At 45.3% G+C, this 80,833-nt stretch carries 63 protein-coding genes and 1 pseudogene (1 of these 64 only partly in view); 32 read left to right on the top strand and 32 right to left on the bottom strand.

Features of this window, described 5'->3' with window-relative positions:
- Positions 1-55: 55 nt before the first annotated feature.
- The 4 genes from QUB25_RS09040 to QUB25_RS09025 all read right to left on the bottom strand — a co-directional run bounded on the left by QUB25_RS09040 (position 56) and on the right by QUB25_RS09025 (position 4,185).
- Positions 56-766: a hypothetical protein gene (locus tag QUB25_RS09040; protein ID WP_333182864.1), complete on the bottom strand. Its 711-nt coding sequence runs from the start codon at positions 764-766 to the stop codon at positions 56-58.
- A complete protein-coding gene (locus tag QUB25_RS09035) occupies positions 763-1,956 on the bottom strand; it encodes a hypothetical protein (RefSeq protein WP_333182862.1) in 1,194 nt (397 codons plus the stop codon). The genes QUB25_RS09040 and QUB25_RS09035 overlap by 4 nt, the downstream gene beginning before the upstream one ends.
- Positions 1,957-1,974: 18 nt before the next feature.
- A complete protein-coding gene (locus tag QUB25_RS09030) occupies positions 1,975-3,789 on the bottom strand; it encodes a hypothetical protein (protein ID WP_333182860.1) in 1,815 nt (604 codons plus the stop codon).
- A 126-nt stretch (positions 3,790-3,915) separates the two neighbouring features.
- Positions 3,916-4,185 (bottom strand): YciI family protein, encoded by a 270-nt coding sequence (locus QUB25_RS09025; RefSeq protein ID WP_190662223.1) that lies wholly within the window; start codon positions 4,183-4,185, stop codon positions 3,916-3,918.
- A gap of 156 nt (positions 4,186-4,341) precedes the next feature.
- On the opposite strand from QUB25_RS09025, the gene QUB25_RS09020 reads away from it, so the two are divergent.
- Entirely contained in the window at positions 4,342-4,914 is a 573-nt protein-coding gene (locus QUB25_RS09020) for a Uma2 family endonuclease (protein ID WP_333182858.1), read from the top strand.
- A 68-nt stretch (positions 4,915-4,982) separates the two neighbouring features.
- On the opposite strand, the gene pheT is transcribed toward QUB25_RS09020, so the two are convergent.
- On the bottom strand, positions 4,983-7,427 hold the full coding sequence (gene pheT / locus QUB25_RS09015) for a phenylalanine--tRNA ligase subunit beta (RefSeq protein WP_333182857.1): 2,445 nt from the start codon (positions 7,425-7,427) through the stop codon (positions 4,983-4,985).
- 533 nt (positions 7,428-7,960) lie between these two features.
- Here pheT and QUB25_RS09010 point away from each other — a divergent pair.
- The 4 genes from QUB25_RS09010 (at position 7,961) to QUB25_RS08995 (ending at position 15,524) form a co-directional block, all read left to right on the top strand.
- Positions 7,961-9,595, top strand: coding sequence for a serine/threonine-protein kinase (locus tag QUB25_RS09010; protein WP_333182855.1), 1,635 nt, complete (start codon positions 7,961-7,963; stop codon positions 9,593-9,595).
- Between the two features lie 212 nt (positions 9,596-9,807).
- Positions 9,808-12,897: an MASE1 domain-containing protein gene (locus QUB25_RS09005; RefSeq protein ID WP_333182853.1), complete on the top strand. Its 3,090-nt coding sequence runs from the start codon at positions 9,808-9,810 to the stop codon at positions 12,895-12,897.
- A 27-nt stretch (positions 12,898-12,924) separates the two neighbouring features.
- Complete coding sequence (locus QUB25_RS09000; RefSeq protein WP_333182852.1) at positions 12,925-14,712, top strand: PAS domain-containing sensor histidine kinase; 1,788 nt, start codon at positions 12,925-12,927, stop codon at positions 14,710-14,712.
- Positions 14,713-15,026: 314 nt separating this feature from the next.
- Positions 15,027-15,524, top strand: a complete 498-nt coding sequence (locus QUB25_RS08995; RefSeq protein WP_333063678.1) for a hypothetical protein — start codon at positions 15,027-15,029, stop codon at positions 15,522-15,524.
- Positions 15,525-15,612: 88 nt separating this feature from the next.
- Here the strand turns inward: QUB25_RS08995 and QUB25_RS08990 are convergent, their stop codons facing one another.
- A complete protein-coding gene (locus QUB25_RS08990) occupies positions 15,613-16,104 on the bottom strand; it encodes a WbuC family cupin fold metalloprotein (protein ID WP_333182850.1) in 492 nt (163 codons plus the stop codon).
- A gap of 76 nt (positions 16,105-16,180) precedes the next feature.
- Between QUB25_RS08990 and QUB25_RS08985 the strand changes: the two genes are divergently transcribed.
- Positions 16,181-17,404: a tetratricopeptide repeat protein gene (locus QUB25_RS08985; protein ID WP_333182848.1), complete on the top strand. Its 1,224-nt coding sequence runs from the start codon at positions 16,181-16,183 to the stop codon at positions 17,402-17,404.
- 89 nt (positions 17,405-17,493) lie between these two features.
- Here QUB25_RS08985 and QUB25_RS08980 read toward each other — a convergent pair whose 3' ends face one another.
- The 3 genes from QUB25_RS08980 to QUB25_RS08970 form a co-directional block, all read right to left on the bottom strand.
- Positions 17,494-18,576, bottom strand: a complete 1,083-nt coding sequence (locus tag QUB25_RS08980) for an HNH endonuclease (protein WP_333182846.1) — start codon at positions 18,574-18,576, stop codon at positions 17,494-17,496.
- Between the two features lie 415 nt (positions 18,577-18,991).
- Positions 18,992-24,403: an AAA family ATPase gene (locus tag QUB25_RS08975; protein ID WP_333182844.1), complete on the bottom strand. Its 5,412-nt coding sequence runs from the start codon at positions 24,401-24,403 to the stop codon at positions 18,992-18,994.
- A 378-nt stretch (positions 24,404-24,781) separates the two neighbouring features.
- Positions 24,782-25,654, bottom strand: a complete 873-nt coding sequence (locus tag QUB25_RS08970; RefSeq protein ID WP_333182843.1) for an S-methyl-5'-thioadenosine phosphorylase — start codon at positions 25,652-25,654, stop codon at positions 24,782-24,784.
- A gap of 209 nt (positions 25,655-25,863) precedes the next feature.
- Between QUB25_RS08970 and QUB25_RS08965 the strand changes: the two genes are divergently transcribed.
- Complete coding sequence (locus tag QUB25_RS08965; RefSeq protein ID WP_333069727.1) at positions 25,864-26,070, top strand: hypothetical protein; 207 nt, start codon at positions 25,864-25,866, stop codon at positions 26,068-26,070.
- Positions 26,071-26,217: 147 nt separating this feature from the next.
- Here the strand turns inward: QUB25_RS08965 and QUB25_RS08960 are convergent, their stop codons facing one another.
- From QUB25_RS08960 to QUB25_RS08945, 4 genes are all read right to left on the bottom strand, one after another.
- A complete protein-coding gene (locus QUB25_RS08960; protein ID WP_333182841.1) occupies positions 26,218-27,057 on the bottom strand; it encodes a Tab2/Atab2 family RNA-binding protein in 840 nt (279 codons plus the stop codon).
- A 380-nt stretch (positions 27,058-27,437) separates the two neighbouring features.
- A complete protein-coding gene (locus tag QUB25_RS08955; protein WP_333182839.1) occupies positions 27,438-28,658 on the bottom strand; it encodes an adenylate/guanylate cyclase domain-containing protein in 1,221 nt (406 codons plus the stop codon).
- A 6-nt stretch (positions 28,659-28,664) separates the two neighbouring features.
- A complete protein-coding gene (locus QUB25_RS08950) occupies positions 28,665-29,207 on the bottom strand; it encodes a peroxidase-related enzyme (protein WP_333064782.1) in 543 nt (180 codons plus the stop codon).
- Between the two features lie 96 nt (positions 29,208-29,303).
- Positions 29,304-29,531: a hypothetical protein gene (locus QUB25_RS08945; protein WP_333064781.1), complete on the bottom strand. Its 228-nt coding sequence runs from the start codon at positions 29,529-29,531 to the stop codon at positions 29,304-29,306.
- A 267-nt stretch (positions 29,532-29,798) separates the two neighbouring features.
- Between QUB25_RS08945 and QUB25_RS08940 the strand changes: the two genes are divergently transcribed.
- Both QUB25_RS08940 and QUB25_RS08935 read left to right on the top strand, forming a co-directional pair.
- Complete coding sequence (locus QUB25_RS08940) at positions 29,799-31,076, top strand: valine--pyruvate transaminase (protein ID WP_333182837.1); 1,278 nt, start codon at positions 29,799-29,801, stop codon at positions 31,074-31,076.
- Positions 31,077-31,255: 179 nt separating this feature from the next.
- A complete protein-coding gene (locus QUB25_RS08935; RefSeq protein WP_333182835.1) occupies positions 31,256-31,816 on the top strand; it encodes a Uma2 family endonuclease in 561 nt (186 codons plus the stop codon).
- 48 nt (positions 31,817-31,864) lie between these two features.
- Here QUB25_RS08935 and QUB25_RS08930 read toward each other — a convergent pair whose 3' ends face one another.
- The 5 genes and pseudogenes from QUB25_RS08930 to QUB25_RS08910 form a co-directional block, all read right to left on the bottom strand.
- Positions 31,865-34,036: a caspase family protein gene (locus tag QUB25_RS08930; RefSeq protein WP_333182833.1), complete on the bottom strand. Its 2,172-nt coding sequence runs from the start codon at positions 34,034-34,036 to the stop codon at positions 31,865-31,867.
- Between the two features lie 207 nt (positions 34,037-34,243).
- Complete coding sequence (gene sat, locus QUB25_RS08925) at positions 34,244-35,425, bottom strand: sulfate adenylyltransferase (protein ID WP_333036400.1); 1,182 nt, start codon at positions 35,423-35,425, stop codon at positions 34,244-34,246.
- A 554-nt stretch (positions 35,426-35,979) separates the two neighbouring features.
- Positions 35,980-36,989 (bottom strand): annotated as a pseudogene (locus QUB25_RS08920) (IS701 family transposase); the annotation flags it as partial.
- A gap of 437 nt (positions 36,990-37,426) precedes the next feature.
- Positions 37,427-38,539, bottom strand: a complete 1,113-nt coding sequence (locus tag QUB25_RS08915) for a glycosyltransferase (RefSeq protein WP_333064022.1) — start codon at positions 38,537-38,539, stop codon at positions 37,427-37,429.
- A 468-nt stretch (positions 38,540-39,007) separates the two neighbouring features.
- Positions 39,008-40,480, bottom strand: a complete 1,473-nt coding sequence (locus tag QUB25_RS08910) for a site-2 protease family protein (protein ID WP_333182831.1) — start codon at positions 40,478-40,480, stop codon at positions 39,008-39,010.
- Positions 40,481-40,513: 33 nt separating this feature from the next.
- Between QUB25_RS08910 and QUB25_RS08905 the strand changes: the two genes are divergently transcribed.
- The 4 genes from QUB25_RS08905 to QUB25_RS08890 all read left to right on the top strand — a co-directional run bounded on the left by QUB25_RS08905 (position 40,514) and on the right by QUB25_RS08890 (position 45,659).
- Entirely contained in the window at positions 40,514-41,188 is a 675-nt protein-coding gene (locus tag QUB25_RS08905) for an MBL fold metallo-hydrolase (RefSeq protein WP_333182829.1), read from the top strand.
- A gap of 153 nt (positions 41,189-41,341) precedes the next feature.
- Positions 41,342-41,902 (top strand): sugar O-acetyltransferase, encoded by a 561-nt coding sequence (locus QUB25_RS08900; RefSeq protein WP_333182828.1) that lies wholly within the window; start codon positions 41,342-41,344, stop codon positions 41,900-41,902.
- A 189-nt stretch (positions 41,903-42,091) separates the two neighbouring features.
- A complete protein-coding gene (locus QUB25_RS08895) occupies positions 42,092-42,556 on the top strand; it encodes a hypothetical protein (RefSeq protein ID WP_333064027.1) in 465 nt (154 codons plus the stop codon).
- A gap of 802 nt (positions 42,557-43,358) precedes the next feature.
- The gene (locus QUB25_RS08890; protein ID WP_333182826.1) at positions 43,359-45,659 is read left to right on the top strand and encodes a cache domain-containing protein; all 2,301 of its coding nucleotides are present in this window, start codon (positions 43,359-43,361) and stop codon (positions 45,657-45,659) included.
- A gap of 263 nt (positions 45,660-45,922) precedes the next feature.
- Here the strand turns inward: QUB25_RS08890 and QUB25_RS08885 are convergent, their stop codons facing one another.
- Positions 45,923-46,522 carry a cytochrome b/b6 domain-containing protein gene (locus tag QUB25_RS08885; protein ID WP_333182823.1) on the bottom strand — a complete coding sequence of 200 codons (600 nt, stop codon included), beginning with the start codon at positions 46,520-46,522 and terminating at the stop codon, positions 45,923-45,925.
- A 198-nt stretch (positions 46,523-46,720) separates the two neighbouring features.
- On the opposite strand from QUB25_RS08885, the gene QUB25_RS08880 reads away from it, so the two are divergent.
- Both QUB25_RS08880 and QUB25_RS08875 read left to right on the top strand, forming a co-directional pair.
- Positions 46,721-47,302 (top strand): manganese efflux pump MntP family protein, encoded by a 582-nt coding sequence (locus QUB25_RS08880; RefSeq protein WP_333182822.1) that lies wholly within the window; start codon positions 46,721-46,723, stop codon positions 47,300-47,302.
- A gap of 120 nt (positions 47,303-47,422) precedes the next feature.
- On the top strand, positions 47,423-47,977 hold the full coding sequence (locus QUB25_RS08875) for a glutathione S-transferase family protein (RefSeq protein WP_333064033.1): 555 nt from the start codon (positions 47,423-47,425) through the stop codon (positions 47,975-47,977).
- Positions 47,978-48,061: 84 nt separating this feature from the next.
- Here the strand turns inward: QUB25_RS08875 and QUB25_RS08870 are convergent, their stop codons facing one another.
- The 3 genes from QUB25_RS08870 to QUB25_RS08860 form a co-directional block, all read right to left on the bottom strand.
- Positions 48,062-48,199 carry a photosystem II reaction center protein K gene (locus tag QUB25_RS08870; RefSeq protein ID WP_006634808.1) on the bottom strand — a complete coding sequence of 46 codons (138 nt, stop codon included), beginning with the start codon at positions 48,197-48,199 and terminating at the stop codon, positions 48,062-48,064.
- 60 nt (positions 48,200-48,259) lie between these two features.
- Positions 48,260-49,390: a tRNA guanosine(34) transglycosylase Tgt gene (gene tgt / locus QUB25_RS08865; RefSeq protein WP_333036234.1), complete on the bottom strand. Its 1,131-nt coding sequence runs from the start codon at positions 49,388-49,390 to the stop codon at positions 48,260-48,262.
- 105 nt (positions 49,391-49,495) lie between these two features.
- Positions 49,496-49,945, bottom strand: coding sequence for a hypothetical protein (locus QUB25_RS08860; RefSeq protein ID WP_333036232.1), 450 nt, complete (start codon positions 49,943-49,945; stop codon positions 49,496-49,498).
- A 259-nt stretch (positions 49,946-50,204) separates the two neighbouring features.
- On the opposite strand from QUB25_RS08860, the gene cobS reads away from it, so the two are divergent.
- Positions 50,205-51,002, top strand: coding sequence for an adenosylcobinamide-GDP ribazoletransferase (gene cobS, locus QUB25_RS08855; RefSeq protein WP_242722367.1), 798 nt, complete (start codon positions 50,205-50,207; stop codon positions 51,000-51,002).
- 170 nt (positions 51,003-51,172) lie between these two features.
- Positions 51,173-51,460 carry a hypothetical protein gene (locus tag QUB25_RS08850; RefSeq protein ID WP_333182819.1) on the top strand — a complete coding sequence of 96 codons (288 nt, stop codon included), beginning with the start codon at positions 51,173-51,175 and terminating at the stop codon, positions 51,458-51,460.
- 342 nt (positions 51,461-51,802) lie between these two features.
- Here the strand turns inward: QUB25_RS08850 and QUB25_RS08845 are convergent, their stop codons facing one another.
- A complete protein-coding gene (locus QUB25_RS08845; protein ID WP_333182817.1) occupies positions 51,803-53,554 on the bottom strand; it encodes a hypothetical protein in 1,752 nt (583 codons plus the stop codon).
- Between the two features lie 80 nt (positions 53,555-53,634).
- Entirely contained in the window at positions 53,635-53,802 is a 168-nt protein-coding gene (locus QUB25_RS08840; protein WP_333182815.1) for a hypothetical protein, read from the bottom strand.
- A 126-nt stretch (positions 53,803-53,928) separates the two neighbouring features.
- Between QUB25_RS08840 and QUB25_RS08835 the strand changes: the two genes are divergently transcribed.
- Positions 53,929-54,159 (top strand): hypothetical protein, encoded by a 231-nt coding sequence (locus QUB25_RS08835; RefSeq protein ID WP_333182814.1) that lies wholly within the window; start codon positions 53,929-53,931, stop codon positions 54,157-54,159.
- 50 nt (positions 54,160-54,209) lie between these two features.
- The gene (locus tag QUB25_RS08830; RefSeq protein WP_333064040.1) at positions 54,210-54,422 is read left to right on the top strand and encodes a hypothetical protein; all 213 of its coding nucleotides are present in this window, start codon (positions 54,210-54,212) and stop codon (positions 54,420-54,422) included.
- 721 nt (positions 54,423-55,143) lie between these two features.
- On the opposite strand, the gene QUB25_RS08825 is transcribed toward QUB25_RS08830, so the two are convergent.
- The 4 genes from QUB25_RS08825 to QUB25_RS08810 form a co-directional block, all read right to left on the bottom strand.
- Positions 55,144-55,545: an MgtC/SapB family protein gene (locus QUB25_RS08825; protein ID WP_333036220.1), complete on the bottom strand. Its 402-nt coding sequence runs from the start codon at positions 55,543-55,545 to the stop codon at positions 55,144-55,146.
- A 103-nt stretch (positions 55,546-55,648) separates the two neighbouring features.
- On the bottom strand, positions 55,649-56,305 hold the full coding sequence (locus tag QUB25_RS08820) for a hypothetical protein (protein WP_333182812.1): 657 nt from the start codon (positions 56,303-56,305) through the stop codon (positions 55,649-55,651).
- A gap of 281 nt (positions 56,306-56,586) precedes the next feature.
- The gene (locus QUB25_RS08815) at positions 56,587-57,552 is read right to left on the bottom strand and encodes a BadF/BadG/BcrA/BcrD ATPase family protein (protein WP_333064044.1); all 966 of its coding nucleotides are present in this window, start codon (positions 57,550-57,552) and stop codon (positions 56,587-56,589) included.
- Between the two features lie 72 nt (positions 57,553-57,624).
- Positions 57,625-57,981: a zinc ribbon domain-containing protein gene (locus QUB25_RS08810; protein ID WP_333064045.1), complete on the bottom strand. Its 357-nt coding sequence runs from the start codon at positions 57,979-57,981 to the stop codon at positions 57,625-57,627.
- Between the two features lie 215 nt (positions 57,982-58,196).
- Between QUB25_RS08810 and QUB25_RS08805 the strand changes: the two genes are divergently transcribed.
- Both QUB25_RS08805 and QUB25_RS08800 read left to right on the top strand, forming a co-directional pair.
- Positions 58,197-58,523 carry a phasin family protein gene (locus QUB25_RS08805; RefSeq protein WP_242723321.1) on the top strand — a complete coding sequence of 109 codons (327 nt, stop codon included), beginning with the start codon at positions 58,197-58,199 and terminating at the stop codon, positions 58,521-58,523.
- Between the two features lie 278 nt (positions 58,524-58,801).
- Positions 58,802-59,380 carry an FKBP-type peptidyl-prolyl cis-trans isomerase gene (locus QUB25_RS08800; protein WP_333182808.1) on the top strand — a complete coding sequence of 193 codons (579 nt, stop codon included), beginning with the start codon at positions 58,802-58,804 and terminating at the stop codon, positions 59,378-59,380.
- 91 nt (positions 59,381-59,471) lie between these two features.
- Here the strand turns inward: QUB25_RS08800 and dnaB are convergent, their stop codons facing one another.
- The 3 genes from dnaB to QUB25_RS08785 all read right to left on the bottom strand — a co-directional run bounded on the left by dnaB (position 59,472) and on the right by QUB25_RS08785 (position 66,820).
- Positions 59,472-60,797, bottom strand: coding sequence for a replicative DNA helicase (dnaB, locus tag QUB25_RS08795; protein WP_333063067.1), 1,326 nt, complete (start codon positions 60,795-60,797; stop codon positions 59,472-59,474).
- Between the two features lie 199 nt (positions 60,798-60,996).
- Entirely contained in the window at positions 60,997-61,455 is a 459-nt protein-coding gene (gene rplI / locus QUB25_RS08790) for a 50S ribosomal protein L9 (protein ID WP_006634794.1), read from the bottom strand.
- 265 nt (positions 61,456-61,720) lie between these two features.
- The gene (locus QUB25_RS08785) at positions 61,721-66,820 is read right to left on the bottom strand and encodes a PAS domain-containing protein (protein WP_333182805.1); all 5,100 of its coding nucleotides are present in this window, start codon (positions 66,818-66,820) and stop codon (positions 61,721-61,723) included.
- Between the two features lie 619 nt (positions 66,821-67,439).
- Between QUB25_RS08785 and QUB25_RS08780 the strand changes: the two genes are divergently transcribed.
- Positions 67,440-68,279 carry a glycosyltransferase gene (locus QUB25_RS08780; protein ID WP_333063072.1) on the top strand — a complete coding sequence of 280 codons (840 nt, stop codon included), beginning with the start codon at positions 67,440-67,442 and terminating at the stop codon, positions 68,277-68,279.
- A gap of 2 nt (positions 68,280-68,281) precedes the next feature.
- Here the strand turns inward: QUB25_RS08780 and gloB are convergent, their stop codons facing one another.
- Positions 68,282-69,055, bottom strand: a complete 774-nt coding sequence (gene gloB, locus QUB25_RS08775; RefSeq protein WP_333041027.1) for a hydroxyacylglutathione hydrolase — start codon at positions 69,053-69,055, stop codon at positions 68,282-68,284.
- 652 nt (positions 69,056-69,707) lie between these two features.
- On the opposite strand from gloB, the gene galE reads away from it, so the two are divergent.
- The 10 genes from galE to QUB25_RS08725 all read left to right on the top strand — a co-directional run.
- Positions 69,708-70,709, top strand: a complete 1,002-nt coding sequence (gene galE / locus QUB25_RS08770; protein WP_333182803.1) for a UDP-glucose 4-epimerase GalE — start codon at positions 69,708-69,710, stop codon at positions 70,707-70,709.
- A 91-nt stretch (positions 70,710-70,800) separates the two neighbouring features.
- Positions 70,801-71,730, top strand: a complete 930-nt coding sequence (locus QUB25_RS08765; RefSeq protein WP_333182802.1) for an alpha-1,2-fucosyltransferase — start codon at positions 70,801-70,803, stop codon at positions 71,728-71,730.
- Between the two features lie 24 nt (positions 71,731-71,754).
- Positions 71,755-72,591 carry a hypothetical protein gene (locus tag QUB25_RS08760; RefSeq protein WP_333041030.1) on the top strand — a complete coding sequence of 279 codons (837 nt, stop codon included), beginning with the start codon at positions 71,755-71,757 and terminating at the stop codon, positions 72,589-72,591.
- Positions 72,592-72,871: 280 nt separating this feature from the next.
- Positions 72,872-74,023 carry a glycosyltransferase family 4 protein gene (locus QUB25_RS08755; RefSeq protein WP_333182800.1) on the top strand — a complete coding sequence of 384 codons (1,152 nt, stop codon included), beginning with the start codon at positions 72,872-72,874 and terminating at the stop codon, positions 74,021-74,023.
- A gap of 92 nt (positions 74,024-74,115) precedes the next feature.
- Positions 74,116-76,119, top strand: a complete 2,004-nt coding sequence (locus QUB25_RS08750) for an ABC transporter ATP-binding protein (protein WP_333063079.1) — start codon at positions 74,116-74,118, stop codon at positions 76,117-76,119.
- 77 nt (positions 76,120-76,196) lie between these two features.
- The gene (locus tag QUB25_RS08745) at positions 76,197-77,396 is read left to right on the top strand and encodes a glycosyltransferase family 4 protein (RefSeq protein WP_333182798.1); all 1,200 of its coding nucleotides are present in this window, start codon (positions 76,197-76,199) and stop codon (positions 77,394-77,396) included.
- A gap of 118 nt (positions 77,397-77,514) precedes the next feature.
- On the top strand, positions 77,515-78,465 hold the full coding sequence (locus QUB25_RS08740) for a glycosyltransferase family 10 domain-containing protein (protein ID WP_333182797.1): 951 nt from the start codon (positions 77,515-77,517) through the stop codon (positions 78,463-78,465).
- Between the two features lie 11 nt (positions 78,466-78,476).
- Complete coding sequence (locus tag QUB25_RS08735) at positions 78,477-79,577, top strand: formylglycine-generating enzyme family protein (protein WP_333063084.1); 1,101 nt, start codon at positions 78,477-78,479, stop codon at positions 79,575-79,577.
- Positions 79,578-79,704: 127 nt separating this feature from the next.
- Positions 79,705-80,679 carry an Npun_R2821/Npun_R2822 family protein gene (locus QUB25_RS08730; RefSeq protein ID WP_333182796.1) on the top strand — a complete coding sequence of 325 codons (975 nt, stop codon included), beginning with the start codon at positions 79,705-79,707 and terminating at the stop codon, positions 80,677-80,679.
- On the top strand, positions 80,676-80,833 hold the 5' end (the start) of the coding sequence (locus QUB25_RS08725) for an Npun_R2821/Npun_R2822 family protein (RefSeq protein ID WP_333182794.1). 715 nt of this gene lie beyond the right edge of the window; only the first 158 of its 873 coding nucleotides appear in the window; it begins with the start codon at positions 80,676-80,678; the stop codon falls past the right edge of the window. The genes QUB25_RS08730 and QUB25_RS08725 overlap by 4 nt, the downstream gene beginning before the upstream one ends.

Below are 80,833 nucleotides of genomic sequence, written 5' to 3'. Positions count from 1 at the left end.
TTTTGACAATTTTCGAGATCGACTATTAGCTTGCTTTTCTAATTAGTCTTTCTTATCACCGCCAACCCAGAAGACCCGAAAACTCGACCTCAGAACTTTCCGTATCTATGCGGAGTTTAGAAAAAACACTTTTCGATCGCAAATAATTAATATCTCGTCTCAACAAACGCCGAATAATCTCTAAATAGTCGAGATTGGTCACATCCTCAGATGTCCTAATCGAAAACACCGACAAATCTACACACAGAATCCTAAATTGCCTACCATATCGCAGCAATATTAGAGTATCCGCTTTCAGAAACTCACCTTTCTTTTTGTAATCTTCAATATACTGAGAAATATTTTCACTCTGGTCAAATTGAGATAAGACTTCTCCACACCACTGTTCCTCACCTTTAACGTAAGTGCCAATGCTGCTCTCATCGCAAAAACAGGATTGGTAATACAAGATTTCCAAACGTCGCAGTTTATTGGAGTTGTTCCAACCTGTGGATTCGAGGTATTCTCGAAAAAAGTTTAAACCAGATATAAAGCCTTTTTGTAGGAAAAATACACTCCACTTTTCAGCCATTTTCCTTTCCAGGGGACTGGTTATTTTATCGGTAATTTTTCTCAGCATCTTCGGAAACTCTAACTGCCGCAATTCCTGAAGGTATAAGTTTGAAAACTTATGCTTAATTTGCTTCTCTTTAATGCCAGCAAGAATGCCAATATTAAACCCAACTTCAAACAAACGCCCTAAATCTTCTGCTATCTTAGATTTCATGACTGCGTGCCTCGTGTCGGTGTATTTAAGACTTCTTTAAGTTTAGTTAAAAACGCCAAAGCATTAAACTCCGCAATTCCGACCATATGCTTGTATAAAGATAACTTGCCTACAGATTGATCTCCTATGAGGTTTTCGTAAGGATCTAATTTAAAACTAATTCTAGCGTTTTTACCAGCTTCTTTTTCGTAGCGAGAAAAGTGGAACAAAGTCAAATACTGCAAAATATCATTTTTTAATTGAGTATCGTCAATCAATCCCTGATAAATATGTCGATCGTCCAGTATATCTTTATAGATATTCAACAAAGTAGCATAGGAAATTACACCCCTATAATTGCGTTCTGCCTCCGAGCCTACTACCAGTCCGTTAAACAGATTAAAAAATACAATGGAGCGCTTGCTTGGGTCTTTCACTAAAGCTGTCAACTCCAGCGTATCCTGAATGTACAAAGAATTTACTCCCAATCTTTCTGACAGCTTAACTGCATAATATTTATCAAAAAACATCGGATAAATTTTGATATCGTTATGGTTTTCTTTGAAATATCTAATCACATCTTTCGACATGAAGAATAAAGCTTCTTCTTTTTGTGTCATGTGCAATGTACTAGAATAGGGAGCTTTGGCAATGTAGAGAAAATGCCTGAATCCCATTTTGTAAACTTTCTCGATTTCATCTCGCACAACAGTAGGCTCTTTAAACATCTGTTCGTGTTCGTAGGTTTCCGAGAAGGTTTTGAGCAACTGTAGCCTGACCGAACCATCTTTTTGACGAGTTAGTCCGACAATTTCTCCTTGCAAATTCGACAGCTTTTGGTCGCTATTCCACCTAGCATCGCTTTCCCGACTGGAAACTATAACTATAGCGAGTTTGTCGAGTTCTTTTGGAGAATCTGACGGGTTGGTAAAAGTAAATTTTTTAGGCAACACAGAATACAGAGAACTCATCACATTGGGAGCTTTGTATTCTACATTTCTGATATCAATACCCTGAGAATTAGACCGATGTTCTTCATTGAGTAAATGCGATAACCTTTTAGATAAAGAACGCATGAACTCTTCTACTGGCGAATCTGACTGTTGGTTGCTCAGTTGCAGCCGCAGTATGGGAATAAATAATCTACTTTGCTTTTGCAAAATCAATTTGAGTCCAGTATAGGCAAGCAAATCGAAGGTAAACCGATACACAAAACTTTTTTTGGCATCCTATTTATTGCTAGCTAGACTGTATGGAAAAGCCACTATTTTGCGTTTTGTAAACAGGTTCTCATAGGTTTTTCTGGATAGTTGCTCTTTTGGCATTAGCAACACTGGCATAGCTTTCACGCCTGTGATATCATACTCCATGCTGAAGCTTTGCAAGTCGTCAGTAGAAAAATAATGAACATCACTAATTGCGATTTGAGCTGTGAGAGTACATAGGGAATTTTGAGTGGCATTTGCTTGACCAATAGCTAGATATTTTAATACTTCCTTTGGGTTGTTTCGCAGCTCAGACTTAAAGAATGTAGAGTTTGTAGAAATATTTTTAATACTATCCTCTAAAATGCTTTTTTTGACCGAAATGTGGAGCGGAAATTCCTTCGGCAAATGCTTGTGTTTCAGAATTTTTTGCAGGAGATTCTTGAGCGTGTCTATTTTAGAGGCAATGTTATATTGTTCAAAATCTTTTTTGATGTCTTGTAAAACTATTTTTTTCGCGGCTTCATCAGAACCTTTGAAGATTTTTAATACTTTTTCTTCAAATCCTGGAATAGGATCGTATTCTAAGTCTGAGTTAACTGTATAACCATCTGATGACGGGTCTTTTCCGGCAAAAACGAAATAGTACAACAATAGTAACTTCAATAGCTTTTTAGCAAAGATTTCTTTTCTAGCCGGCTTATCAAGTTCGGCTTTATGTTCCTTACTTTCCGGGTCAAGCAGATTGAGATAATACTCAAAGACTGTTTTACCGTCATAGGCTTGAACTGGGTTATTAAACTTGAGCTTTAGTCCAAAAACAAACTGGATATCTCCCTTATTTTCGTCTTTGGTTTCTCCTAAATATCCTTCTATTTTGGGAATAATAGGCAGCATATCGAATGATTCAGCACGAGCAAAAGCATCTCGGTAGTTCAAGTCTGTGTTTGCATAGTTGACCGAGTAATGACCGTCGGCATTTTCGAGATTGCCTATATACTCATCAATCCGTTTGAGACGCCGGATCAGGTCTTTTAAATAAATTAGGCCCTCGGCATTTGACGGGTTATTGCTGGTGGTAAGGTTGTCTTCCAGAAATTCTAAATAACATATTTGTGCCTGTTTTTTTAGTTTTCCGATAGTTTCTGTATCTACAATTTCTTTAATTTTGTAGAAGTCTGATTTGGGATCTGCTTGTAAATCTTCTAGAACATAATTCAATTCTTCGCGATCGCTCTCACTAGCGCTAGCAAACTGAGATTTGATATAATTTTCTAAGCCTTGTTGTAGCTCAGTGTTAAATTTACTGGTGTTGCCAACGGTGATAGTTAGTTTATGAAATTTTAGCAGTTCTTTGCTGCTAGCATTTTTTGTAATACTCAATCGCTGCTTTTGCAACCCGGAATAGTTTCCAAAGGGATAGCTAAAGTCTAATTTGGCCGAGGTACTTTTTAATTTTTCCAAATCTGTGATTAAGCTAGCCACAAACTGTTCGATATTAAGTTGTTGATTGTGTTGCTTAATTGCCGACTCTAGCCTAGCTTTTAAACTATTCTTAATTTTGGTAATTTGACTGGGAAAGCGTTCTCTGAAACCGGGGGTAAAGTTGACTGTCGCAGTACGAGCACCGCGTTCCGAAGCACCTAAAGGATTTTCTACCCCCAAACCTGCGACTTCTTCGGCTATGCTGTCAATGTCGATGAGCAGACGATCGCCATTACCATGTATCTTAAAAGGATTCTGAGTCTCTGGCTTCTCTAAAACTTCTAAAATCTTGTCCAATATGTCACTACAGTCAACCGCAACTAAATCCCCGCCTGCCGTTCTTAGGGTATTCACTCTGCAACCTCCTCGCACCGCTTGACAACTTATGCAATTCAGCTATGATAGCAGACATTGATTTATTAGTCAAGTGGAGTACGTTCTGTTCCGACTTACGAAATAATTCCTAAGTTCTATATCGCTTCAAAAAGCTTGAATCCACTCTTTCACGTCGTACTCAGTCCAAACCCCATTTACCCAATAAGGATCGGCTTCCACCAATTGTCGCACCTGCGCCTCATCTTCCGCTTCGTAAATTGCAAAAACTTTTGTTAAATCTTTCGTTGGCCCGATCGTACTTAACACACCCGATTCCTTCTGCTTAGCCAATCCTGCTAAATGAGCGTCTCGAAAGGGAGCGCGTTTTTCTAGAACGTCTTCGCAGTAACTTCCCCACATTACATATTTGGTCACGATTTTGAGCCTTAGATGAATTTGTTTAAAAATTATTGTACAATAGGAGTAACAGGATTTAACGAAAATTTTAAGGATTAAGATTAATTGACCGCAGAGGGCGCAGAGGAAGAGGGGAAAAAGAGATGTTTGTTTGTTGGAGCGGAGGAAAAATTTATGACTTTATTAGACATTCGCCTTTTGACAGTTGAAGAATATCACCGAATGGCAGAAATTGGTATTTTTGACGAAGACGAACGAGTAGAATTATTGGCAGGACAGATAGTAAAGATGGCAGCAAAAGGAACAGCCCACGGTGCGGCGCTGAAACGGACTGTAGAACTATTGCAGAACCTTTTATGGGGGTTAGTATTGCTAAGTATACAAGATCCTGTTCGGTTAAATGATCACTCGGAACCGGAACCAGATATTGCTTTACTTGTGCGAGATCCACTTTACTATGAAGACCGTCATCCAACTCCTTCTGAAGTTTATCTGATTATTGAAGTTGCTGATACAACCCTGAAAACGGATTTGGGGATAAAAGCAAATCTTTATGCTCAGTCTGGAATTGCGGATTATTGGGTTTTGGATGTTAATAATCGGCAACTTCACGTATTCCGAGAACCGAGTCAGGATGGCTATGAGAGTACAGTAGTTCTTGGAGATGATGCGAGTATTTCTCCTTTGCAGTTTCCTGATGTTTCGTTTATGGTTCGGGATATGTTGCGGCCGTTGGAGCTAATTTAATGCTCTTTCGCTGAGTCCGGCAGGGGTTAAAACCCCTGCCGGCCGACCTTGGTGACTGACGGGCTATTTTAGCTTCTCAAACTAACGCCGAATTTCTCAACTAGGACATCGCGGACTTTTTGTTGGGCCGGTTCGACATCAGTTTCGCTCAAAGTTCGATCGCCCGCGCGGTAAATTAACCGAAAAGCCAAACTCCGCTGTCCCGCCGGTACGTTGTCGCCCCGATATTCGTCGAACAGTTCCACTGAATCCAGCAAACTCCCGGCCGCCTTTTTCATCGCACTCTGCATCTCAACAACCGGAACTTCAACCGGTGCAAAAAATGCAATGTCTCTGTCAGAAGCCGGAAAACTCGAATAACCCGCAAACTTGCGAGTTAAGTTGTTCGATCGATTCACCGCTGCCAACAGCACCGCCAAATCTAATTGAAACACGTAAACCTGCTCAGGCAAATCCTTTTCTTGCTGCAATTGCGGGTGCAACTGTCCAAAAACTCCTAAATGTTTCCCGTTTAAGGATAACGCAGCGGTGCGGCCAGGATGCAAGCGTGTATTAGAGGAGTCCTTTTGATATTCCACGGACAAACCCAACTCCTGAAACGCGCTTTCCAAAACCCCCTTGGCCTCAAACCAAGTCAAAGGTCGATCGCGCCCTCCCTGCTGCCATTTCCACACAGTCGGATCGCCGCCAATAATCCCCGCCACTGCATCGGCTTCCTTCATTGCATCCCCATCTTTCCAGAAAATGCGGCCGACTTCAAAACCGTTTAGCGCCCCATTTCCCTGTTCCAAATTGTACTGGAAAGCATCAATCAAACCCGACAGCATTTCTGTCCGCAAAGCCGAATACTCCACAAACAGCGGATTCGCCAGTACAACCTGATTTTCTCCCTCAGTTTTCACCAAAGAATAGTGCATCAGTTCCGTCAAACCGGCCGCCCGAAAAGCCGATCGCACATTCCGAATTGCCGCATATTCCGCTGACAAATAACCGGGTTCAGTTTTGCTGGGCAAAGTATCGCAGAAATTGTCATAACCGTGGAGTCTGGCAACTTCTTCAATTAAATCAATTTCCCTTTCTAAATCCCGGTAGCGGTAAGGAGGCACCGTCACATTCCAAACCCGCTCTTTTTCCGTTGCAACAACTTCGCATCCCAAGGCTGTGAGAATATTTTTTACCTCTTCCGGTTCCAGATATTTAGAACCGCCAGTTTCTCCTCTTTTTAACTGCCCTAAAATCAGATTTACTCGGTCTAAACGCAATTCGACCGATCGGCTAAAACTCAAATCCTCGCCCGAACTCGCCGTTTTCTGCACCGTCGCAACGCCTCCAGCCAAATCCAAAATTAGGGCAACAGCGCGGTTGCAGGCCGTCGCCAAGGCTGCCTGATTCACCCCCCGTTCGTAGCGGATCGATGCCTCGCTACGCAGGCCTTGAGCGCGCGCAGAACGGCGAATCGTTGCCTGGTCAAAAATCGCCGCTTCCAAGACTAAATTTTGCGTTCCTTCGTGAACTTCCGTGTCTTCGCCGCCCATTACCCCAGCCAAAGCTACAGGTTTGTCGCTAGCAGTAATTAACAGATTTTGAGCTTGCAAATTTCGGTTTTGTCCGTCCAAAGTTTTGAAGGATTCCCCTGTTTTGGCAAAGCGGACGCCGATGCTGATATCTTGAGTACCCGTGAAAGATTGCAGGCGATCGCGATCGAAAGCGTGCAGCGGTTGTCCCCATTCCAATAAAATGTAATTAGTTACGTCCACCACATTATTAATCGGCCGCACTCCCGCTGCCTGCAACCGCTGCTGCAACCAAGCTGGAGAAGCACCAATTTTCACACCTTCAATTGCCGTGCCGATGTAAATCGGGCATCCTTGCGGTTCTGATATTTCTACTGCCAAACCAGGACTTTCTTTGCCCTCAATCGCCACATCATTCGCTGCCGGAATTCTCAAACTCGCCCCAGTCAGCGCCGCGACTTCTCGCGCTACGCCCACCATGCTCAAAGCGTCAGCACGGTTGGCAGTTGCTGTCAAATCTAAAATCACGTCATCTAAACCCAAAAGCGGGCGAATATCGCTGCCCAATTGGGGATTTTCTAACTCAAAAATGTGAATCCCGGCTGACTCTTTAGATAGTCCCAATTCCGCCCGAGAGCAAATCATTCCTTCGGAAGGAACGCCGCGCAATTTAGCCGGTTTAATCTTTAAATCAATAGTCGATAAATAAGTGCCGACAACAGCGACAGGCACGTAAATGTCTGCCCTAGCGTTCGGTGCGCCGCAAACAATATTCAAAGCTTCTGAGGAACCCACATCCACTTGACAAACTCTCAATTTGTCTGCATTCGGATGCTGTTCGCAGGCAATGATTTTGCCCAAAACTACGCCGCTTGCCCACGGGCGGCGGTCTTCAATTTCTTCCACTTCAAACCCAGCCATTGTCAGGGTTTCGGCTAATTCTTCCGGGGATATCACCACATCCACCAATTCCCGGAGCCACTTTAGAGATATACGCATAATTTAGTCAGTAGTTAGTTGTCAGTGCTCGGTAGTTATTAGTCAAAAGTCGGCGCCGACAGGCTACGACTTTTGAGTCCCAGAATTTATTCGGGAAAGCTTTTCATAGCATACGAATTCAATTTTGTCAAGACTGTTATGGTACACATAAGCAAAAAGGAGGAATATGACCAAAGGTAGATGTCTACTGGGGCATGAGTAGCATTCTCATTCAGAGAATGAGGTATGCTAGATACATCTAACAACGCAAAAAGCACTTAAGTTTAGAAAGACTTTACACAAAAAAGCACAACTTTAGCAAGTCTTTAAACTATCTTCAAGGATAATCAACCGAAAAAACTCAAACCAGCGAGATAATCAAAATAGGGAAAAGATATCGGCATAAAAGACTTAGGTGCAATTCCAATTCGCAATCCGACGCACGGCCCGCCGACAACTGATAGATTAGTATGTCTACCAGAAGCAGGAACAGGCTATTTGTGCAGTCGAGCGACGCTGACAAGATCAGAACAACATAGGCAAACTCAATCAATATGAGCTACTGCGTAAATCCGGGCTGTCCCCATCCTCAAAATCCTACTGACTCTATTCTCCAATGTCAGACGTGCGGTGCGCGGTTATTGCTGCGGGCTCGCTACCGAGTCATGGAACCGTTAGGACAAGGAGGTTTTGGAGCTACATTTCTGGCAAAAGACATCTCATTGCCCGGTCAACCGAGTTGTGTAGTCAAGCAACTGCGACCCAGTAGTTCGTCCCCGCGAGTTTTAGAAATGGCGCGGGAATTATTCAAGCGAGAGGCAAAAACCCTCGGCCAACTGGGCGACCACCCGCAAGTACCGAGGCTGCTAGACTATTTTGAAACCGAACAGCAATTTTACTTAGTTCAAGAGTATGTTAAAGGCTCGACTTTGAAACAAGAAGTCAAGCACTCAGGCCGTTTCAACGAATCGGACGTTAAAAATTTTCTATTAGAAATTCTGCCAGTAGTGCAATATATCCACAGCCAAGGAGTAATTCACCGAGACATCAAACCCGCAAATATTATTCGCCGAGTTCAAGACGGCCACTTAGTTCTGATTGACTTCGGAGCGGTAAAAGACCAAGTTAGCCAAACAATATTATTAGACCCCGCCGACCAAAGCGCCAACACGAAATTTTCAGTCGGCACATTTAGTTTTGCCCCCCCGGAACAAATGGCGCTGCGGCCGATATTTGCCAGCGACATCTACGCGGTGGGCATGACTTGCTTGTACTTGCTGACAGGAAAATCGCCCAAGGATTTAGATTTTGATGGAGTAACCGGCGAAATTGTTTGGCAGCCCCACGTTCAGGTGAGCCCATATTTTGCGCGGATTCTCGAAAAAATGCTCAAGCCGATGGTTGGCCACCGCTTCCAATCGGCAGCAGATGTCCTCAGAGCTCTCTCCGGCGAATTTGAAGACCCAAGTCTGATGGATGGCTTGGCAACTCAATTCAACGGCTCTTCTCGTACTGTTGAAGAACCGACAATATTTAATGACGAGGGTTCTTCGTGGTCACGGCCTGAGAGCAAAATTAATCAAGATTTACGATCGTCAAACCAAAGCCGCATTGGTAGAACTTCCTTCACCCAATCCGGGAACACGGGGATGCAGCCGAGAGTTTCCCGAACTCTGGCTGAGTCCGGCAGAACTTTGGGAACCGTTGGACCTTCTAGCGGCAATTTAGCAGCGTCAAAGCTATCGAAAGTTGCTCCTAAGTGGGACACCAACAGCGTGCGAGCGGCATATTTTAAAGGCAAGCGCGATTTTGCTGACTGCGAACTGTCGGGTTTGCAACTGCAAAAAGCGCAGTTAGCGGGAAGTAATTTTTATCAGGCTAGGTTGGTGAAGGCAAATTTGCAAGCAGCGGATTTGTCGGGGGCGAATTTGGGTCACGCGAGGTTAATTCAGGCGAATTTGCGAGATGCTAATTTGACTGAGGCTTATTGCAGCACTGCCAATTTTGAAGGCGCGGATTTCCGGGGTGCTGACTTGACGGGGGCTTATTTGACTAAGGCGAATTTGCGGGGAGCAAATTTGTGCGGGGCGAATCTTACGAACGCTACAGTTTCTGAGGAACAACTGGCAATGGCAAAGACTAATTGGCTTACTGTTAAGCCGGATGGTAAGCGGAGTTTTGGATTTTAAGAAGTCATGGGGCATGGGGCATGGGGCATGGGGCATGGGGCATTGGGCATGGGGCATGGAGCATGGGGAGTTGTTAGCTGCTACTAATCACCAATCACAACAGTCAACAGTCAACAGTCAACACTCAACAGTCAACTCCCCACTCCCCCAGTCAGGTGAGTCGTCAGGAGGAAGTTCGATCGCCCCAAAGCCGCCTAAATTAAAAACTAGGAATGGAGGATTCGATCGCACTCAACATGAAATTGCTCAACCCCCGCACTCGAATGCTTCTGTACACCGGCATCCTGGCCCTGGCCTACTTTGTTACCGGAAAACTCGCAGTGTCGATGCTGGGACTGGTGAAAGCCGAACCCTCCCCCGTGTGGCCGCCCGCCGGTATTGCTCTAGCAGCACTGCTACTGCAAGGACGACGGATGTGGCCGGGAATTGTCCTCGGTTCGGTGCTGTTAAACTCTACCGGGGGTATACCGTCGGCTGTCATTGTCACATCGGCCTTTAGCGTCACCCTGCAAGCGCTGGCTGGAGAGGCTTTGCTGAGGGAGAGCGGATTTTCTACCAAACTCGATCGATTGCGAGATGTTCTGGCTTTAGTAGCGGGCGCTGTCATCGGGTCTACTTTGGTCGGCTCTATCCTCGGCAACTTGGGAACGTGCATTTTTGGTTGGGCTCAGTGGAGCAATTTCTCTCGCAACTGGTGGACTACGTGGCTCGGAGACGGCATGGGAATTTTGCTAGTGACGCCAGTGCTGCTGACTTTGAACCACGCCGTTAATAGTTTTAAATTTTCATTAAAAAAACCCATTATTTCAACTTTTATAGCACTTTTTAAAAGACAAAATAATCAATTATTAATTACTAATTCCCAACTAACAATTGCTAATCGTAGACACACATTCCCTGCAAGTGAAAACCGTTATAATCTTATATTTTTAATTATTAATTATTCAGAAATAGCGCTCTGGCTGACTCTATTGCTGAGCGTTAGCTGGTTGTTTTTTTGCTCGAAAACACAGGCGGCGATCGCGCAGTATCCGCTGGAGTATCTGCCTTTTCCTCTGATAGTTTGGGCTGCCCTGCGGTTTCAACCGGCGGGAGCGATTTTTGCTTATTCGATCGTCTCTTACATCGCGATTTGGGGAGCAGTACAGGGAGGTGGCCCCTTTTTGGCCAAAAGCGATAATCTCAAACAGGCGGTTTTATTTTTACAAGCTTTTACCGGTACGATCGCCCTTGTGGCTCTGATGTTGGCCGCCGCCGTAGCAGAACGCCAGCAAGCGCTGGTGGAGGTGCGCCGCACGGCTGCCATGCTGCGCGATCGCGAAGCTAGTTTAGCCAATGCTCAGCGCATCGCTCAGTTGGGAAATTGGGATTTAAATTGCGCCGCCCTCACAGCAACTGACAACTGCCAAGAATCCGCAGAACATCATATATCCAATATCGAATTGCGGTGGTCAAACGAACTTTACCGCCTCTTGGGTTTTGCTCCCGGAACTGTCAAACCGACACCAGAAGTTTTTTTGCAGGCTGTACATCCAGAAGACCGAGAATTGGTGGCGCGATCGCAGCGCCAAGCTATGTTGGAGCGCAAAGCCTATTGCATTAACTACCGAATTGTGCTGGCAGATGGCTCCGAACGCACTGTCTGCGAACAGTCGGCAATTGAGTCAGGGGCGATCGCCGCCACAGTCCAAGACGTTACCGAACGCCACCGCGCGGAAACCGCTTTGCGGGCGTCCTCCGATCGCGATCGCTTGCTCTCAGAAATCGCCCTGCGAATTCGCAACTCCCTCGACCTAGAAGAAATTCTCAACACTACTGTTGCCGAAGTCCGGCAATTTTTCAAGGCAGACCGCGCTTTCATCGGTATTGTGGACGCGGACGGGGTAAATCTTCCTAACCCGGTATACGGTAAGGTTGTGGCCGAGTCTGTGGATGCTCAATGCCGTTCTCTTTTGGGGTGGGTACTCGCTGACGAGAATCACCTCGAAAGCCAGAAAACTTTTTATGCTAACAACCGCGTCCGGACTATCTCCGATACTGCTAGCGTTCAACTCAGCGTTCCAATTGCCCAATTGTACAGCGACTATCAAATTCGCGCGACGTTAAATGTGCCGATCGTCCTGGGGGATGAATTGTTCGGGATCTTGGCCGTCAACCAGTGCTCCGGGCCTCGCCAGTGGCAGGAATTTGAAATTGATTTGTTGGAAAGACTCGCTACCCAAGTGGCGATCGCTCTCCAGCAAGCCCAACTTTTGCAGCAGGTAAAAGCTCTCAATGCCAACTTGGAATCTCAAGTGGAGGAACGCACCCGCCAACTACAGCAAAAAATGCACGAACTGCAAGAAAGCAACCGCCTCAAAGACCTATTTTTGCACGCAGTTTCTCACAATCTCCGCACTCCTGTTATGGGAATGTTAATACTGCTGAAAAATTTGCTCAACAAATCGGCCTCTGATTCTCTACAAGATGTTCCGGTTTCTCGATCGATTTTGGAGCGGATCGTTCAGGGCAGCGAACACCAGTTGACTATGGTTAATTCCCTGCTCGACGCTCACGCTAGCGAGGTCAAAGGTATTGTTCTGAATACTGTACCGCTGCACTTACAGTGTTTAACTTCAGCAATTGTTGGCGAGTTAGAACCGATGCTGGCCAAAAACCAAGCAACTTTGACTCAGGAAATACCGACGGATTTGCCGAGAGTCTATGGCGACAGCAAACACTTGCAGCGGGTGTTGGAAAATCTGTTGACTAATGCTATCAAACACAATCATCCGGGAGTCAATATCACTTTTAAAGCAGAAGTAATAGAAGTTGAAAAAACGCTAAATTTTGAAGAAAATTCACAGGTTTTAAAATCTCAAAATACTCAGCTCGCCCGCTGTATCGCTAACCGGATATCTTCTGAGGGCGATCGTCCTAGGATAGGCGAGACCACCCAGAAAAATCAGGAAACTCTGGCCAAATTTAACCTCGACGGCAGTGGCAAAATGCCTCGCTATCAGGGGCAAATTGCCAATATCGGCAGCAAATTGCCCGAAGTCACCGTAAAAATGGTTCGCTGTACTGTAACAGATAATGGAGTGGGAATCAGCCCCAAACAGCGGGAATCTCTATTTGAACTTTACGTTCACGACCCTAATAGCCGACAATTAACAGGGCTGGGTTTGGGCTTGTACCTCTCCAAGCAAATTATCAAAGCTCACGGCGGCGAAATCGGCGTCGAAAGCACTCCCGGCGGTGGTTCGACTTTCTGGTTTTCGCTACCTGCTGTCAACTCGGACGATCGATCTTTGTCAATCTAAAATCTAAAATCTAAAATCTAAAATGCTATGAACTATTTGGGCAATGCAAAATCCGTTCAGGCGTTAACGGTTTACGAGGTGTGGCGCGATCGCTTCCTCCGAGAGCGGCTGCGCCCTGCAGTCGGAATTGCCATCTTTTTTGCCTTCACAATAACGGTCTATTTTCTAGGCGAAAGATTCTTCGCTCGCCAGGAGTTTAAAAGTGTTTATTTGTACACGAGCGCTGCTGTAGAACTGGGTTTGTTGACCTGTTTTGTGTTGCAAAAAACCTCCTTCGGACAGCGCTATCCCGGTTTGCTATTTTTGGCTTTTTCGTGGTCGCTGACGGTGGTTGTACAGCTTGGGCTAGCTGTCGCACAAGCTGGGGAATTACCAATTTTTACCTGGATTTTAGCGTTTCTGATCCAAGCTACGCTGATCCCCGTCCGCTGGCGCCTCCACCTGATTTCTCAACTCGGCGTTTTGTGTTGCCACGTCGGGATAAATTTGGTTTTAAATCTAAGTTTGGCTAAGTATACTCCTTTTAAGTTGACCGGGTTGTATTTATATTTGTTTTGGATTTGTTTGATTTGCGATTTGTCGGTTTATTGGTACGAATGTCTGCAACGGAAAGAGTTTAGTACCAGGCGTGAGTTGGAATCTGCTTACCAGCAGTTGGAGGTGGCGGAGGCGAAGTACCGCAGCATTTTTGAGAATGCCGGCGAGGGGATTTTTCAAAGCACTCCTGACGGCCGTTATATTACTGCCAATCCAGCTTTGGCGCGGATTTACGGCTGCGATTCCCCGGAAGAAGTGACGGCAAAGTTTACTGATATCGAGCGGCAGTTGTATGTCGATCCGGCTCGCAGAAATGAGTTTTTGCGAGCGATCGAGGAAAGCGGCACAGTATCGGATTTTGAATCTAAAATTTACCGCTCAGACGGCAGTATTGTCTGGATTTCTGAGAAGGCGCGGGCTGTACGGGACAGCAGCGGCGCCGTGCTTTATTATGAGGGTTTAATTGAGGATATCACGCAGCGCAAACAGGCACAAGAATCGCTGCGGCTGTTTATCCACGCTCTTTCTCACGACTTGCGAAACCCGGTGGCGGGAATGTTAATGGTGCTGAAAAATTGGCAGACGAAACCTGGGGATTCGATCGCAATTCCCCGTTCTGTTTTGGAGCGGATGATTCAAGGTAGCGAGCAGCAATTGCGCTTGATAAATTCGCTGTTGGAAGTTCACGCCGGGGAATTGCGCGGTTTGGTTCTGCACTTCGATGCCGTTGATTTGAGGGCGGTAGTTGAAGCTGCTGCGACAGATTTGGAGCCTTTAATGAATGAGGGTAAAGCTACTTTTAAAATTTTGGTGCCGGATGATTTGCCAGCCGTGAAGGCTGACAAGACTCAGTTATGGCGCGTCTTATCTAATTTAATTGCTAATGCTTTGAAACACAATCTGCCGGGACTAAATTTAACTGTTTCGGCTCAAGTAATCAAGGCGGATAAATTAATTATAAATCAAAACACAGCAAAACAAGACACCGACAAATTACCGCTTACCAATCCACAATCCCCAATCCCCAATTCCCCAAGTAGCATGATTTACTGTACCGTTGAAGATGACGGGGTGGGAATATTGCCGGAACAGTGCGAACATCTTTTTGACCTTTACGTTAGGGGCGATCGCTCCCGACACTCCGTCGGTTTGGGTTTGGGTCTATATCTTTGTCGCCAAATCATTGGTGCTCACGGCGGCCAAATTGGGGTAATTAGCACTCCCGGTGCTGGGGCAAGTTTTTGGTTTACTTTGCCGCTGGCTGAGAATTTCCGGTAATTTTTTTGTATTCTTAATTACATTTTATCTAGCAATTGTGCCAGATATTTAGAACTTTATTACTTGCTGAAACCCTTGCGAAATATGCTTCTTCCTTCTGCCTGCGGCTATACTTTTGTTGTGCCGTGGCAGGTGCTTTTTGTGTGGTTCCAGCCAAATCTGTCGATCGGACTATTTCGATCGGGCTATTGATATTAATTTAAAAGCGTGGTATACTTCCCAAAAGTTTTTAAAGGAAAAATAAATTTTAGATCTTCACATTTTCTTTAGAAACATCATTTAATCTAGAAAATCTCTAAAACTAGATAAAAAATATGCAATTTATGTTTATCGAGCAAAGCTCAGGAAATACAGCTAAAGACAATGCAGCTAAGTACGACTCAGCTAAATATAACGAGCGGTCGTTCTCAACTTTAATGCGGGCGCTCCGTCTTTCCCAAGGTTATTTTTCTTTCGTTTTAGTCCACTGCAACTCGCTAACTTTGCGGCAGCAAATAGTCGATCGGCTGCAAGCAAATTGTCCCGTGAAACCGCGGCAACTGTTTTTGCCCAAATCGGCGACAACTCTCTACGCGACAATCGCAGCAGAAATAGACGGCGAAAAGCCTCCAGCTTTAATGCTCCTCGGTTTGGAATCCGTGGAGCCGATCGATAGATTGCTCGTTTCTACCAACCTATTATGCAGTGAATTCAGCAAAAAATTTTCGTTTCCCCTCGTCTTTTGGGTGACTGATGATCTGCTGAGAAAAATCATTCGCACCGCCCCCGATTTATACAATCGGATGACGACAATTAGATTCATCAGTAATTAGTAATCAGCCCATCAATTTTAGATTTGAGATTTTAGATTTTTAACAGTCAACAGTCAACAGTCAACATTTAACAGTCAACAGTCATTAGTCAAGTGTTAAATTCCGCTTCCCAAATCATGACTAATTCTCGCGCCTCCGCAGTTCCCTCAGCAGGAAAACCTGCCAAAAAGTCTTTATCCGCCCCCACGTCGTAAGGCCCTTCCTTAAACTCCAAAATCACAGTATCCTGTGTCAAAGCTACTAACGTGTGAATAGTGCCCTCTGGCAGTTCGACAGCGCGAGTCGGGCCGGCCGCGCTGACTCGCAAGGAGCGCAGGATTTGACCGTTTTCGTTCAAAATAACAATACCGACTTCGCCTTGAATCACCACAAAAAACTCAAAACCGTTAACTGCAGGCGGGCGGAGGTGTTGGTGAGGGCGGACGTAAGTGCCTGGTTGCAACACGTTGACAAACCGCTGCACTTTTTCAGACAAATCGTGGAAATTGTAGTTTTGTCGCTGGCGGGGACTGCGCCGGGAGGAAGCGGCAACTTCGTCTAGCAATTCTTGCGTCAGCAATTTGATCGGAGGGGACTGCACAACAGATATCCTGTATTTAATAGTTTATGAACAAATGGGCTAGTCTGGGATCATCGTTATCAGCATCTCTTGACACATGGAAATCGCAACTCAGGTGGGTATCACTAAGGCAATGCGTTTGTCAAGTATCTTTAGAAAAAGTATTAGCCCGATCGCCCTTTCAACTATTCTAGTCTGCGCCAGTAGCGTTTCTGCCTCTGAACCGAGGCCGGCACTGTTAATTCAGCAGGAATTCCCACAGCAGCAACTTAAAGAAGAAATTCGCGATCGAGTTCAAGAAGAAGTTGACATTGCTTTCGGGCGCACGGCGGTACTGCTGAACGGGCTGATAATTGCCCTAACTTTGTTTCCGACAGCAGCCGGAGTCGGGGTTTGGTTTCTGTTGAGCAAATTGTCCAAGCAGACAACAATTGCCCGCCAAGAAATAGAAAGTCTCCATTACGATACAATCTCTCAATTAAAACTATTAATTTCGGACGCTGAAACTATCTTAGGCGAAATTCAACAGCAAAGTCACCCGGCAGAGGCAGAAACAGACCTTTTATTCCCCGATGCCCAAATTCAAGAATTTGCTCCGGTTAACTATGGCAATTACCAAAAGTTATTGACTGCCGGCGACTATGCCAAACAGGGAGATGCTTGTTTCTTTGAAAACCGTTATCAAGATGCGATCGCAGCTTACGATCAGGCCCTGCAAATTCAGCCGGATTTAGCCGATACTTGGAATAACCGAGGAGTAGTGCTCACGAGAATGCAGCGGTATCCAGAGGCGATCGCTTCTTACGAACAAGCTACTACCATTCGTCCGAATTATCCCGATGCTTGGAACAATCGAGGCGTGGTATTGTTGGAGTTGCAGAAGTACCAGGAGGCGATCGGCTGTTACGAACAGGCAATTCAAGCCAAACCCGATTATGCCGATGCTTGGAACAACCGAGGGGTTGCTTTTTCCAAAATGCAGGAGTACGAACAAGCAGTAATTTCTTACAATCAAGCCCTACAAATTAAAAATGATTATACTGACGCTTGGAACAATCGAGGCGTTGCACTCTCCAAATTGCAAAAATACGAAGCTGCGATCGCTTCCTACGACAATGCTGCTAAAATCAGGCCTGACTTTTACAGAATTTGGTACAATAAAGCCCGATGTTATGCCCTACAAGGTAAAATTGAATTAGCTATTGAAAATTTAAAGCGCGCCCTCAATCTCAATCCGAATGTGTGTAAAGAGTTGGCAAAAAGTGAAGCTGATTTAGAAAAAATTCGCGAACACGATGCGTTCAAGCAGTTGATAAGTTAATAGCTGTAATTCTAGGCTGCGTGACCACAAATTATTTCAAATTTATCACTGGTGACTCATAAAAGTCACCCACCGAAAAATTACGCTATCTACATTCTATCTATCAATTCATCAGAAGTCACACAAAGTCTTGTGCTGTCTCGATTACTTTTGCCAATATTACACTTTTTGCAAAGAGTTTGTAGATTACTCATATCGTCAGAACCACATTTTGAGCGGGGGATAATGTGGTCAACTTCCAATAAAACTCCATCTTCCCGTGCCGATATACCACAGCTAAGACATTTCCATTTATCTCTAGCAAGTACAGTCCACCATTTACCTGCTCTCACAAAAGAATAACTGTCTAGTTCAGGCATTTCTGAAGAATCAAAATCTTCCTCCTCGGTTTCTTCTGTTTCTATGTCAGTTTCGGGATTTCTACTATCTAAATAAAATTCTTTGAATTGCTCAAGCCTATTTTTAAGCTGAGGTTCTCGTCCTTCTCCAATAAAAATAAATGATTCTCCTAAAGCGTATAAGAGGATGAATGCAATAACTATTTCATACAATCCTCGCCCTCGCCTGACAGGAAAGTAGTATTTTGGTGATATCAACCTTATACCATATGCCGATATTTCATCAGGCACAATTGCCTGATGAAGAGGCAGAACTTCAAATTCAGGATTATACGTCGTATGTGAAATACGTGCTACCGATAATAGTGGCATTAAAACCTCGCTATACTTAGCGACAAGTTGGGAAATTCTTGCCACGTAAGCATCATCTACGCCTTGACGAAATGGCATTAGCTCAGCATGAATTGTTCCACTAGGAAATACCTTAAACGTCAGATAAGTGGGATGATGAAAGAATGGCTGTCCATTTCTCTTGAGAATTTTGAGCGGTTTCTCACCCCGTTTTGCAATAATTCCAATATGAACAAAGCCATAGTCTTTGTTCTCCTTTGCTTTATCTCGATGACTTGGAGAGTAGGCAAAAGTCATTCTCTCGTATGGATTCACATCGTAGACTTGTGCCACAACATCAAGCGTATAACGCAGTAACGTCTCTAGCCGAGGGAAGAAATAATTTTGCAGTGTTGAAAGCCGGGTTTTAGTGTCAGGGATATTGAAAATTTGAGTATCTCTCTCTTCAAAAATTACTTCATTAATATTGTGACTATCTGGCACGTTTTTGACTCCATGTATTTCACGAGCTATTCAATCACACCGATCGATATCTGGCTAGTTTGCTGTATTCCTAACTTGTGGTGTGAAATCCAATGTGACTTTTCCTTCGCACCTAAAATTTATAGAGATTGCTGTTTCCTTAGACTAAGCCAGCCCAATATTTATTATAGCGAAATTTTTCGTATAGTCAACTCCTAAGTCACAAAAAGCCGAAACTTAGAATTAGATTTACAAGTTGATACAGTACGAGCAAAAAGAAGTCGTTCTATTTCAACTGTTCTCACACGAGAGGAAGTTCTAGCAATTACAGCACTTTCCGATGTTATGAGGTACAGTAGCAACAATCAGTGAACCAATTTCTTAAATGGTTAGGATTCATCAAATTGAGGGCAAAGGTTTATTTGTGCCTACCTACTTACTTCTGTTTGATTACTACCAAAGTAATGTCATCAAATACTTTTTGCTCCCCGATGTATCGCCGCACGTCGTCAATAACAGCTTGCTTGATTTCTGTGGCTGACTGTTCCCTATTAAGGACAACAACTTCAATCAAGGGTTCGATACCGTATTGAGCTTGATTCATATCAAAAGCTTCGGTAATTCCATCTGTATATAGTACGACAACATCCCCGGAATTTAACTGTATTTCCGTAGTAGCAATGAAATCGGCAATATCTGCTTCCAAGGCGATGGGAAAGCCTAACTCCATGGTATCAATCCGCTCTACTTCGCCGCTGGAACGCACGACAATCACCTCTTCGTGCTGTCCGCTCAAACGCAGGATGTTGTTCCCCCGATATTCCAGCAAAGAAAGGCTCATACTTTTACCGCAATTGATGCGCTCTACGTTGTCAAAAAGCGTTTGGTTGACTGTCTGCAATAATTTAACTGGGTCGGTTTCATTGTGAACCAACAAAGTGCGAATTGCTGTTTGCGCCATAATCATTAACACGCCGCTTTCTAAACCGTGTCCTGTCACATCGCCGATGCCAATTGTGGCTTTACCGCCGTAATTTAGTACGTCGTAGTAGTCGCCGCCAACTTCATCAGCCGGCTCCATAAATGCAGCAATTTCTAGCCCTTCAATTGACTCTAATTCCTGCTGTTGAGGCAAAATCATTTGTTGCAGGCGGCGGGTTACGTCTAGTTCGGCACTCATGCGAAGGTTTTCTACTTTTAGCCGATCGTTCAAAACCAATATTTCTCTATTAGCTTGGGCTAATTGTGCGGTGCGTTCTTCTACTTTTTGCTCTAGGGTTTGATAAAGTTGGGCATTTTCTAGGGAAATAGCAGCTTGGGCAGAAATTATGTTCAATACTGCTAATCTGTCTGCTGTAAAAGCGCCAGTTGCGAGATTGTTTTCTAGATACAAAATGCCGATGAGTTTGCCTTGATTGATGATGGGGGCGCACAATACTGATTTGGGTTGATTAATTGCAATATAAGGCTCTGCGGTAAAGGTTCCTTCGCGGACGGCATCGTTTAAAACTACATCTGACTGAGTTCTTGCGACATAGTTGATAATAGATGTCGGGAGCTCCTGACTGTTATTAACAGCAAGAGATTGCAAGACTTGGACGGAACCGTCAACGTCTCCGGCAGCTTCAATTCTGAGTTCGCCCCTGCTGTTTAGCAAGATAAGAAAACCTTTTTGAGCTCCGGCATTTTCAATGGTAAGTTTAATTAAGTTTGACAGCAAGGATGCTAATACTACTTCGCCGGATATTGCTTGCGATGCTTTGATTACTGTGGTAAAGTCAAGCATTGATGAGCTGCTGCTGCCTGTGGATGTTGGCGGAAGGGATGTGGTTATGGCAGAAAGGTTGGTACCTGTTGATGTTTGTCTCAGCCATAGCTGAGGGTAGCGTTTTTCTAAGTCTTTAACTTTGGCTGCTGCACCCCAGCGGAGATAAGAATAGCGGGCATTTTGCAGGTAGGTATTGGCAATCAATGTCTTATTTTTAGATAAGTAAAATTTGGCAGCTAGTTCGTAGGAGAGGGCTTCTTCGTTGATGTATTCGTTTTTTCCAGCGGTGGCAATCGCACGATCGTACCAGTCCATTGCTTCAAAGTTTTCCCCTTTAATGCGGCACAATTCTGCTTCTATTAGTTCTACTTTCTGCAAGTAATTCATCGGTGCGTGAGTTGCCAATACTTTCAGTTTATCCAGATTGACGGCTACTTCTTCTAAAATTTGTTCGCGATCGCTCTGGCTGACATCAAAGTAAACCGCAAGTCGCACCAGAGAATCATAGAAATAAAAGAGGGGCGCAACAAGCGAACCAACCACTCCAGCTAAATATGGCGCTGCTAAGTCAGCATATTTTACAGCTTCAGCAAATTCTCCAAAGAGATAACAGAGAAGCGTTTTTTGCAAGTAAATAATAAAAACTGCACTACGATTGTTTTTTTGCAGCATCATAGGCAACTGCGTGTCTTCATTATATGCTTCCCCCATTAGCTTGCAAGGATTCTCCGAGCGATCGATTAAATTGAGAACTACCTGCCGGATTACTTCATTGCTGGTCAAATCAAATTCTTGCTTGAGTTGGCGTATTATGCCATGGTAGGCAGCTATTTCTCTTTCCAATTCTGTGAGTTCTTTGCCAACAAAATAGCTATGCCAGCAGTACACACTGGCATTGTGGCAGGCATTTCCTATGTCTCCGGTTTCCAAACCGATTGCCCAACCATCATGCGACAGCTTTAAAGTTTTCCTAACCGATTCTTTGTAATGTTTGACAAAAGCATTAACGCAGTGAAGCGTGTGTGCTTTAACTGTGCCGGCGTTAATTCGCTCCAGCAAATTTAAAGCCAGTTCGCCAAATCGATAGCCAGATTCTATGTCGTTGAAAATCGCGCTAAAAAGCATTCCACAACGGGCATAAGCGGGCAAAGAATCAGGATTGTTGCCATATTCCAGGGATAAATTTACCAGTTTAAGAATCAATAAAGGCTGGAGTTTTGGGAAGGAAAAATAGGCAACATCAAGAGTGCTGGATATCACCTGCATGGCTGCTAATTTGTCCGGGGCTGTCATCAGTGGTAAATCGATTAAATCTTCGATTTCTCGGCCTGTTAGCGCTGCCTGAGTTGCTTGCAGCGCCGCCTCAATATCTGTCGTATTGGGCTGTTTGGGAAAATGTATATCTAACAGTTCTAGCACTGATAAAGCTGTGTCTAATGCTTGCTGGAACTGGCTTTGGGCTAACTGAGAGCGAATTTTTACTTGATAGACTTTTACTTTATCGAGCACTATTTTGGCTTGTTGCAGCACGGAAGTTGCTAATTCATCCATCTGCTCGAAATCGGTACTGATGTAAGCGGCTTCTGCTGCTTCTTCGTAGAGATTCAGCGTTAAGTCGTATTGGGTTTGCCAACTGTCTGCACTTAATAATTGCCTGCCCGCCGCGAAGTAATCTAGTGCTGATTTATAAGCAGCGGAAACTTTGGCTTTTTTGCCTGCTAAAAGGTTGAGCGCTGCCAGTTCATTGCGCTGTGGCTGCGTGGCAATTAATTCGCTGCCAAAGTTGAGGTGATTGACGATATCAAATATTTTATGTTGTCGCTGTTCCGGCGCAGTATTTTCCAACAAAAGTTGTCCGACTCGATAGTGGACAACTTGCTTTTCTGGTTCGGGAATTAGAGAATAGGCGGCTTGCTGGACGCGATCGTGCAAAAATTTGTAATAAACAGTTAAATCTTCTGAACTTTGCTCTAATTCTAGAAATCTGTAATCATTCCCCACGGGAATAATTAAATTTTGCCTAACTGCTTCCAAAAGTTTCTCGTTAGTTGCTTTTACTGAATTTTCACTAACAATCGCCAACATTTTTACGTCAAATTGGTTGCCAATGCAAGCAGCAAATTTTAATATTTGCTGTGTTGCCTGGGACAGTTTTTGAATTTTTCCTGCCATCAGTTCGACTACATTGTCAGTAATTCCCTTGGCTTGAATTTGCTCTAAATCCCACTGCCAGTCTCCCTTTGCCCCCTCAATCTTCGGAGAGGTGGGTCCAAATTTCAACAGTTTCTCAGCATAAAGTGATTTGAGAAACTCGTTAATAAAAAAGGGATTGCCTTGAGTTTTTTGCAGGACTAACTCTGCTAAGGGCAGGGCTTTTTCGAGATGGCATTTAAGAGTATCTGCAATTAAATAGTTGACATAATTTAACTTTAAAGGTAAAAGGGAAATTGAATTAATTACGCATCCAGTTTTCTGAATCTCATTAATTGTTAACATCAGCGGATGGGCGGCAGTGACTTCATTATCCCGATAAGCACCAATCAGAAACAGATATTGCATATCTGGGTCGGTGATTATCAATTGAAGCATCTGCAAACTTGCGGAGTCTGCCCACTGCAAATCGTCGAGAAACATGACTAAGGGATGTTCAGGCTTGCAAAATACGCGGATGAAGTTATGCAATACTAAATTAAACCGATTTTGGGATTCAGCGGAAGGAAGTTCGGATAATTCTGGCTGCTTGCCCACTATTAATTCTAATTCGGGAATTACATCAATAACGACTTGAGCGTTAACTCCAACTGCTGTTAATATTTTTTCGCGCCACTGTTGGAGTTTGACTTCTGTTTCTGCGAGCAATTGCTGCACTAATTCTTGAAAAGCTTTAATGACGGCGCTGTAAGGAATATTTCGCTGAAACTGGTCAAATTTCCCGGCGATGAAATAACCTTTTTTTCGGGTAATGGGTTTGTAAATTTCTTGTACTAATGCTGATTTGCCAATGCCGGAATATCCGAATACTAACATCATTTCGGAATGTGGTCGGCTGTTGGGGGATGGCTGAGTGTCTGAGGTTAGACTTTCTGCTTCTTCCTGCAAGCTACCTGCAACTCGCTCAAATGCCGCCAGCAGGCTTTCTATTTCTGTTTCTCGGCCGTAAAGTTTTTGAGAAATTTGAAACTTATCTGAAATATCGTGCTGACCAATAGGAAAGTCTTCTATCTTGCCTTGAGTTTGCAGTTGAGTGAGACATAACTCTAAATCTGCTTGAATTCCCCAAGCGCTTTGATATCGCTCTTCTGCGGTTTTTGCTAACAGTTTCATTACGATATCTGAAACAGGTTTAGGAATCTCTGGATGGACTTCTTGGGGCGGAAGGGGTTGTTTAGCGATGTGACAGTGTACTAATTCGATCGCGTCATTACCTTCAAAAGGCAGTTGATTGGTTAGCAGTTCGTAAAAAGTTGCACCTAGGGAATAAAAATCAGCGCGGTAATCGATGCCGCGATTCATTCTTCCGGTTTGTTCGGGTGCTATATAAGCTAAAGTTCCCTCTAAAACGTTGGGACTTATTAGGGTAGGATTTTCTATAGACAAGACTGTCGAAATGCCGAAGTCAATAATTTTGACTTCCCCGGTTTTGGGGTTGATAATTATATTAGATGGGTTAATGTCTTTGTGGATAATATTAGCGCTGTGAATCTGACCCAAAATCTCGACAGTTTTGATAGCGATGGAGAGAAATTCCGCTAAGGTTATTTGATGTTGCTGCCGCCATAAACTTAAAGATTCAGCGCCCTCATCCTCGAAGACGATGGCAAGAGAATTATGATATTTTTCTAAGCTGTAAGCTTTAACAAAGCCTGAGAAATTCAGAGTTTGACTGATTTGGTATTCCTGCTGGTATCTCAGCAGTTGTGCTGGCGTTGGCAATTCTTCTTTCAGCAGCTTGAGGATGATCGGTAGGGGTTCGGCGTAGCCGTCGCGTAGCGAATCGCGATCGCGAATTCCGCGATAAACTAAGGAATTTTCGCTTTCATAGATTTGGGTTAAAATCTGATATCCGGGAATGCCAAGCATAGTTTAAATTGTCCGTTTTGAGCTTTTGCGCTTTCTGTGCAGCAGTTGCAACCCCATCTTGCCATTATTGCTCATATATGAATGCAGTGGGAGATCGATCGCTACCACTGCATAAAAAACGACTGCTTGCAAAATCGGGATGCTTCCTAGTGCGAGGGATTCAAAAGTAGCGAGAGAAGAGCTTTGGATATTTTCGGAGATGTCTATTGTTAAAAAAGTTGATAGGCAATGGATCTTACTCCTGACTCCTGACTTTTGACTCAGGACGAATGCTAGATATACAAATATTTCTGCCTTCTCCCCATGATGTAGGGTGCGCGCTGCACACCTTACACCTGTGGAATCACCTATAACCTAATGATGGCAACTTAATTTCAACTACAAATATTTCTGCAAGAGCAAACCCATTTTCTCCTTAGTTGCGGCAGGCACTTGATCCAGCCGAGTCAGAATAGCATATTTCAAAGCTGAATGCGACTCGGAAACGGGGGGATTTTCTGTTAACCTCCGGACTGTTTCTTGAATGGCTTTTTGGGCATTCTCTGCATTGCGGTGCAAATTTGCTATTACCATTTCTACTGTTACGCTGTCGTGATCCTCGTGCCAGCAGTCATAATCGGTGACTAATGCTAAAGTTGCGTAGGCAATTTCTGCTTCTCTGGCTAATTTTGCTTCCGGCAAATTTGTCATTCCGATGACTGTCGCCCCCCAACTGCGGTAAAGGTGGGATTCTGCTTTTGTGGAAAATGCGGGGCCTTCCATGCAGACATAAGTGCCGCCCCGGTGCAGGGTAACGTCGGTGAGGTTCAAGGATTCGATCGCACTTGCTAACACTTTAGCCAATTCGCCACAAACCGGATCGCCGAATGTGATGTGACCGACTATTCCTTCGCCAAAAAAGGTAGAAACTCGATTTTTTGTACGATCGATAAACTGATCGGGCACTACCATATCTAAAGGTTTCGCCTCAGCTTTCAGAGAACCAACCGCCGACGCTGAGATTAAATACTCAACTCCCAAACTCTTCATTGCATAAATATTTGCGCGATACGGCACTTCGGAGGGCAAAAAAGTGTGGTTGCGGCCGTGTCTAGCCAGAAATGCTACTGGCGTACCGTCCAATGTTCCCACAATTGCGGCATCCGATGGCGCTCCAAAAGGTGTATCAATTTTCACCTCTTCAATATCCTTGAGGGCCTCCATTTTATACAAACCGCTGCCGCCGATTATTCCGATTTTTGCTTGTGCCATTTTTACCCTCTGCTTGAGTTTTACCACCGTGATTCTATCGGGCCATCGTTAAGTTGGGGTAAAGATAATTGAAGATTTGGTGACAACAGTCACCCCACATACACTATTTTGTCACTAAATATATGTGATCTTAATCACAAAGTAGCTTCACAAAATCTTTAAAAATAAAGGTACATAGTTCTGTTACTTATTTTTAGCGTGTTAAGACCATGACAGTCAGCTCTGCTAACCTCCCCAAAATCTCGATCGAGGCGATCGTCCAGCGCATCTTTGCTTTTCGTCAGATTACCCCCCTTGACAGACGGCTGCTGAAATCAGCAATGCTAGCCCAGAAAGGTCTGAACGAAAAAGACCAGTGTCACATCAACCGAGTTTGTCAGGGCATCCAAAACGGCTTGATTTTAGTTGTAGAATAAATTTGCAGCACAATCTCTTGCTAGCTCAAGAAGCTGTTTTAAAATTTATGCTTGAGTCTGTATCGGCGGGAACTGAGTTCGGGCGGTGTTTTACTATTGTTAGGCGCGCGAACCCTCGATATCACAAATAATATTATTTACATCTTATTATCGATCCAAATTCAACAGCCAAAAGCCTGTATAAGTCATGCCACTATCATCGGGCTGCACTAACAAAAAATGTAATCCTTTACTTAATTTCTTGCGCTGTTGGTAAATTTGGGCGGCCGCTTTCACCTCGCTATCTTCAAAAGTAGCCACAACCCACCTATCTAGTAACCCAGCTTCCAATATCAATCCGTCGGGCTCTCCAGCAATATAATTCAAAGCGAAAGGTTTGGCATCCTGAAGCCATCTAGCCAACCGCATAGACTGGCGTCCGCCGTCAATCACCACTCCCGGTACGGGTACTGTTGATGCCAAGCCCAAATTCAGCGGTAACAGCAATTCTGGCATTTCCAAAATTGGCAGGGGACGCCCTTGGAAAGCCTCTTCAATGTCGCCAGCGGGTAGGGAAGCAAAACGCCAGCCATCGCCCCACAGGTTTTCGGGTAAAGGCACGGGCGGCGGCGAGTCGAGGGCGATCGCACTGTAAGTTTCACCTGTATAATTAGGCATACTCGAATATTCTTTGGCGCGTTGTTGCAGCAGCAATTTCAAAGCCGCAGTGCGCCGAGTCGCTTCCACCTTGACACCCAAAACTTTGCCCGCAGCTTCGATTAAGCCCAGAGACTGAGGCCTAAATACTTGAATCAAGTCGGGCAAATTCTGAGTTTGAGCTTGCTGCTGCAACTGCGAAGCTAGCCAATTAGAATTTGCGTCCCCTTGGCGGCAAACAGCGCTAAATTGAAAACTACCTTCCGAGTCGCAAATTAAGAGTTCCCAGAGTGGTTTACCCGCCTCATCTTGGAGAGGACGGCGGTAAAAATCGGCTTGCCAAATACGCATAAATAATTAAAATATAAAATATACAACTCGATCATTTTAATATAGTTTGGCGCACTGCGATACAATACCGAACTATGAAAAAAGAACTTCGAGCGATATATTCTCAGTTCATAGTTGAGTTTTATTTGCATATCTAACACCAGTTTAAAAAAACTGCAACTGTAAGCCAGTGATCCAAACCGTCGTAAGCTGCTACGCATCTAAATTATATTTTAGGGCGGGCGGGACGCCCACCCCACAAGAATTTACTCAAATTTAATTGTCAAATTTAGATGCGCCTCAGCTTAGTAATCAGTAATTCCCAAATCTAAAATCTAAAATCTAAAATAGAATAACGGCTCGCTTAGCCATCCTCCCTTAGCAATTAGCCATACCCAAATTTATTTAAGGTGGCGAACCAAATACATATCCAATTCGCCCTTATTTTTAGCATAAATTTTTCCTCGGTATTCGCATTCAAAAAAATCTCTAACTAATTCAAAGGTTGCATGAGAGATATTGATATTTCCAGGCACGCCGGAAGATTCCATCCGAGATGCAGTATTAACTGTATCTCCCCAGACATCATAGGAAAACTTTTTATGGCCAATTACCCCAGCAAGTATTGGGCCTGAATGAATGCCAATGCGGATGTCCCAATAAGGGATATTTTGTTGAGCTTTCTGTATTTTTCGCAGAGCCATGAACTGTCGAATTTCTATCGCAGCAAGTACAGCGTCAAAGGCGTGTGTTGGGCGAGGGGTAGGAATTCCCGCCGCGCACATATAGCTGTCGCCAATAGTCTTCAATTTTTCCATAGAGTATTTATCCATCACGCGATCGAAATAAGAAAAACAATAATCTAGTTCGTCAACCAACTCTCGCGGAGTCATTTTTTCAGATAACTGAGTAAAGCCTTTAAAGTCAGTAAATAAAACCGATACGTTATCATAATAAAGTGGTTCCACTTTGCCGTTATTTTTGAGTTCCTCGGCAATTTCAACCGGCAGCACGTTCAACAGTAGCTGATCGGATTTGTGCTTTTCGGCATCGAGATCGGAATAGAGCCTATTTATCTCTTTAAAACGTTCAGCATTGCGGATGGCTGAGGATAGTTGTAAAGCCAAAAGATAGCCAATCCGCAAGTCTTCTTGAGTGTAAGCTCTCGACTTGGTTGTGGCAAAATTAATTGTCCCTAAAACCTTACCTTCGCTTTCCAAAGGAAGGATAATTTGCGAAGCGTAGGGGGATAAAATAGCAGTAGCACCCGCTTCTTGAATTAATTGAGGTTGACGTGTTGTGAAAGCCTTGTGAATAGGGCCGCCCTCTGGGAGGGCTGCAATATCTACAGGGATATGCCTGCCAAATAAGGTCATGCAAGCGTTAGTGCTGTGCAGGCAAACGCTACAGTGTTCAAAGTCTAGTAGCCATTTGGCTTGCTTGCCTAGTACCCGCAAAATTTGGTTGAGATCAAGGGTGCGGTTAATGGCAGTGGCAACTTCGTTGACAGCGGAAATGCGGATGGAAAGCGCTTGAGCTTCTGCTAACAAACGGCGGGCTGTCAACAGAAGTTCTTCTCGATCTTGATCTTCTAGCCGATCGCCCATAATAGGGGTATACAATATAGATTACAAAGCATCTATTTCGAGGGCTATTGAATCCGTATATCGGTTGACAAAGCTAAACAAATCTGCTGTCGCAATAATCTCAAAGATTTCTGAATCATCAAGTCCTAAATCCCGCAGGTTTTGGTAATCAGTCTCTGTCATTTCCAGGGGTTTTGTAGCAGCCAGCAAGCCAAAGGTAATTACGGCTTTATCACGTTTTGGCAAAGGGCAGTTGGCAAAGTCAGAAACTAGGGTTCGCAATAGTTCTTCGCTCATCCCCAAGGCTGACAATCCGTGCAAGTGAACTTGGAGAGCGTACTCGCTATTATTTGATTGGGAAATAGCGACGCCGACCATTTCTTTAAGCGTGCGGGGTAAGTCTCCTTGCAGGATTGTTCCCCGGAATTTTTTCCAATTTGCTTCTAATATGTCAGGGTTGATTGCCATTGACTTGAACAGGTTGGGGACGATGCCAAACCCCAAGTCTGTCAAGATTTCTTCGTACACTGCTTTGGCTTTAGGATCTGTAAGTTGCTCGTATTCTATAAGTGGAAAGTGTGTCATTGTTGTGTTGAAGTTTACGGCGGTTAATTTTGGTTGGGATTTATGTATTTGTTATGTAACGCCACTCAAAGGGTGACCTTACGACCTATCTTGGCTTTAGTCGGATTGATGATAAAATGCACCGCTGTCAGCAAACCGCGAATCATGAAAATGAGCTAGCAACAAATCTGATTCTTGAGGCTGGATTAAACCTGTAATTATAGCAGTAACAGGACCCCATAAAATTCTGTTGCGATCGGGTTCTACGGGTAATTTTAGATTCTCGCAATGGTTGTTGTCAAGTATCGGCAATTCATCGGGCGCGACGGCGTGAAATCTTACCACAACTCTTGAATTAGAGGTTGCTGTTCCGTTCGCTAATTTTTAGGCAAAAAAACACTGTTCGATCGATCGATCCAGCTCCACAAATGCCCTGAATCTTATGCTCCGACGCGCGCACAGGGGAAAAAACAAAATGCAGTGCGATCGAGTTTATTGCATTAATTCAGATGCTCGATCGACAACCCATGCCTCAGACAAGCTAGGCTAACGCCTGCGACTGGAGTTATCATGGGTAAACTGTAAACTTCTATCATTGTCGCTGCATTTGCTATGAACCCTGCCCTGACTCAATTTGGCGCTCAGATGTCCCACCTCACGGGAGTTCGGGCAATTATGAAAGATATTATTGAAACACTCAGAGCCGGCAGCGGGCAGGAGTTTATCAATTTGAGCGCCGGAAATCCGGTGATTTTGCCGGAAGTCGAGCAGTTGTGGCGCGACTGCACTGCTGAACTTTTGGCGAGCCCGGAATACGGCGAGGTGGTTTGTCGCTACGGTTCCAGTCAAGGTTATCAGCCGTTTATCAATGCGGTATTGGCGGATTTTAACCAGCGTTACGGACTGAATTTGACCGATCGCAATATCCTAATTACTCCCGGAAGTCAATCGATTTACTTCTACGCAGCCAACGCTTTCGGGGGCTACACTACCAGCAAACAGCTTAAAAATATCGTCCTACCGCTGAGCCCAGACTACACGGGTTACGGCGGCGTTAGCTTGATTCCCGAAGCGGTAGTCGCTTGCAAACCCACCCTCGATATTGATGCAGCCGCCCACAGGTTCAAATACCGCCCGGATTTCAGCCAATTGTCGATCGACCAAAGCACCGGTTGCGTCATTTTTTCCCGTCCCTGCAACCCCACCGGCAACGTTCTCACCGACGACGAAGTTAAGAAAATTGCCGATTTAGCGGCCGGTTTCGACGTGCCGGTGTTCGTTGATTCCGCCTACGGCCCTCCGTTCCCGTCCTTGAATTTTACCGAAATGACGCCGATTTTTGGAGGCAATATCGTGCACTGTATGAGTTTGTCGAAAGCCGGATTGCCGGGAGAAAGAATTGGAATTGCGATCGGCGATGAAAAACTCATCCAAATATTAGAATGTTTTCAGACCAATATGTGCATTCATTCGCCGAGATACGGACAGGCGATCGCAACTCGTGCCATTACGTCCGGCGCTCTTGCCGACATCTCCATCAACGTAATTCGGCCGTACTATCAAAGCAAATTTGCGATCGTAGAAAGCACTCTAGAACAAGCAATGCCGAAGGATTTGCCGTGGTTTTTGCACCGGGGCGAAGGAGCTATTTTCGCGTGGTTGTGGCTGAAAGATTTGCCAATGACTGATTGGGAACTGTATCAAGAGTTGAAAAAAGTCGGCGTAATTGTCGTGCCGGGAAGTTCTTTCTTCCCTGGTTTGCGGGAAGATTGGCAGCACAAACATGAGTGTTTACGCATTAGTTTGACGGCAACAAATGATGAGATTGAAACTGCAATGAAACGCTTGGCTCAAATGGTAGAAAAGCTTTATCAGTCAGTTGACAGTTGACAGTTGACTGTTAACATTCCCAATACTTCGGGTACGCGGTTCCTGAGCGACTCGTGCTGAGCGTAGCCGGAGTAAGTCGAAGGGCAGTACAAGTTACCAATTACCCATGACCGCTGAACATGACTTCTTCCTTGGCCGATCGACTACAATTTAAAAAATAATTAGCAGCGCGGTGGGTTATGGCAGTGCAATTACTCAAAAGGTTGTTGACAGTAGAAGAATATCATTTAATGGGCAAAGCTGGTATTCTTTCCGAGGGCGATCGGGTAGAACTGATAGAAGGAGAACTTATCCAAATGGCAGCAATTGGAACTCGTCATGCTTCCTGTGTGAGACGATTCATCGGACTTTTCAGCGAAATTCCCAGTAACCGGGCTTTTCTGGATGTGCAAAACCCCATCCAGTTGAACGAGCGCACCGAACCTCAACCTGATGTAGTATTGCTGAAACCCCGGGCTGATTACTATTCAACAGCACATCCAGTAGCGTCAGAAGTTTTGCTGTTGGTAGAAGTATCCGATAGCACGGTTGATTACGATCGAGATGTGAAAGTTCTTATTTACGCTCGATCGCTCATTCCTGAAGTCTGGCTAGTAGATATAGAGGCACAATGTTTAGAAGTTTACCGCCAGCCAACTGCTAATGGTTACAGTTTAATCCAAAAATTTTGGCGGGGTCAACAAGTTGCGTCGCTCGCCTTTCCTGATTTGGAAGTGAATATCGATTTCGTACTAGGATAGATTCGGATTAGAGGTTATAGAAAACATTCGCAATTCCCCATTTTTCAATTAAACCACCCGATAAACAAAACTCAGAGTGGCCCAAACATTCACATCCAAAGCCAAATCATCCGTTGATATCCCCACTTTCTGCACCCCCGGAATGCTAGCCGCGTGCAAATCTTCGAGCACCGCCCGCGCCACATTTAAAGGATTCAACAACACTCGAATTGGCAGGGCATCCCTCGTTTGCTGTATTTCGGCTTCTATTGCAGCCAGAGTTTGAGTGAAGGGACTCTCACTAAATATAATCATAATTTCCGCAAGTCCGATCGCCCCAGATACCGCCCACCCGATCGCCCCAGCCGCCGGCACGGTCACATTCTCCCCAGGAGCGATCGCCCGCGACATAACTCCCACAGATTCTTTGCCCTCAGTGCCGAGCACTGACAGCCGTCCCGCGCTGTCCGAGCCAAACACCGCAAAATAAACCGGGCGATCGCTGTCGTTATACAATCTGTACCGAACTCGGCTGCCTTCTGGTAAACTTAATATATGAGCGCTTGCGGATTTCTCACTTTCCCCGCTCAGCGGTTCCAGCCGATAATCACCGCCGGCCCGCACTGGCTCCCGCTGCGCCACGGCCCGCGCTTGCGGTGCGAGAGTTGCCAGAACCGCCCGCACCTTCAGGCGCGAAGACCCCTCATTTATTGTCAGCCGCAGCAACTTCCCCGCCTGCAGCGCTTTCAAATGCGGAGTCAAGCGCTGCACCGCCACCTTGACTGCTTCTCCCCCGTCGCCCTGAGTATCGGGAATCAGCATTTGAGCCAAAGAAAACAAACCGTAACGGCTTTGAGGCAAAGCAGGCTCGTGAGGCGAGACTGTTTCGGCTAAAGTTGTTTCCGGGACTCTGCCGAACCGACAGTCAGCCAATTGCTCGCTGCCTACCGCCGAAACTTGCGGCACAGTCGCAAAGGCGCTGGTAGCGTCTACCCGCTCGATGCGTTCCAAACCCGAGTCCAAAGCTACTGTCAAACCGATGTTTCGCGGCAATACCCGAATTTCTTCCTTCACGAGTTCGCCGACTGTTAATTGGCCGTCTGTTCGATCGAACCCGTCTACAACTTGGGCTTTAGCAGAGAGGCCCGTGCGTCCCCGCAGCAAAAGCCTCGCGCCCTCGGAGGAATCCACTGCAAACACAGAACCCCCGCAGCACTCCAAAACCCCCGGCGACAACCCGCCCAGCCACAACTGCACAGTTTTGCCCCCCTCTTCCACCGCCGTCACAGCGCCGTCAGATGCAGGCGAATTCAAGATTAAATTTGAAAAATTCACCGCCGGCGCGGTTGTTAAATCGTGATTGAGAATTTGCGGTTGCTGCGATAACCCCGCGATTTGCTCGACATTACCCACCGCCCGACTGAAACTGACGCTGAAGCTGCTAGCGGGAGTTGCCCACCACAAAGTTTGGGTGAGGGCGTAGGTAAATAAACCTGCGGTAAATCCGTTCCACTCTTGTTCGGCGGCGAGTGCGGAATTCGCGCCCGCGGCAAGTACGGCGGCGTCCGGACGGAGATTTGGGCGGGAGCCGAGGTCTTGGGCAAACGTTAATTCTGCGAGGCTAGGCTCGCCGATGGTGGGGCGGGGGCGGGAGCGAATGCGAAAGTTGCCGTTTTTGGGGAAACCCGGATAGGTGTAGCTGGTGTCGAGGATGGCGATCGCATTTTCTGTCGCGAGCGATCGCATCAACAGCAACAGCGTTTCCTCTAAAATATCGTTCACCGCCCGGTTTGCTAACAACGGCAAAACATCATCCGCCGGCACCAAACAGTTTTGCATTATTCCCGGAGACTCGCCCAAACTGACTCGGCTACCGCAGCCGCTAAAGTGAAAAACTACCACGTCACCGGGTTTTGCTTGTTGAGTCAAGTGACTGACAAAAGCCGTCTCGATATTCTCCCTCGTAGCTTTAGCGTCAGTCAAAGTCAAAATGTCCGACGGCACAAACCCAAACCGATATATCAGCAGTTCCCGCTGCAATTCCACATCCGTGACGCAGCCGTGCAGGGGCGAGTCTGGATATTTGTCAACGCCAACCAACAAAGCCAATTTCCTCGCTGTCGGCTGCGCTAAGGCTTGGAGGTAGCGATCGCCCAACGGCAGCCACAAAGCCTCGCTGATTCCGATGGCGGCCAGCACCCGGCCAGCTTGCTGCAAAAATTCCCGCCGCTTGAGTCCCATTTTTAAATAGCTTTGAATTTTAAGTTTTGAATTTTAAGTTAAATTCCCCTCAATAATTTTAGGGGAATTAATTAGATTGTGAGTGTTTAGTATTAAGGGAGTTTTTAAGTTTTAACTTTTGAGCTTTAAGTTAAAAATTTCCCATTTAAAACTCAAAACTCAAAATTAAAAACTATGCAGAATGTCGCCCCCACCAAAGTTCAAGATTTAAATCTCGTAATTGAAAATATTCATTGCCTTGGCTAATTCTGCGGCGACTTCCGGTCGGGAAAACTGCGGCGGCGGCAATTTTCCAGCGCGCAGCATTTCCCGAACTTTGGTTCCAGACAAATGCACCCGTTGTTCGGGAGTGCTGGGACTTGTTTTAGTTGTAGCCATTTGTTCCGTCAGTGTGCAATAGAAAGCGTGCTCGAATTTCATCGGCACAATTCCCAATTCTCCCGGCTCAAATTCATCAAAAATATGTTGGGCATCGTAAGTGCCGTAATAATCGCCAACTCCAGCGTGATCGCGCCCCACGATAAAGTGAGTGCAGCCGTAGTTTTTGCGGATTAAAGCATGAAAAATTGCTTCTCGCGGCCCGGCGTAGCGCATCGCCGCCGGATTAATTGCCAAAATTACGCGATCTTTTGGATAGTATTTTTCTAGCAGAATTTCGTAGCAGCGCATCCGCACGTCAGCGGCGATGTCGTCATCCTTAGTCGTCCCGACTAGCGGGTGCAAGAACAAGCCGTCTACTGTTTCTAAGGCGCATTTTTGAATGTATTCGTGTGCCCGGTGGATGGGGTTTCTGGTTTGGAAACCGACTATGGTTTTCCATCCTTTTTCTGTGAACAGCATTCTCGATTTCGCCGGGTCAATTTGGTATTGGGGAAAACGGACATCTAGTTCGCGTTCCAGCAGCCAAATGTCGCCTGCAAGGTTAACAGGTCCGGATTTGTCTACTACCTGGACACCCGGGTGTTTGAGGTCGTCGGTGCGGTAGACGTTGACGGCTTCTTCTTCTTTACTGTAGTGATATTTTTCTGCAAGTTCCAAGAGCCCGACAAATTTGCCCGCCGGTGAGTCGAGGCGCACTAAAGTTCCTGCTTTCAGGGGGGCGGCGACTTCTTCTGTTACCGAGAGGGTGATGGGAACCGACCAAGGGAGGCCGTTGGAGAGGCGCATTTGTTTAACGACCGATCGATAATCAGCTTCGTTCATGAACCCTTTGAGGGGACTCAGGGCGCCGATGGCGATCATTTGCAGGTCGGAGATCGATCGATCTGAAAGCTGGACTCGCGGCAGGGACTCTGCTTTGTCGAAAAATTCTTGTCTTTGGTCTAGTGTGGCAATGCGGTTGACCAGGATGCCGCCGTGAGGGGCAATGCGGTCTGAATGCTGGCTCATGTCGATTCGGGATTTTAGATTTAAGATGTTGGACTTTAGCTGCCAGACTATATCGTACCAAAGTATTGTTACCATTAATTAACTTTCCTACCAAAAGCCGGCGCACATAGTTGTGATTTTTGCTATTAACCTTAATTTATTTCGCCACTCATGACAGTTTATAATTTATTAGTAAAATGATAAATTCATGATGAAAAAAGCATTCATAATTGATTTTTTTCAAAACTTAAAGTATTCTAACATCCTAAATTCTGACCTTTTAGTCAGCTATTTCGGCGCCGAAATAGCTGAATTTAGCGAACAACCAATAACTCGCAACTTCTCTTGTCGGTATTACGCCCTATAAGCAGTCCATTTTGTGGATTCTCAACTCCCCAAAAATAGCTTATTTGAAAATTTTAATTATGCTCAGGACTTACGCATAAACACCATATATAGCGTTTATGAGGCTCCTAAACTACAAGCCGCTAAAGGGTGATTGCCCCGCCTGCTATAATCCAAAACAATCTGGATCCTAACTGACTAAAAATACGATATGCTGTCTTGAAAGCCACTTAAACTAAAGTCATAGCAATCGAAGGATTGCGAAGTTCTTCGGTTAAATAATTACCGAGTAAGTTGTACTTAATTTGATAAACAGTCTGGTGAGTTGGCCGCGCTAAATGCTTCAACCTTACCCAGACTAAAATAGCACAGCTAATATGATTTCTTTGAATCCGAGCTTTTCGACATTGACACTTGTCAATTCCCGTTAACTGTTTAATTTCTCGATGAAACTCCTCAACCTTCCATCTCAGGCCACACTCTTTTTGTACAACCTCAGTAGAATCTTGAGCTTTATCGTTTGTGGCAATAAAGTCCGTGCGGTCGGTAGAGACCTCTACCCGGAATAATTCCAATTTTTTATTTTGAGAAAAATTTTTAATTTTGATTAATTTCCCGCTTTTTAATTCTTCTTTACTCCAACTTAGATTTTCTATCCTTTGATAAGAGTTGACTCCATCAGTATCATCTACCAGCCGATTTTTTTTTAGCGGACAACAGTAGATTTTTCCTAGTTCGTCTATGAATTTCATTAAATCTGAGGTGGCATACCAAGCATCCATTAAGACCGTGCTAAAGGGAATTTATTTATGATATTTTAAATTATTCAGCAGATACTTAACATGATCCAGCTTAGACTTTCCATCCGATTCTGGAGCGTAAATCCGGTAATCAATTATCCAAAACTCCTGAGTTTCTCGATTAACCTATACACAGTTAACTAGCCCAATGCCCTCGATAACTCGATGTTCATTACCACTATATTGGCGATGAGAAATTTCGATTTCTTTAGAATAACTTTTATCTAAAACTGTATCATCAAAAATTACGGCAGCTTTTTCAGATATCAAGACAAAGGTTTTTTACATTTTCCCAGATTAGGTGAGGAGTTAATTTTTCCCTCCTTAAATAACGATTTATCGTATAATGGCTGCACTTTTTTAAGTGGTCCGCTAGATTGGTAATTGTATAATTAACCTGACTGCGATCGTAAATATTGGCAATAGTCTAGCTTGGTAAATCCCCTACAGCTTACCCCTTTTTTCTGCCTCCACTATAAAATAATTTCTCTAAAAAATCTATTGACTCTACCTCTCTTAGAATTGAAATTTCTCATGTAAAACTCAAGATAGTTAATTTTATATTATCGCTCTATCCAAGGGGTATTTCTCAACCCGGTACGCTATATCTAGTGGTCGTGCGTAAGTCCTGAATAGAAAAAACTAAGTGGTCTCTACTCCGTTCCGCTTTCAAGCGCGAACAAAGTATTGCCAATTAGGGCGGTAAATAAATCGACGGCAAAGTCGATCGGAATCCTCTTCAAATCTATCACTTTTATTTCTCTACAATCAGATCGGGCATGGCAATCAAGCAATTTAGTCCCGGGCCCCCCAGATTCATTCCTTCGCAGACTCAGGACAGGAGTAATTATCCCATCCCAAATCCCAAATCCCAAATCTAAAATCGGCTGACCATTTTTTCATGAATCACCTTCATCTGTGACAGTTCTTGCCGCAGTCCCTGCGGTAGAGGAATTTTCACAGCTTCCAGCATACTTTGAATCCGATGTCTCCAATCGTGACGGGCTAAACTTTCAACATAGTTGCGTTTGTATATAGAATTAAGCCTCCCCTCGTCCTGTAAAAGTTCATTAATGAATTCAACACTTTTGTGCGGGTCATCGGGCAACTCAATAGTAGCATCTTCCCAATTCATCAACTCATCCATTAGATGTGTAGTTGGACGCTTCCCAACTATCGCACCGCCAGTCGCAGCACCATAAAACCAACGCAGTGTAATAAACGAGTAAGGAAACCGACGCATACCAGGATAGAGCGTGTCAAATGCCAAGGTGAGTTTGCTATGTCTGAGAATGTGAAATAGCAGCAGAGTATCTGGCTCGTCTCTACGCATTTCGTAAGGCAATTTCGGAAATTCCTCTGCTGTTCTGGGCGTAGATTTATAGTAAATTTGTTCGGAACCAGGTTGATTGAATTTATTGAGAAACACAGTGTCATACTGTGAAGGTATCCGCCCGAAGCTTGTTAAATCTATTGAACGCTTGAGTTGACACGAACCCTGAGCGAGAACATCAGCAGCAAAAGGCATCAGCGATACTGGTATACCAAAACGTTTTTTCAGTTCATCTATAATTTCTGGAAGTGCAACGAATAAATGATCTAAATGATAGACATTTTTTGAATAAATTTCCGGTGCCCAAGAATCGAAAATATAAGCGACGACAACATCAAAACGCTCCCTCCACTTAGGTATACTTGAGAGTAGTTCCAAATCGCCTCCTGATAGACCAATCATCAGTAAAACATTGGGTTTGTCCGACAATTGAGGTAAAAGTGGTAAATTATATAAACCTGTAGTAGACTTAACGGCTTTAAGGACTATTCGAGCAGCTAGCGGATAAAGTGTGGATGACCACTGGACTACCTCGCGGGCAGATGGTACCAAAAGTTGTGCGTTACAGGTTCGTACAACAATATTTTCTAATTCAAAAACAGGATCCCAGGATACATTTGAGACTAAAGCCCGTGAAGAAAGTACAAAAATATTCATAGCTCGATTTTAATTTTATTAAATGATCCCGCACATTATACCAAAGAGGAGGGGACTAGGGTAAATTCAATAGTCCTGGACGCAACAGTCCTATGGATAGAGGCAACCACGGAGGGATTGCCCCTACAAAAAGCTATATGTAGAGGCTTTGCGTAAGTCCTGTTTAATTAAATTTGAAATGCCAATTCCCCTGAATCTACTTCCCAATTTACCTAGCTACTAGCTAGCAAATCTAGCCGATCGCACTTATGGCAGCACTTGGAGTGGGTAAATTTATCCCTAATCAAAAAAAACAATAACACATCTATGGTTTCACTGTCAATATTGATGATGATTTTTTAACAATATCTATTTTGCCGCTGAGTCCTGCTCACCTCTAAAAAGAGCGGGTTGATAAATGCTAAAGTCCCTAGGATTTATAAACCTTTTCCTTCTTCCTCTTTCCCCTTCCCCTCCCCCTTCTTGAGACTAAACATTTAACCATTCAAGGAGTACCCTGGGGGCTGGCAACAAAATCATTAACAAAAGCCCGATCGCCATTAGCCCCAAAAAATCCCGCCGGTCGTCCAATTCGCTAACATCATTCAGTGCTGGTTCGTCGTTTAGTGGCGTGAAAAACAAAATAATCGCCCACAGCAGCAAACCCTGTTCCAAAAAAGAAAGCAGCAACATACAAAGTCTAGCAAATTGCCCGATCGCCATACTCGCTCGCTGGCCGAACATCGCGTGTACGATGTGCCCGCCGTCGAGTTGTCCCACTGGCATCAAATTAAACGCCGTCACGATCAAACCTAAATAACCCGCCACCGCTACCGGATGCAAATTGATCGCAGTTTCCGCATTCAAAGCACCGCCCAAGGTTAACTTGCTCAAGAGAGTCATCAGCAGCGAAAAATTCGGTTTGAAAGACTCAAAATTTAACATTCCAGACTTGTCTGACAGCGGTACAAGAGTCGAATGATCCAAACCCCAAATTAATAATGGCACTGTCGCAACTAAACCCGCCAGGGGGCCGGCAATGCTAACATCAAATAAAGCTCGGCGGTTGGGAATTGGACTCCGTATTTGAATGAAAGCCCCAAAAGTTCCTAAGAAAAAAGGAATCGGGATAAAATAAGGCAAAGTCGTGCGAATTTTGTAGAATCGGGCAGCTAAATAGTGGCCGGATTCGTGAATTGCTAAAATTGTAATTAGAGCCAGCGAGTAAGACAAACCCTGGAGCAATATTGACGGGTTTGACTGCAAAGCTTGTTCAGTAACTCCGGCAAGTCGCGCCCCGACAAGTGTAGTCGTAAACACCGTGATCAGCAGCAAAGCTAATGCGAAAAATGGCCGGGTTACAGATTCGGTTTTGACAGGAGTTTCCCCTGATTGGTGGCTGGGATTGGGAACTATAGCAAAAAAAGGTTGACCGCTCAAGCTGTTTTGAAATACTACTAAAAAGCGATCGCCAAAAAGCCTCTCCACATTCTCCCGAATCGCCTGATAAGCCGCCTCCGGGTTCGTCCGCAACTGTCCGCGACAAATTACAGCCTGCGGCCGAAATTCCAAATCTCGCAAAAAGTAAATTGACCAAGGAAAACAATCGCGCAAACTCGCTTCTTCCGCTGCATCGATCGGGCGCACGGGGGGTTTTGGCTTTACAGGTTCAGTCGCAGAGTTTGCTAGCTGCTCTGCTGTTTCGGGGGTAATTTTCTTGCGCCCCAACTGTACCAAAAACCAATACAAGAAAGGGCAAACCAAAAAAGGTATAATTACCAACTCCGGCGGTACAGTTTTGCTGGTACCGTAAACTAAAATCCAACCGCTCCAAATCAGCGCGGGCGCCATCATTACCAGCCACAGCAGCCATATCGGAGTTCTGGTGATGCGGCTGGTGCCGTTCTGCAACAAGTAGTACGATATCAGCCCCAATACGAACAACCATAGTAAAAAGAACATAATATTTATCCCATTCCCTTCTGAAATACTTCCTTGAAACAACAGACTTTAGTCTCCAAACAACCCAGGCCCGTGCTCGACAATATCCTTGCTTTCCCGCCTAACCGGGAAACTCTGGGTGCAACAGCCTATTTCATTGTAGAAAACCAAACTAACATCCTGGTGGATTGTCCCGCTTGGGATGAGATTAACCAAACATTTTTGCGGGAACACGGCGGCGTGCGACTGCTGTTTCTGACCCACCGTGGCGCTATCGCCAGGGCGCGGGAGATTCAGGAAGCCACGGGCTGCGAGATCCTGATTCAAGAGCAGGAAGCTTATTTACTGCCGGGTTTGAAGGTGACGGTTTTTGAGCGAGAATTTGTTTTGAGCGATCGAATGAAAGCATTTTGGACTCCTGGTCATTCTCCTGGTTCCTCTTGCCTTTATCATAGTGGCAGCGGTGGAGTGTTGTTTTCGGGCAGGCACTTGCTCCCCAACCGAGAAGCCGCCCCAGTACCGCTGTGGACGCCAAAAACTTTTCACTGGCCCAGGCAAATTAACAGCGTGAAGTCAATTATCGATCGATTTTCACCGGAAACTTTACAGTATATTTGTCCCGGTGCAAATACTGGTTTTTTGCGGGGAAAAGGATCGATCGAGCGAGCTTTTGAGCAATTAGCAAACCTGGACTTAGCTGTTTGTTTGCAGTCAAAACCTGAACCATAAATGTATGCTGCAACATCAAAAAATGAACTGAGGCGCTAATTATAGCGGTAAGGTGCGCCCTTACGCACCCTACATAATTCTTCAGTCTCTTAGAGAGGAAGTTCATTGGTGAAGTAGCGGTTTCAACCGCCGATTCTTACCTTGGAAAAAACTGTGGAAAAAACCGAAAAAGAAAAAATGCTCGCCGGCGAATTGTATTTAGCTGCTGATGAGCAATTAATTTTAGAGCGCCAGCGAGCCCGCCGCCTCGCCAGAACCTACAATTCTACCCGCGAAGATGAACCAGACAAACGGTTAGAAATTCTCGCAGAATTGTTCGGTGCAGTTGGGCCAAAAGTTGAAATCGAGCCACCTTTCTACTGCGACTACGGCAGTAATATTTATGCGGGAAACGGATTGTACATGAATTTTGGTGGCGTGATTCTCGACTGCAATCGAGTTAACATTGGCGAAAATTTACTGTGTGGGCCCAACGTACAAATTTACACCGCTCTTCACCCCACAGACCCGGAAATAAGGCTTTCTGGCCAAGAACTCGCCGCTGAAATTAATATTGGCAATAATGTTTGGATTGGCGGCGGCAGTATTATTTGTCCAGGAGTCACTATTGGCGACAATAGCACGATCGGCGCAGGCAGTGTTGTTGTCAAAGATATTCCCGCAAACGTCGTGGCGGCCGGGAATCCTTGCCGAATCATCCGGCATCTACCTTGATGTGGTACGATCGACACAATCGTGCGATCGGCTCTTTGGAGCTTAAGCCAAAAATTTTAGCTATTAGAACAGCCGGTTTGAGATTTTTTAGGTAAAATCCCCAAAAAAAACGCTGGAGAAAATCTAAAATCTCAAATCTAAAATCGCTTAATTTCTCGTTCCCGGTTTCCACACTACCAAGCTTTTCTTATGACGACTGCAACAGTTTATCCCAACGCTCCTGATCTCTGCACCGACGACTACATAGCAGTCGGTGTAGCTACCTGCTTCATTAAAGAAGAAGGCGAAGTTTTTGAAGTGCAAGTAATCGAAGCTATTCCCTCAGCAGCTTTGGAAGCAATTTTGAAGGGAATTCCCACATCTTATTTAATGATTTGCGGGACGACTTTGGGAGCAGTGCTCGACGGCGAAACACCCAAAATGTTGCCAGAATTCCCGACATCAGCTCAGTTTAGCGAAGAATTTGCCTTTCGGGCGATCGCTGCTGCCCGCACTTACAAAATCCGCCCCCAAGCTCAACTTCACATTCCCTTGGGAACAGTTCGCAACGACTTTACTTATTCCTTAGAACGCAAAAGAGTGCTCAACTCCGAGCGCGTCATTCGCACGGAAGACAATGTGAAACAGCACGAACACACTCACAAGGTTCTTTAAACAAATCCCGCAACTGGGGCAATTTAACAGTGCCTCAGCCAGCGGCTGCACCGAAAATACTTTTGATTGTTGAGATATAAATTAAAAAATTAACAAGTTTTTCCCTCATTAATAATGAACGAAAAACTTTTAATATTTCGTTATTAAGCAATACTGCGGACAGTTTTTGATTACCAAGTAACTGTATAATAAGGGTTTCAAGACAATTCGGAAATAGAACTATCAACGGAATATCTAGGGTTTCAGAGTAGGAAATAAAAGCAGTCTGGACTATTGATTAAGACACACACCAAACATCTCAACCTAAAAATTCTACTGCTCACATCACCTAAATAACATCAATTATTAATGACTGTAAAAAAGAATTAAGTAGTTGATGATTTTTTTTAAGTGATCAAAAATGTGGTATGATATTATTCCTGTTTAACAAAGTGATATCAAATCGGTAGCCTCGGAATTAATATTACCCACCGCTTTCGACACGGCAGTGCCGTGTCCCTACAATTAATCTGGGTATGGAAACGGCACTGCCGTGTCCTTTATATCATAAGGAGTGCAACCGGAAACGATAGGAGCCGCTCGGGGGAAAAAATTAAAAAATCCCCGCGATTATTGAATGCTAGTAGTTTAATACTACTGGCCGGCGGGCGAGTAGATCGTAGGTGAGCTAAGGATTTCAATCTCACAAATTGGTCAAACCATGCGAAGCTTTGCGAGAGTAAAGTGGTGGAAATTAACTCGACTATTGCCAGCGGGATTAAAGGGCGAATACCATCTTGGGTACCAAACTGCGCTCTTAATTTTGGGGGTCACAATTCTGGCAGCTAGCATTACTGGTTGTATCAGCTATCAAAGTGTTCGTCGCTTGATTATCACCAAAAGCGAGCGAAATGCTTTGTTAGAAGTTAGGGAGCGCGCCAACAATATCGATCGCTGGCTCGGCACTAGAAAGGCTGAGATCGAAATCCTCGCCAATACTACTCCCGTTCGTTCGATGAATTGGTCAGTGGCAGCGCCTTATTTAAAATCGCAAGTAAATCGACTGCAAGAATTCCAGCACTTCGCATTAATTGATCCCGACGGTTCTTATTTCACCACAAAAGTGGGCCGAGCGTTGATTAATGTGAGCGATCGCCAACACTTCAAAAAGGCAATGGCTGGAGAAGTCTATGTTTCCGATCCTACCATTTCTCGCACGCTCAAAGGACAAAGTATTGTGCCCATTTCGGCTCCGGTGTGGTCAAGTTCGGCAAATTCTCTTGATAAAAAAGCCCAAAAGCCGATCGGAGTAATGAACGGCGTCATTAGCATCGACCGAATTGCCGAAGTAGTAGGAAAGCTAGAATATGGGGCAGGAACTTACGCTTTTGTTCTCAATTCTCAAGGAGTGCCGATTGTGCATCCCGACGCTCGGTTAATGGGAAATATCGACAAGCCGGCTCCGAGTCTTTTAGAGTCTGCAGATGCTAATTTGGCGAATGTAGCCCGGGAGATGGTTTATCAAAAAACGGGCATTTCGCTGACTAAAATCAACGACGCCAGAGTTTATGTTGCCTATCTTCCTTTAGAACAAGCTGAATGGTCGATCGCCCTCGTAATTCCCCGCGACAATCTCGAAAAAGAACTTTTTCCTTTCAAGATACTAGCAGTAACCGCCGGCGTACTTGCCGCAGCAGCTATTTTCGCAGCCATTGTGGGGCTCAAGCTGTTTGCCCTAAATTCCATTCGCACTCGCACAGAAGCCCTTCTCCACCGCTTGACCGGCCGCATTCGCGCTTGCTTGGGCCTCGATCGCATCCTCCAAACTACAGTAGACGAACTCGGTACTTTACTGAAGCTCGATCGAGCAATTTTCGCATGGTACGATCCCCGACAAGATAGTTTAGAATTTGGCTGGGAATATTGCCGGGAAGGTTTGCCGGCGCGCTTGGGAATCTTTGGTGTTCCAGGAGGGCCCTCTGGAGATTTAGCTGCACGGCTTCACCGCTGCGAAACGATACTGCTACAAACCGCCACTCCTAATGCCACATCGTCTGAGGAACACGCCTATATCGAACTCACAAATAGTCACTACGCAGCAGTACCCGTACTAACTCAGAATCATCGGCTTGGATATCTGCTCGCCTGTGCAAACCGGCAGTTTGCAACTCCCGACGAGGTGGAAGTTTTGGAAGCAATTGCAGACTCGCTGGCGATCGCAATTTCCCAATCCCAACTCCACGGGCAAATTCAAGAAGAGCTCAAACTTTTGGAAGAAGTATTAGCCCAACTCAGAAGAACTGAAGAGCATTTAGTACAAAGCGAAAGAATGACAATTGTCGGTCAACTAGCCGCCGAAGTTGCCCATGAAATTAATAACCCAATTAACTTTATTTACGGTCGCCTGATTCACGTTAACGATTATATCAAAGATTTGCTCAATATAATTCGCCTCTATCGCGAACAATATCCCGATCATGTGCCGGCAATTGCCAAAGAAATAGAGGCTTGCGACCTAGATTTTATCAGCGAAGAGTTGCCGCAAATTCTCAACCTTTTGAAAATAGGAGCCGATCGCATTCGCCAGATAGTCCTTGCTTTGCGGAAATTTTCGCTTCCTGACGAACCCAACAAAGAACACGCCAACCTAAATGAAAGCATCGACAATATTTTGCTGTTGCTAGAGGGCCGGCTGGAGCAAAAAATATTAGTAGTCAAGGAGTACCACAACTTGCCGCCGATTTTGTGTTATCCCGGTCAACTGAGCCAGGTATTCGCGAGTCTCCTCAGCAATGCTATTGATGCTCTTAAGAGTATTGAAAACTCCGCTCAAATTATTACAATTAAAACAGATATTGTCGAAGATTCTCCAGGCAGGTTTATTGCAGTATCGATCGCCCACAACGGCTCTCGAATTCCACCGGAAATTAAACACAGAATATTTGACAAGTCTGGCCATAATAAATCATCTCAAAATTTTACAGGATTGGAGTTGTCGGTTTGCTATAAAATTATTGTAGAATGGCACGGCGGCAGCCTTACAGTGGAATCTCCGGTTCAATCTCAAATTAAATCTCAAACTGGGGGCGGCGCTGAGTTTAAGGTAAAATTGCCGATCTTTTGATATCGCATTTTGCCGCCAGAGAAACCCGTCGCAAATCTTGCCAGCAAGCGGCGCGAAAAGCTTAAGGTGGCTTCACAGTCAAGACTTTAGTCCTCATCAAACGGAGGGCTGAATTCCTCACTACAAACCTAACGATCATTTGTTAACCTAAATTGCTATGATAGGATTAGGGAAATAATAAAGGTGCAACCACAGCAAACAACCAACCTGCCATTACCAAGACTTCCGCAACAATTAATAAAATATTTCTGTTCATTTTCACATTAAGAGCGATCGACCAAAGAGCGAATTTTATTCCACCAAGCCGCAGGCGAATCTTCCGGGCGATAGGCGGCATCAAACATCGACAAAAGTAGTGGCAAACCCCCCACCTTCGCACTCATCAACAAGTGCATTGCCAGACAAAATACCAATACCACCCAACCAGAAGCGTGTAAATAATACCAAACCTGCGTCAATTCCCCAGCCGGCAGCCATTCTTCCTTAACCATACTGCCAGAAGCGATTGCCCAAGTCAGTGCCAGCAACATCAACGTATTCACAATCCGGTGCAAACTGTACCACCAAATCGGTTTTCCCAACTGCGTTAGTTTCCCAAAAGAATCCGGCTGCACCAAGCGTTTTTGACCTGGGTGGAAACTGTACAATGCAAAAGCCGGCATTATTCCTAACAGCAACATCTTGCCAAAAGTGCCGTGAATCCCGATAATATCTGCAATGTGAGGCACGGGGACTTTGCCAAACCGCCCATCGTAGGTGTTGTAAACCAGAAATGCGCTCAAAATTGCTAAAAGAGCGATCGCAGCGTTAACCCCATGCAGTAATCTCAGCAGCAATGGCTGGTAGGGTCTAGATGGCGGCATAGTCAATTCTGCTACTTGATAAATAAATCTTTTACACAATACAGCTAAGCGCTGATTTTTTCAACTCTCGCCAATTTTGAAATAAATGTGAGTCAAAAATGAATAGATTATGATAAAAACGAAATTATATCAAAATTTAGTGTAAACTAAAACAGTCAAGAGGAACACTTTATTTATAACACCTAACACTTTACAAAAATGGATGCAGCCACTACCATATTACTTTCCTTGGGACTAGCAGCAGATGCTTTTGCTGTCGCTGTTTCGAGCGGTTTAGCAATCAAACACATGAAGGTCAATAAAGCTTTAAAAATTGCCTTGTTTTTCGGAGGTTTTCAAGCTTTAATGCCCGTAATAGGATGGTTGATAGGTCTTAGCTTTAGTTTTTTGATAACACCGATCGACCATTGGATAGCTTTTGGGCTTTTGAGTTTCATTGGCGGGAGAATGATTTACGAATCGCTGCAAAGCGAAGAATGCGAGAAAAAGTTCAATCCCTTAGATACAGGGACTTTGATAACGCTGTCGGTGGCGACGAGTATCGATGCCCTCGCAGTTGGCCTCGGATTTGCTGTCCTGAAAGATTCTATTGCTCTTGCGGTGACTGCGATCGGATTTATTACTTTCTTTTTAGCCTTTGCAGGCGTGTTTATCGGGCACAAGTGCGGCAACTTGTTTGCTAATAAAATTGAGATATTGGGAGGAGCAATTTTGATTTTCATTGGCAGCAGAATCTTGTTTCTGCACTTGACAGAAGTCCCATTAGTTATCGGTAATTAGTAATTAGTCAGTAGTCAGTAGTCATTAGTCGAACATTGACATCAGAGTCTTTGGTGACTCCAATTCCCAATTCCCAAAAAATGCTATAACAGCAATATTGCGTTAAAGGATAAAAATTCCGTGCTGAAACTTTACGGCGGAGCCCGCAGCAGGGCCTCAATTGTCAAGTGGTATCTAGAAGAAATAGGAGTTCCCTACGAATTCGTCATGCTGGATATGCAAGCAGGGGAACACTTGCAGCCAGAGTATCTCGAAATTAACCCGATCGGCAAAGTACCGGCAATTGTTGACGGAGATTTTAAACTTTGGGAATCCGGCGCAATTCTGCTGTATTTAGCTCAAAAATATGGTAAAATGCCAGACAATTTGGAGCAGCAAGCTCAAATCGTGCAGTGGATCACGTTTGCTAACGCCACCCTGGGGCCGGGAATATTTACAGAAGCAAGTCGCGATCGCGAAACTCCCAAGTTGTTAAAACCGTTAAATGAAATCTTCGAGAAACAGCCATTTTTAATGGGTGATGAATTTGGCGTCGCCGACGCAGCAGTCGGGTCAATGTTGGCCTACATTCCCATGATGCTAAAACTAGACCTCAGTGCTTATCCGGCCGTTGTAGATTACATCAAGCGGATCACAGAAAGACCGGCTTTCAAAAGTGCGATCGGCGGTAGCTGAAGGCAGAAAGAAGAACGAAACAAAACTTAATACCTAAAAGCAGGGGCAATTTGTGAATTGCCCCTGCTTTTGATGAAATCAAACTTATCTAAATCCGACAGCCGCCTGCCAAACAAAAGCCAGCAGCAAGAAAAATACGGGAATGACCGGCAAAACATTAACCAAAGGCTCAAAAATCGAATAAGCTTCGGGCAGTTTTGCTAAGAGTAATGCAGCTTCCATGAATCAACCTACCTATCCAACAGAATTTTCATAATTGTCGCATATCTTTACCCAAGGCAATCATGATTGATCGACTCTCGGTGCAAGCCAGTAGGCAAACTCTTCAGTAAATCTATCGGCTAAAATCGCCTCCCGCATCCTCCCCGTAAAGCGAATCAACTCCGTCACATTGTGAAGCGCCAGCAAAGTATACCCCAGCACTTCGTTAGCCCGCGCCAAATGAGCCAAATAAGCCCGACTGAATTTTTGGCAGGTATAACAAGGGCAAGACTCATCCAGCGGAGCAAAATCCTCCCGGAACCGAGCATTTTTCAAACTCCAGCGTTCCCCACCCACAAAAGCCGTCCCGTGGCGGGCCAGCCGAGTCGGAATCACGCAGTCAAACATATCTACGCCACTAGCCACCGCCAGCGCCATTTCCCGATAAGTCCCAATCCCCATCAAATAACGCGGTTTATTTGCCGGCAACAGAGGCGCAGTCACCTTCACAATCTCTGCGATCAAATCCCCCGATTCCCCGACACTAACGCCGCCGATGGCGTAGCCTGGTAAATCCAAATCTACCAACTGGTTCGCCGCGCGCGATCGCAAATCGGGGAAAACGCCCCCCTGGACAATTCCGAACAAAGCTTGATCCGGGCGCGAGTGAGCTTGAATGCAGCGTTGCAGCCAGCGGTAAGTGCGATTTGTTGCAGCCTCCACCTCCTCCCGCGTAGCGGGGTAAGGGGGACACTCGTCAAACGCCATAATCACATCGGCGCCCAACTCATTCTGAATTTCGATCGATCGTTCCGGCGTCAAATTAATCATGCGGCCATCGCGGGGAGAGCGAAAAGTCACCCCATTCTCAGAAATAGTCCGCATTTGGCTCAAGCTAAACACCTGAAAGCCACCCGAATCCGTCAGCATCGGGCCTGGCCAAGCCATAAATTTATGCAATCCGCCGGCGCCAGCGACAATTGCTTCCCCCGGCTGCAGGTGCAAGTGATAAGTATTTGCCAAAACCATTTGAGAACCCGCCGCCTCAAGATGTGCGGGTGTCAAAGTTTTGACATTAGCTAGCGTCCCCACTGGCATAAATTTAGGCGTTTCCACAACACCGTGGGGAGTGGCAAAAACCCCTGCACGCGCTTGGGTATGGCTGCAATTAGCCTGACATTTAAAAGAAAATTTCGCCTTGTCCTCAGTCATTAGTCCCCGATGCTCGTTAACCGCTACTCGGCCGTCCGTGTTATTTAATCTATTGTTGATGACATCGCGACAAAAAACTCACCACCGATGGCTAATGACTGACGATTAAAAGGGGGAATCATCTTCGTCCAATTGCAGATCCCAGTTGCCTGAGAGTACCTGATCGACAACCGCATCCAAAGCTGCAGCATTTAAATTCCGGGCGAATTGCTCTTGCAAAGGATTGGAGAGGGGAATTAACCGCAACTGCCGTCCATCTTGAATCAGGTCAAAATAAGCACCATCTTCAGGGGACTGTTTCAGTTCCAGGTAATCAAAACTATACACGTTCAAATAAAGCGCATGGTTGGCAATCAGGGTAGAACGGTGGGGGTTGGCGAAGACTTCGAGCACATAACCTTCCCCTTCGCTATAAATCTGGCCATCTTGTATGTGAAGGTAGCGGACACGTCCTAAATCAAACAGCAATCTTTTGATATCGCGTTTGTTGACGACAATCCCTGTATCGATGATGCAAGGAGCAACTACCCTGTTATTCAATTGATCGTGACTCATGTAGTAAAAGCCTCTGTTGTAGTATTTTCCCGTCTTGAACATCAGGGAGTTAGCTAGAATTCTTGGGAAGGGAAACGCGGATCTTGAGTTTAGTCATTTTAGATAGGGAGCTTTGGGATCGCTGCCGACAGAGGTTTTCCGGGGAAAAGAGCGGGCGACAGGAGGAATGCTCGATCCAAAAAACTAGGGTGTTACAGTCCAATTCTGGCACACACTAATCGATTGACAACTGCATACCAGATGAAAAATTTTCTATCTTATGGTGCATGATAAATGGGTTCGCTCTACGATCGACTTTTTCCGGAATCAAGGCGCTGCCATCGCAGCCGCAGTCGCTTTTTATACTTGTTTGCCGGTACCGGTGTCTTGGACTTTGGAGTTTCGAGGCATTGCCCGCTTGGCACCGGCGATCGGGCTTTTGATTGGGGGGATGGTGGGCCTGGCGGATGTTGGGTTGCAGTTGTTGGGAATGCCTGCTCTGACTCGATCGGCCTTGGTGGTAGTCTTGGGCATCGCCGTGACTGGCGGGCTGCACCTAGACGGGGCAATGGACGCGGCGGACGGGCTGGCTGTACCGGACCCTGTGCGTCGGCTGGAAGTCATGCGGGACAGCGTTACAGGAGCCTTTGGGGCGATGGCTGCGATCGCGATCGTGCTGCTGAAAACTGCCGCTCTCTCGGACTTGAATAACTATCGGTGGCTGGCTTTGATGGGTGTGGCCGGTTGGGGGAGGTGGGCCCAACTGGTGGCAATCGCCCGCTATCCCTATCTGCGGGCCGAGGGTAAGGGAGCTTTTCACAAAGAATCTATTTATTCTCCTTTTGATTTTATACCGGGAGTGCTGTTGCTGCTGAGTTTGAGCGTGGTGCAAGTTGTCTTGGAGGGCGATCGGTGGCTGTTGGCGGTGGGGATGGCTCTGGGGGGAAGTGCGATCGGAATTTTTGCCGGAGCCTGGTTTAACCACCGTTTGGGCGGCCACACGGGCGATACTTACGGTGCCGTAGTCGAGTGGACGGAGGCTTTATTGCTGTGTCTTTTGGCGGCTTTGGAAGGGTAAGTTATGCCATGTTGCCATTGTTTGAGTGAAGACTTTAGTCCTCAATTTAGCAAATAACGACGGTTCTAGCAGGTGGAAATCCGCACTCATCGGGCAATCGTTTTCATCCTGTCTGCCTTCAAATGCCACCCTAGATTAGATACAGCAAACCTCAAACTTTAAAGAAAGCTATGGGATACTTTATTGCTGCGATCGTCCTCGGAATGTTAATTTGGGCTGGGTTCGAGATTGTCCAAACAATCCGCAATTGGGAAACGAATCCCGAAGAAACTACCAGCAAAATTCAAGCTGAAATGGTCAAAGAAACATATCGCGGTCAATTTGGTGCCGATGCGTTGGAGGGAGGGAGTCAGGCTGTCGGAAACGCACTCCACGCCGGCCACTGCGCCGCCGAATCTGCTCCAAGTGCGATCATCGGTCATGTGGTAGAAGGCTTGTTGCACGTGCTACACCATTAATATCGTGTCTGCTAGCGTAAGTTGTGCAAGTGTTTTTGATGCTGTAGGGGCTGGTTTTACGAATAATTTTTGACGCACACAAACAATCTCATAAACCCGCCCCCACACAACTAATAACCTATATCAACCTTGACTTTGATCGAAGGGAAAAAATGTACATTGACGTTTACCGTTTAGAGAGAGGGGGCGGGTTTATGGGATTATTAGTTTTTGGCGTAGATGGTTGATAAAACCCGCCCCTAGGAGAGCGCACATTATACAAAAACCAACCAGCCGGACATGATATAACAACACAAAATGAATGGAAAATGCCACTGCAAATTTTCCATTCATTCTCACTTTTTACGCTTTCGGATCAACCCAAACGCTTATCCCTTCAACTCTCAAACCTTTGCCGCGAGTGCCGCAATATTGACCGTTAGCAGTAACAGGAGTATCGCCCACATTCTGAATGTGAGCCGTATAAAATACGTCGTATTTATCAGCTTGCGGCCCTGTCAGGCGGGCGGCAAATCCCTCAATGCGCTTGGCTTTGCCCCGGAAACCGGCCAACTCCCCTTCCGAGATCCAAGCAGTATCGCCAACTCCTTCAACGTGAGCCATATACTGCAAATTTAAACCGGCAACGGGAGGCTCTATTTTAATTTGAAATCCTTCCACCCGGCGGCCTTGAGCTTTAGTACCCGCATATTCTCGATCGCTAAAAGTTCGATCGCCAATTCCTTGAATGTGCGCCAACACTTTTAAACCCACAGGCGCCACTGCTTGGGAATTCGCAGACTGGGCGATCCAAACTTTGATGCCCTCTATTCTCAAAGCTTTGCCGCGAGTGCCGCAATATTCGCCGTTGGAGGACACGTCGGTGTCGCCAATATTCTGAATGTGAGCGCTATAAAATACGTCGTACTTATCAGCTTGCGGCCCGCTCAACCGCACCGCAAATCCCTCAATTCGTTTCGCTTGACCCCGAAAACCTGCCAATTCTCCTTCGCTGATCCAAGGAGTATCGCCAACCCCTTCGACGTGAGCCATGTACTCGACATTTAAACCGGGAATTGGGGGATCGATATTAATTTGAAATCCTTCGACACGACGCCCTTGAGCTTTAGTACCCGCGTATTCTTGAGCACCGAAAGTTCGATCGCCAATTCCCTGAATGTGCACCAAAACTTTGATTCCCAAACCGCCCTCTACGGCCACCGCTGGTTGAATTTTCTGGGGTGCCCCAAAAACAATGTTCCCGGAACCGGTTGTCGGGAGAGACTTAGGTACTTCCACGCTGGGAACAATAATTACCTCGTGCATGGGGGCCGAAGGTGCGGGGGATTCCAAAATCTGGATCTGTGGCGCAACTGTAACTTGTTTCGGTGCCACATTTCCTGACGGGATGACAATCACTTCTGGCAAAGGTTCGGCGCTGATTTTTTGTTCTGGCGCTGCTTTAAATGCGGGTTCGACTTTTGCAGGTGCTGCTTTTACCATCTCAGCAATGGTTAATTTGCCTCTGGAAATGGCTACGGCTATTTGTTTGCCAAAAGCAGCGCTGACTGTTTCTTCGAGAATTACCCACTGTTCGTCATCTAATTTGTCTTGCTGTTCCACCAGGGCGAGCACTGCTGAAACTGGGTGTTTGCCACTGACTAAGGATTCTGCGTCGGAATGCAGTTGGGTTGGGGTTGATTCGGAAATTGCGCGCTGCAGTTCGCGGGCTTTGGCATGAACTGATTGTAAGGGCGCGAAGTCGCTTTGTTCGCGGTGGGCGATCGCCAATACTCGATCGATCACTTTCAATGCTGCATCGCGAATTTCTGCTTTACCTTCAGAAGCTGCGGCAGTCTCGACTAAGTTTTGAATGTCTTTGAGGGAAGTAATTTCCCCCGGCGCGATCGCGGATTTGTTGAGTTCGAGAGCTTGTTTTTGGACTGCGGCAAAGTTGCGGCTGTAGGCTGCTACTTCTTGCAGCAAGCTGTCAGAGGGAGGAAGACCGGAGTCTTGCAGTTGTTTTGCTGCCATTGACAGGCGATCGGCCAAATTAGCATAAGTTTCCGATAGTCGGGCTATTTGTTGTAGCAAATCTTTATGAGCTAGTTCCATATGTCTTGCCGTAAATATTTAACTTGCTGATTATAGACGTTGAGCGTCTTCTGAAGGTAGAAGGCAGTAGTCATCAGTTATTAGTCGCAGGGAAAAAGAAAAATGCTCCGCCTCTCCGACTCCTCCACTCGGACACTCTCCGACTCCCCCACCCAGACACCCGGACACTCTCCGACTCCCCACTCTCCCACTCCTCCTCTGGCATCCCCCGCGTGATCGCCGTCACAACCGTGCAAATACTTAGTCACACTCTGCGACTCCGGCTGTCACGAGTGACCCGTAACAATGTCACACCTATCGAGCAATAGCCGTCACTGCTGATTCTGTGAAAACAGTTGATACTGAGGCTTGAACCAATAAAATCCCCAAGTGTTATGGTACTAATTCGCGATCTCGCCCAGCAAGCTCTGGCTCTAGGCTATCTAACCCTTGAAGCCGAAAATCAACTGCGGGGGATGTTAACTACCACCAAGTATGACTTGGAAGACTTAAATGCTTTTATGGCTTTGCAACTAGCAGCTATGTCCGGAGGAGTGAAACAAGAATCTCGCGAGCTGAAAAAATTTGAAATCTTTGGCGAGACGGCTTCCGAAACTTCCTGTTAGTAATTAGTTGGCTTTTGATTAGTTAAAATTTAGTAAGGGACATTCTTACCGTGCAGATTCGTGAAGTTGTAAAACAAGCTATTGCCGCTGGATATCTGAGTTTGGAAGCGGAAAATGAAATGCAGAATATTTTTTCCTCAGCCAAGTGTGATTTAGAAGATTTGAATGCTTTTATGAGCTTGCAGTTAGCTGCGATGGCGGGCCGCGTGAGGCAAGAGTCTTTGGAATTGATGAAAATGCCAACTTTTTCTGATAGAAATTAATTTTTTATTCAGGCATGGGGCGAGGTAAATATTAACTTTTCTTCTTAAAAAAGACGGGTAAAATTTAATTGTTTTGCTATTTTATATACTAATTATTTTAAAAAATCTTGGTATTTTGGTTCACTGGGTGTTGAGCAAATTAAGTAAAATTGAAAAAAATATTAAAATGAATATGTAAGTAAATCGTGATGACTCCACTCGTCCAAGGTCAGGCTTGGATGACCCAACCCGTCAAGGCGTAGTTAAAGTGTTTGCTTCGTAAAAGTTGAGCATTATTATTGAAATGTTATGTATTGTTAACACACTATCAAATGGAGAAGATTTATTAATCGCCCCAAGCAGAGATTTCAAGCGTTTTAGCCACTTTGTAGGCGTTGCATAATTGCGGGATAATTTTGATTGTTTTTTTGTGGGATAGGCTCTCGTAGCCCGAAGGCGGGTATTTTCACAGCAGGGGGAACACCCCCAAATAATCATCCTCAAATTGTGTAACGCCCCTTTTTCACCTTCTTGACAGGTATGGCTGGGATGAGGGCAAAGAATTTATGATCAGTGATTAACTGGACTGGGTATGAAGCAACTAATATTATTTACCCTCCATCGACCGCAATAAAATTAGTTGGTAGTGAGGAGTTTAACCCTCATAAAACTCGCTCGTACTTCCGTCGTCAATACAAACGTTATAACGGTTATAATACCCACTTTTATATAATCACTGAGACTATTTCCTACGACTCCGACGCTCTAACTCTTTAATTACCCTCAGAACAAACAGCGACATTAAAGCGCCAATTAATGCCAGTTGCCACAACCCGCATCCTGCCGCAGTTCCTAAAGCGGCTGACACCCAAATAGCGGCGGCAGAGGTGAGCCCGTGAACTTCAACTTTGCCTATTTCCTGTCGATTTTGCCGCAGAATTTCTCCACCTCCCAAAAACCCAATCCCGGCAGCAATGCCTTGAATTACGCGCGCTACAGCATCTCCTCCGTTTTCATTTTTACCCATTGCCAGCGGCATTAAAACAAACAGTGCACAACCCATACTAACTAGCATATGAGTTCTCAAGCCCGCTGGTTTGTTTCTGAGTTGGCGCTCCCATCCAATAATTCCGCCAACAAACATGGCTAGGCACAACCTTAACAGTATGCCTAGCCAATTATCGGGAGACCACAAGTTAGCGATCGACAATGTTTTACTGCAAATAATTAATCCGAAGATTCCAATATTAGCGGAGTACGATGTCCGATCGCAATCTCACTGCCAAATCTTGTTCCGGGCGAATCACCAGCACGTCAACGCTGCGCCGCCCCAACAATACTCCAGCTAAAGCGCCGATCCCAGCGCCTCCCAATACTTCTTCAGTCGCGATGGCTTTGTCGCCGGTAATGCCTGCGAGTGCTGCTGCTGCTGCTGCACCCAAGGCTGCACCTTGCGCTACTGAACCTGTGCCAGCACCTTTTTGGACTCTTTCGGTTCTGGTAATAATTCCTGAATTTCCGTCAATCCGATAGCGTTGGCGGCGGCTGATAATTAACTCTCTGGCAACAAATTGAGTACCACTTTGATTGCCTCTTCTGACAGGTTGCAGTGCCCCGACTATCTGGCTGCCTGCGGGGATTAATACTCTGCCTTGAGGTGTGCGGATGTCTTGCGCTACTGTTAAAGTTAAAGGTGCAGTTTCTTCGCGGGTGACAACTATTTTGTCTTTTTCATAGCTAACTGGAATTACACTGCCCGAGGGAATTCGGATGCTATCAAATTGGGAAATTCGTTGTTGAGCTTCTGCGGGAGTAGCTACCACCAGCGGCGCGCTGGTTACAACTGTAATGCCCAGTGCGAGGATTGCTGCTGTTGCTGAACGCCATTTTTGAGAAGTAATCATATAAATTGTCTCCTTGCTTCAGTTTTTGTTTACTTAGGAACGCACTACTGCTAAATTTGTTTCTGGTTTCGCCTTCATCTGATGTTTTGATTATGGCAGGCGGGAATTCTAGAAGTTGGGAAGATAAGGTAGATAATCCAGAATTTTAAAATTTTGAAAAATAGATAAAATCGGCAAGAGTGGGAAGATAAGGAGGATAAAGGAGAGATTTCGGTTCATCCTCCCCCTTAGCCTCTAATTAGTTAAGGTGAAATCCCAGCACGAAGCCTCGGGACACGAGATTAATTGTTGAGAGCGTTTAAAGCTAACAATCCAGCACCGAAAGCTGGTTCGTATCGGGGCGAAATTACCTTAGCTTTTGGGGCGATCGCACTTATGGCTGCTTCAAACCGACCTCGGCAATTTGCCTCGCCGCCCCACACACCTCCTACGATCACAATTTCAAATTCTTCTGTTTGGTTAAATAGCGCTGAAATGGCTATTTTTGTTGAATAGGTTAATTCTGCCACAGCATTATTGATAATGCTGTCAGCGACGCGATCGCCCTCTGCTGCTGCTCCCTCGACAATCGGCGCTAAAGCTGCAATTTCTTTGACTCCCCAACCGCGCCCGTAAACGACTTCTACCAATTCTTCTAGGTTATTGAGGTCTAAATGCTTTTGAAATTTTTCCGCAAGCACGGTAAAATCTTCGCGTCCGTCATAGAACTTCAAAGCAGCTTGCAAACCCTGAAGGGCGATGTTATATCCGCTGCCTTCATCGCCTAAAATATATCCCCAACCCCCGACTCGTTTAGTTTTCCCGTGACGGTTTTGCCCGAAAACAATCGAACCGGTTCCTGAAATAACGGCGATACCCACTGGATGGCCTGTACCGCCAGCAAGTGCGATCGCGCAGTCACTGGAAATTACTATATTCCTGGGCAGGAACGATCGGGTTACTGGTAAAGTATTTGTCAACTGCAAGTTCTGCACTACAAATTGCACTATTTCACGATCTTTTGGACGCCCGACGCCTGCTAGTCCCAGACCAATTGCTTCTATGTTGAGATTGCCTACAGCCTCGACCTGAGCGGACAGAACTGCTCGTTCGATCGCCAATTGGATGGATTGTTTTGCTGTCTCAATTCCCAGGGTTTGATAATTTGACGGCCCTGCTTCACCCCGTCCTAAAACAAGGTGGTTGTCATCCATTAAAAGGCAGATAGTTTTAGTGCCGCCGCCGTCGATGCCGAATACGTAGCTCATGAATAATTTAGAGAATAATAGAGCAACCCAGATTAACAGAGATATGTCTATTCTACGCTTTGTACAATCCGATTAAATCGACAGAGCAATGCTAATAATAATTAAACCTAATAATGCTAACCAAACCAGATGGCGCTGACACCAATTTTTGATCGATTGCAGCCCGTCGCCACTGCTGTAAGGGATCGTCTGTGGCACAAGTGGCTCAGCTCGATCGTGATAAAGCGTGCATTCTTTGGCAAAGGGACGCTGCGGGTAGTTGCAAGTGTCGTCTTCGTGATAAATACAGGTAGCACACAGAAATTCTTCGGGTTTCGATCTATAAAGAGGGATACCCGGATGACCGAAAGCTTTGAGAGGGGTTTTGCAGTGCGGACAGGCGAGCGCTCGGGCGTCTACAGGTTGGTGACAGCGGGGGCAATCAGGCATAGACAGCGGGGTTATGGGGTAATGTGGTGGGTAGGCTCATTAGCGGGTTTTCCGAACGCCGATTAGCGCGATCGGCTCGCCATCAGGTGGCTGGATGCTCCAAAATAGAAAGGTAGGTGTGCGCTGATGTAACTTTAAGTTTACAGATGGTTTCGCAGCGACAGCAGGCGACCTGAGCCGATCGGGTATGAAAGGACAAACATTAGGAAAAATCTATGGATAACAATAGCAACTTACTCAAACAACTGGTAATGCTGGGCATTGGTACTACCTCCCTGGTGGCAGAGAAATTGCAGGAAGTGAGCGAGCAATGGGTCAAAGATGGCAAAATCAATCCTGAGCAAGCCAAAACCTTTGTCGATGACATGACGGAGCACCTCAAGTCTGAACAGGGCAATTGGGATACGCAGTTGCAGCGGCAACTACGGAATATGCTGCAAGATATGGGAGTCCCCCGACAGTCCGAAATGGATGAGTTGCGGGGAAGGCTCGATCGTTTGGAACGTCAGATGCGGGATTTAGAAAACCGTAACTGGCGCTGAGTTCGATCCTCTTCGAGGGCTTCGCTAACGCCCGTGAGGAGTTCGCTGCTATCTTGTGATAAGATTGTCATCCGAAGGCGGAAGGCTAAAAAAGGCACTTATGTAGAAGCCATTTATGTAGAATTACAAACATTATGACTTCATACTTTGGCCTTTAAAATTATCTGGTACCTGCCCTTTTTTGGTGGAAAAGTTCAGATAAAATTTGGTAGTTCTTGTTGTACTAGATGTCTTAGATATCTGAGATATCGCGGTTAAAAGTATCAGGAGGATTAATTTTGCGAGGAGTTCTAGTCAGCTTGGGGGTAATGCTGGTTTGCTTTGTGTTTTTGATAGTCGCTCAAATGGGCGGTTCTGGGTCCCAAGCAGTTGCAGCCGAATTGAACAATCTTTTACCCGAGACTGCTATTGAGAAATTGTCAGCGCAGTCTTTGAATGAAAATAACTTGATAGTAGCTGATGCTACTTTACCAGAGGTACCAGCTACTATCGCTGGCAATAACATGACTGATAATACTGTCACAACAGATTCAGGTCTGAAATATGTTGAATTGAAACAGGGTGATGGGGCGACTCCAAAAACCGGCCAGACAGTTGTGGTACACTACACTGGAACTTTGGAGGATGGCACCAAGTTTGACAGTTCGCGCGATCGCAATTCTCCTTTTCAGTTCAAAATTGGCGTAGGTCAAGTAATTAAGGGTTGGGATGAAGGTGTCGGTACGATGAAAGTTGGAGACCGCCGCAAGTTGATTATTCCCCCTGAACTCGGTTACGGTGCTCGCGGTGCGGGCGGGGTGATTCCTCCTAATGCTACGCTGATTTTTGATGTGGAATTGTTAAAAATCGCTGGCTAGGTAGCTCAATCTAATTCAACGTAAAACTTTTACGGTGTTTAGAAACCCGGTGTTTTTAAGAAACCGGGTTTCTGTGTATGCCCTGGTTGATTTACGATCGCTTCGGAGATGCCAGATTGCGAAAGCAGGTATATTGGGCGTCAAATAATAGTTTGATGATTCCTGTGGGGCCGTTTCTGTGTTTGGTAATAATTACTTCTGCAATTCCGCGATCGGGCGAATCAGGGTTATAGTATTCATCGCGGTAGAGCATAATTACTAAATCCGCGTCTTGCTCGATCGATCCACTTTCTCTCAAATCAGACATCATCGGCCGCTTGTTTGTCCTCGCTTCCACACCCCGACTCAACTGAGATAAGGCAATAATCGGCACGTTGAGTTCGCGGGCTAAACCTTTAAGACTTCTGGTAATTCGAGATAGTTCTTGCACGCGGTTGTCGCTGGTACCTTCCATTAATTGCAGGTAATCTAGCAAGACTAATCCTAGGGTTCCGCCTTGTTCTGCTTGGAGGCGGCGGACTTTCGATCGTATTTCTGTGACGGTAATATTGGGAGTATCGTCAATAAACAGCGGTAGTTCTGATAAATTGCCAATGGCTGTACTAATTGGTTCCCATTCGTTTTGACTGATTCTACCCGATCGCAACCTGTTACTTTCTATTTTGGCTTCGCTGGACAGGATACGCTGCACTAGCTGTTCTTTCGACATTTCTAAGCTGAAAACGGCAACCGGCAATTTTTGCTGTCCGGCGGCGATGTGGTGGGCGATGTTGGTACAAAAGGCCGTTTTGCCCATCGCCGGCCTGGCTGCAACGATGATTAAATCCGATCGCTGAAAGCCTCCTGTCATAGCATCTAAGTCATAAAAACCGCACGGAATACCGGGAAGTGTCAGGCCTTCATTGCGATTTTCTAGGTCTTGAAATGTTTGGTTTAGTGTTTCGCCGATCGATACTAAATCCTGTTGCGGGCGTTCTTGAGTTATGCTGAAAATTTCTTGTTCGGCGCGGTCTAAGACTGTTTCTAGTGGTGTTGCCGTCTCGTAACCTAATTGTACTATGTTGTTGCCAGCTTCGATTAATTTGCGGCGCTGATATTTGTCTTCAACTAAAACTGCATATTGGTCGATGTTGACTGCGGAAACTGTGCGATCGACTAATTGTGCTAATTTAGTTAGTCCTCCTACTTGCTCTAACTGGTTGCGGTCGGTTAGCGCAGTTGTTACCGTCATTAAATCGGTAGGTTGACCCTGTAAAAATAGGCCTAATGCCGAGCGATAAATGACTTGATGAGCGGTGATGGCAAAAAACTCCGGTCGCAGCAGTTCGGCAATTCGGGAAATAGCTTCGGGGTCAATTAAAATCCCGCCCAAAATTGCTTCTTCTGCCTCTATATTTGTCGGCATCAAATCGCTCATTAGTCAATAGTCCTCAGTCCTTAGTCCGCAGTCATTAGTTATTAGTTGCCAGTGATTAGTCGTCAGTTTTGAATCCTTAGTTAGCAGTCCTCAGTCCTTAGTTAGCGGTACTCAGTTCTTAGCTAATGACTAATGACTAACAACTAATGACTGATGACTAATGACTAACAACTAATTACTCATGACTGATGACTCTTAATTACATCGGAACAACTTGAATATCAACTTCGGCGGTAACTTCTGCGTGTAGTTTGATTTCAGCTTTGTATGTACCAGTTTGGCGAATTTCGGGCAGAGTGATGCCGCGCCGATCGACTTCTTGACTGGTAGAGTTGAAAATCAGTTCTGCTACTTCTTGGTTGGTAACAGTACCAAAAATCGCGTCTGCTTCCCCAACTTGCTTGGAAATGATGAAAGGCCCAGCCGATTGGAGGGCGGTTTTGCGGACTTCAGCTTGCTGCTTGAGCTCTAGCTGGCGCAGTCTTTCTTCTTCACGGCGGCGCTCTGCTTGCTTGAGAATGCCCGGAGTGGCTCTAAATCCCATTCCTTGGGGTACTAGGTAGTTGCGGGCGTAGCCCGGGGCTACTTCTACTACGTCGCCAGCTTTGCCGAGTTTGCTGACATCTTTATTTAAAACTAATTGAACGCGCTTGGCCATGATCGTGGGTTGTGGGGTTTTAACTGCAACTTTTTATAATAGCGAAGTTTGAGGGGCGATCGCAAGGGAGAAGGAAGTTCGCCAACGGATTATGTAGCGGATGTAGTGGATTTAACGGATTTAATAACGGATGGATGTTGAGATTCGAGGTTCGAGGGAAGAAACAGGGATAATATTTTTTACGGGCAAATTCAGTTTGAAATTACGCAAAACGGGGGTTCTGTAATGAGGCAAATCAACTACAGCGCAATGTCTTACCGAGCACTCACGCTTTATTTTCAAGGCGCTGGGCGACGATCGCTCGCGCTACAGTAGCAACTAACTGGGTCGGATTGATCGGCTTGGCTAAGTGTTGGTCAAATCCGGCTTGCAAAACTTGGCGCTCGTTCGCTTCTCCAGCATAGGCCGTTAAGGCGATCGCCAACAACTGGCGATACTCAGGCGCAAGCTGAGTGCGGATGCGCTTGATCAACATATATCCGTCCATCTGGGGCATTCCGATGTCGCTGACGAGCAAATCTGGTGCAGTTTGTTCGATCGACTCTAGCGCCTCAGTAGCAGATGACAGGGAAATCACCTCTGCACCGGCTTCCTCAAGCACGAAAGCGACAAAATCTCGCGAGTCGAGTTCATCATCTACCACCAAAATTCTCAATCCAGCTAGCGGCAAGGATGAGAGATCGGGACAAGCAGCCCCATGACGTTCTTCCTCCTCCTGCCTTCTAAAATCATCATTTAATAGCGGTAATCTCACCGTAAACGTCGCTCCTTGACCTTCTCCGGCGCTTTCTGCAAACACGGTTCCGCCGTGAAGTTCGATCAGTTGGCGGACGATCGCCAATCCCAGTCCCAAGCCTCCAAATCTGCGCGTTGTAGCGCCATCTTCTTGTCGGAAATGGTCAAAAACATAAGGCAAGAAATCGGGAAGAATACCTTTACCCGTGTCCGTGACTTGAATTTGAGCTTGGCGTGCGATTTGCCCTAATCGAACTTCTACTCGACCGCCTTCGGGCGTGAATTTCACCGCATTTGATAACAAATTCCACACAATTTGTTGCAAGCGACTTGTATCGCCGAGAACTGGCCCGACATCAGGATTTAAGATTGTTTGGATTTTAATTTTTTTAGCTTCTGCTGCTAATTGCACGGTTTCCACAGCAGATGGAATAATAGTTGCCAGATTCATCGGAGCAACATTTAATCTGAGTTTTCCTTGCAGAATCCGAGACACGTCAAGCAAGTCCTCGATTAATTGAGATTGCAGTCTGGCGTTGCGCTCAATCGTCTCAAAGGCCTTGGCAGTTTGAGCCGGCTTCAGCTTGCCGCCGATAAGCAGTTGCGACCAGCCTAAAATCGGATTTAAGGGCGATCGCAACTCGTGAGAAAGCACCGCCAGAAACTCGTCTTTAATGCGGTTAGCTCGCTCGGCTTCCGTGCGGGCAGTTTGTTCTAATTGGAGAACCATATCGCGCTCAGTTTCCACTTGTTTGCGCTCTGTAATGTCGATAACAGAGCCGATATAACCCTCAAATTGTCCCCTTTCGGAAAATCTGGGAGCAGCCGCATCGATCACCCAAGAATATCCGCCATCCTGGCGCCGGAGGCGAAATTCTACGCGGTACGGTTCCTGGCGTTCGTTGGCGGTCAAGAACGCATTTTTTGCCTGTTCTCGGTCTTCTGGATGTGCCGCGTTTACCCAACCCAGTCCCAAACCTGTTTCCTCAGTTTGACCTGTGAAGTCATACCAGCTTTCGCTCAAGAAAGTGCAATAGCCTGTGGGGTCTGTTACCCATACCATAAAGGGAGCGTTGTTAGCCATATTGCGGAATCGTTCTTCGCTTTCTTGCATCGCTGCTTCTGCTTGTTTGCGTTCTGTGATATCCCGACAGACAATCACTCCGCCTTTGATTTCACTGCTAGCATCAACTACCGGATAACCGCTGATACTGATCCAGCGATCTTCGGAATCTTCGCGGCGGACAAATACCTCTACATCATTGACATATTCACCTTTGATTGCTCTGGCTAGAGGTAGTTCAGCGTCGGGGAAGAAGGTTTTTTTGTCTGCGGTAAATAGTCCGTAGGTGCTCGACCATTCCTCACAAGATTTTTCATTCGATAGCTGACCGAATATGCCTACGGCGGCTCGGTTAAACAACACAAACTCTCCTTGTTGGTTGGCCAAAATTAAACCATCGCCAATGCTGTCAATGATGACTTGAAGTAACTTAGTTTGTTCTTCCCGGGCGACTTCTGCTCGTTTGCGATTTGTGATGTCGCTGGAGATGCCAATTAAGCCGATGACTTCTCCCGCCTGATTGCGATATGGAGCTTTCATTACCAGAAATGTCCGAATGCCATCGTGAGATTCTTCGAGGACTTCTGTTTTGCCGGATTCCATAATGCGCCGATCGTTTTCCGTGACTGTGACTGCAAGTTCTGTTACTGGGTATAAATCCAGGTCGCGACCACCAATTACTTCAGAAGCAGGTTTGCCCATTATTTCCAGCGTGGCTGGATTTGCATAAATAATCCGTCCTTCTCGATCTTTGACAAAAATTGGCGTGGGTGCTGACTCGTTAATTACGTTCAAAATCGCATTTTTTTGTCGCAATTCTTCTTCAGTGCGTTTGCGATCGCTAATATCGCTCCAATAAGCCGTCAGTCCTTCTGCCGCTGGATAGGCGCTCACTTCTATATACATCTGGAGCGACGGGGAAAACTCTTCAAATTTGACAGAAACTTGCTCGTTAACGACTCGATGAAATTCTTGATATACCCTCGAATTCGCTTCTCCCTCGGCGGGGAATATCTCCCAGATCGATCGACCTAACAAGTCGGCCCTCGATCGAGAAAGCAGTTTTTCTGCTGTGGCATTAACGTAGGTATAGCGCCATTGTGAATCGAGCGCCATAAAGGCATCCGTAATACTTTCTATAATATTGCTGACTTGCTGGGAGGCCGCTTGCACCGCGAGTTCAGCGTTTTTACGATCGGTGATGATTTCGCAAAAAATCATGATGCCGCCAATCTCATTGGTATTGGTTCGCCAAGGGTGAATTTCCCACTGCACCCAGTCGATTAAGCCATCAGGGCGGGGAAACCGATCTTCTTGGCAGAGTTCGACTGCTCCCGCCAGACAGCGCTGGTGGATTTGTTTGAAACGATCGGGCAAATTGGGAAAGATGTCGTAGTGCGATCGACCCACAATGTTTTGATCGCCGAGCCCGTAACTTGATAGCCAGCGGTCGCTCACCAGCATATACCGCATCTGGCGGTCAAACATCGCCACCCCCGCAGGCGAATGTTTAACGAACAGCCGCAGTTGTTCTTCCTGTTGTCGCAACCGATTCTCTGATTGTTTGCGATCGCTGATTTCTTTGAAAAGTAAGGCGACTTTTCGGCTGTGTGGCTCAGGAGTGCGGAACGCCAAAACCTCGAACCAGCGGTTCATGACTTCCGAGCCGTGCTCGAAGCGCAAGGACTCCCCCGTCAGCGCGACTTTGCCGTACATCTCAAACCAATAATCTTCGAGGTCCGGAACGAGCTGCCGCGCCGTTTTACCCGCAGGTTGTTCGAGTCCGGTTTGTTTCAAGAAGGCCGGATTGACTTCCAAAAAGCGGTAATCGATCGGCTTTTCGTTTTCGTCAAACAGCATTTCTATGACGCAAAAGCCTTCGTCTAGGGACTCAAACAAAGTGCGATAGCGTTCCTCGGAACGGCGCAAAGCAGCAATAGCTTGTTTGCGATCGCTAATATCCATAAAGGCCGCCACACACCCCCGAACTGCGCCCTGTTCGTTAAATAACGGCACCGCATTCACCAACCAATCAAAGGCCACCCCGTCCGATCGCACCATTTGAATTTCCACATCTCGCACTTGGACGCCGGAAGCCACGGCCAGTTGCATGGGGAGTTGTTCTCCCGGAATTTCTTCTCCGTTGCGGAGTCGTCTAAAGGGAAGGGCTGCGGCTTGCTCTCCGGTTCCAGAAACATTGGTATCCGGCGGCACTATCAACATCGACTGGGCAAATCGGTTAGCGCGAATTACTTTACACTGTGGGTCGTCGGCGATCGTAATGCCCACGGGTACAGCATCAAGTATCGATTCGAGTTCATTAATTCGTCGCTCTAGTTCTTGGTTGAGCCGTTGAATTTCCTTTTGGGTAGCTTTGCGATCGGTAATTTCATGCACCGTCACATTCACTCCCAGGACGCGATCGTCCTGGGCCCTCAGTGGATAGACACTCAACAGCCAATCCTGTTCGACTCCCGGCTGTGCTGAGTTCGTCCTGCGAACTTCGAGCTGTTGAAGTGGAACTTTAGTTTCAATAACTTGTCGGTAAAGCGGCTCTAAATCATCTGCCATTTCTGGCAAGATTTCGCGCAATGTTTGGCCGATGTGGGCGGCGGCTGGAACTCCGTTAATTTCTGCTAGCCAATCGTTGAGGCGGACAAACCGCAACTCAGTATCGAGGAAGCAAAGTCCGATCGGCGCACTAGCATAAATCGCCTCGATTTCTGCTAGTTGTTGATGTGCCGTTTGCGCTTGTTTAATATAAGCAGCCCTAGCCGCTTTCTCCTCAGTGACATCTTGAAAATAAACGGCAAGCCCCGATGGGATGGGATAAGCTCGTACCGCATACCAAGCATTGAGTGGCGGATAAAAAGAGTCAAAACTAACCGTAACTTGGAACGTGGCGGCGTGGCGATATTCCTGCTCAAACAAACTGCCCACTGATTCGGGAAACTCTTCCCAAATGCTGTTGCCAATCAAATCTTTCGAGGGCCGATTCAGCCACCGCGCCGCTTGCGAATTGAGGTAGGTAAATCGCCAGTCTCGATCCAAAGCAAAGAACCCGTCCGAAATACTTTCGAGGGTGTCTGACAGTTGGGGCGCGGGCGCGTTACAGACTGGTTCAGGCTGAGGTTGAGCGAGCTCCGTGAAGGTTGTAACTACCGCATAGGGAGTCGATCGATCTTCCTGAAATAAAGGTTGAGAATTGAGCGTCAACCAAATCAATTCTCCCTGTGGTCGATCAAAGCCCATGATGACATTTAAACATGGTTGCCCGGTTTGCAGCGCCACCATCGCCGGATGTGTCTCGCCGGGAAAATCCGAACCATCTTCACACAGAGTCTGCCACCGACTGTTGATTGAAGTGCATAAGAGCATCTGTTGTGCTGTCATCCCCAACAGATCCTGGGCGTGAGAATTGCACCCCTGAATGCTACCATCTGCCAATTGCAGAACCATCCCTACATCAGTTGGCCAAGGCGCGGCTGGGTAGAACGCTTTGTTAGAATCCGTTGAAACAGAGGGGTCGATTTTTGCTTGAGGTTCAGTATTGCGTGGGTTTTGCATCGGTTTCTAACAACGCTAATTTTACTTTTGGCAAAGCAAACCGCGCTCAATAATAGGGAAATAACCAGAGGAACTTTTGACTTGAGCAGGGTGACACTTCAAACCTAAGATGGATGTTGATCGTTCTGCGGTAATATCGATATCTAGACAATTTATTTTATCGTAGACTCCCACGTCTGAACCAGTTGCGGGATTCAGCACAGGCGACGGGGAATTTTCTGGCTGTTTCAAATGCCAGGTTAGTCCGTCTGATTATTTTTCGCGTTGCTGCATATTACCAATGGCTGTTGCTCGTTTTCGGGTGCGAACAGATGGCACTTGCACACAGATAAATAAGTAGATGAAGCTTGAAAATACATAACCCCTCTCTGGCAGCGAGTTAAACGAAGCAATCGCTATTGTTACGCCCGCCTTACATTCTGTTACATTGTAAACTTTATTTGCGCCTACCTACTTAGAAACCCCGTTTCTTTGTGTAAATCTAACCGGAAATTTAGGCAAGATTTTGTTCGTCTCAACGGTAAACGGGCGATCGCATTTACCTCAATACAGGGTCGCCTGCTTCCTCCAGTCCCAACGTTTGTGTCACGTTTGCCGTTCATCTCACAAACTTAATCCTATGCACATATTCACAGCCGCCGATCGCACCTATATTCTGGGGTTAGCAGCACTTCTGAAGTCTGTAGATCTGAATATTAGCCAATCTGGGGAGGAGCAGGTCAAAATTAGCGTTGTATCTACCAGGATATATTCACAGCAAAAGGAACAGTTACAGAATTGCTGCAAATACCAGATTGAATGGCAAGAATTGCAATCTAATTACGACCAACTTCTTTCGATATCAGGTTCTAAACTTCCTTACGTTAAATTGGAGCCGCGAAAATATACCAAAGAAACAGAAAGGCTGATTTGGCTCGACAGTGATACGATCGTTCTGGGCAGCTTAAAGCCGCTGTGGAACCTAGATTTTCCAACTCTGCCGATAGCAGCCGCCGCCAACTTCTGGGGAAATCCCAACAATTATCAAGATCGAAACCCTTATTTCAATAGTGGTGTTTTAGTTTACAACATGAAGCTTTGGGAGGAAGAGCAACTGTCGGAAAAGTTGCTCCAAAATGCTAGAACCCACGTTTGGGGCGATCGCGATCAAGGTGCATTAAATTCAGTTTTAGTGGGAAGGTGGAAGCAATTAGACCAAATATGGAACAACCACAAGACTGATGATATGTCAAGTAAAGTGATGCACTTTATGTCAAGACCGAAACCGTGGGAAAGCTCCGCCCCCAATCAATTATGGCTTGATATGTTGTCTCAGACACCGTTTAAGGACGAACTAGAAAAAATTCCAAATAAGTTTAAGGGGCTGTCGAGCTTTCACGTAAAATACCAAAGACTTGACAGGTGGTTGAGCGAACCGATACTCAAGTTTAAGAGTTACCTGAAACAAAAAAAACGTTAAGGTCAAAATTGGTCTTTCATGCCGCGCAATCGAGCGAAGGTTTGCACTGGATCGGAGGTGTTGGCGGCTGATTGCAGGTTGGGAAAATCCCAGCGCAAAAATGGGTTTGTCCTTTTTTCGAGGCCGATCGATGATGGTATTGTAGGTTGCGATCGACTGCGCGCTTCCTTGACTTCGGCGAAGCGCTGCTGTAAATCCGGATTGTCGCCATCCACACTCAAAGCAAATTGCAGGTTGTTCAGCGTGTATTCGTGAGCGCACCAGACTCTCGTACTATCGGGCAAGTGTCGCAGTTGCCCCAGAGAGGCTAACATTTGGGCGGGAGTGCCTTCTTTGAGCCTGCCGCAGCCTCCTGCAAATAAGGTGTCGCCGCAAAACAACTCGCCGGTTTCGCTGGGGTTGCTGGGGGGGAAATAGTAGGCGATGTGAGCTTTTGTGTGGCCGGGTAGGAAGAAGACTTCGGCGGTTCTGTTGGCGAAAGAAACTCGATCGCCCGCTTGTAAAAACACTTGCTGTCCGGGAATTCTGCCTCGGTCTTCTGCGCCACCGTAAACTTTAATTTGGGGAAAGCGATCGATCAGTTCCTGATTGCCGCCTATGTGGTCGCTGTGGTGGTGGGTATTGAAAATTGCTGTTAATTCGGCTCCGAGTGCTTGCAGTTGCTCTAATACTGGCTTTGAGCGCGCTGGATCCACGACGGCTGCTGTGTGGCTATCGGGGTCGTGCAGCAAGAAAATGTAATTGTCGGACAGTACCGGAAGCCGATAAACCTGCATAGAAAAGTGCCTCTCTAGGAAAAATATTATATAATTAAGTTACTCTGAACGCTATCCGAAGGCTGATTGCAGATTTCTTAAGTCCGCATATCTATCTTGGGAAGTAAAACTCTAATACGTTTCTGAGATAGGTTTCTGATACGTTATTTCTGCTGTTGAGCAAATTGATTTGCGGTCGAGTACGCACCATTTTTGGGTCAATAACTGCAATCCGCTTTAACTATTTTGGCATAAAACCGATCGAATAAATGCGAACATCTCACAACAAATCGAACTTAACAATTTCTCAAAAAGTCGATCGGATTGTAGCGTCTGGTAAGATAACTCGCCGGGAACACTTAGTTTTGACTTCGGCTATCCTGTCAGATGATAAAATTTCAGAAGAGGATCGACATCAGATTAATCGGATATTTGATTATATCCAAATTGGTCGCCTCAAGTTTATCGATTGAACACAAAGACTTGCACAGTCAGCATCTATCTGGAGTGTAAAAAGCGTTTTTTAGGAGTGCGAGCGTCCCGTCGGGCACAGCAAAGCCTATATATTTCGCTTTAATTCTCCGGCTCACGCGGAGTGTGAAAGCGTCTGATGTGGAAGTCTCAAATTAACAAGGCTCTTGGCAATCCCAGCTACAAAAACAGGCAGAAGAAAATGAGTGCAGACAAACCAACTATTTTGGTGACGGGCGGAGCTGGATATATTGGCTCTCACGCGGTATTAGCGCTGAAAAACGCCGGTTACGGTGTGGTGATTTTGGATAATTTAGTTTACGGTCACAGAGATTTAGTAGATCAGGCTTTGCAGGTGGAGTTAGTAGTTGGCGACACGAACGATCGCACTCTTCTAGACAACTTGTTTGCTACGCACAAGATTGAGGCGGTAATGCACTTTTCTGCATACGCTTACGTGGGCGAATCTGTTACCGACCCAGCTAAATATTATCGCAACAATGTCATCGGCACTATTACGCTTTTGGAAGCAATGATCGCTGCTGGCGTGAAGAAATTTGTGTTTTCTTCTACTTGCGCGACTTACGGTGTACCGCAGAAAATTCCGCTCACAGAAGACCACCCGCAAAATCCGATCAATCCTTACGGTGCTACTAAGTTAATGGTAGAACGGATTTTGTCGGATTTTGACGCTGCGTATGATTTCAAGTCTGTTTGTTTCCGCTATTTTAACGCGGCTGGGGCTGACCCTAACGGGTTGTTAGGAGAGGATCACAATCCAGAAACTCACCTAATCCCGCTGGTGTTGTTCGCTGCTTTGGGTAAACGAGATTCGATCGCGATTTTTGGCACGGATTACGAGACTCCTGACGGTACTTGCATTCGGGATTACATTCACGTTAACGATTTGGCATCTGCTCACATTTTGGGATTAGAATATTTGCTCAAGGGTGGCAAATCTGATTTCTTTAATTTGGGCAATGGCGGCGGGTTTTCGGTGAAAGAGGTGATAGAAACGGCTCGCCAAGTGACGGGAAAAGAGATTAAGGCTGTTGAGTGCGATCGGCGCCCGGGAGACCCGCCTGCTTTGGTTGGCAGCAGCGAGAAAGCCATCAAAACCTTGGGTTGGTCTCCAGAATATGCCGACATTAAGAACATTATCTCCCATGCTTGGCAGTGGCACCAAAAACGCCACAACTCTTAGTCTTTAAGGTGCGCTGGGCGCACCTTACCATTACAGCCAAGTTTGATGAAATTCTTGTGGGGTGGGCGTCCCCCCGCCCCAAAAATACAATATGCTAATAATATCTGCTAAATCGGGACAACTGGGCAACCGGTTGCTGCTTTTTGCTAATTTTATTGCTTGGGCGATCGAGCATAATTTGACTGTTCTCAATCCGGCTTTTGAGGAATATGCAGAATTCTTTGTGGGAACCGCAGGGGATTTTTTGTGTTGTTATCCTCCTCCATATTTTACCGCAGCAGGCAACAAGTTTGTCAGAAGTAAATATTACAAATTTATTAAGTATTTAAGCCAGCAAAAAATATTAAAAACGCAAGAAATAACCCGAGAAAAACCTTTTAGTTGGCTAAAATATCAGGAAATCGAACAAATCAAACACGGTTCAATTGTTTTTTTTCAAGGCTGGCTATTTCGAGATGGCTGGTTTGTAGAAGATCTCCCCTATTTACACAAGTACGCCGACCAGATTAGAGCATACTTGGCACCATTAGAGCGATATAGAATCAATGTAGCTAGTTTGATATTGAATTTAAAAAATAACTCTGATATCCTCGTCGGAATTCACATCCGTCAAGGGGATTATGCTCAGCATCAAAAGGGGAGATACTTTTACACAACTCAGCAATATTTAGAAGTCATGAATTCTGTGGTAAGGCTATTTGAAGGAAAAACAATCAAGTTTTTGATTTGTTCTAATATTCCACAAAATTCGAGTTTATTTGATAATTTTAACTGTGGATTTGGCAGTGGTCATTTAATTGAAGATATGTATGCTTTGGCTGAGTGCGACTATGTTGTTGGGCCGCCTAGCAGTTATACTATGTGGGCTTCTTTTTATGGAGATAAACCTCTTTACATGATCGCAAATCTCAATAAAACAATTAACCTGAAAGATTTTGTACATTTTTATGAATGGCAAGGAATTTTTCACGAACGAGATGACTGGAGTGAGAGCTTTTGGGAGTGGACACACGCTCGGTAAATAAGTAAATCAATAAGTAAATTAATGAATTCAAATAAATTAGCAATCAAGGGATTTATCACTATATTAACCGGTCTTTACTCTTTCCAAGATTGCGTTCATTTTCTGGCGTCTGTCAGGAAGTTTCACCGCGAACCAATTATTATTTTAATAGATAGAGTACCTCTAATTTTATATCCTTTACTTCAGGTGTTCGGAAATGTCATATTGAAACCTGCACCCTCTAATGAAAATCCTGTTTTGGCGTCGCGACTAGCTAAGCTGGCTTTGTACGAGGAATCTCTGTTTGAGAAAACTATTTATATGGATTGTGATATTTGTTTGCTGTCACCAATAGATGAGGTTTTTGATTTTCTTGATGGGGTGGATTTGTTGGTGACGGAAGATGTGCAGCCTGCGATTGCTAAAGCGGCAAATTTATTAAGAGTCAAGCAGGATATTCTGTCAACTTTGCAGTCTGTCGGGTTGCCGCTAAATGCAAATAGCATTCAATACAATGGCGGATTTATCGCTTTTACGAAAAGCAGTAAAACTCAGGAATTGTTTATAAACTTTAAGAAATATTTTAACATGGTAGTGGCGCATCAAAATGTGCTACTCTTGAAAGACCAGGGAGCTTTTGCGGCGGCTGTTGAATCGGTGAAACCAAAAATGACAACTTTGTCCCCGGTTTACAACTACTTGGATAAGTGGAAAGATGTTTATACGATCGACAAACCGATTAAAGTAATGCACTGCACTTATCCTTACCGCCCTCAGTACGCGAAGAACGTGACGAGATCGCTCTTTACTAGAATAGTCGATCGCACAGCTAAAATATTTTTACCAAATCAACTTAACAATCCCTGGCGTTTAAAATAATTAAAGTTGGTTGGCAAACTGAATCAAAAGCAACAAAATTCAGCTTCAATTTAAAAAAATTAGCCTCAACATATCCGAAAATTTACCTAGAAGAATTATTGCTGGCTGGAATAACAGTCTTGGGTTCATTATTGTGTTTTTTTTACCAAAAGACGCGTTTCTGCCCTTTGCCCTGGTTAAAAACCCGGTTGCTTTGGTTTGGAGTGCGTGAGTCCCCATCGCCTTGACAAAAGCTTGGTTAAGCAGGAAAATCAAACAAATGTTTTAAACAAAATACTCAGTGAAAGTTTCATTAGTAGTGAGCGATTTGTCAGGCGGAGGTGCAATTCGTGCTTTTTTATTAGCTCAAGTCTTGATTGAGCTTAAATGTGATGTAGAAATTGTTGGATTTCAGTTTGGCAAGGAATTGTACGCTACTCCTCCTAGAGACATCCCAGTATGTGCGATACCGGGTAAAAATTATCCGGGGTTTTTAATGGATGCTCAAAAACTTTGGAAAAAAATAGATGGGGATATTATTTATGCAGTCAAACCTAAACCTACAAGCTTTGGGCTATCACTGCTAAAAAAACTGGCGACTCGCCAATTTATAATTTTAGATATAGACGACTGGGAACTGAGCTGGTACGGCGGAGATGAATGGAAATACCGTCCATCTTTCAAACAACTTTATCGAGATATTTTTAAACAGAACGGTCAATTGAGAGAACCAGATAATCCGCTCTATCTCAAGTGGATGGAAAGTCTCATTCACCGTGCTGATGCAGTCACCGTTGATACTGAGTTTTTAAAACAGCGTTTTGGTGGTGTATATTTGCCTAATGGTAAGGATACTGGAATGTTCGACCCTGCTAAATACAATCCTGAATTGAGCAGACAGCGTTACGGCTTATCCGGGTATAGAGTTCTGATGTTTCCGGGGGCACCGCGACCTCATAAAGGCGTGGAGGATGTTTTGATGGCCCTCGAACAGTTAAATGAGCCCGATTTAAAATTAGCGATCGTCGGCGGGAGTCCTTATGATGATTATGATGATAAACTTGTGAAACAATGGGGGCGTTGGATTATTAAACTGCCAAGGTTTCCAGTGGAGACAATGCCGTCCGTTGTAGCGGCGGCTCATGTTGTCGTTGTTCCTCAGCGAGAAACTCTCACAGCCGTGGCTCAGTTTCCACTCAAGCTGACAGATGGCATGGCAATGGCTAAGCCTGTTTTGTCTACGCGAGTGGGGGATATTCCAGCAATTTTAGGGGGAACGGGTTATTTAGTCGATCCGAGTTCTCCCGCTCAAATTTCACAAAAGATTCAATGGATATTTCAAAATTGGACAGCGGCTAATTTACAAGGCATGAAAGGGCGGGAAAGATGTGTGAAAAAATATAGTATTCAAGCAATGAAACCGATACTTTCAGATATAATCGCAGGTATGTAAATGTTATTTTAAAACTACTCACGGGAGGAAGAAAAACTGTCTCTTATTAAAGAATATTTTGAGATGCCGTACTGTTTAGCTGGGAATGCTTCATGTCTGCCAATAAGCTACTCCTAAAATTTGCCAGACGATATCCCGGCAGGATTTTCTTAACTGTGATGCTGGGCTTTTCTGGCGCTTTATTCAACGGTATCAGCACGACTCTGATTGTACCAGTGCTTTTAAGTTTTTTAGAGGAAGCGATCGAGCTGCGTGGTGCTCCACCTCTAATTAAAACTTTGATGTATCCCTTTGAGGGAATGCCCGGAAATCAGCGTTTAATGTTGATGACCGGGGCGGTTGTGCTGGCAATTTTTTTAAAAAATGTTGCGAGTTATATCAATACTTTAGTAGCTACTTCTCTGACGCGCTCTCTGACTTTTGATTTGCGAGAAGCAGGTTTGCGGTTGTTGTTAGAAGTAGATTTAGATTTTTACTCTAAAACTAAAGTCGGGGATTTAATTAATAGATTGGGCGGAGAGATTGGTCGGACTGCTAGTGCAGTTGGTACGGCCATCGGAATGTTTACTACCTCAATCACTGTTTTGGTGTTTGTGGGTCTGCTACTTTCGATCTCCTGGAAACTGACGGTGACAGCTACAGTTTTGCTGGGGTTAGTTGCTTGGACAAATCAATATATTATTAACCGTTCCAAGCATTTTGGTCACCTGCTTTCTGAAATGTCGAAAGATTATTCGGTTAGGGTGCTGGAAACGATTACTGGGATTCGGCTGGTTAAGTCAACGGGGAACGAGGAAAGAGAGTATCAGCGGATCAAGCATTTAATTCAAAGGCGAGAACAAGCGGATTTTCAGGCTCAGGTAAATTATGCGGCGATCGCCCCAATTAACGAAGTTGTTAATTTGATAGTTATAATTTTGATTGTATTTATAGGTCGCACAATATTTGCGAATGAGATAGAGTCTATTGCGACAATTTTATTAACCTATTTATTGGTACTGTTTCGATTGATTCCTTTAATTTCACAGTTGAATAGCGGGCGCAGTCAATTTGCAAATACGTCGGCTAGTGTAGAGGTGGTTAATGATTTTTTGAGCTGCGAGGACAAGCCATTTATGCTGAACGGTTCTGTGCCTTACACTCATTTGCGATCGGGAATTCATTTTAATAAAATATCTTTTAGTTATCCTAACCACAAAAATTTAGTTTTGCAAGGAATTGATTTGTTTCTACCTCACGGCACTACTTTGGCTTTGGTAGGAACTTCGGGTTCGGGCAAGTCAACTTTGGCAGATTTACTGCCGAGATTTTACGATCCTACTGAAGGTCATATCTCGATCGATGGCAGGGATTTGCGCGAATTTGATCTAAAAAGTCTCAGACAAGCGATGGGTATTGTTAGCCAAGATACGTTTTTGTTTAATGCTTCAGTGCGCGAAAATATTGCTTATGCTAGACCCCAAGCGACTGAGGAAGAAATTGTGGAAGCGGCGAAGGGAGCGAATGCTTACGAGTTTATCCAACTATTGCCGGATGGGTTGGAGACTCAAATTGGCGATCGGGGCGTGATCTTATCGGGAGGGCAGCGTCAGAGAATTTCAATTGCTAGAGCCCTGCTGCAAAACCCGGAAATCTTAATTTTAGATGAGGCAACGAGTTCGCTGGATACGGTTTCGGAAAGGTACGTGCAAGCGGCGATCGAGAAATTGAGTTGCGATCGCACAACGTTGGTAATCGCCCACCGCCTCTCCACAGTCCAAAAAGCCAACAAAATCGCCGTGATCGATCGCGGACAAGTAGTAGAAATGGGTTCCCACGAAGAATTGCTAGCAAAAGGAGGTTACTACACTCGCTTGTATTCAGTGCAATTTGCTGAAGAAACCGCTCGCGATGAAGCTCTAATTAGAGGTTCTTACGAAATTCGCACTCGCCTGACTCCCATGATAGCTTACCTCAAAATGCTAGTAGATGAAATGGTAGACTCTCCCGAAGAAAGAGACGAGTTAATCCGAGAATCATTTCACTCTGCTGCTAATATTTTCACTACTTTAGAATTTATAGAAAACACTATTAAGCGTCAGGCTGTTAAAAAGTAGTCTGTTGGCAGTTGTCAGTTGTCCACTGTCTACAGAGTTAACAATTACTAATTACCTATTACCAACTACCAATTACGATGTCTAAATATTATGTATTTTTTACCAGAAATATCTTACCGCAACCCAATATCGCGAGCTTAGTTCAAGTTGCACACTCGGCCAATGCCGCAGCAAACCTCGGTTATCGAGCAGTTTTGGTATACCTCCGTAAAGGCTGGAGTGCTTTGAATCCGGTTGATTTGCTTTTTCCTTTTCAACCCCGGAAACCCGATGACAAACTTGCCAAAATTTACAATATTCAAGATAAATTAAAAGTAGCAGATTTACCGATGCCGTGGCCGATCGACCGTTGGGACAGCAAGTGGACGAGTTCGAGTACAATAGTATCAAAATACTATTTACCGATTCACCTGCTTAAATCAACTAAAATTGTCCACACCCGCGACTGGAACTTTGTCAAAGCAGCAGTTAAAAACGGAATTCCCGCTATCTACGAACAGCACCACCATGAAAACAAGCAATTTGAACCAGAAATTGTCCGCAATCCTCTGCTTCAGATTTCCGTAACTGTTGCCGATACAGTGCGAGACAGCATGATTTTGAATGGGATGCCGCCGGAAAAAGTAATTACGCTGCACAACGGTTTTAACCATTTGTTTCTCGCGAGACAAACAGAAGCTGCCCTGAAGTGGCGACAGCAATTAATAGAAGATGAAAGACAATATTTAGCAGTTTATGCAGGCGGACTTTACCCGTTTAAAGGTGTTGATATTTTGGTGGATGTGGCTAAGGAATTGCCACTGGTTCAATTTGCGATCGCGGGCGGTGATTCATCCCAAGTAACAGCATACCAGCAGTTAGCAAAATCCAAGCAAGTTAACAACATTAAATTTCTCGGCTACCTCCCTCAAAATCAACTGGCTAGCTTGCTGCAAGCAGCCGATGTTTTGACTCACCCTCACTGTTTGACAGAAGCCGCGACGTTCACATCTCCTTTAAAATTCTTTGATTACATGGCATCGGGAACTCCGATTGTAGCGACGGAGATTGCATCATTAATGGAATTTAAATCGGGAAATATAGCAGCAACTTGGTGCGAACCGGATAACCCGCACCAGTTCGCGCAAAGCATTCGAGATTGTTTAACCAAATATCCGAGGAAAAGCGAAGGTTATGCAGAAACAATGGATTTTGTCAAGCAGTTTTCGTGGGAAAATAGGATAGAGAGAATTTTGAGTTATGTGGATGACCAAGTGCGATCGCAAATCATTCCTTAATCCTCATCCGATAATTTTAAAATCCGTAGGGGCGGGTTTTACCAACAATCATCGCCTAAAATTAATAATCTCATAAACCCGCCCCGCCCACACGCAAAAACCCGATTTATTATTAGATATGAACCCAAAAATCATCGGCACAATCACCACCTATCCAGGGATGAGTCAAAGCGACTGGCTGTGGCAACAAACCCCCCAAAACTTCGGTAAATGGGGCAACATTCAAATGCTCGCCAACCACCCAGAACCCGACTTTTTACTGATGTATCAATTTGACTTTCCCCAACAACCCAAAAAGCAATCGTGGGTCGATAAAATACGTCACTACAGGCATCAAAACGCAGAAAAATACATCCGAGACAAATTGCGCGGTGTCCCCAAAGAACGCATAATTTACCTGATCCGCGAACCGCCATTGCCAGAAGTTATTGAAATTACCAAAGCCAACTACGAACAAGCGAAACTTTATTGCGGTTACGTTTCCGGGCCCGACGATTTCGCACCAAACCCCAATTATATGCCCGCGATTTGGTATCACTCTAACTCGTTTCGAGATCTCGATGAAATGCCTGCGCCGCCGAAAACTAAATCCTGTTCTTGGATTACTTCAGGTGTTAGCCGCAGCGCCAATCACCGCCAGAGATTAGACTTTATCAAATTGCTGCAATCACAAGAATTGGATTTTGACCTTTACGGGCGAAACTTGCCAACTTGGGCGCGCGGGAACGGCACTGTGAACAATAAATGGCACGCCGTCGCACCATACTATTACAACTTAGCTATTGAAAATTATGCAGAAAACGATTTGTATGTCAGCGAGAAGCTTTGGGATGCTTTTTTAGCTTGGTGTTTGCCGATTTATTACGGCGGTTCGGCGGCGGATAAATTGTTGCCGGCGGGGAGTTTTCTGCGGCTTCCCAGTCTGGATGAGAAAGGAGTAGAATTTATTAAAGAGGTTGTGGCTAATGCGGATTATTGGCATGAAGCGAGGGAGAAAATTGCCGAAGCCAGACAAATCATTCTCCATGAATTGAACTTGCTTAATTGGCTGTCTAAGTTTGTATCTTAGGAAATAGGGCAATGACAGAAAACCAAAATCAACCCAAAAAATACGATGCCGTCAAGGGCGGTGAATCTCAAGTGCCATTTGCTGCGGCTGTTTTAGGCGGGATTCCCGGCGTTAAGAGTCGTTTGGCTTCACCGATTGTCGAGGTAAAAATTGCTGCGCTGTCTGAAGCAATCAGATATGGAGATGTTGGTTTAGATTTGATCGTTGGGGCACTGCAAGATGAATCGCTGCAGGTGAAGTTGGCAGCCTTTTTGGTGCTGAAGGATAGAGATGAACCAAATATAAAAAAGCAGTTACAAAAATATTTTCCTACTTTTGACTTTGATGCGATAACAGTAAATGCTAAAGGAAAAGAAAACAGTCGCTGCCGTTATTATGCTCACTTCTTCGCCGAAGACTTGGGGAATGGAGTTGTGCTGGAAATGGTTTATATTGCCGGAGGCACATTTATGATGGGTTCGCCTAACAGTGAACAAGGACGATATGATTACGAAAATCCGCACCATCTAGTCACGGTACCGGCTTTTTTTGCAGGCAAATACCCCATCACCCAAGCACAGTGGGAAGCAGTAATGGGAAACAACCCATCGGGTTTCAAAGGTGAAAAACGTTGTGTAGAAAATGTATCGTGGGATGATGCCGTCGAATTCTGTGCCAAAGTCTCGCAAAAAAACGGGAAAAAATATCGCCTCCTGAGTGAAGCAGAATGGGAATACGCCTGTCGTGCGAAAACCACAACCGAATTTCATTTTGGAGAAAACATTACCCCGGATTTAGTCAATTATCACGGATACTACCCCTACGCAAACGCTCCCAAAGGACTTTCCCGTAAAGAAACAACCAATGTCGGGAGATTTCCCCCCAATGCCTTTGGACTGTACGATATGCACGGCAATGTTTGGGAATGGTGCAGCGATAGGTGGCATGAAAACTATAACGGCGCACCAACTGACGGAAGTTGCTGGGAAACGGGCACATCTGAATACCGTATGCTGCGTGGCGGTTCCTGGGACAACTATGCGGTCAATTGTCGCAGTGCCGATCGTAACTGGCTTTCGGCGGGCGGTCGCCGCAGGAAGATCGGTTTTCGCGTAGCTGCGGATTTGGCGTAGTCTCCGGTTTTCGGTTCTGTGCTGCGGTCACCCGGACTCGCCCTTTTCTGTTCTTTTACCCTTTAAATGATTCGGCGGTGGCAATCGCAACTACATAAACCAAGTCCGCCTTCGCGAGACTATAGATATGAACGGAATTTGCACGCTAGCCAACGATACAGTTTACGACCAACTAATAGCCTTGCTCAACAGTATTGAAGTTATCTTAGGCTCAAATACTCCTGTCTGTATTTATGCTTTCGACGAGCAAATCGAGCAAATCAAAGCTGAAATTGTTAACCGTCCCAACGTCTTTGTTTATGAAGATAACGCATCTATTCAGCTATGGGATAAATTCATGCAAGCAGCCGCACCCGAGCGTTTGAACCGCAAAAAAATTCGGCTTTACGGCGCACACCGGCGCTTTTGCGCTTTCGACGGCCCGTTTGAAAAGTTTATCTATATGGATGCGGATACTTTGGTGATGAATTCCCTGGATGCGGTTTTTCAGAAATTAGAGGAATCGGATTTTGTGGTTTATGATTTTCAATTTCGCGACCCAACTAAAGTATACAATATTCAGTCGCCAAAACTCCTAGAAGTTTTTGAGCAAAATCGGATCGACTCGGAAATATTTTGTTCGGGATTTTACGCCAGCAAGCAAGGATTGTTTGAGCCAAATACTAGGGAATGGCTGTTAGCTCAACTGCACTCGGGCGAGGCGGAAATTCTCTATGAAGGTGCGGGAGAACAGCCGTTGCTCAATTATATGGTGATGAAAACGGGGATGAATAGCTATAATTTTGCTTACAGCCTCCCGGATGGCGAAAAAACCGGGTGCAGCGTCACTTCTAAACATTTTGAAGAGCAAGATCAGATTTTGTACGACAAGGGAAACCGACTTACTTACATTCATTATATTGGTGTGCCGCCGGATTTAATTCGGAGAGTTTGTGCAGGGGAAAATATTGAGTTTCCCTATCGCGATTTGTTCCTGCATTACCGCTATCTCCACGAACCCTCCAAGCGTCCGATTTTTGCCCAAGCGCCAAAGTCTTATACTGAGGTTTCTGGGCCGAATTTGTTAAAAAGGGTATTGAGAAGGTTGAGGATAAATGTATGAGTCGCGGTATTTATATTGTTGCGAATGATAAGGTGATCGAAAGTGCGATCGCCCTTTTAAACAGCATACGTCTGTACAATTGTCAAGTACCTGTTTTTCTGATTCCCTTCGACGACAATTATCAGCAAGTCGCAGCCGCACTCAGCCTTCTCCA

Origin of the sequence: Microcoleus sp. B3-D7, assembly GCF_036705305.1 — a bacterium.
Classification (GTDB): domain Bacteria; phylum Cyanobacteriota; class Cyanobacteriia; order Cyanobacteriales; family Microcoleaceae; genus Microcoleus.
Note: the sequence above shows the minus strand (reverse complement) of the source record. Positions and strands in the feature narration are given on the sequence as shown.

What these genes read in the sequence shown, in the direction of transcription:
- QUB25_RS08740 (WP_333182797.1), top strand. Translation starts at nt 77,515, where the DNA reads ATGAACCCAAAAATCATCGGCACAATCACCACCTATCCAGGGATGAGT.
- QUB25_RS08745 (WP_333182798.1), top strand. Translation starts at nt 76,197, where the DNA reads ATGTCTAAATATTATGTATTTTTTACCAGAAATATCTTACCGCAACCC.
- QUB25_RS08915 (WP_333064022.1), bottom strand. Translation starts at nt 38,539, where the DNA reads ATGAATATTTTTGTACTTTCTTCACGGGCTTTAGTCTCAAATGTATCC.
- QUB25_RS08815 (WP_333064044.1), bottom strand. Translation starts at nt 57,552, where the DNA reads ATGAGCTACGTATTCGGCATCGACGGCGGCGGCACTAAAACTATCTGC.
- QUB25_RS08820 (WP_333182812.1), bottom strand. Translation starts at nt 56,305, where the DNA reads ATGATTACTTCTCAAAAATGGCGTTCAGCAACAGCAGCAATCCTCGCA.
- tgt (WP_333036234.1), bottom strand. Translation starts at nt 49,390, where the DNA reads ATGACTGAGGACAAGGCGAAATTTTCTTTTAAATGTCAGGCTAATTGC.
- gloB (WP_333041027.1), bottom strand. Translation starts at nt 69,055, where the DNA reads ATGCAGGTTTATCGGCTTCCGGTACTGTCCGACAATTACATTTTCTTG.
- QUB25_RS08970 (WP_333182843.1), bottom strand. Translation starts at nt 25,654, where the DNA reads ATGGCACAAGCAAAAATCGGAATAATCGGCGGCAGCGGTTTGTATAAA.
- QUB25_RS08880 (WP_333182822.1), top strand. Translation starts at nt 46,721, where the DNA reads ATGGATGCAGCCACTACCATATTACTTTCCTTGGGACTAGCAGCAGAT.
- pheT (WP_333182857.1), bottom strand. Translation starts at nt 7,427, where the DNA reads ATGCGTATATCTCTAAAGTGGCTCCGGGAATTGGTGGATGTGGTGATA.
- QUB25_RS08785 (WP_333182805.1), bottom strand. Translation starts at nt 66,820, where the DNA reads ATGCAAAACCCACGCAATACTGAACCTCAAGCAAAAATCGACCCCTCT.
- QUB25_RS08730 (WP_333182796.1), top strand. Translation starts at nt 79,705, where the DNA reads ATGAACGGAATTTGCACGCTAGCCAACGATACAGTTTACGACCAACTA.
- QUB25_RS09040 (WP_333182864.1), bottom strand. Translation starts at nt 766, where the DNA reads ATGAAATCTAAGATAGCAGAAGATTTAGGGCGTTTGTTTGAAGTTGGG.
- QUB25_RS08995 (WP_333063678.1), top strand. Translation starts at nt 15,027, where the DNA reads ATGCAATTTATGTTTATCGAGCAAAGCTCAGGAAATACAGCTAAAGAC.
- QUB25_RS08940 (WP_333182837.1), top strand. Translation starts at nt 29,799, where the DNA reads ATGAACCCTGCCCTGACTCAATTTGGCGCTCAGATGTCCCACCTCACG.
- QUB25_RS08860 (WP_333036232.1), bottom strand. Translation starts at nt 49,945, where the DNA reads ATGAGTCACGATCAATTGAATAACAGGGTAGTTGCTCCTTGCATCATC.
- rplI (WP_006634794.1), bottom strand. Translation starts at nt 61,455, where the DNA reads ATGGCCAAGCGCGTTCAATTAGTTTTAAATAAAGATGTCAGCAAACTC.
- QUB25_RS08825 (WP_333036220.1), bottom strand. Translation starts at nt 55,545, where the DNA reads ATGTTTGTTGGCGGAATTATTGGATGGGAGCGCCAACTCAGAAACAAA.
- QUB25_RS08845 (WP_333182817.1), bottom strand. Translation starts at nt 53,554, where the DNA reads ATGGAACTAGCTCATAAAGATTTGCTACAACAAATAGCCCGACTATCG.
- sat (WP_333036400.1), bottom strand. Translation starts at nt 35,425, where the DNA reads ATGAGCCAGCATTCAGACCGCATTGCCCCTCACGGCGGCATCCTGGTC.
- QUB25_RS08895 (WP_333064027.1), top strand. Translation starts at nt 42,092, where the DNA reads ATGACGACTGCAACAGTTTATCCCAACGCTCCTGATCTCTGCACCGAC.
- QUB25_RS08760 (WP_333041030.1), top strand. Translation starts at nt 71,755, where the DNA reads ATGAATTCAAATAAATTAGCAATCAAGGGATTTATCACTATATTAACC.
- QUB25_RS08780 (WP_333063072.1), top strand. Translation starts at nt 67,440, where the DNA reads ATGCACATATTCACAGCCGCCGATCGCACCTATATTCTGGGGTTAGCA.
- QUB25_RS08735 (WP_333063084.1), top strand. Translation starts at nt 78,477, where the DNA reads ATGACAGAAAACCAAAATCAACCCAAAAAATACGATGCCGTCAAGGGC.
- QUB25_RS08935 (WP_333182835.1), top strand. Translation starts at nt 31,256, where the DNA reads ATGGCAGTGCAATTACTCAAAAGGTTGTTGACAGTAGAAGAATATCAT.
- QUB25_RS08810 (WP_333064045.1), bottom strand. Translation starts at nt 57,981, where the DNA reads ATGCCTGATTGCCCCCGCTGTCACCAACCTGTAGACGCCCGAGCGCTC.
- QUB25_RS09020 (WP_333182858.1), top strand. Translation starts at nt 4,342, where the DNA reads ATGACTTTATTAGACATTCGCCTTTTGACAGTTGAAGAATATCACCGA.
- galE (WP_333182803.1), top strand. Translation starts at nt 69,708, where the DNA reads ATGAGTGCAGACAAACCAACTATTTTGGTGACGGGCGGAGCTGGATAT.
- QUB25_RS08750 (WP_333063079.1), top strand. Translation starts at nt 74,116, where the DNA reads ATGTCTGCCAATAAGCTACTCCTAAAATTTGCCAGACGATATCCCGGC.
- QUB25_RS08850 (WP_333182819.1), top strand. Translation starts at nt 51,173, where the DNA reads ATGGGATACTTTATTGCTGCGATCGTCCTCGGAATGTTAATTTGGGCT.
- QUB25_RS08985 (WP_333182848.1), top strand. Translation starts at nt 16,181, where the DNA reads ATGGAAATCGCAACTCAGGTGGGTATCACTAAGGCAATGCGTTTGTCA.
- QUB25_RS08975 (WP_333182844.1), bottom strand. Translation starts at nt 24,403, where the DNA reads ATGCTTGGCATTCCCGGATATCAGATTTTAACCCAAATCTATGAAAGC.
- QUB25_RS08930 (WP_333182833.1), bottom strand. Translation starts at nt 34,036, where the DNA reads ATGGGACTCAAGCGGCGGGAATTTTTGCAGCAAGCTGGCCGGGTGCTG.
- dnaB (WP_333063067.1), bottom strand. Translation starts at nt 60,797, where the DNA reads ATGAGCGATTTGATGCCGACAAATATAGAGGCAGAAGAAGCAATTTTG.
- QUB25_RS08910 (WP_333182831.1), bottom strand. Translation starts at nt 40,480, where the DNA reads ATGTTCTTTTTACTATGGTTGTTCGTATTGGGGCTGATATCGTACTAC.
- QUB25_RS08885 (WP_333182823.1), bottom strand. Translation starts at nt 46,522, where the DNA reads ATGCCGCCATCTAGACCCTACCAGCCATTGCTGCTGAGATTACTGCAT.
- QUB25_RS09010 (WP_333182855.1), top strand. Translation starts at nt 7,961, where the DNA reads ATGAGCTACTGCGTAAATCCGGGCTGTCCCCATCCTCAAAATCCTACT.
- QUB25_RS08765 (WP_333182802.1), top strand. Translation starts at nt 70,801, where the DNA reads ATGCTAATAATATCTGCTAAATCGGGACAACTGGGCAACCGGTTGCTG.
- QUB25_RS08870 (WP_006634808.1), bottom strand. Translation starts at nt 48,199, where the DNA reads ATGGAAGCTGCATTACTCTTAGCAAAACTGCCCGAAGCTTATTCGATT.
- QUB25_RS09000 (WP_333182852.1), top strand. Translation starts at nt 12,925, where the DNA reads ATGAACTATTTGGGCAATGCAAAATCCGTTCAGGCGTTAACGGTTTAC.
- QUB25_RS08960 (WP_333182841.1), bottom strand. Translation starts at nt 27,057, where the DNA reads ATGCGTATTTGGCAAGCCGATTTTTACCGCCGTCCTCTCCAAGATGAG.
- QUB25_RS09005 (WP_333182853.1), top strand. Translation starts at nt 9,808, where the DNA reads ATGGAGGATTCGATCGCACTCAACATGAAATTGCTCAACCCCCGCACT.
- QUB25_RS08805 (WP_242723321.1), top strand. Translation starts at nt 58,197, where the DNA reads ATGGATAACAATAGCAACTTACTCAAACAACTGGTAATGCTGGGCATT.
- QUB25_RS08835 (WP_333182814.1), top strand. Translation starts at nt 53,929, where the DNA reads ATGGTACTAATTCGCGATCTCGCCCAGCAAGCTCTGGCTCTAGGCTAT.
- QUB25_RS08965 (WP_333069727.1), top strand. Translation starts at nt 25,864, where the DNA reads ATGACAGTCAGCTCTGCTAACCTCCCCAAAATCTCGATCGAGGCGATC.
- cobS (WP_242722367.1), top strand. Translation starts at nt 50,205, where the DNA reads ATGGTGCATGATAAATGGGTTCGCTCTACGATCGACTTTTTCCGGAAT.
- QUB25_RS08950 (WP_333064782.1), bottom strand. Translation starts at nt 29,207, where the DNA reads ATGACACACTTTCCACTTATAGAATACGAGCAACTTACAGATCCTAAA.